General features: G+C 39.1%; 69 protein-coding genes, 2 pseudogenes and 1 riboswitch. Of the genes and pseudogenes, 35 read left to right on the top strand and 36 right to left on the bottom strand.

From position 1 onward, the window contains the following. Positions 1–191: 191 nt before the first annotated feature. Together mobB and mobA are read right to left on the bottom strand one after the other, a co-directional pair. A complete protein-coding gene (mobB, locus tag AC00Y6_RS12440; protein WP_474490933.1) occupies positions 192–1451 on the bottom strand; it encodes a conjugal transfer protein MobB in 1260 nt (419 codons plus the stop codon). A gap of 4 nt (positions 1452–1455) precedes the next feature. After that, on the bottom strand, positions 1456–1890 hold the full coding sequence (gene mobA / locus AC00Y6_RS12435) for a conjugal transfer protein MobA (RefSeq protein ID WP_474490932.1): 435 nt from the start codon (positions 1888–1890) through the stop codon (positions 1456–1458). Positions 1891–2430: 540 nt separating this feature from the next. On the opposite strand from mobA, the gene AC00Y6_RS12430 reads away from it, so the two are divergent. From AC00Y6_RS12430 to AC00Y6_RS12415, 4 genes are all read left to right on the top strand, one after another. Next, positions 2431–2931: a DUF3408 domain-containing protein gene (locus tag AC00Y6_RS12430; protein ID WP_474490931.1), complete on the top strand. Its 501-nt coding sequence runs from the start codon at positions 2431–2433 to the stop codon at positions 2929–2931. 508 nt (positions 2932–3439) lie between these two features. Further along, entirely contained in the window at positions 3440–3805 is a 366-nt protein-coding gene (locus AC00Y6_RS12425; protein ID WP_474490930.1) for a hypothetical protein, read from the top strand. A gap of 100 nt (positions 3806–3905) precedes the next feature. Then, positions 3906–4202 carry a helix-turn-helix domain-containing protein gene (locus AC00Y6_RS12420; protein WP_031504736.1) on the top strand — a complete coding sequence of 99 codons (297 nt, stop codon included), beginning with the start codon at positions 3906–3908 and terminating at the stop codon, positions 4200–4202. Beyond that, complete coding sequence (locus AC00Y6_RS12415) at positions 4199–4480, top strand: helix-turn-helix domain-containing protein (protein ID WP_379953353.1); 282 nt, start codon at positions 4199–4201, stop codon at positions 4478–4480. The genes AC00Y6_RS12420 and AC00Y6_RS12415 overlap by 4 nt, the downstream gene beginning before the upstream one ends. A 136-nt stretch (positions 4481–4616) precedes the next feature. Here the strand turns inward: AC00Y6_RS12415 and AC00Y6_RS12410 are convergent, their stop codons facing one another. Continuing rightward, positions 4617–4769, bottom strand: coding sequence for a hypothetical protein (locus AC00Y6_RS12410; RefSeq protein ID WP_474490929.1), 153 nt, complete (start codon positions 4767–4769; stop codon positions 4617–4619). Between AC00Y6_RS12410 and AC00Y6_RS12405 the strand changes: the two genes are divergently transcribed. Further along, entirely contained in the window at positions 4698–5054 is a 357-nt protein-coding gene (locus AC00Y6_RS12405; protein ID WP_474490938.1) for a hypothetical protein, read from the top strand. The two genes, AC00Y6_RS12410 and AC00Y6_RS12405, sit on opposite strands and share 72 nt — an antisense overlap. A gap of 26 nt (positions 5055–5080) precedes the next feature. Here the strand turns inward: AC00Y6_RS12405 and AC00Y6_RS12400 are convergent, their stop codons facing one another. Then, positions 5081–5995, bottom strand: coding sequence for a glutaminase (locus tag AC00Y6_RS12400; protein ID WP_065722182.1), 915 nt, complete (start codon positions 5993–5995; stop codon positions 5081–5083). Positions 5996–6241: 246 nt separating this feature from the next. Then, a complete protein-coding gene (locus AC00Y6_RS12395; RefSeq protein WP_474490928.1) occupies positions 6242–6373 on the bottom strand; it encodes a hypothetical protein in 132 nt (43 codons plus the stop codon). Between AC00Y6_RS12395 and AC00Y6_RS12390 the strand changes: the two are divergent. After that, positions 6323–6460 (top strand): annotated as a pseudogene (locus tag AC00Y6_RS12390) (tyrosine-type recombinase/integrase); the annotation flags it as partial. The gene AC00Y6_RS12395 and the pseudogene AC00Y6_RS12390 sit on opposite strands and share 51 nt — an antisense overlap. Before the next feature lie 57 nt (positions 6461–6517). Here AC00Y6_RS12390 and AC00Y6_RS12385 read toward each other — a convergent pair. Further along, complete coding sequence (locus AC00Y6_RS12385) at positions 6518–6748, bottom strand: hypothetical protein (RefSeq protein ID WP_474490939.1); 231 nt, start codon at positions 6746–6748, stop codon at positions 6518–6520. Here AC00Y6_RS12385 and AC00Y6_RS12380 point away from each other — a divergent pair. Together AC00Y6_RS12380 and AC00Y6_RS12375 are read left to right on the top strand one after the other, a co-directional pair. Next, positions 6641–7225, top strand: coding sequence for a tyrosine-type recombinase/integrase (locus AC00Y6_RS12380; RefSeq protein ID WP_474490937.1), 585 nt, complete (start codon positions 6641–6643; stop codon positions 7223–7225). The genes AC00Y6_RS12385 and AC00Y6_RS12380 overlap by 108 nt on opposite strands. Then, positions 7209–8315: pseudogene (locus tag AC00Y6_RS12375) on the top strand (IS91 family transposase). The gene AC00Y6_RS12380 and the pseudogene AC00Y6_RS12375 overlap by 17 nt, the downstream one beginning before the upstream one ends. Before the next feature lie 217 nt (positions 8316–8532). Here the strand turns inward: AC00Y6_RS12375 and AC00Y6_RS12370 are convergent. The 3 genes from AC00Y6_RS12370 to AC00Y6_RS12360 all read right to left on the bottom strand — a co-directional run bounded on the left by AC00Y6_RS12370 (position 8533) and on the right by AC00Y6_RS12360 (position 11883). Then, complete coding sequence (locus AC00Y6_RS12370) at positions 8533–9321, bottom strand: LEM-3-like GIY-YIG domain-containing protein (RefSeq protein ID WP_474490927.1); 789 nt, start codon at positions 9319–9321, stop codon at positions 8533–8535. An 81-nt stretch (positions 9322–9402) separates the two neighbouring features. After that, positions 9403–10653 carry a site-specific integrase gene (locus AC00Y6_RS12365; RefSeq protein WP_474490926.1) on the bottom strand — a complete coding sequence of 417 codons (1251 nt, stop codon included), beginning with the start codon at positions 10651–10653 and terminating at the stop codon, positions 9403–9405. 279 nt (positions 10654–10932) lie between these two features. Then, on the bottom strand, positions 10933–11883 hold the full coding sequence (locus AC00Y6_RS12360; protein ID WP_474490925.1) for an isopenicillin N synthase family dioxygenase: 951 nt from the start codon (positions 11881–11883) through the stop codon (positions 10933–10935). Positions 11884–12143: 260 nt separating this feature from the next. Here AC00Y6_RS12360 and AC00Y6_RS12355 point away from each other — a divergent pair, with 260 nt between their 5' ends. Further along, positions 12144–12800, top strand: coding sequence for an alpha/beta hydrolase (locus tag AC00Y6_RS12355; protein ID WP_474490924.1), 657 nt, complete (start codon positions 12144–12146; stop codon positions 12798–12800). A 53-nt stretch (positions 12801–12853) separates the two neighbouring features. On the opposite strand, the gene AC00Y6_RS12350 is transcribed toward AC00Y6_RS12355, so the two are convergent. After that, the gene (locus tag AC00Y6_RS12350) at positions 12854–14149 is read right to left on the bottom strand and encodes an aminopeptidase P family protein (RefSeq protein WP_474490923.1); all 1296 of its coding nucleotides are present in this window, start codon (positions 14147–14149) and stop codon (positions 12854–12856) included. A 486-nt stretch (positions 14150–14635) separates the two neighbouring features. Between AC00Y6_RS12350 and rbfA the strand changes: the two genes are divergently transcribed. From rbfA to AC00Y6_RS12335, 3 genes are all read left to right on the top strand, one after another. Continuing rightward, the gene (gene rbfA / locus AC00Y6_RS12345) at positions 14636–14998 is read left to right on the top strand and encodes a 30S ribosome-binding factor RbfA (RefSeq protein WP_474490922.1); all 363 of its coding nucleotides are present in this window, start codon (positions 14636–14638) and stop codon (positions 14996–14998) included. Positions 14999–15009: 11 nt separating this feature from the next. Further along, positions 15010–16215 carry an ABC transporter permease gene (locus tag AC00Y6_RS12340; RefSeq protein ID WP_474490921.1) on the top strand — a complete coding sequence of 402 codons (1206 nt, stop codon included), beginning with the start codon at positions 15010–15012 and terminating at the stop codon, positions 16213–16215. A 110-nt stretch (positions 16216–16325) separates the two neighbouring features. After that, positions 16326–17468, top strand: coding sequence for an endonuclease (locus tag AC00Y6_RS12335; RefSeq protein ID WP_474490920.1), 1143 nt, complete (start codon positions 16326–16328; stop codon positions 17466–17468). A gap of 239 nt (positions 17469–17707) precedes the next feature. Here the strand turns inward: AC00Y6_RS12335 and AC00Y6_RS12330 are convergent, their stop codons facing one another. Continuing rightward, positions 17708–18040, bottom strand: a complete 333-nt coding sequence (locus tag AC00Y6_RS12330; protein WP_474490919.1) for an RNA recognition motif domain-containing protein — start codon at positions 18038–18040, stop codon at positions 17708–17710. Positions 18041–18336: 296 nt separating this feature from the next. On the opposite strand from AC00Y6_RS12330, the gene AC00Y6_RS12325 reads away from it, so the two are divergent. Together AC00Y6_RS12325 and AC00Y6_RS12320 are read left to right on the top strand one after the other, a co-directional pair. After that, the gene (locus AC00Y6_RS12325; RefSeq protein ID WP_474490918.1) at positions 18337–18897 is read left to right on the top strand and encodes a helix-turn-helix domain-containing protein; all 561 of its coding nucleotides are present in this window, start codon (positions 18337–18339) and stop codon (positions 18895–18897) included. A 96-nt stretch (positions 18898–18993) separates the two neighbouring features. Continuing rightward, positions 18994–21627, top strand: coding sequence for a copper-transporting P-type ATPase (locus tag AC00Y6_RS12320; RefSeq protein WP_474490917.1), 2634 nt, complete (start codon positions 18994–18996; stop codon positions 21625–21627). Positions 21628–21629: 2 nt separating this feature from the next. On the opposite strand, the gene AC00Y6_RS12315 is transcribed toward AC00Y6_RS12320, so the two are convergent. Beyond that, the gene (locus tag AC00Y6_RS12315; protein ID WP_474490916.1) at positions 21630–23201 is read right to left on the bottom strand and encodes a beta-N-acetylhexosaminidase; all 1572 of its coding nucleotides are present in this window, start codon (positions 23199–23201) and stop codon (positions 21630–21632) included. A 195-nt stretch (positions 23202–23396) separates the two neighbouring features. After that, entirely contained in the window at positions 23397–26195 is a 2799-nt protein-coding gene (locus AC00Y6_RS12310; protein WP_474490915.1) for a TonB-dependent receptor plug domain-containing protein, read from the bottom strand. 98 nt (positions 26196–26293) lie between these two features. Continuing rightward, a riboswitch (SAM riboswitch) is annotated at positions 26294–26395 on the bottom strand. 161 nt (positions 26396–26556) lie between these two features. Here AC00Y6_RS12310 and AC00Y6_RS12305 point away from each other — a divergent pair. The 4 genes from AC00Y6_RS12305 to AC00Y6_RS12290 all read left to right on the top strand — a co-directional run bounded on the left by AC00Y6_RS12305 (position 26557) and on the right by AC00Y6_RS12290 (position 30560). Next, a complete protein-coding gene (locus AC00Y6_RS12305) occupies positions 26557–27279 on the top strand; it encodes a DUF72 domain-containing protein (RefSeq protein ID WP_474490914.1) in 723 nt (240 codons plus the stop codon). Positions 27280–27386: 107 nt separating this feature from the next. Further along, positions 27387–28079: an SIR2 family NAD-dependent protein deacylase gene (locus AC00Y6_RS12300; protein WP_474490913.1), complete on the top strand. Its 693-nt coding sequence runs from the start codon at positions 27387–27389 to the stop codon at positions 28077–28079. A gap of 91 nt (positions 28080–28170) precedes the next feature. Beyond that, on the top strand, positions 28171–29682 hold the full coding sequence (locus tag AC00Y6_RS12295; protein WP_474490912.1) for a nitrilase-related carbon-nitrogen hydrolase: 1512 nt from the start codon (positions 28171–28173) through the stop codon (positions 29680–29682). Between the two features lie 86 nt (positions 29683–29768). Beyond that, positions 29769–30560, top strand: a complete 792-nt coding sequence (locus AC00Y6_RS12290) for a DUF4197 domain-containing protein (RefSeq protein ID WP_474490911.1) — start codon at positions 29769–29771, stop codon at positions 30558–30560. 73 nt (positions 30561–30633) lie between these two features. On the opposite strand, the gene AC00Y6_RS12285 is transcribed toward AC00Y6_RS12290, so the two are convergent. The 10 genes from AC00Y6_RS12285 to AC00Y6_RS12240 form a co-directional block, all read right to left on the bottom strand. Further along, positions 30634–30978, bottom strand: coding sequence for a phage holin family protein (locus AC00Y6_RS12285; protein WP_474490910.1), 345 nt, complete (start codon positions 30976–30978; stop codon positions 30634–30636). Between the two features lie 45 nt (positions 30979–31023). After that, the gene (locus AC00Y6_RS12280) at positions 31024–31647 is read right to left on the bottom strand and encodes a peptide deformylase (protein WP_474490909.1); all 624 of its coding nucleotides are present in this window, start codon (positions 31645–31647) and stop codon (positions 31024–31026) included. A gap of 161 nt (positions 31648–31808) precedes the next feature. Further along, positions 31809–34907, bottom strand: coding sequence for an efflux RND transporter permease subunit (locus AC00Y6_RS12275; protein ID WP_474490908.1), 3099 nt, complete (start codon positions 34905–34907; stop codon positions 31809–31811). Positions 34908–35159: 252 nt separating this feature from the next. After that, positions 35160–36248, bottom strand: coding sequence for an efflux RND transporter periplasmic adaptor subunit (locus AC00Y6_RS12270; RefSeq protein WP_474490907.1), 1089 nt, complete (start codon positions 36246–36248; stop codon positions 35160–35162). Between the two features lie 39 nt (positions 36249–36287). Beyond that, positions 36288–37535 (bottom strand): TolC family protein, encoded by a 1248-nt coding sequence (locus tag AC00Y6_RS12265; protein ID WP_474490906.1) that lies wholly within the window; start codon positions 37533–37535, stop codon positions 36288–36290. 188 nt (positions 37536–37723) lie between these two features. Continuing rightward, the gene (locus AC00Y6_RS12260) at positions 37724–39088 is read right to left on the bottom strand and encodes an ATP-binding protein (protein ID WP_474490905.1); all 1365 of its coding nucleotides are present in this window, start codon (positions 39086–39088) and stop codon (positions 37724–37726) included. Between the two features lie 38 nt (positions 39089–39126). Next, complete coding sequence (locus AC00Y6_RS12255) at positions 39127–39804, bottom strand: response regulator transcription factor (RefSeq protein WP_474490904.1); 678 nt, start codon at positions 39802–39804, stop codon at positions 39127–39129. A gap of 391 nt (positions 39805–40195) precedes the next feature. After that, entirely contained in the window at positions 40196–40720 is a 525-nt protein-coding gene (locus tag AC00Y6_RS12250) for a hypothetical protein (RefSeq protein WP_474490903.1), read from the bottom strand. A gap of 75 nt (positions 40721–40795) precedes the next feature. Beyond that, positions 40796–41353 carry a SanA/YdcF family protein gene (locus AC00Y6_RS12245; protein ID WP_474490936.1) on the bottom strand — a complete coding sequence of 186 codons (558 nt, stop codon included), beginning with the start codon at positions 41351–41353 and terminating at the stop codon, positions 40796–40798. A gap of 68 nt (positions 41354–41421) precedes the next feature. Next, the gene (locus tag AC00Y6_RS12240) at positions 41422–42549 is read right to left on the bottom strand and encodes a 2Fe-2S iron-sulfur cluster-binding protein (protein WP_474490902.1); all 1128 of its coding nucleotides are present in this window, start codon (positions 42547–42549) and stop codon (positions 41422–41424) included. 82 nt (positions 42550–42631) lie between these two features. Between AC00Y6_RS12240 and AC00Y6_RS12235 the strand changes: the two genes are divergently transcribed. The 10 genes from AC00Y6_RS12235 (at position 42632) to AC00Y6_RS12190 (ending at position 52646) form a co-directional block, all read left to right on the top strand. Then, positions 42632–43267 carry a TlpA family protein disulfide reductase gene (locus AC00Y6_RS12235; protein ID WP_474490901.1) on the top strand — a complete coding sequence of 212 codons (636 nt, stop codon included), beginning with the start codon at positions 42632–42634 and terminating at the stop codon, positions 43265–43267. Positions 43268–43280: 13 nt separating this feature from the next. After that, positions 43281–44249 carry a FecCD family ABC transporter permease gene (locus AC00Y6_RS12230; protein ID WP_474490900.1) on the top strand — a complete coding sequence of 323 codons (969 nt, stop codon included), beginning with the start codon at positions 43281–43283 and terminating at the stop codon, positions 44247–44249. Positions 44250–44355: 106 nt separating this feature from the next. Further along, complete coding sequence (locus AC00Y6_RS12225; RefSeq protein ID WP_474490899.1) at positions 44356–45285, top strand: ABC transporter ATP-binding protein; 930 nt, start codon at positions 44356–44358, stop codon at positions 45283–45285. 159 nt (positions 45286–45444) lie between these two features. Next, positions 45445–45897 carry a MarR family winged helix-turn-helix transcriptional regulator gene (locus AC00Y6_RS12220; protein WP_474490898.1) on the top strand — a complete coding sequence of 151 codons (453 nt, stop codon included), beginning with the start codon at positions 45445–45447 and terminating at the stop codon, positions 45895–45897. Between the two features lie 37 nt (positions 45898–45934). Next, positions 45935–48307 carry a 3-hydroxyacyl-CoA dehydrogenase/enoyl-CoA hydratase family protein gene (locus AC00Y6_RS12215; RefSeq protein ID WP_474490897.1) on the top strand — a complete coding sequence of 791 codons (2373 nt, stop codon included), beginning with the start codon at positions 45935–45937 and terminating at the stop codon, positions 48305–48307. Positions 48308–48335: 28 nt separating this feature from the next. Then, positions 48336–48698 carry a four helix bundle protein gene (locus AC00Y6_RS12210; RefSeq protein ID WP_474490896.1) on the top strand — a complete coding sequence of 121 codons (363 nt, stop codon included), beginning with the start codon at positions 48336–48338 and terminating at the stop codon, positions 48696–48698. Positions 48699–48758: 60 nt separating this feature from the next. After that, complete coding sequence (locus AC00Y6_RS12205) at positions 48759–49934, top strand: acetyl-CoA C-acyltransferase (RefSeq protein ID WP_474490895.1); 1176 nt, start codon at positions 48759–48761, stop codon at positions 49932–49934. A 115-nt stretch (positions 49935–50049) separates the two neighbouring features. Next, complete coding sequence (locus AC00Y6_RS12200) at positions 50050–51837, top strand: acyl-CoA dehydrogenase family protein (RefSeq protein ID WP_474490894.1); 1788 nt, start codon at positions 50050–50052, stop codon at positions 51835–51837. Between the two features lie 71 nt (positions 51838–51908). After that, positions 51909–52247, top strand: a complete 339-nt coding sequence (locus tag AC00Y6_RS12195) for a HopJ type III effector protein (protein WP_474490893.1) — start codon at positions 51909–51911, stop codon at positions 52245–52247. 234 nt (positions 52248–52481) lie between these two features. Next, positions 52482–52646: a phosphatidate cytidylyltransferase gene (locus AC00Y6_RS12190; RefSeq protein WP_474490892.1), complete on the top strand. Its 165-nt coding sequence runs from the start codon at positions 52482–52484 to the stop codon at positions 52644–52646. 71 nt (positions 52647–52717) lie between these two features. Here the strand turns inward: AC00Y6_RS12190 and alaS are convergent, their stop codons facing one another. The 5 genes from alaS to gyrA form a co-directional block, all read right to left on the bottom strand. Further along, positions 52718–55321 (bottom strand): alanine--tRNA ligase, encoded by a 2604-nt coding sequence (gene alaS, locus AC00Y6_RS12185; protein WP_474490891.1) that lies wholly within the window; start codon positions 55319–55321, stop codon positions 52718–52720. 177 nt (positions 55322–55498) lie between these two features. Further along, on the bottom strand, positions 55499–56176 hold the full coding sequence (locus AC00Y6_RS12180; protein WP_474490935.1) for a TIGR02117 family protein: 678 nt from the start codon (positions 56174–56176) through the stop codon (positions 55499–55501). A gap of 232 nt (positions 56177–56408) precedes the next feature. Beyond that, positions 56409–57332, bottom strand: a complete 924-nt coding sequence (queG, locus tag AC00Y6_RS12175; RefSeq protein ID WP_474490890.1) for a tRNA epoxyqueuosine(34) reductase QueG — start codon at positions 57330–57332, stop codon at positions 56409–56411. A gap of 53 nt (positions 57333–57385) precedes the next feature. Next, on the bottom strand, positions 57386–58762 hold the full coding sequence (locus AC00Y6_RS12170; RefSeq protein ID WP_474490889.1) for a tetratricopeptide repeat protein: 1377 nt from the start codon (positions 58760–58762) through the stop codon (positions 57386–57388). Between the two features lie 25 nt (positions 58763–58787). Continuing rightward, positions 58788–61412 carry a DNA gyrase subunit A gene (gene gyrA / locus AC00Y6_RS12165; RefSeq protein WP_474490888.1) on the bottom strand — a complete coding sequence of 875 codons (2625 nt, stop codon included), beginning with the start codon at positions 61410–61412 and terminating at the stop codon, positions 58788–58790. Positions 61413–61550: 138 nt separating this feature from the next. Here gyrA and AC00Y6_RS12160 point away from each other — a divergent pair, with 138 nt between their 5' ends. From AC00Y6_RS12160 to AC00Y6_RS12150, 3 genes are all read left to right on the top strand, one after another. Beyond that, positions 61551–61865, top strand: a complete 315-nt coding sequence (locus AC00Y6_RS12160) for a DUF4286 family protein (protein WP_474490887.1) — start codon at positions 61551–61553, stop codon at positions 61863–61865. 53 nt (positions 61866–61918) lie between these two features. Further along, a complete protein-coding gene (locus tag AC00Y6_RS12155; RefSeq protein ID WP_474490886.1) occupies positions 61919–63547 on the top strand; it encodes an ABC1 kinase family protein in 1629 nt (542 codons plus the stop codon). A 155-nt stretch (positions 63548–63702) separates the two neighbouring features. After that, positions 63703–65925 carry a polyribonucleotide nucleotidyltransferase gene (locus tag AC00Y6_RS12150; RefSeq protein WP_474490885.1) on the top strand — a complete coding sequence of 741 codons (2223 nt, stop codon included), beginning with the start codon at positions 63703–63705 and terminating at the stop codon, positions 65923–65925. Positions 65926–66001: 76 nt separating this feature from the next. Here the strand turns inward: AC00Y6_RS12150 and AC00Y6_RS12145 are convergent, their stop codons facing one another. The 4 genes from AC00Y6_RS12145 to lpdA form a co-directional block, all read right to left on the bottom strand. After that, on the bottom strand, positions 66002–66592 hold the full coding sequence (locus AC00Y6_RS12145) for a porin family protein (RefSeq protein WP_474490884.1): 591 nt from the start codon (positions 66590–66592) through the stop codon (positions 66002–66004). A 93-nt stretch (positions 66593–66685) separates the two neighbouring features. Further along, positions 66686–67327 carry a porin family protein gene (locus AC00Y6_RS12140; RefSeq protein ID WP_474490883.1) on the bottom strand — a complete coding sequence of 214 codons (642 nt, stop codon included), beginning with the start codon at positions 67325–67327 and terminating at the stop codon, positions 66686–66688. A 164-nt stretch (positions 67328–67491) separates the two neighbouring features. Further along, complete coding sequence (gene aroB / locus AC00Y6_RS12135; protein WP_474490882.1) at positions 67492–68538, bottom strand: 3-dehydroquinate synthase; 1047 nt, start codon at positions 68536–68538, stop codon at positions 67492–67494. A 114-nt stretch (positions 68539–68652) separates the two neighbouring features. Then, positions 68653–70056, bottom strand: a complete 1404-nt coding sequence (gene lpdA / locus AC00Y6_RS12130; protein WP_474490934.1) for a dihydrolipoyl dehydrogenase — start codon at positions 70054–70056, stop codon at positions 68653–68655. Positions 70057–70182: 126 nt separating this feature from the next. On the opposite strand from lpdA, the gene AC00Y6_RS12125 reads away from it, so the two are divergent. Then, positions 70183–70836, top strand: a complete 654-nt coding sequence (locus AC00Y6_RS12125) for a YggS family pyridoxal phosphate-dependent enzyme (RefSeq protein ID WP_474490881.1) — start codon at positions 70183–70185, stop codon at positions 70834–70836. Positions 70837–70894: 58 nt separating this feature from the next. Here AC00Y6_RS12125 and typA read toward each other — a convergent pair whose 3' ends face one another. The 4 genes from typA to tilS all read right to left on the bottom strand — a co-directional run bounded on the left by typA (position 70895) and on the right by tilS (position 79764). Next, a complete protein-coding gene (typA, locus tag AC00Y6_RS12120; RefSeq protein WP_474490880.1) occupies positions 70895–72703 on the bottom strand; it encodes a translational GTPase TypA in 1809 nt (602 codons plus the stop codon). A gap of 230 nt (positions 72704–72933) precedes the next feature. Beyond that, a complete protein-coding gene (gene ccsB, locus AC00Y6_RS12115; protein WP_474490879.1) occupies positions 72934–76167 on the bottom strand; it encodes a c-type cytochrome biogenesis protein CcsB in 3234 nt (1077 codons plus the stop codon). Between the two features lie 231 nt (positions 76168–76398). Continuing rightward, entirely contained in the window at positions 76399–78459 is a 2061-nt protein-coding gene (locus AC00Y6_RS12110) for a protein-disulfide reductase DsbD family protein (protein ID WP_474490878.1), read from the bottom strand. 9 nt (positions 78460–78468) lie between these two features. Next, positions 78469–79764 carry a tRNA lysidine(34) synthetase TilS gene (tilS, locus tag AC00Y6_RS12105; RefSeq protein WP_474490877.1) on the bottom strand — a complete coding sequence of 432 codons (1296 nt, stop codon included), beginning with the start codon at positions 79762–79764 and terminating at the stop codon, positions 78469–78471. Positions 79765–79892: 128 nt separating this feature from the next. Here tilS and AC00Y6_RS12100 point away from each other — a divergent pair, with 128 nt between their 5' ends. From AC00Y6_RS12100 to AC00Y6_RS12090, 3 genes are all read left to right on the top strand, one after another. Beyond that, on the top strand, positions 79893–80729 hold the full coding sequence (locus tag AC00Y6_RS12100; protein ID WP_474490876.1) for an OmpA/MotB family protein: 837 nt from the start codon (positions 79893–79895) through the stop codon (positions 80727–80729). A 241-nt stretch (positions 80730–80970) separates the two neighbouring features. Next, positions 80971–81618 carry an O-methyltransferase gene (locus AC00Y6_RS12095; RefSeq protein ID WP_474490875.1) on the top strand — a complete coding sequence of 216 codons (648 nt, stop codon included), beginning with the start codon at positions 80971–80973 and terminating at the stop codon, positions 81616–81618. A gap of 34 nt (positions 81619–81652) precedes the next feature. Continuing rightward, on the top strand, positions 81653–82369 hold the full coding sequence (locus AC00Y6_RS12090; RefSeq protein ID WP_474490874.1) for a C40 family peptidase: 717 nt from the start codon (positions 81653–81655) through the stop codon (positions 82367–82369). The last annotated feature ends 76 nt before the right edge of the window (positions 82370–82445 follow it).

Here is an 82445-nt window from a genome sequence, read left to right as displayed (position 1 = left end):
ATATACGAAATTTTCGTATTATGAGTAACCTTTTTTATAATGCACTACGGGTTATCCTTAAGAAGCTACTAAAATAGTAAACTTTTAGATTCTAAACATTATGCTTGCTATAAAAATGATGGATATTTAAATTGGTAAACATACTTTAGATTTTTTTTTTAAAATTTCTTTATTGACAATGATGTCGTCTGTTATAACTTTCTGCCTTTCTTTTTCTTCATCCGTTTGGCAAACTGTCCTTCCTCGTAGTCCTCACCCTGTGCTTGGGGCAACAGGCTAAACAATCCCAAATCGGAGCTGTGCAAATGTTCATGCGAGATAAACTCGAACAGGTCTTTTGTTGGTTGGTGGTCTAATGTGTCCGTATTGGAAACAGGGCTTTCCTGTACTTTCAGTTCGGGTTTATTTCCGTTGTTCCACCAATTGTTAAACATATTTGCCGACAGGCTTCTATCTAATTGTGAACCGTTCCAAATGCTTCGGCTTTCGTGGTCGATAAACGTGATACCGTAAATCCGTCCGCTTTCGTTTCTGCGGACAACCGTATTGATACCCTGCTCAATAAGTTGCTTTTTAAAATCTGTTTCATTGCTTGTGGTATGTATGGCAAGCTCCACCGTATTTTTCAGAACAGACCTTACTGGATTAGTTTTCATTTTCTCTTTTGACTGTTCAAAATGTTTTTGAAGCTGTGCAACACCTGCATCTTTTCCGAAAAGTGATGCTTTAAAAGGATTACTTATCTTGTTCCCATTTTCATCCAATGCGACATAAACCAATCCATTTACAGGTTGACCATTACGCTCGCCCTTAACTTCTTCCGCTGTGATGTTGAAAAGTGATAGCAAAGCATTGTAACTCCCCATAGTAGAAAAACTATAATACTTTGGCAGATGCCGTACCATCGAAGCAATCTGACTTTTGATGTCACCATTTTTATGATTTACAGGTTTGAAAACTTTATTGGCTTGTTTTTGCTCTTGTTCAGTTGCCTTTTGCATATTATATTTCTGTTCTAAATCCCGACAAATAGCCATTGAGCGTGGATGGTCGTAATCATCGGGGATTTTCTTTCCGTCAATGCCTACGCAGGTCGAAACAATGTGTATATGCGTTCGGTCAATGTCTGTATGTTTGAAAACTATATAAGGTTGATTGCCATAGCCCATACGTTCCATATATTCCTTTGCCATTTCCGCAAATTGCTCATCACTGACTTTATCCGACGGATCTGGGTTCAGCGATATATGCCGTACTGTCTTTTCCGTTTTGATGTTTGCCGAAAGATACGGCTCGAAGCATTTATTAAAATACGCTACGGAATACCTGCCGTCCACCGTATCAGGTATCTTGTTGAGCAATAAAACCGCTCCATTTTCCTTGTCAACTTTCTGTTGATTGTACAGAATCGCTCCGTACATATTGCTTCCTTTTCCAATTTTTGCAATCATAACTTTACTCTTTTTTCAAATACTTCTCTTCAAATTCCTGTGTCAAACGGATGACTTCTTTTGTGACTTGTACCAATTCAATTGTTTCTTTTTCCAATTTAAACAGGTATGTTCCTGCTTTTTTCTCCGAAAAATTGCGGTACAATATCTTCACAATCTGATTGTAATTCGTTCCTATTACTCTGAATTGGCTAAAAAATCTTGTCAACTTTTCATGATATTCTATTGCATCCATATCAATTTTAACGGTCTTAACCGTCTTCTGAAAGATACAGGCTGTGATAAAATGAGCAATTGCTTTCATTTCTGACTGGTCAAAAAGGGCAAGAAATTTAGCATTATCTTCTGCATTCAGGTTGATGGAGTACCGATGTACCGCAGGATCAATCTTTGGTTTTCTTCCTGTTTTTCTAATCTGTTTTCTGTTTTTCTCTTCCATAATAATCCATTTTTATTTTTTTATAAACGTGCGACTTCGGAGCCGTTTCCAGCCCCCTGCAAGGGCAAGTGCTTTTGAGGTGCCGAAATTCATTTCGAGGACCTCAAGAGATAACTTGCTCTGAACAGGAGTTCAGAAAATCCGTTTTGCAAACGGATTGGAGTTAGCAGGAAAAACCTCATCGTTTCCGATTACAAATTTCGACAAGACTATCTGAATAACATTCACTTACAATTACGCCAAATAAAGCCAATGGACGCCAAATAGTGCCACCTCTATACGCATTGGGACTGCTTTTATTTCCTTTGTAACTGGTTAGTTGGCTGATTGGTTATGTGCTTAATCAAGTAACTAAACAGCATAAATCCTGACAGCTAATCTGCGTGATTGAATGCAGACTAATTACAAATTTTTGAGTTAATGAACTAGTTGATTAAGGGTATATAGGTGCATAGCAACTTACATACGTGCTATGATATTTATGACTGATTGTTCAGCTAGCGAAACAGCTAATTTGATATAATATTAAAAACGATAGATATGATAAATGAAGAAACCAAAAATCAGCAACCCAAAAAAAAGGATTTCTCTATAGAAAATTTCCTAACTAATGAAAAGAAACAACCCTTGACGGAACAACAGGCAGTAACACATCGGGAAGATTTTGCCAAACCCGAAGTAGACGAGGAAGCACTGATGAACATAATTCCAGGGGAAGAACCCGTGCAAATAGCAACAGAAATGGGACAAACCAAACCGTCAGCGAACACCACGAAAAAAAGTACCTCAAAGCCAAAGAAGATGACGCAAGAGGATTACTGCGGGCAGTTCTTTAAAATCTCCAACAGGATTGCAAGCAAAGGAAAATCAGTGTATGTAATGCAGGAACACCACGAAACATTTAACAGGCTTACAAATATTATGGGCATCGACAAACTGACGATTTATGCGTATCTGGACAACATTATCGAATACCACTTTCAGGAGTTCGGGGAATTGATTAGGGAAATCTATAACGAGAAACACAAACCGTTGTTTTGATAACTATACGTGGTGGGTGGTACGTTTCTACCTCTTAAAATTATTTTCCAAAAGAAAAAAACAGAAAAAAAAGAAAGCCATTTTAACAAGGGGGACAGGCGGAAAAACCAAAAGGAAACGGAATAAGTCCCGAAGGGTGGCAGGGCACACAACAAACTCGGCGAAGCCACCATATTTGCCCTGCCATTATGCCGTAGTCTTTTGGTTGGGTGGTGCGGTGGCTGTCCGCCTTATCTTTGCTCCCTTTTTTATTCTTTTTTTAATCAATTCCAATCAAAGAAAGGGTATAAAAAACACGTAAGGGCTAAGGATAGGATGTTTTTTGTATGCTTTCCTTTATCCTTACAAAACTCTTTAAATGTGTGAGGGCTTTGCGAGGAAAATTTAAAGTGTTTTGAGGATTACTTTCTATTCATATTGTGCCAACATAAGCCAAATACTGCCACATAATGCCAAATGAAAACAATACATTCCCTTGTGTTCTATATTGGGTGCAAATTTTGAACCTATGGCACAAAAAGTAATACCTGACAAAGAGCAGAGAGAGAAAGAACATAGTCCTTTGATACAGGTTGATAAGCAGAGCGACCCGATTTCCAATTTCATCGCTAATTTAAAACGTCAGTTCAGGGAAGCAAAAGGCTTAATAGATTGGAACAGGCTATTCGGGGGAAAACGTACTGAACAACAAAAACAGACTTCCGAACCTGAAAGCATAATAGGTGCGACAAAAACGCTTATCCGTTCGGACTTCAAAAATGAAGAAAAAAATCAGGCTATACAGACCTATAAAAAGCCTGCTTTAAAAATGGACAATACAATCATAACGCAACAGTCTCGTCCTAAAAGTAAGAAACCAAAGTTAGGATTATAGCCTAGTATTTGGCAACTGTACGCCAAATACCGCCATCGGATGCAACATTAAAATGACCTATGTGAATAGCTTTTATTTTAGAGGTTTAAATGATGCAGATATGGAAATAACAGTTTTAGACATTCAGATTTTGAAAGCATTGCATAGGGAAGTTAAGGAAGTTTCCAATTTGATAGCGGAAATGACTACACCCTACAAAGCACTGCAACAGGCAACTAAATGGCTCGACCAACAGGAAGCCTGCCAATTGCTCAACATCAGCAAAAGAACGTTGCAGACGTATAGAGCAAAAGGCATTCTTGGAGCAACGCAAATCAATCGGAAAACGTATTTCAGATTATCCGAAGTGGAGTTACTTATGCAGGGAGAGCGACCATTAAAAAAGCAAAAGAAATGAAACAGATTGGAAATTCAAACGAAGATATGCTTGCCCTGCTCGAAGCTGTGGTAGGTATCAAAAATGAACTGCTGTATATCAGGGAATATTTTCATCCACTCTTAAAAGGGGAAATCTACCTGTCAGGCGAACAGATTTGCGAAATGCTACACATCAGCAAACGAACATTACAACAGTACAGGGATGACAAACTGATACCTTTTATCAAGCTCGAACGGAAAATCCTTTTCCGTGAAAGCGACATTATCAAGGTGTTGGAAGATAACTATCAGCGTTAACCGGTTAAATACCGTCATTTGCATACTCCTTGTTGAACTAAACCTCCGGTAGCTTTTCCCTTCGCTGTTTTATTAATTTTGGTAAAACAAACAATAAAATCTTTAAAATGGCTACAAAAAAAAATCTCCGGAGGAGTTAAGGGTAAACAAAATTCTGAACCGCGCCTCGAGCGAAGTTAGTGGTTTTGCTGAACTGCTGCAACGCTTCGAAAGGAATATTTCGATCCTGGGCAGGAGCCCCAGAACCTTTGATAATTATTCCCGTCATGTGGCGGCCCTGGCGCTTCACTTTGGAACTATGCCCACCGAACTGGATCCTGAACAGGTCAAAGATTATCTTTTTGAACTGCAGCGGCGGAGCAGAACCCCTTCGCAATCGTATTTTAAGCATACTGTATACGGTCTTCGGTTCCTGCTGAAAACTGTGGAGCTTCCGTTCAACGGGCTTTCATTTCTTGTCCTGCGGACAAAACGAAAGCTTAGTTATTGTGTACAGTTTTCATGTGTTATTATTTATTTTTATGGGTCACATGGAATACGCCAGATTGGTTATAATATCATCTTCGGTTGGTGATTTGTTCCAATCATGGCTATTTCATCTCAAAATATCGATAACTGAGATTTTGTTGTAAACTCTTCAAGAAATTTCATCCCTTTATATGAATTTCCTTTTTCATTCAATTTCGGACTCCAAACTGCAATCGCATAATGATTTGGATGGATTGCAACAATCCCTCCTCCAACACCACTCTTTCCAGGAAGTCCAACTTTAAAGGCAAATTCTCCAGATTCGTCATATAAGCCACAAGTTTGCATTAGTGCATTTATTCTTTTGCATTGGCTTTTGGTAAGTATCGAATTGTTAGCAAATATGTTACAGCCATTGTTTGCTAAAAACAAAAATAATTCTGAAAGCTCTTTGCAATTCATTTCAAGAGAGCAAAGATCAAAATAGAAGTCAAGAACATCTGAGGGTTCATTTTCAATATTTCCAAAGGATTTAATGAAATTACATAATGCCACATTTCGAAATCCTACGCTTTTTTCTGAAGCAGCTATTTTGCGTGAATAGTTTAATTCTGAATTATTGGAAATGCTTCTAATAAAAGATAAAAATTCTTCTTTTGGGTTTTTCAGATTGCTAAGTAGAATATCTGAAATAACAATTGCTCCAGCATTTATAAAGGGATTTCGAGGTATGCCTTTATCTGCTTCAAGTTGAACTAGAGAATTAAATGCTGTTCCTGAAGGTTCTACTCCAAGTCTTGTCCAAATTTTCTCGCCAAGAATACTATATGCTAAGCTTAGTGAAAGTACTTTTGCAATACTCTGAATCGAAAATTTTTCGTTAAAATTGCCAATACCAAAATTAGTGTGGTCAATTGTTGATATAAATACTCCAAAACTTTCCGAATCAACGTTAACCAACTCAGGAATATAAGATGCCAATCGTCCTTTGTCATCTGTATTTTTAACCTCTTCATAGGTTGCCCTAACTATTTCTTCTAAATTCACCTCTTTTTTAATTTAATTGTACACAACGGTTACGTATTGGCGATGGTGCGGCTAAAAATGCAAACTTTTTCTATTATAAATTAATCTTCGGCAAATCTGAAATCTTCAAACTTGCTTTCCCTCCGCACTATTGCCAATACGATGTTGAACTAAACCTCCGGTAGCTTTTCCCTTCGCTGTTTTATTAACTTTGGTAAAACAACAAAAAATCTTTAAAATGGCTACAAAAAAAAATCTCCGGAGGAGTTAAGGGTAAACAAAATTCTGAACCGCGCCTCGAGCGAAGTTAGTGGTTTTGCTGAACTGCTGCAACGCTTCGAAAGGAATATTTCGATCCTGGGCAGGAGCCCCAGAACGTTCGATAATTATTCCCGGCATGTGGCAGCCCTGGCGCTGCATTTTAAAACCCTGCCTACCGAGTTGGATCCCGAACAGGTCAAAGATTATCTTTTTGAACTGCAGCAACGCTCGAAAACTCCTTCCCAAACTTACTTTAAACACACCGTTTATGGACTTCGCTTTTTATTGAAAACTGAAGGCCTGCCTTATAGTTTTCTGCATCTTCCCGCCATTCCAAAAGTAAACAAACTGCCTGTGATCCTGAGCCGGGAAGAGATCTGGCGTATGCTTCAATCCGCCGAACTCCTGAAACATAAACTGCTTATCGGTCTGATCTACGGCTGTGGACTGCGGTGTATGGAAGTCAGGAATATCGAACTTCAGCACCTGGATTTTGACCGCAAGATGCTGCATATCGTGCAGGGAAAAGGGGGTAAGGACCGGTATGTTCCTTTGTCGGAACATTTAATCCGGGGACTGAAAACCTTCATCAGTATTGAGAATCCGGAGCGGTATTTATTTAACGGCAATCAAAACAGAAATATCGAAGAGATTGATGCTTCGACTCCACTCAGAACAGGGGCTTCACCATCTGCCAGCAAAGATTTTGATTCACGCTACAGCCAGCGCGGTGTGCAGTGGGTAATTAAAACCATCTCCAAAAAAGCCGGCATCACCAAAGACGTTCACACCCACACGTTGCGGCATTCTTATGCCACACACCTTTTGGAAGACGGCGTTCCGATCATCATGGTACAGAAACTTCTGGGTCATGAGCGTATTGAAAGTACAATGGAATATCTTCATGTGTGCCAGCTCTCGGACCAAAAACCGCACAGTCCTTTGGATACCGTATTTACTTTATGCAGCAGGAATGCAGGCCCGAAGTAAAGGTGCGGATGTAGCAGAAGTTCTTCGCAAAATCAATTTATCATCCCAAAACTTCAGCGTTCATCAGGAAAAGACATTGCGGGCATTGTCCAACTGCCGGACTTCTGCCTTGGGTGGTCATATTGATGCGTGAGACGGTTGCGGAAATCTTTCCATCAGCTATAACTCCTGCCGTAACCGGCATTGCCCGCAGTGCCAGGGACACAAAAAGGAAGAGTGGATCCAAAAGCGCGAACAAGACTTGCTTCCCTGTACCTATTATCATGTGGTTTTTACCCTGCCGGAGGAATTGAACGCTCTGGCCCTCGCTCTGCCAAAACTCATTTACAAAACCTTGTTTGAGGCCGCCTGGGCCACTTTAAACCAATTCGGAAACACCGAGGGTTTGCAGTTGGGAATGATTGCCATACTTCATACGTGGGGACAAAATCTGAGCCTGCATCCGCATCTGCACTGCATTGTTCCGGGCGGGGGCATCAACCGGCAAGGAAAATGGAGAAAGAAATTAAGGACCAACAAATATCTCTTTGCGGTAAAAGCGATGAGCAAAGTGTTCCGTGCGAAGTTTGTGGCTTCCTTAAGAGCCTGTGGAATTACTGACCGTGATTTAATGGACAAACTGTTCTCCAAAAACTGGGTCGTTTATGCGAAAAGACCTTTTGGTGGGCCTAAACAGGTGATCGAGTATTTGGGGAGATACACTCACAAAGTCGCCATCAGCAATCACCGCATAAAAGAAGTGACGGATCAGCAGGTCCGTTTTGGCTACAAAGATTACCGCAAAGGCGGCGAAAAAAAGGAAATGACTCTTGCAAACACGGAGTTTGTCCGGAGATTTTCGATGCATATTTTACCGAAAAGATTTGTAAGGATGCGGCATTACGGCATCCTGAGCAGCAGCTGGAAGCGTGGGAAACTGCAGGCACTGCAATCCGATTTGAAAATCAGAGTTACTGCAGCAAAACCGAAAACTTTGCTCCGGAAATGTCGAAGTTGCAAGGAAGGAAACTTAGTCACTATAGCTGTTTTCGGGCAGCGCGGTCCGCCGCCGGAATTTCTTTTCGTTATCCAACCATTGTCTGCAAAATAACCTTTGCGGGTAAGGGAATTTATATGCTGCAGCGAAGAAAAACCTGCAGAAAACCACTCATAAAGGCTACCAAATGCCACAAAAAAAAGCAGTCATTCCAAAAAACTGCTTTGTTACCCTAAATCCTAAAATCGAAAACTCCATAGACGGCCAAAAAAGCTCCCGGAGCTTCCGTTCAACGGGCTTTCATATCGTGTCCTGCGGACAAGACGAAAGCTTAGTTATTGGTGGCGGGTATTTTTTCAAAATAACGAATTGGATTTGCCATCCCTCTAATTTTTGGAATTTCTTTATTCATATATATATCAAGAATTTCTTTTGAAGTAACTTCTGAACCTTCAAAGCCCCATCTTTTTACACCTCTATTTTCAATATCTTGAACCCATTTTTCAGGTTTAAATACCGCTCTTATTACGCCTTTATATTCTGCCAAAACAAAATCTGAATTTTCTGCTCTGTTTCTGTCTAATACCCACCAACCTCTGGTTGCTTCATAAATGTTTGGTCTGTCATAAATAGGATTCTCACTTTTCTTTTTGTGTCTATTATCGTATGTTTTGTTTATATTGATTACTAAAACGTTATGTTTAATATCTTCTTTTTTTAACACTTCACAATTGTAAAGTATTTCACACTCACTCACCGTTTTAATTCCTTGATTAAATGAATAATGTCCTGCAACAATATTTGAAATTTTCGCAACCTCCGCAAAATCCTTAAAAGTTAAAAAATCAATTAAAACAGATTCAACTATTAGTGCTTCATTTTCTTCTATGCCGTGCCGAACTATAAAGTGTTTTACTTTTAGATTTTCTAATTTTATCGCTCTTATAATCTCTAATTTTTCAGTCCCGATTGGGTTAAATATTGCTTCATTAATATGAAAAAATACACGATTACCATAGCCTTTTCCAACATAGAATATTTTATTATCTCTGGGGTCTATTAGAATATAGACATAATATTTTAATTCTTCTTGTGTCTTTTGTGAAAATTGTTCAATCATAACTTGTTGTTCTATTGACTGTAAAAATACAAAAAGCCAACGCAAAACAGCATTGGCTTTCTTTAATCGTATTATTAGTTTTCAAAGTTGAGCAATAAAGGTGCTCTCCATACTCTTAAATTTATGCGATACCTTTTGCATATCCTTTCCGACTTTCTCGTTGAGAATTTTTGCATAAATCTGAGTAGTGGCAATGTTTTTATGCCCTAACATTTTGCTCAAACTTTCTAATGGAACACCCTCGCTTAAAAATAGCGTAGCAAAGGTATGACGCGCCAAATGAAAGGTTACCTTCTTTTCTACAAGGCAGTCAATCAGTTGAGATATTCTCTTTAAGCTGTCATTACAAATCGTATTTGATGGTGTAGGAAATACCTTTCCGTCCTTTGACAATCCTGCATATTTTTCAATAATCATTTTTGGAATATCTAAGAGCATCACGTTTGATGATGTAGCCGTTTTCTTTCTGCGTACAATAATCCACTGGTTGCCGTCAAAGAAATCTTGAAGATTGCTGTTTTTAAGCCCTTTCATATCTGAATAGGAAAGACCTGTAAAGCAACTGAAAACAAACAAGTCTTTAACCAATTCGTCTTTCTTTTTCTCGCAGTTGAACGTTACGAGCTGTTCCAATTCATTGCGCAATAGATAACCGCGGTCTTTATCCTTTTTGGTATTCTTGTATTCGCTGAATGGATTAAAAGCAAGATGCTTTCTGCTCATTGCCAATCGGCAAAGCGTAGTAAATCCAATCATATACAGCCAAATGGTGTTGTGTGTTAAACTTTGGTCGTCACGCAGGTAGTAATCAAAGTCCTGCACAAAATCAGGTGTAAGGTCGTTAAAGGACACATCGGAATAGCCGTATTTTGTAAGGGCAAAATTTCGAAGATGTTTCAAAAGTATTTTGTATTTACTGCGTGTGCCATTTACCCGAAGTCCACTATTAACCTTTTTCTCGTAGTCGGATAGGAACTGTTCATAGAATTTGAAAAAGGTCAGTTCTCCGCTTTCCATCCCAAGAACGGCATTTTTAAGTTTAGCACTGTTTACAGCCCCCTCATTCTTCAGAATTTTGGAATAGCATTCCTCAATACCCGAACGAATTTTGTCAAGTTTCCTGTTTGTGTCTTGTGCTTCTCGGCTTTTACCTAAAACCCTGCCGTACTTCAAATCCCAATTTGTTGCGGAAATATCCAGCTTTGTACTGAATGCAGACTGTTTGCCGTTTACGGTAATCCTGCACATAACCGTAACTTTTCCGTTTTTCTTTGGGGCGTTCTTTTTAAGGTAGAACAATACCTTAAATGTTGATTTTTTTGTCGTTTCCATACTCACAATTCTTAATGATAAAATTAAACCTATGTGAGCTACGGAACAATATGAAAAACTGTGCAGAAAGCTGAAATACAGTATTTTAAAACGATTGTTTCTAATATTTAAAAGTAACGTTTTAGTAACCTTACTTTTGCCAAACCTCGCTTTTTACTGCTTTTTACCTCATTACCAAAAAATCATAAAACGGCTGTAAAGTCTTTATTTACAACCGTTTTGCCTGTTATTAATCTTTGATGTATTTTTACTGAAACTTTATTTTAAATATAATCTCGATTAGATTTTGATTAAGCCTAATTCAATCAGCCTTTCCCGCAAAAATTCGCCAGCCGTGGCATCGGGATATAATTTGGGGTTATTCTCATCTACACAATTATCAAGCGCAGCAAGTGACATGCCGCTCACCGGATGCATAAAAAATGGAATAGAATATCTCGAAGTTCCCCATAATTCTCTTGGCGGGTTTACCACTCTGTGAATCGTAGATTTCAATTTATTGTTCGTATGTCTTGATAACATATCCCCAACATTTATCATCAATTCATCCGGTTCTGCAATGGCATCGATCCAGTCGCCATTATGATTTTGGACCTGAAGCCCTTTCCCATGAGAACCCATCAAAAGAGTAATCAAATTAATGTCGCCATGCGCCGCCGCTCTCACCGCATCATCCGGTTCTTCGGTAATTGGCGGGTAATGGATTGGCCTAAGGATAGAATTGCCTTCCGCGATTTTATCATCAAAATAAAATTCGTCAAGTCCCAGATATAAAGCCAAAGCTCTCAAAACATATTTTCCCGTTTTTTCCAGCATCTGAAAGGTCTCCTTCCCTACTTCATTAAACTTCGGAAGTTCTTCCACAATCACATTGTCTGGATATTCATTTTTATATTTTGAATCCTCGGAAACATACTGTCCGAAATGCCAAAACTCTTTCAAATCTCCTTTTTTAAATCCTTTTGCGGTTTCTTTTCCAAAACCTACATAACCTCTTTGTCCTCCAATTCCGGGAATCTCATACTTTTGTTTAGTTTCCACAGGAAGATCAAAAAAGTTTTTGACTTCACCATACAATTCACTCACAAGCTTATCGTCTAGGAAATGACCTTTTAAGGCAACAAAACCAATTTCTTCGTAAGCTTTTCCGATTTCATTTACAAATTTCTGTTTGCGTTCCGGGTTGTCCGAAAGGAAATCACGCAGGTCTACACTAGGTATTTTATCCATTTTAGAAATTTTTGTGCTGCGAAAATACGTAATTTTCCAGCTATCCGCACTTATGCATAAAAAACTAAATGATTGTTCGCTTTTAGGCATAAGGCTTTTTAAACGCAAAGTCCGCAAAGGTTTTTGTTTTTCTGTGTGCTTTTAGGCTCGCAAAGGCGTTTTACTTAGCAAAGGAAAACAAATATAATTTCAAATGTTATGAATTGCGGATAATCAAAAAACTATTCAGGATTCTGAACTCTGTTATTTATATTTGCAATATGGATTTACAATACCTCGTAAGAGAACCTCAGAATATCACACCGGAAACACCCATTCTTTTTATGCTGCACGGCTATGGCAGTAATGAAGAAGACCTTTTCAACTTTGTTCCAACATTGCCGGAAGACTGGCTGGTTGTAAGTTTCCGTGCACCCAAAACCTGCAATTATGGCGGCTATGCCTGGTTTGATATTGATTTTAATAATCCTAGTGATTTTGTTGACGAGGCCGAAGCCAACGAGGCAGTAAAAACAGTGATGGAAAATATCATGGCCGTCAGCAACCGGTATGGATTGACGGATAACCCAACGCATCTTGTCGGTTTTAGTCAGGGAGGCATGATTGCCTACGCTTTGGCACTGCAATATCCCGAATTATTCTCAAAGGTTGCGATTCTAAGCTCTTATCCGGAAGAGAAAATGCTAAAAAACATCGTAAAGGATAAAAAGAAACTGGAACATTTGAGATTTTTTATTTCCCACGGGACAGATGATGCCGTGGTTCCTATAGATTGGGGCAGAAAGGCGGCTGAACTTCTTTATGATTTAAGTGCCTATTTCTCTTTTCGGGAATATATGAACGGACATGGTGTCAACCAAAAAAATTATATGGACCTGATGGAATTTTTATCCCCTAACCCCAAAGGGGAATCATAATCTTATTTCCTAAAATAAAAAAATCCCTCCTTTGGAGGGACTTAGGGAGGATTTTAATTCATCAAATCCTCAATTTCTTCTGCTGTAATAGGGATGTTACCCATTAGATTAAATGGTTTCCCTGATTTTTGGATTACATAATCATCTTCAATCCTTACACCAAAACCTTCTTCCGGAATATAGAAACCTGGCTCATCTGTAAAGACCATATTTTCTACAAAATCATCAGTCAGGATTCCGTAATCGTGCGTATCCAAACCCATGTGGTGGGAGGTGCCATGCATCATATACTTTTTATAAGCCGGCCATTTTGGATCTTGATTCTGCACATCGGCTTTGTCAATCAATCCTAACTGCAAGAGTTCTGCAGTGTAAACATCGCCCATGTCTTTGTGGAATTGATACCAGTTGTTACCAGCAATCAGACGGTCTTCAGCTTCTTTTTTGCATCGTAAAACAGAATCATAAACTTCTTTTTGTCTGGCAGTATATTTACCACTCACAGGAATTGTTCTTGTCAAATCACTAGAATAATTCGCATACTCTGCACCAACATCCAAAAGAATCAAATCACCATCTTTACACTGCTGATTGTTCGCAATATAATGCAGTACATTGGCATTTTTTCCGCTGGCAATAATCGGTGTGTAGGCAAAGCCTTTGCTTCTGTTCATCAGAAATTCGTGGATGAGTTCTGCTTCTATCTCATATTCCCAAACATTAGGTTTTACAAATTTGAGCAGGCGTCTGATGCCTTTCTCCGTGATGTTACAGGCATTTTGGATCAGTGCCAGTTCTTCCGGTTCTTTGATGCTTCTCAACCGCTGAAGAATTGGGTTGCTTCTTTTATAAGTATGCATCGGAAAATCGGACTGGATTTTTTTGATAAAACGATCCTCGCGGGTTTGCGTTTCGACCGAGTTCCTGTAATGCTCATTTTTGTTGAGATAGACATTTTCTGCCTCATACATCAGGGCATTGAAAACTTTGTCAAAGTCGCTTAACCAATAAACCGTTTTGATACCGGATACTTCATAAGCTTGATCTTTGGACAACTTTTCCCCTTCCCAAACGGCAATGTGATCGTTGGTTTCCCTCAGGAACAATATTTCCCTGTTTTCCTCCAGATAAGCATCCGGGAAAATCACGAGAATACTTTCTTCCTGATCTACTCCACTCAAATAAAAAATGTCGCGGTGCTGCTGAAATGGGATTGTAGAGTCTGCACTGATGGGATAGATATCGTTTGAATTGAAAACCGCTAAGGATTTTGGTAATAATTGCTCTGCCAGTTTCTTTCTGTTTTTCACAAAAAGCGAATTGGGAATTTGCTCGTATTTTGTTGTCATTACAAATTTGATTTTAAATTTGATCTCCTATAAAAGTTAATCAATTAATGTGACCCAAATTTACGAAAGATATTAGTTTTAATAATATCGTTTTCCTATAAAAATTAGAAATACAATTAACAGGTCGCTCCTTTGGAGCTCTAATTATGGAAACACCTATTTCTATTAACAGTTTGCTCCAATGGAGCTTTGTATTAATCCCATTGGGATTTACTGTTAATAGAAAAAAATCAGCCAGTGAAAGCAAAGCTCCAGAGGAGCGAACTGTCTGTTTATCCTATTAATATCGTGTTTTTCGATTTGTTTTTTTATCGGACAACAATGTTTTAACAACTTTTTAGGACTTTAAAATATTCTTAAAATGTAAATTGGTTAATGAAAAGTTCTTCTTCGTTAATCAAAATTTTCAAATTAGGAGAAACTCCTTATCCTATAATATAACTGCCGCTAGAAAATCAAAACAAAAACACTAAATTTGCAAAACTTATGGAAAGCAACAGACAAAGAAAAGTAGCACAGATTATACAGGAAGATATGGCGGAGATCTTCCGCAAACAGGCATCAGAAAGCCAACAAAACAGTTTTTTGGTTTCGGTTTCGGATGTTAAGGTGACGCCTGATTTGGGTATTGCCAAAATTTACCTTAGTATTTTCCCTGCCGAGCTGCGAAAACCTATTATGAAGGAAATCAACGAAAATTCTTCTTTTTACCGCAATTACCTTGGGCAGAAAATGTCTAAACAGGTGCGCATTATTCCGCAATTGGTTTTCTATATCGATACAAGCCTGGATGATGTAGAGCGCATAGAACGCGAGCTGAAAGGCGAAGGCGACAACCCAATCCTGTAATTCATCAGCTTTTGAAAAATGCTTTTTACATAGCATCCCGTTACCTGATTGCCAAAAAAGGCAGTACAGCCGTCACTTTTATCACGTGGCTGGCGGCTTTTGCCATGGTAGCTGCTGTGGCTGCGATGTTTATCATTATTTCGGTTTTCTCCGGACTGGAGGAGATGAATAAAGAAATGATTGCCAACCTGCATGCAGATCTTACCATCCGCAGCAAATCCGGCAAAGTGCTTACTGATATCAAGAAGATTGATGAAAGCCTTAAAAGCAATCCGGACATCCTCCATTTTTCGAAACTGATTGAAGAAAAAGTTTATCTTGGTTACAAAGACAATGGCGAGATTGCCTATCTGCGCGCCGTGGATTCTGCCTACACCAGCGTGAATCCAATTAACGAAAATATCTTCTACGGCAAATACCCCGATTTTAAATACAGCAATGAGGTAATTATGGAAAATGGCCTAGACAACAGGCTGGCACTTCCCGTAAACTCCAGTCAGGATTTTGCAACCATCTTAATGCCTAAGCCAGGGAAAGGTATTATCCAGCAAGAAAATGATATCTTCAACAAAAAAAATATTTACGTAAGTGGAATTTTCCCGGGTAACGAGCAACTGGACAATTATATCATCGCACCTTTGGAGCTGGCTCAGGAACTTTTAGGCTTACCCAAATCAGCCTGTTATGAGATTGTTATAAAATTAAAAAATCAGGCAAAAGCAGATGTTGTAAAAGCAAATCTCTACAAAAGTATAGGCACCAATATTACCATCAATACCAAGTCCGAAGAAAATGCGGCTTTCTGGAAAATGATCAATACAGAAAAGCTGATGATTTACCTGATTTTTGGATTGGTAATTTTCATCACCACTTTTAATTTAGCTGGTGCCATTACCATTTTGCAATTGGATAAAAAAGATCAGGCCAAATCTCTTATTGCACTAGGATTCAACCTCAAAAATCTGCGACTCATCTATTTTTTCACCGGCGTTTTGATTGTCTTATTAGGGATTTTGTGCGGATTAATTATTGGGTCTGCCGTATGTTTTTTCCAAATCCGCACAGGTATTTTCAAAGCCAGTGAAAGTTTGCCTTTCCCCGTGAGGATAGAATGGCTCAACTATTTTATAGTTTCGGCTATCGCCCTGTTTTTTGGGTTGACAATCGCATGGTTTTTCTCTAAAATTAACAAAAAGTACCTGACAGAGAATAACTAAACCGCCATTCAACATTTTTTACTTTACATCTTAAATTTTCCTTAAAAAAGGTCACTTATAATGTTATATTTCAATTAAGTAGTAATTTTGTGTATTAATTTCTTTTAGCAATGAAAACCAAAATTATCTTATTGTTTGTGGCGGTTGCAAATATTGTAAGCGCACAAATCCCAAATGGTTACTACGATGGCACCTCTAATTTAACTGGATACAGCCTCAAATCTAAGTTATCTCAAATCATCACCAATGGTCATTCTGATCAAGGTTATGGGCAAGGAACAGGCGGCTTATGGTTGGCTTATAAATCCACCGATATTGATAACTATTATGAAAAAGACGGAACAATTATCGACATGTATTCCGAAAATCCTGCAGCCAATACGCCTGGTATAAGTAATGATGCATATGAATATAAATGGGGACAAGCATCAGTTGGTGGTAACCAGTGTGGCAGTACCAACCAAAACAATGAGGGGTTTTGCTATAACAGAGAACATTCTTTACCTAAAGTCTACTTTGGAGGAATTGATGCTGTACCAATGTCACATGATGTGCATTTTGTAATCCCAACCGATTACTACGTCAACAAAAGCCGGGAAAATATGCTTTATGGTGAAGTTTCTTCAGCTACCATGTTATTTAAAAATGGAACCAAAATTGGTCCCAGTAAAGTCCCGGGCTACAGTGGAACTGTTTTTGAACCAATTAATGAGTTTAAAGGTGATTTCGCCAGGATGACACTTTATTTCATTACGAGATATGAGTCTCAGTTACCTTCCTTTTCAACAATTACGGCAGGAACTTATAATCCGTTTAATGGTACAACAGGACAAGGCCTACAAACATGGTATCTAAACATCCTATTGAAATGGAGCGAGCAAGATCCGGTCTCTCAGAAAGAAATTGACCGAAACAAGGCGGCTTACAAATTCCAAGGGAACAGAAACCCATATATAGATCATCCTGAATGGGTGCAGGCTGTGTTTGGAAAATCACCTTTGGCTGTAGATGATGCTTCGTTCTCCAAAAACTTAACTATTTCACCTAATCCGGTGAAGGGTAATGTAATTACCGTAAGTGGGGAGAATCTTAAAAAATTCAACAAGGCTATGATCTATAACCTGTCAGGGCAAAATGTACAAACCGTTGAAAACCCATTCCAAAACGGTAATACCATTGTGATCAAAAACCTGCCCAAAGGCGTATATATTTTGAAAACCGGTGATTTGAATACCAAATTTATTGTAGAATAAAACTCATCAAAATATTTGAAATATTAGAGCAGTACAGGATTTTGTGCTGCTTTTTTATTTCTTAAATGTTTTTCATTAAAATAAATTTTGAATTTATAAAATCTCATGTATAGAATTTAAAAACCCTTAAAACAAACCAACTAAATTTTTTAGAAAAAAGAAACAGTATAAATACGAATATTTATACTGTTTCTTTTAATTTAATTGTGTCTCAATTTTTTGATCAACACATATTAGGATTACCAACGGCTACCACCACCACGGTTTCCGCCTCTGTCTCCACCACCGTAACCACCGCCACGGTTGTTGTCAAAAGACCTTCTTGGTTTTTCTTCTCTTGGTCTTGCTTCTGTTACGTTAAGAATTTTACCGTTAAATTCTTTTTGGTTTAGGGCGTCAACAGCTTGTTTTCCTTCTTCGTCACCCATTTCTACGAAACCAAATCCTTTTGATCTCCCAGAATCTCTGTCTGTAATAATTTTTGCAGAAGAAACTTCTCCAAATTCTTCGAATAATTCTTGCAACTGATAATCTTTAGTTGCGTAGTTGATGTTTGAAACAAAAATGTTCATTTTAAAAAAATTAAGTTATAAAAATGTTGTTTTAAAATTATAGATTAGGAAAAACAACAAAAAGAAAGAACAAATCATTGATTTCAAATATAATTTGTCGCAAGGTACGATTATTTTTGAATAATAAAATTTATTTATCATCAAATGTACAGAAACTTGAAATTCTATTTTCAAACTGTTTATCAATAAAGTTTATTATATTAGAGTTTCTTCATTATCAGAACATTAAAAAAATTCGATTCTTATAACGTTTGATAACACTAGACGGTTACAATTCAATTCATTAAATTCGTATTATGAAGATCTTTATCAAAAATATGGTTTGTAATCGTTGTATTTCTGCCGTAGAATCCATATTCAGTAATTTGGGCATCAGGTTCAGTACCGTTTCTTTGGGTGAAGTTGATATAACGAATCGGTTATCTGAAACTGAACTCCGGTCACTCGATTATAAGTTAAAGCAAGTCGGCTTCGAACTACTGAAAGATTCTGCCGAAAAACAAATCGAAAAAATAAAATCTTTAATTATCATAAAAATGTCTGATGAGGATCTGCCCGAAGATTTCATTCTCTCAGATTTCCTTAGTACAGAACTTCATAAAGATTACAGCACTATATCCAAGCTCTTTTCTCAAAAAGAAAACATTACATTAGAACAGTATTTTATCCTGCAAAAAATTGAAAAAGTCAAAGAACTGTTGCTTTACAGAGAATTTAATCTCACCGAGATTTCACAAAAACTGGGTTACAAAAGTGTCCAGCATCTATCCTCCCAGTTTAAAAAAATCACAGGCTTCTCTCCTACACTTTTCCTAAACACAAAGGAGAAAAAAAGAATTGCCTTGGATGAGATTTAATCCCAGTTTCAATAAAAATTATTATATAACAATTTCCCATTTATTTATAACGGATTGGCATCTATTTTTCAGAAATTTGTGATATAAATTCAAAAAATGGAAAACCATAATCTTCATAACCACGAGCCACTTCACCCAAATCAAAGGATTTCACCAAGTTCCGTCTATTATTGCCCAATGGAATGCGAAGGCGATAAGTTATATTTCAAGCCCGGCAGATGCCCTGTCTGCAATATGTTTCTGGTACCGATAGAAGAACGGGAAGACCATAAAAATAAACCACAAACCTATTCTAAAACCAATCTCCCAACCAATTTCAAAGATAATATCGGCAAATATTACTGCCCCATGTTCTGCGAAGGCGACAAAGTTTACAATGAAAAAGGCGACTGTCCGGTTTGCCACATGCACCTGGAGGAGATAACTCAGGACTTGGTTGATAATACAGGTCATAGCAGTATGCATCATCATGCAGAGCATAAACCAGAGAGCATCAATCAGGCAAAAAATGCCGGTAAATATTATTGCCCCATGTTTTGCGAAGGGGACAAAGTGTATGAGTCCAACGTTGGTTGCCCGGTTTGCGGAATGGACCTGGTAAAGATCCCTGAAAAAAAATCCGTACAATACACCTGCCCAATGCATCCGCAAATCATCAGGGACGAGCCTGGCAGCTGCCCGATCTGCGGAATGGACCTTGTGCCGATCCCTTCCAAAAATAACGACCATGATGATGACACCTACAAACTCCTGAGAAAAAAATTCTGGATAGCTTTGGGGTTTTCGGTACCGGTTTTTATCCTCTCAATGGGTGGGATGCTAATTAATTGGCCATTTTCGCATCAGGTTCAGGGGATTTTGGAATTGATACTCAGTATTCCGGTCATTTTTTATGCAGGCTGGTTTCTGATAAAACGCGGTTGGGTAAGTTTCAAAACCTGGAACCTCAATATGTTTTCGCTGATTGGATTGGGCGTAGCTGCGGCATTTATCTTCAGTCTTGTGGCTTTATTTTTTCCGGATATTTTACCGCACGAGTTGGCGCACGGCGACAATGCACCACTCTATTTTGAGTCGGTTTGCGTCATTCTCACGTTGGTGATTATGGGGCAAATGATGGAAGCCCGCGCACATATGAAAACCGGAAAAGCCATAGAAGCATTAATGAACCTCTCACCGGATACCGCTAATCTAATCATCGGCGGCAACGAGAAAAAAGTGGCTTTATCCGAAGTTAAAATCAATGATGTATTGCGCGTAAAACCGGGAGAAAAAATTCCTGTAGACGGCAAAATCACCGACGGCAATTCCAATGTGGACGAATCTATGATTACCGGAGAACCCATCCCTGTAGAGAAGAAATCGGGCGATAAAGTGACATCAGGAACCATCAATGGCAACGGCACGTTCCTGATGACTACAGAAAAAGTAGGCGATAAAACCCTGCTTTCCCAGATTATCAAAATGGTGAACGAAGCCAGCCGAAGCAAAGCCCCAATCCAAAAACTGGCAGATAAAATCTCAAAAATATTTGTCCCAACGGTGATTGGGATTTCCATTTTAACCTTTGTTTTATGGAACATATTCGGAGGCGAGAATAATTTGATTTATGCCTTCGTAAATGCCGTTGCGGTACTGATTGTCGCCTGTCCCTGTGCCTTGGGATTGGCCACGCCAATGAGCCTGATGGTAGGGATCGGAAAAGGTGCTCAAAACGGAATCCTGATTAAAAATGCCGAATCACTGGAAGAGATGCACAAAACCAACGTCCTGATTACAGACAAAACTGGGACACTTACAGAAGGTAAACCAAGCCTGGATAAAATCGAATCCTTTGGCGAAGCCAATGAAAATGATATCCTAAAACTGGCCGCGGCACTGAATCAAAATTCGGATCATCCACTATCCAATGCGGTTTTGGAAACTTTCAGAAAACAAAAGGATAACAAATTTGAAAATGTTACAAACTTTGAAAATATATCCGGAAAAGGCGTGAAAGGCGTTATTAATAATGAAGAAATCCTTCTTGGGAACGAGGCCTTATTAAAACATTTCAACATTACTATTCCAGGAACATTACAGCAACAGGTAATCGAGAGTCAGGATGAGGCCAAAACCATTTCTTACCTTGCAAAAGGCAGTAAAATATTGGGTTTTCTAAGCTTTTCTGACAAGATAAAACCGACATCAAAACAGGCAGTTGAGTACTTGCATTCTCAAAACATCCAGGTTATTATGATGACAGGTGACAACGAGCATACGGCAAAAGCAGTAGCCGATGCGCTAGGAATAAAGGATTACAAAGCCAATTGCCTACCGGAAGATAAGATGAACGAAATCAAGAAACTCCAAAGCGAAGGAAAAATTGTGGCGATGACGGGCGATGGCATCAATGATGCACCGGCTTTGGCGCAATCCAACATTGGGATTGCGATGGGGACCGGAAGCGATGCAGCCATAGAAAGTGCCGAAATCACCTTGCTGAAAGGCGATATCCTGGGCGTGGCAAAAGCCAAAATCCTGAGTGAAAAGCTGCTTAGAAACATCAAAGAAAACCTGTTTTTTGCCTTTATCTATAACGTTTTGGGCATTCCCTTGGCGGCAGGCCTACTCTACCCTTTCTTTGGGATTTTGCTAAGCCCGATGATTGCGGCAGCGGCTATGAGTTTTAGTTCGGTGTCTGTCATTCTTAACTCTTTGAGATTGAGTAAAGTTAATCTAGAAATCTGATTTTATTCTTTAAGAATCACTTTGCTGTAATTGATTTTCATCTTGTCCAACATTGGAAACTGCGAGATTACTCTTTCCCGGAAACTATGATAATTTCCCGGATCCGAAGTTCCCCAGGCAACTTCGGAAAGCGCCATCATCCTTGGGAAAATCATATATTCTACCTGGGCAAAATTCGGGATATATTCGGTCCAGAGATTGGCTTGCGTTCCCAAAATAAATTTGGATTCTTCTGCCGATAGTTCTTTCGGAATTGGGTTGTAAGAGTAGACTTTTTCCAAGGATGTAAAAGAATTGGGAAACGCCAACGGTTCAGTGTTTTCATCGCCTTGATAATGGTCAAAATAGCAAAATTCGCTGGGTGTCATTACAGCAAAGTGTTTTGTTTTTGCCGCCACAATGCCGCCTTGCGTTCCGCGCCAACTCATAACCAGGGCATTGGGTGCCAAGCCACCTTCCAGGATCTCGTCCCAGCCGATGATTTTTCTTCCTTTGGAATTCAGATATTTTTCGATCCTTTGGATAAAATAACCCTGCAACCCGTGTTCATCTTTCAGGTCGTATTTTTTGATTAAATCCTGACAAAACTGGCTTTCTTTCCAACGCGTTTTCGGGCACTCATCCCCACCGATATGAATTATTTTCGATGGAAAAAGCTGCATTACTTCATCCAAAACATTTTCCAAGAATGAAAAAGTTTCTTCTTTTGGGCAAAATACATCATCAAAAACGCCCCATTTTGTAGCCGTTTCAAAAGGTCCTTCGGTACAGGCCAATTCGGGATAAGCCGCCAATGCCGCCAACGCATGACCCGGCATTTCAATTTCGGGAATGATATTGATGTGCCGCTTTTCTGCGTAAGCCACCACTTCTTTAATTTGTTCCTGCGTGTAGAATCCGCCGTAAGGCGTTCCATCGAACTCATTGTTGGCGTACGCACCCTTCATTGTCTCTTTTCGTTTGGATCCGATTTCCGTCAGATTTGGATATTTTTTGATTTCGATTCGCCAGCCTTGATCGTCAGTTAGATGCCAATGAAATGTGTTGAACTTATAAAGGGCGAGATAATCAATGTATTTCTTGACTTCATCAACAGAGAAAAAATGACGGCAAACGTCCAAGTGCATTCCACGCCACTTGAATTTAGGGAAATCGGAAATTTCAACATTTGGGATTTTTCCTTTTTTGGAAGTTTGTATAAGTTGAAGCAACGTTTGAACACCGTAAAAAAGTCCGGTTGTATCATTGCCTATAACGGCAATCATATCTTTTGTAACTCTAATTTCATAGCCGTTGTGCGGCGTTTTATCTTTACTAATATTAAGAAAAATGACCTTACCTTGTTTATTTCTTTTATTTTTTGATAAATCCAAATTCTGACTTTCTTTTAATGATTTCAAAAAAAACTGATATTCAAACGAATCTTCATGACCTTTTACAACCGTTTTGTTATCCAAAACAAATACTCCGTCATTAATTTTTACACTTTGGGGATAAGGTATAAGATTAAGTGGATTTTGCGAAAGCAGCAAGTTTGATATTAACAGCATGAAAACAAATGAAATGCGTACCATTTTCAAATAATTTATTGATGAACGAATATAATTCATTTTAAAATCTCTTTGAGATTTCCAGATAGATATTTTTCAAACATCGAAAACAGTAAACCATTTCTACAATAATCCCACGATGTTTAGAAACAAAAAACAGCATCGTGAATAATCACGATGCTGCTTTCAAAACAAAATAAAAAACCTAAAAAAATTTCTTTAGAAAGAGACGGTCAGCTTACTAAATACATATCTCCCGTTTTGCCCAAACTGAGCGGTTGATCGCGAGTAAATAAACTGGTCGTTATTGGTAGAAGCCGTCAAGTTTTTGGTTGGATAAATATCAAACAGGTTATTGGCTCCTATCGTCAAGTTAAAGTTTTTATTGATATCATAACCAATAGACAAATCTGTAACAATCTTATCGGAGATTAATTGATGTTCGTTGGGTGAAATAATGCCGTCAAAATTGGCATCTACAATATCTGCACCCCAAACTTTGCCATAATAGGTATTTCTCAAGTAAAAATTGAAACGGTTCCAGCTTAGGTTGTTGGAAAGACTCGCTTTAACTTTTGGAACGGAGTCTTCAAGGTAAATTCTTGATTTCTCAGAAAAATAAGTATTCTCATATCCCAGGTTCTGCAACACAGGCGATACGTGAACGTCACCCACTTTTTGCGTTTTGTTGAGGTTAATTGCAAAATCATTATTCAGTTTGATAGCTCCGGTTTTGTAACTATGGCTGATAACCACATCCAATCCTTTGGTCTCTGTATCGATAGAATTGGCAAAGAACTGAGCCGCATTGACGCCCACCGCATCAAAACGCTTCTGGATATCTGCCAAAGAAGGATTGGCAGTAACCTGGGCATTGGTAGGTCTATTGAACTGGTCTGTCAAAACAATCCGGTCATCAATCCTTATGAAATAAGCATCAGCCGTAATATTAAGGTTAAGTGACGGAATCTTGTATGTAAAACCAGTGCTAAAGGATTTAGATGTTTCCTGTTTTAGTTTTGGGATACCGAATGCCGTTGCAAAATCAGAATCATTACTAAAAGTTCCTACTTCTTTCAGGACACCATCTGTAAACAATGTGGAAGTTGTATTATAGTAGATTTGGTGAATCGAAGGCGCCCTGAAGCCCGTAGAACCCGCAAAACGGAAGTTAAAATTATCTGCAAGTTTTATTCTTGATGCCAGTTTGTAGTTAAATGTAGATCCAAAATCGGAGTAATCTTCATAACGGATCGCAGCATCCACCAATAGCCAGTTGGTAAAATTAAATTCTACATCGGCATATGCAGCATAAGCATTCCTATTTTTATTGGTTTTATTAGCCTCGCGGAAACCTGCAAAAACCTGAGATCCACCAGCCAGCGCATTTCCAAAGAAATCGGTTGGCTTTAGCGAAGCCGGCGTAGATGGTGTCTGCACATTACCATTGATGTCATAAGCCGTGTAAGATGCTTGTTCACCAGGATTGATACGGAAATTCTCGTGTCTCTGCTCACCACCAAATGCGACATTGATGCCCTGCAAAACATCAAATGACTTGCTAAAGTCCAGATTGACGGTATTTTGCAAGAACTGCAATCCACCTGCTTTGAAAGAGCTTGGTGAAGCAAAACGCAAACTGGTGTTGCCTGTATTTTCTATGGTATAATCAAAACTGTTTTGCCCAAATGTGTTGCTTAGATCCACATTCCAGCCGTCCCATTTACCTTTAACACCTGCAGATAAAGAAATATCCTGAATCAATGTATGGATCTGAGGCAGGTAACCGTCTAGGTACAATCCTGTGAAGGTCCTTGCCTGGTTTGGTCTTCTGTAGAAGCCTCCAGAAGAGCCATTTCTGTTAGAATAACCACCGAATGTATAAACCTTCCAATCATCGTTCAAAGGCACTTCTATATTGGCAAACAACTGATGGTTATTCAGTTTAGACTGCCCCACCTGCATGTTAAAATCTTTTCTTGTTAGCCCTCTGTATGCCAACTCTTGGTTGGTAACATCTGCATTCAAGATGCCTTGCAAAGCGGTAATCGTAGAAGCAGACTGTATACCCGATTGCAAACCTGGGCTAAAATAATTGACACCCTGTGCGTACTGGTGGATCAGGTTAACAAAATTCTGTTCACCTGGCGTCCCCTTAAGATTACCAATATTACTGAAATAAGATGAAAGATTTACACCATTTTCGGCTGCTCTTTTTTCGATTGCATTATACGCATTGTAAAGGGTATTACTTTCCGTTCCTGCTCTTCTTGTAGGATCCCTGAACTGAGAAGACCAGGTAATGTTATAGAATCCGCCCCGCTTTCCAATCTTGTTCCCATAATTAAGGTCTACCTGAAACTGCTGCCCATCATAATTCCCTGAATGGTCATTAGCAGCCGGCGTAAGGTAACCACCATAGTTAAACTGCCCTGTCAGTTTGCCTGTATCCCTTTTCAGTTGGAGGTTCATCACACCTGCGATGGCATCAGAACCATATTGTGCAGACGCACCATCACGCAAAACCTCAATTCTGCTGAGTGCAAATGCCGGGATGGCATTCAGGTCTGTACCTACAGTTCCACGTCCTGGTGCACCATTCACATTTACAAGTGCTGAGTTATGCCTTCTTTTACCATTGATCAAAACCAAAGTCTGATCCGGCCCCAAACCTCTTAACTGTGCCGGGTCGCTATGGTCAGAGCCATCGGCATTGGTTTGTATGGTAGATGTAAAAGACGGCGCAATGGTATTCAATATTTGGTTGATATTGGTTTGCGGCAAAGACTGCTGAATATCTTTCAGGTTAAAAACATCCACAGGAACCGGGCTGTCTGCCTTGGATCGGCCACCACTTCTGGATCCTACCAGCACCACTTCGTCTATCTGCTTGTCTGTTACGGTGTCTTTTACCGGTTTTGTTTCCTGTGCCTGTACCAAAGAGATTCCCGAAAAAAAGACAACAGCTGCTGACAACACCAATCCTTTTTTGGAGTTAGTAATAATTTTCTTTTCCATATATTCTAAATTTTACATTTTATAAATAAAAAAACTTCTTCCAGACAAGTCCGAAAGAAGTTTTACAGAGGATATGTTTAAATACCTGTAACATCTTCAACTTATCTATCCTTTTTTCAAAGGCTGAATGTAACACCTTACCATTGGGCAGGTTGTTAAGACTTCACAGGGTCAGTTCCCTCGGTCTTTCTTAATAAGTATGACAGCAATTCTTAATCACACTGCAAAATAATTTCAAAAAATTGACTTAGCCAAATTTATTTCCTACTATTTTGGTATGATAAATATCATTTTAAATCTAAGAGCATATTAACATATTGATTATGTTCACATTGGCACAGAAATTATTTTAGTAAAAATTATGAAAAAAATGCATATTGGCTGTTCCGGATTTTATAATACCGACTGGAAAGGCACTCTTTACACGGCGACTTCTCAGAACAAAGATTTCCTGAAATTATATTCCCAGGTCTTTAACACCGTTGAAATTAACAGTACATTTTACCGGAAACCTACTGTCAAAACATTACAAAAATGGAATGATGAAACACCAGAAGGTTTTCGTTTTTTTATCAAAATTCCCAAAAGCATCTCTCATTTTGGATATGCTGAGGTCAAGAAAACAGAATTGAAATCTTTTTGTGATTATATCCGTCAGCACATCCAGGATAAACTGGCGGGTTTCCTCATCCAGTTTCCCACGTCTTTTCAATGTACGGCTGACCACATTAGCTGGTTAACCGAAACATTATCAGATAGTGCGCCTATCGTTGTAGAATTACGGCATTTGTCCTGGTGGAACGATGATGTTTTTACTTTATTCAGGAAAAAGCAATGGATTTTTTGTGGTGTCAGTTTTCCCGGCAAGATTCCGGAAGATGTTATTATTACCAATCCTGATTTAGGTTACTACCGTCTCCACGGCAAGCCGACACTTTATAAATCAGCTTATCCCGACAACTTTTTGAAAGAACTGGCTGACAAAATCAAAGCCTCCGGACAGGAATTTTATATCTATTTTAACAACACATGGGGAACAGCCGCTGTAGAAAATGCTTTATATATCAAAAAATTATTGGATTGATTAAATGTCAGTTTTAATGAATACTTAACCTGTCATCAATAATTTAGAGAAAAACATTAAGTCGTAAGCTAAATTTAAATCTTTATTTTTAACAAAATATTCAGGTTATGAAGAAAAAACTGGTTGTACTAAGCGGTGCGGGCATCTCTGCCGAGAGCGGTATCAGCACGTTTCGGGATTCCAACGGGTTGTGGGAAAACCACCGCATAGAAGATGTGGCCTCACCCGAAGGTTTTGCCCGAAATCCTCAGTTGGTATTGGATTTTTATAATCTGCGGAGAAAACAACTGAAAGACGTTTTTCCCAATGAAGCCCATAAAATTTTAGCGGAACTAGAGAAGGATTACGATGTCTGCATCATTACCCAAAATGTGGATGACCTGCATGAGCGGGCAGGTTCTACCCAGATTATCCATCTGCACGGCGAGCTAAAAAAAGCAAGACCTGTAGATAATGAAAAAGATATTATCAATTGGGAAAACGACATCATGATGGGCGACCTGCACACCAGCGGTTCTCAGCTGAGGCCTCACATTGTGTGGTTTGGCGAGATGGTTCCCGAGATGGATCGTGCTATAGAAGTGGCGTCTGAGGCTGACATTTTCCTTGTCATTGGCACTTCTATGCAGGTTTACCCTGCTGCTTCTGTGGTGCGTTATGTGCCGCAGCATTGTAAGGTTTACATCGTTGATCCTCAGCTTGAAAATCCCAATGCTTATACCAATAATCAAAACTATTATAAAATGACGGCTACCGAGGGTATGAAACTGCTGAGGCAAGAACTTCTTAATAAAAAATAGAGCTAGAGGCTATGAGTACTGCTGCTGGCAGTTTTAGTTTTCCTAATTTTGTAGTTTCAAACATTACAAACCATTCAAAAAAATACAAATAATGCAGATAGAAATCAGGAAACTCAGCATTGATGATTATGAGGAACTCTCCGAAGCTATGCAAAAAGCTTATCCCGACATTGATGACAACACCTGGAGCAAAAGAAATATCCAAAAACTGACCTCCATTTTTGCAGATGGGCAGATCTGCATCCTTGTGGATGGAAAACTGGCTGCCGCCGCGCTTTCCATCATTGTTCAGTACGAATTATTCAGTGATCAGCATACCTATGCAGAGATTACGGGTAACGAAACCTTTAACACCCACAGCAATAACGGAAATGTCCTGTACGGGATCGAAGTGTTTGTAGATCCAGAATTTCGTTCCCTGAGACTGGGCAGGCGCCTGTATGATGCGCGGAAAGAGCTGTGTGAAATCCTGAATCTTAAATCAATTATCATTGGCGGCAGGATCCCGAATTACCACCTTCACAGCAAAGAATTGACACCAAGGGAATATATAAACAAAGTAAGGAACAAGGAAATCTATGACCCGGTTCTCAGCTTCCAGCTCAGCAACAACTTTTCGCCAGTCAAGATCCTAAAAGGTTATTTAAAAGGTGATACCGAATCTGAGGAATATGCTGTACTACTACAGTGGAACAACATCTACTATACCGCCAAGAAAAACACCATGCAGGATAGCGTAATCCGCCTGGGATTGGTACAATGGCAGATGCGCCCACTGAAAGATCTAGAGGATTTTTACAAGCAAGTAGAGTTTTTTGTGGATGCCGTGGCAGGTTATGAATCAGACTTTTGCTTATTCCCAGAGTTATTCAACACACCTCTTTTGGCCCCATTCAATCACCTGAACGAGCGTGAATCTATGGAAAAACTGTCCGAAATGACAGCTGAAATCAAGGAAAAAATTTCAGGATTTGCCGTGAGTTACAACGTTAACATCATATCCGGCAGTATGCCAATCCTAGAAGATGGTAATCTCTACAATGTGAGCTACCTGATGCACAGGGATGGTAAAATAGATGAGTTCCGTAAAATACACATTACCCCGAACGAAAGAAGGTATTATGGTATGGTAGGCGGTGATGAGATCAAAGTCTTTGATACGGATTGCGGAAAAGTGGGCATCATTATCTGCTATGACGTAGAATTCCCGGAACTGCCAAGGCTATTGGCAGACCAAGGCATGAAAATCCTCTTTGTTCCTTATCTTACAGATACCCAGAATGCCTATACCCGAGTGAGACATTGCGCCGCTGCCCGTGCAATAGAAAACGAATGCTATGTGGCTATCGCTGGATGTGTAGGAAACCTGCCGGGTGTTAATAATATGGACATCCAGTTTGGGCAAGCCACAGTATTCACGCCATCGGATTTTGCATTTCCTTCCAATGCCATCAAGGGTGAGGCAACACCTAATACCGAGATGACTCTGATAGTAGATGTTGACCTGAACCTACTGAAAGAGCTCCACTACAATGGTGCCGTAAGAACACTTACAGACCGAAGGCAGGATCTCTACGATGTTTATGTAAGAAATCAAAATTAGAAGAAGATTTAATAAGATGAGGATTGATACAGTTTTGTTTTAACCTGAAACTGGTTTCCTAATCTAATCCTCACTACAAATTAATAATGAAAAAGAATTATATCATTGCTTTGGGACTGTTGATGTCGGTCTCTGCCAATGCACAATTGCTAGATATGTTTAAAACGGCTGTGAAAAACCAGACCGGCGTAGACCTTTCGGCAGTTGATCAAAAAAGCAACCCTAAAAGCAATACCACCGCGCCGAAAGCGACTGCCAATCTTAACAGCCTGACGAATACTCAAATCTCATCCGGGCTGAAAGAAGCCCTGACGCTCGGTGTTACAGAAGGAGTGAAAAAGTTGGGCGTAACCGATGGATTCTACAGAAACGATCTGGTAAAAATCCTGATGCCGGAAAAACTAAGAACAATAGATGCGACCCTGCGAAGTGTTGGTCTCGGAAGTCTGGCAGACGAAGGCGTAAAACTCCTTAATAGAGCAGCAGAAGATGCTGTAACGCAGGCTGCGCCTATCTTTGCTAATGCCATTACCTCCATGACTATTACCGATGCCAAGAATATTCTTCTAGGAAATGATAATGCTGCCACCAGCTACCTGCAGACTAAGACGCAAAGGCAGTTATTCACAGCTTTTCAGCCCAAAGTACAGGCTTCATTGGGAAAAGTGGGTGTTGACACTGTCTGGAAAAATATCATTTCTAAATACAATACCTTTACAGGGCAGTCCGTAACCACAGACCTTAACGAATATGTGACCACAGAAACCATCAACGGTGTTTTTAAAATGGTAGCGGAAAAGGAAAGCGGAATTAGGAATAATGCTGCATTCCGTACCACTAGCCTACTGGATAAAGTATTTGGTGCAGTGAAAAAATAGTATTCAAAAGCTATAAAAAAAGAGAGCTTCCAGTGTAGGAAGCTCTTTTTTTTGTGATTACTCTCAAATTATTTTAGTCATTACTCTCAAAAAATGTGGAGAACAATGATGTTACCAATGATAATAGTATACTGAACAATAACGCCCACCAGAAACCATCAACATACATGCTATCCATAAAATAGTCAGTGAGAAGAATCATTAATGCATTGATAACAAATGAAAAAAGCCCCAAAGTTATAATGGTGATAGGCAAAGACAGTATCGAAAGTATAGGCCTCACAAATACGTTGAGAATACCCAATAAGATAGCAAAAATAATGGTAGAACCGAAAGAATCAAAGTGAACACCTGTAAGGATTTTGCTTAGCAAAAAAGCTGAAATGGCTGTGATCAGCAAACGGATAATAAAGTTCATAGTTTAATGTTTTAAAATTATCATCGGATGATTCAAAAATCAGACCTAATTTTTTATCTGCTGATAAACTTTAACCTCCCGGTAGTGATAGTCCTTTTCATTCTGCAATTTATCAGAAATCAAAATACCGGAAAGGTGGTCTATCTCATGTTGCATAATAACTGCGGTGAAGCCTTCTACCATCTCGTCATGCATCTTGTTGTCCAGATCAAAATAAGTTAGGCGAATGCTGTAACTCCTGTAAAACTGATCCCTAAAATTATCAATAGACAAGTCCCCTTCTGGCCCTTTATTAAGGAGTTGTGAGCGCCAGATAATTACAGGATTGATAAAATATTCTACAGGAAAATCGGTTTTATCGAAGCGTTGTACCAATACGACTCTACGGTTGATACCCACCTGAGGTGCCGCAATCCCAACGCCGCCATCGGTAGCTGCCAAAGCCAGGCGCATCCGCTGGATGAGGACGGGCAGCATTTTACTCTTTGGGGAAATCGCAGTAGACTGGTTAAGAAGAACCAGATGCTGTTGCTGGTTATCTGTTTGATAGATGGGAAGAGCCGTCTTGGTATCGCCGGATAGTATGAGTTGTTTCTCTTCATTGGTCAGCTTCTGAGAAAAGCCGGATACGGAAGCTATTAGTAATAATAAAAAAGTAAAATTGCGCATGGTGATTATTTTTGATTTCAAAGATAAAGAATTGTTTTACTCTGGTTTGATTAAAATATCAAGACTTAAAAAGTTCCTCCACAAAAAGCAGAGGAACAAGAAAATAAATGAGAGAAAAATAACAACTATAACTCAGATTATTTAAAAAAAATGATTGTAAACTAGTCAATAGCTTCTTTTTTGCTGCGGTTGAAAATCCAGTAGATGACAGGGAAGATAAGCAGTGTTAATACGGTAGCCGTTAACAATCCACCGATGATGACAATAGCCAATGGTTTTTGAGATTCGGAGCCGATACCTGTAGACAGCGCTGCCGGCATCAGACCAATAGATGCCATCATAGCCGTCATCACCACAGGTCTTGTCCTTACTTTAACGGCCTCTCTAATGGCGGCCTCTAGGTTAAGTCCATTTTTGACATTCTGATGAAATTCTGATATCAAAATCACCCCGTTCTGTATACAAATCCCGATCAAAGCAATCATCCCGACACCAGCTGAGATCCCAAAGTTCATGTGCGTAAGATGCAACGCGATAATGGCACCTATAAGCGCAAATGGAACATTGGCAAGAACCAACAATGAATCTTTCATATTCCCAAAAAGAATGAATAATAGGAAGAAAATCCCCAGGATGCTGATTGGTACGACTTGCGCCAAACGTTTTGTAGCGCGCTGTTGGTTTTCAAACTGACCGGTCCACCCTATGGAATAGCCATCCGGCAACTTAATCTTTGCGACTTTTTTTTGGGCATCTGCAATAGTACTTCCCAAATCCCTGTCCCTGATTGAAAACTTAACACCTATATACCGCTTGATATCATCCCTGTAAATAAACGCGGCTCCATTTTCTTTTTCTATGCTGCTGATTTCTTTCAGTGGGATTTTCGAACCTTCCTGAGTAGGCACCATCAGAGAGGCAATATCCTCCTCGCTTTTTCGGTAATCCTCTGCGTAGCGTAATCTGATAGGGAATTTTCGTTCCCCATCAAACATTTCAGAAGCTGTTTTTCCACCAAAAGCCATTTCCAGTACCGCCTGCGCATCAGATGGCAAAACACCGTATGCCGCCATCTTGTCGCGATCCAACACAACGCTAACTTCTGGCTGACCAATATTTTTTATAATACCGGGATCTTTAACGCCCTGTACATCTTTAATGGATGTCATAACTTCCTCTGCAAGCCTATCCAGCGTGTGAAGATCGTTCCCGTATATTTTGATACCGTTTTCTGCTTTGAAACCTGCTACTGCCTCGGCAACATTGTCCGAGATCGGTTGGGAATAATTGAAGGTGATACCCTGATAGTTTTTAAGTTTTTTATCAATCTCCTCTATCAACTCGTCATAGGTAATTTTCCTTTTCCATTCTTCTCTTGGCTGAAGGCTTACGGCAAATTGAACAAATCCAAAACCATTAGGATCTGTACCATCATTACTCCGTCCTGTTTGCGCAAGTACACCAGTTACTTCGGGGAAGCTCATAATATCTTTTTTAAGAACATCAGCGGTTTTCAATGATTCTTTTAGTGAATAACTCATAGGCATCTCGGCGGTAATCCAAAGGGAACCTTCATTCAACTGTGGGAGAAACTCGGTTCCCAGGAACTTGGCAGAAAACAGTGTGATGGCAAGAACCGCGGTGGAAATAAGCAAACTAAGCTTCTTATGATGGAAGGTTATATTAAACCCTTTCATAACAATCTTGTCCCAGAAATTAACAAAAGGATTATTTTTTTCTCTCACATTTTTGCTCAGCAAAAGGTGCGACATTACCGGTACCAGCGTCAGAGTAAAGATGAGCGCGCCTAACAGTGCGAACCCCAAAGTGAAAGCTAACGGTGAGAACATTTTACCTTCTACTTTCTGAAACGAGAAAATAGGAAGTAATGATGTAATGATAATCAGTTTTGAAAAGAATATAGCCTTACCCAATCCTGTACCGGTCTGTTTTATCCACCCACCTTTTGCCATTTTGTTAAACCGCTCCATACCATATTTGTGCGCCTTATGATCCAGCATTACAAAGAGTCCTTCTACCATTACGACGGCACCATCTATGATAATCCCAAAATCCACAGCACCCAGAGAAAGCAAATTAGCACTCATCCCAGCCATCCTGAGGCAGAAAAATGCAAACAGCAACGAGAGTGGTATAATGATGGAAACAATAAGCGTTGTACGCCAATCTGCCATAAAAATAAGAACAATAACGGTTACCAGAACAATACCTTCCAATAGGTTGTGCATCACTGTTCTTGTCGTAAAATCCATAAGGTCTTGACGGTCATAGAAGGTTTTCATCTTGACATCTTTAGGCAGGATTTTATTATTGAGGTCATCAATTTTTGCTTTTACAGCTTTCAGAACGTCTTGGGCATTTTCGCCTTTTCTCATAACAACGATGCCTTCAACAGTATCACGGTCGTTATTAAGCGACGCCTGCCCTACTCTTGGCAACGATCCCTCGTGTACATCGGCGACATATTTTACCAAGATAGGATTGCCACTGTCGTTATGCACCGTAATATTCTCTATATCCTGAATTGATTTGACGAGGCCAATCCCTCTCACCACGTAAGCCTGGCCGCTTTTTTCGATAACATCACCGCCGACATTCAGGTTGCTGTTGGTCACGGCCTCCAGCACTTCGGATGGTGTCAGGTTATACTTGTCTAATTTTCTTGGATCGATGCTTAGTTCGAAAACTTTGTCTTGCCCGCCAAAAACATTGATATCTGCCACGCCCGGAACACTACGCAAAGCCCTGTCTACCACCCAGGTTTGCAAGGTCAGCAATTCTCTAGAGTCGCGGTCTTTACTCTCTAGCGTATAGCGGAAGATCTCCCCTGTAGGCCCATAAGGCGGCTGTACCTCGGGATCTATATCCTGCGGAAGGCTAACGGTACGTAGCTGGTTGTTGACCATATTGCGGGCAAAAGTATCATCTACTCCATCCTCAAATAAGATCTTAACAATGGAAAGCCCAAACATGGTGGTACTTCGTACGCTTGTTTTTTTCTGAACTGGACTCATTGCCAGCTCTATAGGCGTGGTGACAAACCGTTCTACTTCCTCGGCGCTACGCCCATTCCATTGCGTGATGATAACGATCTGTGTATTGGTAACATCGGGGAAGGCCTCAATAGGCATATTTTTGAAACTGATAAAGCCCGAGACGGCCAGTATGGCAACCCAAATAAAGGTGAAGACTTTATTCCGGAGAGAGAATGCAATAATACTTTTGATAAATTTATTCATAATCTTTATGTTGTGATGAAATAACCTGCCCGCGCAGATTGTCTAGTGACGGTGTTTGATTAGCATTGCCCTTGCGTGAGGGCGAAGCACAATGTCGGAGCTCTTTTTGTTTTTTTAACCGAACATATGATGCCCTGTACCGTATAGAAAACAAAAAAGCGACTGTGCGGAGACCGACCCGCTTGTTTTTGCGGCCAAGCCCATTCCTTTGTACCACAGTAGACTGCAAAAACAAAGGGACACGCCCAAAAATTAATTATTAAGCGATCTGTAAATTAATAATTGGTTATTGGTAACAATGCGGTCGCCCTCTGCAACGCCTTCGGAGACATAGGTGGTTTCAGAATTCTGACGGAGAATCTTGACTTCTTTGATCTTGATATCGGTTTGTGATTTGTAAACTACAACAAAATAGCGGTTATCATCAAAGATGACGGCTTTGGACGGTACTGCCAATGCCATTTGGTTTTCTGACTTAGAGACCTTGATGGTCGCCTTACTGTCCGGGATCAGCAAACCCTGCGAATTGTCCAGTACCACGCGGGCCTGCATGGCATTGGTATCGGGATCTATAATCTTGAAAATCTTATCCACTGTGCCGTAGAAGACTTTATCCGGATAGGATAAGGTGGCGACGCGCGCCTTCATCCCGAGGCTGATCTTATCGATATCAGCTTCGTTAACGTTCATAATGGCCCAGACATTTTTGGTATTGGCCACGTCAAAAATATTCTCACTGCGGTCACTCCTCAGTTCCATATCCTTGTTGATGTCTTTTTGTACAATGTAGCCGTTAATTGGTGAAATAACACTGTAAATATTACCTTTTTTGACATTGTAAACCGTGCTCACATCACTGGCGCGGCGCAGGGCATCTTTGGCCCTTTTGACCTGACTCTCTGCCTCTAGAACGTCCTTTTCGGTATTCAATTTGCCGGTGTACATTTCCTTAGCTACGCGGAGATTGTTCTCGGCCACTACCAAATCTGTCTTGGAATCGCTGACGTCTTTCTGTACCTCAGCGAGCTCGGTACTACGGATGGTAGCCAGCACCTGACCGCGGTGTACATAATCACCCAGCTCTACATTCACGCTAAGGACATTGCCGCCCACTAAAGGATAAATGTCGATGTACTGATTTTTATCGGCTGAGATTTTACCGAAAAAGCTGTACTCGTCATCGATGTATTTTTTCTGCACTTCTGCAAAAGTAGTGGTCTTAAGCATGGTATTGCTGAGCTCAAAACCTTTTTCCACCACAGGGATATTATTCTCCTGCTTGCTGCAGGCAGCCAACACCAATAGAAGAGCAGCAGGAACTAGAATATTTTTAGATTTCATTTCTTTTTTGATATTAATTAAATCATACAATAAATGGGACTAATAGAAGATCTTGGTCTGCACCAGCTGGTTAAGTTGTTCTGCGGCAATCATGATTTGTTTCTTCATCTCGTAGATTTGCAGGACTGTTTGTCTGTAACTCTCCATAAAATCTGTAAACTCTATCAGGCTGACATTTCCTTTTCTAAAGTTGGTCAGGATACCATTATACACAGTTTGCAGGTTGTCCAGATCTATTGGTTTGAGTTCAAAGTACTGGTCGTAATGGTTTTTCCAAGTTTGGTAAGCCGCATCTACCTGAGTCTGAAGGTTAAGTTTCTGATACTCGCTGTTTTTCTGATTCTGTTGGACCGCGTATTTGGCTTTTTCCACGTTTCCCTTGTTGGATTTCCAAAGTGGTATCGGGATGCCTACCTTTAGGTTGATCTCGTTACGGAAAGTCCCAGAACCCTGGTCATACTCGGCACCGACATTCAGATCCGGTACATTAAGCGATTTTTGCCATTGTGCAAAGAGCTGGCTGTTGTCTATAAGTTTTAGGTTATAAAGATAGTCGGCATTGTTTTGTAAAGCTTTTTCTTTAAGAATCGCCACATCACCAAAAGGCTGGGAAACAAGCATCTCATTCTCTACCAGCTTTTCCAAAGCAGGTTGTATATGGTCTGCAAGACCTGTAAGAACCTTTAAAGTCTGCTGGAGAGCCAGAATGTTATTATTAATCTCAATCCTGTCGTTATTAAGCTGTATCACAATGCTTTGCAGGCGTACATAATCTTTAAGAGAGATATTCCCTTTATCTGTCTGCACCTTGTAAGCTGCCAGCAATTCATTCATGTACTTGAGCTGCCCATCTATACTGGTTTTCTTTTTCTGCTCGTATATCAGGTTGTAAAAAGCGCTGCGTAACTGTGCATGCAGATCGACCAACAATTGATTAAACTGGAGCTGTGCCAGTTCTTTGCTGGATTTTGCAAACTGTATTTCGTTTTTCTTTTTACCACCCATGTAGATCAATTGGGAAACCTCTACCCCTTTTGACTTACCGGCATCAAAAGCTTTATTCTGCTCGGGATTATAAGCGTTGATATAACCGCTTACCTGAGGAAGATCCCAGATCTTTGCCTGAATGATATCGGCTTCTGCCATGCTGATATTGTACTGTGCGGCGAGAACCTGAAGGTTATTTTGCCGGAAAGCCTGCTCGTAGTCCTGTAATGATTGTGGATCTTGCCCGGAAAGAAAAGTGAATGCCGAGAAGGATAACACCAGCGTTGTAATTTTAAGCATATTTACTCGTTTTGGGTTTCTGCAAATATGATATCTTAAGATTAAAACGACCTTAAATACACCTTAAAAAAAACTTAATTGTGGTTTTAGAACCTCATAAAAATCCGATGAACACACAATCTGTGGAGAACTTCAGTATAAGAATCGAGTTCATAAAATGAGAAAAACAGAATTGTGGTACATCGGTTTTATTTGTTAAAAACAACCGTAAAAAGATTTTCTTCCTCGGATGGCTCTGTATAGATAATATCGGCACCGTGGTATTCTAAAATACGTTTAACGATACGCAAACCAAGTCCGGAACCTGATTTGTTAAGAGAGTTGCTACCGCGCATGAAGGCATCAAAAAGACGTTCCCTTTCCTCTATAGGAATAGTTCTCCCTTTTGACAATACTTTTACCTCAATGTGTTGGTATGTTTCTAAAATGACAATATCTGCCTCTTGATTATCAGAGTACAAAGCTGCATTTTTAAACAAATTAGCAAACGTGATTTGTAAAAGGGATTTAACACCACTTACCGTAAGGTCTGCATCTTCTATACTGTTGCTGTCAATCTGGAAATCAATTTTAAATTCTGGGAAATTGCGGTGTACGACTTCAAAAGCATCAAAGACAACTTCATCAATCCTAACTTCTTCGTACACTGTAGAAATGCTCTGTTTATCAAATTTGGACAACAGCAGCAAGGATTGGGTAAGATCCGATAGTTGATAAACATCCTGTAGCATCTTTTCCAGCGTGGAGCGCGTTTTGAGAGAATGAGTTTCTAAACGGATCAGGTTCTCCAGTTGGAAGGCCATCCTGGTAAGAGGGGTTCGCATCTCGTGCGCCGCACTGGAGTTAAAATCCTTCTGAGACTGGAAGACATCATTCAGGCGGCTTGTCATCAGGTTGAATGAGTTGGCTAATACACCAATCTCATCATGGGAATTGGGCACTTCTACAGGAGTCGTCAGTTCGTGAACCGTGATGTTGGACATCTCAGATTTAAGCAGTTCTAGAGGTTCGAGAAATTTCGAAACCAAGTAATAACTGAAGAACCAAATCAAGAGAATGCTGACGATATAACAAAAGATAAGAATATACTCTAAGAAAGCCAGTTTTGACTGACCTGTAACATCTTTGGCACTGGTAAGGATATAATAGTTATGTCCTTTTATATTGCGCAGTGCAGCGTATATCTCGGGGACAGAGTTCTCCATATACACTGTCTTCTCGGTATCCAGACGGTGAAGCAGGTTCTCGTCCCAACTTATTTTTTTATCCTTTAGTGTACTGTGGATGAGCTTCTTATCAGCGTTGAAAATCATAATATTTTCATTAAGCAGCACATTATCTGAGTTCTCATCGAAGAACAAAGGTGCTTCTTTTTCGAAATTATCCGACTTGGCAATGAAGTTAACGGTAAATACAAGACGCTTCTGGAAACGTTCTCTAAACTCGTCTCTACGAAAATCACTAAAAGAGAAGTAAATCACCACCATCATCATCCCAAATATCAGGGAAAAGGCAATACTTAAACTGAAGGCGATTTTACGTTTGAGAGACATGACGAACAATTAATAATGAGTGATAAGAAATCTTTTAATTAAAGTGGACTTAGATAGTAACCGAAGCCGGGGCGTGTATGTATCAATTTGGTTTTGAAATTTTTATCAATTTTTTTTCTTAAGAAATTAATGTAAACTTCTATGGCATTATTGGTGGACTGAAACTGATTTTTCCATACCTCGTCCGAGATATATTGCTTGGATAGCGTACGGCCATTGGCGCGTGCCAACAGCTCCAGCAGCTGAAACTCTTTCACAGTAAGGGTAATCTCCTCGCCACCGCGGTAAACCTTGCTGTCTCCTGGATAAATAATAAGATCATCTATAGTAATTTTTTCCTTTTCCTCAGATTTAGGCATTATACGGCGGAGTTGTGAGTTGATACGCAAAAGAAGCTCTTCCAACAAGAAGGGTTTTACCAAATAATCATCAGCAGCACGTAGGAAAGCTTCTTTCTTTTCCTCTATACCATCGTAGGCAGAGATGATGATAATAGGTGTGTCACCATTAGTCTCCCTAATTTTTTTGCAAACGTCAAGTCCGTTGATCTTGGGCACATTGATATCTAGAAGGAAGATGTCATAGGACTTATCTTGGAATAAAGCCATAAACTTCTCGCCATCGTCAGCAATGTCGGTTTTAATGGATTTGGATTCCAGAAACAGTGCAATTTCGGATGATAATACAGGGTCATCTTCTAAAAGTAAAGTCTGCATAGGTTAAATTTTTACAAATATGGGAAAAAGTTAATTGTGGTGGGTTGTCATATCAAAATGTTTTGATTTTAAAAGTTGGTTCATCATCTTGTTTCATCAAAAGAATCAATATAAAGGAGCTCTATTTGTCTCCGTAGATTCTACCTTAATTATTGAACTAATATAACTATAGTATATTTCCCGATATAAACATTTACATAAAAAAACTCACAAAATAATGTGAGTTTCATAATATCTATTTCAAACTTATTTATAAATCAATTGTAGGATCAAATAGCTGTTCAATACATTCTTATACTTGAACTACAGAACCAGAGAAATCGCATACATACAGCACATAAAATCTATATCCCTCTGTTATTAAAACTCAAATAAATCTATCTTAATATTATTATCTTCTCAAACTTTCATTGCTGTTAGTTCGCGTTTCTTGAGGTTGTTGCGGAGAAGGCTGAGGCTGAGGTTGTGCTTGAGGTTGTGTTCTTACTGGAGCCTGAATTTCCCTTACGGGTTGAGAATTCCTCATACTGTTTTGGTCGCCACGATTTGGTTGCGATCTATAGTTATTGTTTTGAGGTGTTCTGTAATTTTGCTGATCCCCATAATTTTGATTTCTATTGCTATTTCTTTTGGGAGAAATTATTACATTGCCACGCATTGCATTTCTTGAATTATAAGTAGATCCATTCCTGTAATAGCGTCCGTTATTATCCAAATAAACGACATCTGGAGCATAATAGAACCCATCAGGTGACTGAAAATAACCAGCCCTGTAACCATCAGAAAAGCCCTGATAATATTGGTTATTATTTCTGTACCCGCTATTTCCGCCGTACCTATAGTTTTCTGGTGTTGCAAGGCATGACATCAAGCTTATTGATACCAGCCCCAATATTATTTTTATTGAATTTTTCATCTTTTTGAAATTTGTTATTTATATAACAAAGAATTTGCCATTGCCTCCAGATGATCATGATATATAAAAAAGTTGCTACTCTTCTGGCGAAATTCCCAAAACATAATAAAACACCGCCAAAACCCTAGCAAAAAATTCGCGGATGTGGTTGCGGTAAAAGCTTTCATTTTTGCTCACATCCTGCGCATCGTACCCTAAGGCATTCATCCCATTATTCCTTGCAAAAAAAAGTGCTCGAAGATTGTGAAAACCCTGCGAAACGATGATGACATTCTTCTCTTTAAAGACATTTTTGCACCTCAGGATACTCTTATGGGTATTGAAGCCTTTTGGATCTTGAACAATAATATTCTCGGGAACACCTTCGTTATAAACAAGGAATTTTTTCATAGCAGCAGGCTCGTCATAATTATCACTTTTCTCACCACTAACGATAATTTTTTTGATTTTTCCGTGGTGGTAAAGTGTTCCTACCGCATCCATACGGGCTGTAAAGTAAGGATTTGCAACACCGGATCGCATTTTGGGCGATGTCCCTAAAACCAGCGCGCAATCTCTGGGAGGTACTTTGCTGATCCTTGTATAGGTCCTACCGCTTGTCAAGGCTACAACCCAAAAATTAGCCAATACCATCAGCAAGACAGCCAGTTCCGCCAGGCGGAAAGCTACTCTCAAAATGTTGGTAAAAGCCTTTATCATAATTAATATAAATCAAAATCTAAAGATACATCTTTACTCATTGCAATAGAAACACATGGCAATATTTTTCCCTGTTGTTTTTCCTTTTCTGTGAGATACTCATCTTCGGTCATATCCACTTCGCCACTTTTCAGATAGCAGAGGCAGCTTCCACAAATACCGGATTTGCAGGAATAAGGCAACTTGTAACCCAAATCCAACAATTGCTGTAGAAGTTTGCGCTCGTTATTTTTAAGGATAATGTCGTCTTTCACAACATGGTTGAACTTAATTTTAACATTCACGTTTTCAATCAGGGGAAATTCTTTTTCGGTGGGATAAATATCCTCATTGAAAGATTCAAACAATTCAAAATGAATGTTTTTTTTAGGAATCCCGTGGTTAAAACAGGCATTGGCAACCGATTTTATCATCGCTCCGGATCCACAAATCAATACCTTATCGGTACTGTCCCAAATGGTAGATTCTTCATCATCCTCATCCAGATGTAGTAATTGATTGATGATAAGTGAAATTTTCTTTTCATCCAATCGTCCCTGAAAAAGCCTGTCTTTCACCTTTTCCTTAGAAAAGAAATAGAATACCTCTAATCTTCCGGGATTATTGTTTTGCAAATCTTCTAATTCATCACGAAAAACAATATCCTCATAACTTTTGTTACCATAAAAAAGGTAAACCCTCGTCAGTTTCTCGACATGCAAGATATCCTTGATATGGCTAATAATAGGCGTTATACCAATCCCTGACGCAAAAGCTAGAATCGTTCTCTTTTCATTAGGCTTTGGCTGGAGATAAAACCTACCAGAGGGTGCACTTACTGAGACTTCATCTCCAATTTTAAAATGACTAAACAAATAGTTGGCAGAACTTTGTTGGCTGTTAACCTTTATTGCCAGTTGCAGCTTACTCTCATAAGGTGCCGAAGTAAAAGAATAATCGTTCTGGATTTCTTCTTCATTCACATTGTATTTTAACGTAACATACTGCCCTGCCCGGTAAATAAAGTTTGATTTTAAATCCTTAGGAATATCTAGTTCCAAAGCAAAAACGTTTTTGGTCAGTTGCCGTTTTTTAGCTATTTTTAGCCTGTAAAACTGAGGTTGACTGGCGATTGTTAATTGATTTTCCATTGTCAGGAATCAAAATTAATGAAAAATTGACGAAACTCAGGTCACGTCAACAAAAGCATCAAAATAATTGCAAAAAAATAAGATGAAAAAGATACTTTTCTATTCTATAGTAGTTTTCAGCCTGGCAGCTTGTAAAAAAAATGACGAGAAAGTCGCAGAAGCGGCTTCTAAAGAAGATTCTATAACGGCTAAACCAAAAAAATCTGTTGCTGAAGTGGCTGAACTTCGTGAGTTATCTCCGCAAGGCCTATCAAAAGATTTGAAAAACATTAATTCCGATACGCTTTATGTCACCAATTTTTTTGCCACCTGGTGTGGCCCATGCATGCAGGAGATCCCGCATTTTCGAAAAAAGATGGAAGAATTACAAAATCAGCCTGTCAAATTCACTTTTGTAAGCTTGGACAACAAAACCGATTGGGCGACCGATGTCAGTGATTTTGCTGATGAATATAATATCAGAAAACATGTCGTGCTTTTGGATGGAACACTTTTACGGACTGATTTTTTTAAAAATAATTTCAAATCTTGGGGTGGCGAATCTATTCCTTTTACTTTGATGCAAAAAGGAGACAAAACAGATGAAACAATCGGCTCTATGACGGAAGAAATCCTGAATCAGAAAATTAATCAGATGCTGGCTCACAATACTACTTCCAAAAGTAATGACAATAAGGAAAAGGTTGGAATTTCGGGTCCAAAAAAATCTTTAAAATAATCTACTTGTTACAATGAGACGCTTTCCTGCTCTAATCATTTTAATCATTGCTATGGGCATTTTAGCGTTTTTTATCAATCTTAATATTGGTTTTGCAAAACTGAATTTTTCGGATTTTTTCAGTTCAGATTCTGCAAATTTCCAGATTGCAGGATTCCGTATTAACCGCGCTTTGGCAATGCTTCTGGCAGGCATTGCCATCCCAACAAGTGGTTTTCTGTTGCAGGAATATTTCAAAAATCCGTTGGCTGGCCCAGATGTTTTGGGCATTACCTCGGTTTCAAGTTTGTTTGTCGCATCTTATATCTTTTTTTCGCAAGATATCACTATTCCAGATTTTTTACAGAACAGTTTTATCAGCCTGTCATCCATTATAGGGAGTATTGTTCTGATGATGGTTTTGCTCTTATTTTCTAACCGATTTCGGGATAAAAGTTTTATAATTATTTTCGGATTTCTGATTTCTGCTTTGGCCGGCGCTGTGGTGTCATTCCTACAGTTTTATGTGGAAAGTCAAAGTCTCAAAAATTATATGCTTTGGACTTTTGGTGCGAATAATCAAACCACTTTAGTTCAAATTGCAATTCTTACGGTTTTAATTATCATTGGATTAATTTTCACATTCAGATCCATAAAACCATTGATAGGGAATTCGCTTGGCGCAGCTTACGCACAGAGTTTCGGCATCAGCCAATCCAGATTAAAAATTAGTATTATTGTGGCTTCTTCTCTACTTTCGGCTTCGGTTACGGCATTTCTGGGGCCAATTTTATTTATTGGCGTAGTAGTGCCACATTTTTGCCGAATGATTTGGAATCCCGCCCAACTTTGGCATCAATGGATCCTGAATATGATTTTAGGAATATTAATCATGCAGGTTTTTTCGATCATTTCGGAACTAAGTCAGTTTCCTATTAATATTATCACTACATTTTTCGGAATCCCTGTGATATTGGTAATGCTCATGAAGAAAAAAGTTTAACAAATGCTTAAAATATAAAACTGGTCATTCTGAAAGAGATCTAAGCAAATGGTTTTAGGAAGTCAATCTCAACAAGTCAATTTTTTATAGAAAGACAATTCATAAAATGAGTTTTTTAGAAATAAATAATACAGCAATCGGCTACGCCAACCCATTGGTTTCGGAGATTAATTCGTCTTTGGGTTTGGGCGAAGTTTGTCTGCTAATGGGAAATAACGGAATCGGAAAAACCACTTTAATCAAATCTATTCTTGGGCAAAATAAGCTTTTAAATGGCGAAATTTTCATTAATGGAATATCAATTCAGAAGCTGGATTCAAACGAAATAGCTTCGCAGATTGCTATTGTTTTTTCAAAAGCTGAAATCCCTGATAATTACACGGTTACAGATTTGATTTCCTTAGGAAAATATATCCATTATCCTTATTATTTTAAATTGAATGAAACTGATAAACAAGAAATTACCGAGATTATCAATAAACTCAACTTATCAGAATATCAGAATAAAAAGCTAACCGAGTTATCCGACGGAAACCTTCAAAAATCTTTTATAGGAAGGGCATTGGCACAAAATTCACCTTTTATTATTCTGGACGAACCCACCACGCATCTGGACGAAGAAAACAAGTTGATGATCCTTTCGCTTCTCAGAAATCTGGCAAAATCCGAGAATAAACTGATACTTTTCTCCTCACACGATTGGCGTTTGGCAAAAGAATTTGCGGATAAAATCTGGTGGATCAAAGATCGAAAACTTATCAGTGGAACAACAGAAGAAGTGATTCTTAATCATCAGGAATTAATCAAGCCCAAAATCCTCAACTTCAATCAAAGTTTCCGCGCGCCCGAAATTAATGCACCAAAACTGGAAAAAGAAATGATGTTTTCTTATCTGCAAAAAAACTTTTCCGAAGATCTGCAAAAATTTAAATTAACGTTTAAAAATGATTTTTGGGAACTGAATTCGGATGATTCACATGACAATTGTCATACTTTGGCAGAAGTTAAACAGTCTTTGGAAAAGCGCATCAAATGAGGTGTTTTATCTTAAATAACAGTTTTATTTAATTATTATATTAAGATTTGCATAATATTTAAATAACTACAAATCAATAACTTAACTATACTTTATTAAAAATACTATGCATGCATAGTATTTTTTTTATATTTGTAAAAGGCACTTCAAGATATGATTATGGAAAAGAAAAATTCTGAAAAAGTTGAAACAGTAGATCTCATGCTCAAGTCGGCATGGCTGGCAGTCTCGAAAATGTATTCGGATCAGGCTTCCTTATATAACTCTACTGCTGTACAAGCACTTACATTACTTAAAATCGATCCCAAGGAAGGGACGCGAAGTACAAATCTTGGCCCAAAAATGGCGATTGAACCCACTTCGCTTACTAGGATTATCAAGCTGCTTGAGGATAACGGTTATATCTATAAAGAAAAAACAACGACAGACAAGCGCGAAGTCATTATCAAACTGACCGATAAAGGCATCAATTCCAGGAATTTATCTAAAGAAGTCGTTCTTAATTTCAACAAAAAAGTGTTGGAAAACATTGCGCCGGAAAAATTTGCAGTTTTCAAGGAAGTGATGACGGACATCCTCAAGATTGCAAACGACCTTAATAAAAGGAAATAAGCCAAATTTTAATATAACAAATAAAAAATCTTAATCAATGAACAGAAAAATAAAACACGTTACGGTTCTCGGATCGGGTGTTATGGGTTCCGGAATTGCTTGCCATCTGGCGGGTAACGGCATTCAGGTTTTGATGTTGGATATGCCTCCGAAAGATTCGGAAAATACAGACAAAAAAACAAGAAACAGCGTGGCGCAAGGCCATCTTAACAACGCTCTGAAAAGCAATCCTTCGCCAATCTATGACAAGGCTTTTGCTTCCAGAATTACCGTTGGAAACTTCGAGGATGATCTTGAGAAAATCAAAAATTCGGATTGGGTGATTGAAGTGATTGTCGAGAGGTTGGACATCAAACAATCGATGTTCGAAAAAGTGGACAAACTACGTAAGCCGGGAACTTTAATTACTTCCAACACATCGGGCATCCCGATTCATCTAATGTCAGAAGGAAGGTCAGAAGATTTTCAGAAACATTTCTGCGGAACACACTTTTTCAATCCACCAAGATATTTGAAGTTATTCGAGGTCATTCCAGGTCCAAAAACAGACCAATCTGTGATTGATTTCTTTATGTCTTACGGCGAAAAATTCCTGGGGAAAACCACGGTTCTTTGTAAAGACACGCCAGGTTTTATCGGGAACAGAATTGGGGTTTATTCGATGGCGAAGATTATGGAGTTGACGGAAGAAATTGGCTTAACGATTGAAGAAGCTGATTCTTTGACCGGAGATCTGCTGAACCGTCCAAAAACCGGAACTTTCAAATTGGGAGATTTGGTTGGATTAGATACAGCTTTCAATGTAACCAAAGGACTTCAGGCCAATCTTAAAGACGATGAAATGGTTCAGTCGCTTAAAGATTCCAAAACTTTGAATTTCCTGATTGAAAATAAATTCCTTGGCGATAAATCCAAAAAAGGTTTTTATTACAAAGAAAAAGATGCCGGCGGAAATATAAACCGTTTCGTTCTTAATTATGAAACATTGGGTTACGAGCCGACAAAACAACCAAAACTTTCAATCGTTAGCACAGCCAAAGAGGCAGGAAGTTTGAAAAACCGTTTACCGATTTTGTTGAAAGACCAATCCAAAGCCGGAGAATTGATCAGAAAACATTTCGCTTCATTGTTTGCTTACGTTTCTCAACGCGTTCCGGAAATCACGGATGTATTCTACTCTATCGATGATGCGATGAAAACCGGTTATGCCTGGAAATACGGACCATTTGAAAACTGGGATTTTGTAGGTGTTCAGAAAGGAATTGACCTTATTGAAAGCGAAGGTTACAAAGTGGCAGATTGGGTAAAAGAAATGCTGGCTGCCGGAAACGAATCGTTCTACAGGCTAGAAAATGGTAAGCAATTGTTCTACAATCAGAATACGAAAACTTACGAACCAATTCCGGGTCAGGATGCTTTCATCATTCTTAATAATATCAGAAAAGAAAAAACGGTTTGGTCTAATTCCGAATCTGCATTGATTGACCTTGGCGACGGCATTTTGAACTTTGAATTCCGTTCAAAAATGAATTCACTTGGTGGTGGCGTTTTGGAAGGTCTTAATAAATCCATTGATATTGCCGAGAAAGATTACAGAGGTTTGGTTATTGGTAACCAGGCTGACAATTTCTCAGTCGGTGCCAATCTCGCAATGGTAATGATGATGGCTGTTGAACAGGATTGGTATGAACTGAATATGGCCATCGCGATGTTCCAGCAGACTTCTATGAAGTTGAGATATTCAGCGATTCCGGTAATCGCTGCACCGTTCGGGATGACGCTTGGTGGTGGTTGCGAATTCTCTATGCACGCAGACAAAATTGTTGCTGCAGCAGAAACTTACATCGGTTTGGTAGAAGTGGGTGTTGGTTTAATCCCTGGTGGTGGGGGAACTAAGGAATTTGCGTTGAGAGCCCTCAAAGGTGCACTTCCTGATGATGTTAAAACCAATCATTTGCGAAATTACTTTATGAATATCGCTACAGCAAAAGTGGCAACTTCGGCTTGGGAAGCTAAGCAAATGGGAATTTTGACAGATAAAGATATAATCGTCGTCAACAAAGACAGACAGATTGCCGAAGCAAAACGTCAGGCTATTGTTTTGGATGAATTAGGATATACACCACCAGTTCCTGAGAAAGTTAAAGTTCTTGGAAACGAAGCCATGGGAATGTTCTACGTTGGCACAGACCAAATGGTTGCAGGTGGTTACGCCTCGGAACACGACAGAAAAATAGCTAATAAAATCGGTTATGTAATGACCGGCGGTAATCTTTCTGAACAGACCGAGGTTTCTGAACAATACTTATTGGATCTTGAAAGAGAAGCATTCCTTTCACTTTGCGGCGAAAGAAAAACGCTTGAGAGAATCGGTGGAATGTTAAAAACAGGGAAACCAGTAAGAAATTAGAATTGAGAAATTAGATATTAGAAGTTAGATGAAAGCGCACAGATTACAAGATTTGCAGATTTGGAAACGGTCGATGGATTTGGTTAAAGAAATTTACATCATTACCCAAAATTTACCAATTGAAGAAAAATTTGGATTGATAAGTCAGATTCGAAGATGTGCAGTTTCAATTCCTTCTAATATTGCCGAGGGTGCAGGAAGAAATAATGTTAAAGAATTTATTCAATTTTTAGGAATAGCTTCTGGTTCTGCTTATGAACTTGAAACCCAATTAATCCTTTTGTTTGAATTAAATTTTAAACAAGAAATCGAAATTACACCTTTAACAAATGAACTTGCTGAAATTCAGAAAATGATTTATTCATTTAAAACTAAATTAAATAATGGTTAGACTTTATTTGAAATTCTCAAATCTAATTTCTAACATCTAAACTCTAACATCTTCAAATAAATGGAAGCATATATAGTAACAGGATACAGAACAGCAGTTGGTAAAGCGCCAAAAGGCTCTTTGCGTTTCACCCGTCCCGATGATATGGCGGCAACTGTGATAGAACGTCTGATGAAAGATGTTCCAAACCTAGACCCAGCTCGCATCGATGACCTGATTGTTGGTTGTGCAATGCCGGAAGCAGAACAAGGACTTAACGTCGCCAGACTCATTTCATTAATGGGATTGGATACAGACAAAGTTCCGGGTGTAACAGTCAACAGATATTGCGCTTCAGGCTCAGAATCGATTGCTATTGCGGCAGCGAAAATCAAAGCCGGAATGGCAGAATGTATCATCGCCGGAGGTGCAGAAAGTATGTCTTATATCCCAATGGGCGGCTACAAACCAATCCCAGACACGGATTTGGCCAAGAAAAACCCAGATTATTATTGGGGAATGGGATTAACGGCAGAAGCAGTTGCTAACGAATTCAAAGTAAGCCGTGAGGAACAAGACCAGTTTGCATACAACTCCCACCAGAAAGCAATGAATGCTATCAAAGAAGGAAAATTTGAGAGTCAGATTGTCCCAATTGATGTGAAATATAATTTCCTGGACGAAAAGGAAAAAATCCAGACCAAAGAATATGCATTTAAGCAAGACGAAGGACCAAGAGCAGACACCTCCGTAGAAGCTTTGGCAAAACTACGTCCTGTTTTTGCAGCGAATGGTTCTGTAACAGCAGGTAATTCTTCACAAACTTCTGATGGTGCCGCTTTCACAATGGTAATGTCAGAAAGAATGGTTAAAGAATTAAACTTAACGCCAGTAGCGAGACTTCTCTCCTATTCTACGGTTGGAGTTCCACCAAGAATTATGGGAATTGGGCCAATGTATGCTATCCCAAAAGCTTTGGAGCAGGCAGGCCTTAAACAATCAGACATCGATTTGTTCGAACTGAATGAAGCGTTTGCTTCTCAATCCGTAGCCATTTTAAGGGAATTGAAAATTAATCCAGACATCGTCAACGTAAACGGCGGTGCCATCGCATTGGGACACCCACTTGGCTGCACAGGAACTAAATTAACAGTTCAGCTTCTTGACGAAATGAAACGCAGACAAAACAAATATGGCGTTGTGACAATGTGTGTAGGAACTGGTCAAGGCGCAGCGAGCGTGTTTGAGTTGTTGTAATTTGTACAATGTATGATGTACAAAGTATTAAGTATAAAATAATTAGAATTTAAAATAATCAAATTGAAGTCTTTGTACTTGTACAATGTACTTTATATAAAAATAAAAAATTATTATGTCAACAGAAACCAAAACAATAGACGGCGGAGAGTTCCTTGTGAAGGAAGTTCTTTCGCAGGACATTTTCAGTATCGAAGAATTGTCCGAAGAACAAAAAATGCTTCGTGATTCTGCAAAAGAGTTTGTAGATAAAGAAGTGGTACCTAATAAGCCAAGATTTGAGGCTAAAGATTATGCTTTAACAGAAGAGTTAATGCGCAAAATAGGGGAAATGGGATTTTTGGGAATTGCCGTTCCAGAAACTTATGGCGGATTGGGAATGGGCTTTGTCACCACAATGTTGGCTTGCGATTACATTTCTGGAGCAACAGGTTCATTAGCAACAGCTTATGGTGCACATACAGGAATTGGAACTTTACCTATTCTACTTTATGGAAGCGAATATTTGAAAAACAAATACCTTCCGGATTTGGCGGCAGGAACTAAATTCGGTGCATATTGCTTGACAGAGCCGGATGCAGGTTCTGACGCCAACAGTGGAAAAACCAAGGCGAGATTGTCCGATGACGGTAAACATTATATCATCAATGGACAAAAAATGTGGATTTCCAATGCAGGTTTTGCGGATACATTCACATTGTTTGCAAAAATTGATGATGACAAAAACATCACAGGTTTTGTTATCAACCGTTCAGAATTAGAAAATCCGGAGAGTTTAACTTTCGGCGAAGAGGAACATAAATTGGGAATCCGCGCGTCTTCTACAAGACAGGTTTTCTTCAATGATATGAAAATCCCGGTGGAGAACCTTTTGGGCGAAAGAAATAATGGTTTTAAAATCGCGCTAAATGCACTTAATGTTGGCCGTATCAAACTTTCTGCAGCTTGCCTTGATGCACACAGGAGGATCTTGGATCACGCCATCCAATACTCAACTGAAAGAAAACAGTTCAAAGTTTCCATCAACACTTTCGGCGCTATCCGTAAGAAACTGGCCGAAATGGCAACATTAACTTATGTCTGCGAATCGGGTGCTTACAGAGCGGCGAAAAATGTCGAAGACAAGATTGAAGAACTAGTAGCTGCTGGAGAAAATCATCAAGCTGCGGAACTGAAAGGTGTAGAAGAATTTGCGGTAGAATGTTCTATCCTCAAAACTTTTGCTTCTGATTCTGCACAACACGTGGCTGATGAAGGTATCCAAATCTATGGTGGAATGGGCTTTTCCGAAGAGACACCGATGGAATCTGCCTGGAGGGATTCCCGAATTGGAAGAATTTACGAAGGAACCAACGAAATTAACAGACTACTTTCTGTAGGAATGTTGATTAAGCGTGCGATGCAAGGCAAAATTGACCTTCTCACGCCTGCAAAAAATGTAGGTAAAGAGTTGATGAGCATTCCGTCTTTTGATATTCCTGATTATTCAGAATATATGTCTGAAGAAAAAGAAGTCATCAAAAACCTGAAAAAAGTATTCCTAATGGTTTCCGGATCTGCGCTTCAAAAATATATGATGGAGATTGAAAAGCAGCAGCATTTACTGCTTAACGCTTCCGAAATCCTTAACCAAATCTATATGGCAGAATCAGCGATCCTGAGAGCTGAGAAACATTTCTCAACAGATTCTGTACAGGCTGCAATGGCAAGACTAAACCTTTACAAAGCGGTTGACATTATCTCTGTAAATGCCAAAGAAGGTATTGTTGCCTTCTCCGAAGGTGATGAGCAAAGAATGATGCTGGCAGGTTTGAGACGTTTCACAAAGTATGTGAACACCCCAAATCCAATTGCATTAACAGAGCAAATTGCCGCTCATTATATTGAGAAAGGTTCTTATTAATAAACACCGAAACGCTATAAAAATCCCGCAAAATGAGGGATTTTTGTTTTATTTTTACCTAAAAAATTTTAATGGACAATTTTTTGAAAAAACTAAATCAGGAAGCAGAATCCATCACTTTTCAGGAGACTATAGATTATATTGAGAATTATTTCCAATTTACGCCAACAGCCTTCATCAATGGTGATTTGAGAAACGAGGCCAATCAAAATAATGGTTCTTGTAAAATCTTTGCGTTTGCAAAACGTGAAGGTCTTTCCCAAGAAAAAACCTTACATCTTTTCGGGGATTTTTACAGAAACGATGTCCTAAAAAACCCGGACGGTAATGATCATCAAAACATCAGAAATTTTATCAAATACGGTTGGGACAGACTGACTTTTGAAAATGATCCGCTTACCCAAAAATAAATGAATGGCGTACTTCTTGTAACTCATTCTTTTAAATATAAAAAATTATGAGAACAAGACTTTTAAGAATAGCATTAACTTGGGCAGCTCCCTTTGTGATTGGATATATCGTTAAAAAATTTGAGGAAAGATCCAACAAAAATAAAGTGAAAACATTACCCAAGAATTAAACTCATTTTTAGATAAAAGCTGATTTGGCTCAGGATTTGAACTTCCAAGACAAATCAATAAATTATGAAACGTTATCTTAATATTTTACCATTATTCCTAATCTTAGGATTATTAACAAGCTGCGAGGCGGTAGAAACAATTTTTAAAGCCGGAATGTGGTGGGGAATCATCCTCGTTGTTGGCGTCGTTGGGCTTGTGATATGGTTATTAACCCGGGGTAAAAACTAAATGAAGTAGTTTAATTAAAAGAAAAATGGTCGGAAAATTTCCGACCATTTTTTATTTGACTTTTTGTAGGATTAGATTTCAAGAGCTTTCTGGTAAGCTTTTTCTATACCATCAATATTTTTTCCTCCAGCCGTCGCAAAACCGGGATTTCCGCCGCCTCCGCCTTGGATTTCTTTAGCCAATTCTTTAACAATATTGCCTGCATGGTAACTATTTTCCAAGTCTGCACTTACTCCTACCGTAATCATTGGTTTTTGATTGGCATCAGAGATGATAATGATAACAGAGTTCGGGGTTTCTTTTTTCAGTTGGAAAACAATATCCTTAACCGATCCTGCATCCAGCGATGTTTTTTTCACCAATAGCTTTTTACCATTGCTTTCTACAAAATCATTTTTCCAGTTTTGTATTTCTGCTTTGGCTTTATCTTTTTTAAAGGCTTCGGCTTCGGATTTCAATGTGGCATTTTCTTCCAGCAACTTTTCTACCGCTTTGGTTATATCTTTTGACTTTAGAAGTTGTGATAATTCCGAAATCTGATCTTCGATATGTTTAAAATATTCATTGGATTTATCACCCGAGATGGCTTCTATCCTTCTGATTCCTGCTGCTGTAGAACTCTCGGATACTAATTTAAAATGTCCAATTTCGCTCGTAGATTTCACATGTGTCCCACCACAAAGCTCCTTAGAACTTCCGAACTGGATCATCCGGACATGATCGCCGTATTTTTCACCAAAAAGTGCCATTGCGCCTTTGTCCAAAGCTTCCTGAATCGGTATGCTTCTGAACTCCTGCAAAGCTATATTTTCTTTAATTTTATCATTGACTTTCTGCTCTACCAAAGCCAATTCCTCTTCATTCATCTTACTGAAATGAGAAAAATCAAACCTCAGATAATCCGGGCCAACGTAAGATCCTTTTTGCTCCACATGCGTACCCAAAACTTCGCGCAAAGCCTCATGAAGCAAATGCGTCACGGAGTGGTTGGCTTGGGAATTTTTCCTGTCAGAAACATTTACTTTCGCATAAAACACAGCGTTTGCATCTTTTGGAAGATGGTTAATCAAAGAAATGATGAGTCCATTTTCTTTTTTGGTATCCAAAACTTCCAGGCTTTCTACGGCATTCTCTAGGAGACCTTTGTCACCTACCTGTCCGCCACCTTCGGGATAGAAAGGTGTATTATCCAGAACAATCTGATAAAATTCGCCGTCTTTGTTTTCTATTTTCCTATATCGCGTGATATAAGCTTCGGTTTCTAACTGATCGTACCCGACAAACTTTTCCGGTTTTTCTTCCAAAATAACCCAATCGTAAACCTTGGCTGCAGAATCCTTTTTGGAGCGTTGCTTTTGCTTCTGCATTTCCGCTTCAAAACCAGCTTCGTCTATGGTTAACCCTTTTTCCTCGGCAATAATCCTTGTTAAATCATCCGGGAAGCCGTATGTATCATACAATTCAAAGACTTCTTCACTTGGCAAAACAGTCAGTTGATCAGAAATTGTCTGCTGAATCAGCTTTTCTACACGGATAAGTCCGTGCTCTATAGTTTTGAGGAATGAAGTTTCCTCTTCTTTAATCACTTCGGTAATCAGTTTTTCCTGCTTAACCAATTCGGGGAAAAATTGTCCCATTTGATTTTTCAGAACTGATACCAACTCAAAAAGAAAAGGCTCTTTTCTGTCAAGAAATCGGTAAGCGTAAGAGATTGCTCTTCTCAGGATTCGTCTGATGACATAGCCTGCACCGCTATTGGCAGGAAGCTGCCCGTCTGCAATGGCAAAAGAAACGGCGCGGATATGATCTACCACCACGCGGATGGCAATATCTTTTTCGTTTGTTAAAATTCCGGTATATTTTTTCCCGGAAAGTGCTTCTACTTTTGAAATTAACGGAGTGAAAACATCCGTATCATAATTGGATTCTTTGTGCTGAAGCGCCATGCAAAGACGCTCAAATCCCATCCCGGTATCAATATGTTTTGCAGGAAGGTTTTCCAACGATCCGTCTGCTTTCCTGTTAAACTGCATGAAAACGAGGTTCCAGATCTCTACAACCTGAGGATGATCGTTATTAACGAGTTCTAATCCTGAAACTTTGGCTTTTTCTTCTTCTGACCTCAGGTCGACATGGATCTCCGAACATGGCCCGCAAGGACCACTTGCACCCATTTCCCAGAAGTTATCCTTTTTATTTCCGTTGATAATCCTGCTTTCATCTATATGTTGTTTCCAAAAATCGAATGCCTCCTGATCGCGATCCAAGTTTTCTTTAGAATCTCCTTCAAAAACAGTAACATAAAGGTTTTCTTTTGGGATTTTGTAAATTTCTGTCAATAATTCCCAAGCCCAGCCAATGGCTTCTTTTTTAAAATAATCACCAAAACTCCAATTTCCCAGCATCTCAAACATGGTGTGGTGGTAGGTATCACGGCCTACATCATCCAGATCATTATGCTTACCGGAAACCCTTAGGCATTTTTGAGTATCAGCAATCCTTGTCGATTTTGGCTCTTTGTAACCTAAGAAATAATCTTTGAACTGCGTCATCCCAGAATTTGAAAACATGAGCGTAGGATCATCTTTGAGAACAATGGGCGCAGAAGGCACAATCAGGTGTCCTTTACTTTGGAAAAAATCTAAAAATTGCTGTCTTATCTCTTGTGAAGTCATATTGTTTGGCTTTTGGCTAATAGCAATTCGCTCTTAGCTTTTTGGTTGGCAAATTTAGTGAAATTCTGTGATTTATCGACTGTTTTTGTTACTGCAAAAATTTAAAAGAAGTTGGCATGACAACTGAAATAATGATGATTAAATTTCGGAGAAGATCATAAATATTTCAACAAAAAATTATTTATAATGTCCAAAGATTCCAAAATCTGAAGCTGTCCATAACGCAGCCTTCTGTCCGGCGACTTTGAGTCCGTCATTTGCCCAAGTATTGCAGGTGTAGGTAAAGTTGTATCTGCCTTTGGCATCATAGAATGCATCATCGGCTCCGTAAACCGCATTGGTCGGAATCAGAATATAATGACCGGCAGCATCTTTATCAAAACGATTATCTATAAATGTAATCAAATCCTCGTATTGCTTAACGCTAAGCATCATTTTTTTACAGTCATTACCTGGTTTCATTTGCTTATAAAAAGTGCAGTGCATCGCAGAATCGCTGAGCCAAAACGCGGCTTTGAATGCCGTTGAAAACTTGAGTTCTGCCCAGGTTGGCGTATCCAGGTAAAAACCTTTATCCCCCCAGCCAAACGCCACATATTTGAAATCTGTCTGTTTACCTTTGGTATTGTTAAAAGGCAATTTTTGGCTCCAATCTATTTGCGCAGTTTTGATGGGCACAACTAGATCTGTATGTACGCCGTTGGTAAGAATATATAGCTCCACCACTTTGGTATCCGTCGTTTTCTTTTCTTTAACAGGAATTAGCGGTAATAATAATGCCAAAATAATGTATAAAAAAACGACTCCAAGCAGGAAGCCGATCAGTAATAACAGTCGTATTAATAATTTCCTTATCATGTTTTTTTTCGAAAGGTTGAGAATTATAAAGATAATAAAAATCCCGATTGGTTTTTTAAATATTAATTTTATTTAATTTTCTTGCATTTATAGTAAATTTTCATCAAATTTAGTATCAAAATAAAACAAAATATGCCAAAGAAAAGACAATCTAACAAAAGACAGAAACTAAGAGTGAAAGTTGCACCAAAGCGAGTTCAAAAAAGGAAATAACCTTTATTCGATTTAATTATTCCGATAAAAAATCAAGGTTTCTCTTGAGCCCGGAAAACTTCGTGCGCTTGACCGCTGATTTTTTGAATACGGAAGAAAAAATCTCCTGCGTAATCTCTTTCCAATCTTGTTTTGAAAAATCATTAATGGCTGGTTTTGGATTGAATTTTTCTTCCAATGTGGGTGCAGAAAAACGGTTCCAAGGGCAAACATCCTGACAGATATCACAGCCAAACATCCAGTCTTCCATCTTATCCTTGAAAAAATCCGGGATCTGATCTTTCAGCTCTATCGTTGCGTAGGAAATACAGCGGCTGCCATCAATAATCTTATCAGAAATAATCGCCTGCGTAGGGCACGCATCTATGCATCTTGTGCAACTGCCACAATAATCGGCAACCGGTGAATCCTCTGTAAGTTCCAAATCACATATAATCTCGGCCAGAAAGTAGAAAGAACCACGTTTTTTGGTGATCAAATTTGAATTTTTGCCAACCCAGCCAATCCCCGATTTTTTAGCCCAAGCTTTCTCCAAAACCGGTGCCGAATCTACAAATACCCGAAATCCAAATTCCCCAATTTCTTCCTGGAGTTCTGCCACAAGATCTCTCAATTTTTCTTTAATCACTTCATGATAATCCTCGCCATAAGCATATTTGGCAATTTTAAAATTATCCACATTTTGTGATTCTTCGGGGAAATAATTATAACTGAGGGAAATAACAGACTTAGAGCCTTCTACAAGCAAACGGGGATCCAGCCGCTTGTCAAAATGATTTTCCATATAATTCATCTTTCCATGGAAGTCATTCTTCAGCCATTCTTCAAGGCGCGGTGCTTCTTCTTCTAAAAAACCAGCTTTGGAAATACCACAAGACTGAAACCCAAATGCTAACGCTTTGGATTTGATCAGTTGGCTGTATTTTTCCGGGAGATTCATTACAGCTGCAAAAATAACAAATAAAAAAGACTGTCTTTCGACAGTCTTCTATATTATTTGAGTGCGGCTTCCTTAGCCTTAAACTCGTTGTACTTTGCAGTATTCTGCGTTGTCATATACATTCCTTTGAGAAGTGAGACAACTTCTTTATTGTTAGGCTCGTTAGCATAAAGTTTCTCTGCATAAGGAAGTGCTTTTTGGAATCTTGCACGTCTCTGATCCAACACCTTATTAGCAGCATCTATTTTTCCTGCTTTTTTCAACTCCTTATATTCGTTAATAGTTGCATCATCCTCACCTATTATTGTAAATATCAAGTTATTAAGGGCATTTGGAAATTTGGGATCCATATCAACCAGCTTCTTGTAAGTAGCTTCTGCCTCCGCCTGCTTCGCAGGATCTTTACTCTGAATTACCCCAAGATTATACAAACTTTCTTTATCGTTTGGATTAGCCGCTATTTTTGCATTCAGGGTTTTTACAAACTCTTCGGTTTTACCAGATTTATAATAAGCATTCCCTTGTACTTGCGATAATGATTGATTTTTTGGAAATTTTTTAAGACCTTCATTGGCAATATTAGCCGCTTCATCATACTTTTGTTGTTCAAAAAGTAGAGACGCTAACAATTCATAAAGTTCCTCTTGCTTGTTAGGTGTTTTCTCCGTTTTGAAATCGGTATAACCAGCATTTGCTTTTTTGTAAAGGTCAAAAGCCGCTTTATCCAAATTCTCTACATTACCTGTTTTGGTATTTTTTGCAGAATAAACAGTTTCTTCTCCTGTATAGTTGGATTTGATCAAAGAATCCAGTATCTCAACAGCTTTGGCCTTGTTATTTGCAGATTGTGCATAAGCAGCCCCGGCGTAATAAAGATAAGTTTTATTGTCTTGTCCAGCAGCTTTTAACAGATAATAAGTTTCCGTAAATTTTGCGCCAGCAACATCAAAATTCTTGGCATTATACTCTTTGGTAGCTTCTGCATTGGCAGCTTGTAAAAGGGTATTTACACTAGCCCTTACTTTCTCTTCCAAAGCTGGTTTGTACTTTTCTTCTTTTAAAGAAAGGCCACTCCCGAACTGATCTGCAGCGCTTTTCCCAACAAAGTAAACTTTATTTTTCTGCGCATCTTTTCCTGTGTAAATTGTTTCGGTATTCAGCGTATTGATTTTAGCAAGATACTCCGCTCCTTCGGTATTTTTACCAGCTTTTAGAAGCGCAAGTCCTTTTGCATAATAATATTGCTCCAGCACAGCAGGCTCCAGCAAATAAGTTTTATCTCCAAAAATAGCTTCTGCTTTGGAAATCTCGGAACTTGCAGTACTTGCATCCCCGGAATCTATGGCTTTTACAGCATTGGCAATTTCTTTTTTCTGCGCCCAAACAAGGCTTACAGAAAGAAGCGCCAGGCTTAACACTAATTTTTTCATTTATAATACTTTTAAATTTTGTTAATTATTCTTGATCCTCAACTTCATTATTTTCAGCAGCTTCTTCGTCCTCAATTTTCTTCAACTCCTCCTTATCACCAATGTTGATTTGATTATCGCCGGTTTGTGGCTGAGCTGCAAATTCAGGATTATTGCTGTCTGCCTCCGCACCTTCTTCGGTTTCATCTTCTTCCACATCCTTGTCCATTTCCACTTTGGCAATCGCTGCAATCTCATCTTTGGTTTTCAGGTTAATAACCTTTACACCCTGTGTATTTCTACCCATTACGCGCATCTCGTTCATATTCATTCGGATGGCAACACCGGACTTGTTGATAATCATTAATCCGTCTTCATCAGTTACACTTTGTATCGCAATCAGATGACCTGTTTTTTCTGTAATATTAAGTGTGATAACACCTTTACCTCCTCGATTGGTTACCCTGTAATCCTCCACTGCCGTTCTTTTACCGTAACCCCGTTCTGATACTACCAAAACAGTATCATTCTCTAAATCATTTACAACAATCATTCCGATTACTTCATCATTATCCTCCAGAGAGATACCTCTTACACCAATCGAACTTCTACCGACAGCCCTGGCTTTCTCTTCAGGGAAACGGATACATTTACCATTTTTGGTGGCAATCATAATCTCAGAATTACCGTCTGTTAACCTTGCACCAAGCAGGGCATCATTATCACGGATTTCGATGGCGTTTACACCATTGGTTCTTGGTCTTGAGTAAGCTTCCAGCGATGTTTTCTTGATGGTTCCGTTTTTGGTAATCATCACCACATTCATCTGTTGGATATACTCCTGGTTTTTAAGGTCTTTGGTTCGTATGTAAGCCTTTATTTTATCATCTGGCTCGATATTAATCAGATTCTGAACCGCTCTACCTTTTGCTGTTTTAGACCCTTCCGGAACTTCGAAAACACGCAGCCAGAAACATTTCCCTTTTTCGGTGAAGAACAACAGGTACTCGTGGTTGGTAGCGGTTACGATGTATTCCAAGAAATCCTCGTCCCTTGTGGTCGCCGCTCTGTTGCCAACACCACCTCTGGACTGGACTTTATATTCGGAAAGTAAAGTTCTCTTGATGTATCCTGCGTGCGAAATTGTCAACACGACTTTTTCATCCGGGATAATATCTTCGATGGACATTTCTCCACCGGAATAATCAATTTCGGAACGTCTTTCGTCACCGTATTTTTCTTTGATTTCAATCAACTCATCCTTGATAATCTGATAGCGTCTTGGCTCGTTGGATAGGATATCTTCCAAATCTTTGATCAACGCCATGATTTCTTCATACTCGGCACGGATTTTATCCAGCTCCATACCTGTAAGACGCGCCAAACGAAGATCCAGAATAGCCTGCGCCTGAATCTCGGACAATTCAAACTCTTCTATCAATCCTTCTTTTGCAGCCTGAGGCGTTGCACTGTGACGGATAATGGCAATGGCCCTGTCAAGGGAATCCTGAGTACCGATAACCTTCATAAAACCTTCGAGAATGTGTGCTCTCTCTTTGGCTTTTTTCAGCTCGTATTGGGTTCTTCTTACAATTACCTCGTGGCGGTGATCTACGAAGTGAAGAATGAGTTGCTTAAGATTTAACTGCTCCGGCTTGCCTTTTACCAGCGCAATATTGTTTACAGAAAACGATGTCTGTAATGATGTATATTTATATAACAAGTTAAGGACAACATTCGGGATTGCATCGTTTTTCAATTCATAAACAATCCTCAAACCGCGTCTGTCGGACTCGTCTCGGATCTCATAGATCCCTGGGATTTTGTCATCTTTTACAAGCTCTGCCGTTCTGGAGATCATCTCGGCCTTGTTTACCTGATAAGGTATTTCGGTCACGATGATAGCATTACGGTTATGGACTTCTTCAAAATTAACTTTTGCTCTTAAAACAATACGGCCTCTCCCTGTGTGGAAGGCATCCCGTACGCCATCATAACCATAAATAATTCCGCCGGTAGGGAAATCCGGGGCAATGATGTGTTTCATAAGATCATCAATCGTGATCTCTTTATCATCTATATAAGCACAGATAGCATCAATACTTTCCGAAAGGTTGTGTGGTGCCATGTTGGTCGCCATACCTACGGCAATACCGGAAGTACCGTTTACCAAAAGGTTAGGAATCTTGGTTGGCAATACCGTTGGCTCCTGCAAAGAGTCATCAAAGTTGTTTTGGAAATCTACGGTTTCTTTGTCCAGATCAGCAAGGATTTCATCAGAAATTTTCTTTAGCCTGGCTTCGGTGTAACGCATTGCTGCAGGTGGGTCACCATCCATAGATCCAAAGTTACCCTGCCCGTCTACCTGCTCATAGCGCAAACTCCAAGGCTGCGCCATCCTTACCATGGCATCGTAAACCGAGCTGTCACCATGCGGGTGATATTTACCCAAAACATCCCCAACAATCCTCGCAGATTTCAGGTACTTTCTGTTAGAAAACACGTTAAGACCATACATACCGTAAAGAACACGCCTGTGAACAGGTTTTAGCCCGTCTCGGACATCCGGCAAAGCCCTTGATACAATCACCGACATCGAATAATCGATGTATGAGGTTTTCATCTCGTCAACAATATTGATCGGTATTAACCTTTCTCCTTCCTTATGCATAAATATTTTAATTTATTATCAATCAAAAACTTATAACCGCTTTTGACATTTTGAATTTTTCTAATTTTTATAACGGGCTAATTTACAAAAAAAATACGATTTTTGCAGTCTCAATTTATTAACATTAATCACAAAAAAATGAGCATCTTAAGCATCACCTTCCATACCACAGAAAACCAATTGGAGGCATGGAACCTCTATCTGGAAAATGAACTCCACACGATGGTGGAAAACCTGATGGATGTTGACCAGTACATCTTATCCGAAGTGGATTCTGACATGCTGAATGAAGGCAAAAATACCAACCTGCTGCTCATTTTCGCTAATGACAACCTGCGCCGTGAGTTTATGGAAAGCGAAATGCTGAATATCGAAGAAAGAATTGCCCAGAAATTTGGCCCCGAAGTCATGATTTTCCCTACCTTCCTCAACCCAAAGAAACAACGCCTGTAATTGATTGGGAACGGTTTTTGAAGCATGGATAGCCGTTATTCACCTCAGAAACAATGTTCGACAAACAACAGCGAAAAATAAAACGGTCTGCAAAATTGGTTGCAGTTCTCAGCAAATATGGTTTTCAGGATTTATTTTCAAGAATTAATTCGGGGAAAACAAATCCTGAAACGGCTGAAAATTTAACCGGCAACAGCGAAATGTATAGGCGTATCCGTCTCGCACTTGAAGAGTTGGGTCCCACTTTTGTAAAACTGGGACAAAGTTTCAGCAACCGCGAAGATCTGGTTCCGGCAGAGCTTATTGCAGAATTGCAAAAATTACAAGACAAAGTAGAAACAGTCCCGATGGATATCCGGTCTGTTTTGCAGGATGAATTAGATATTAATCCTTCAGATTTTTTCCAAAACATCGATGAAAACCCGATTGCAACAGCCTCAATCGCCCAGGTTTACACTGCTACTCTTCTGGATGGCAAAAAGGTCATACTAAAAATCAAAAAACCGGGTGTTTCAGCCGTGATAGAAGATGACCTGCTCCTCGTCAAAGATTTGGTAAGGCTAATTAACAGCTACTCTGATTTTGGTGCAAAACTGAATCTTGACCAAGCTGTTTCCACATTTGAAAAATCACTTCTCGAAGAGCTTTCGTTGGTGAATGAAAAAAATAATATCAACCAGTTTGCTATTAATTTTAAGCATAACCGGGACACCATCGTCCCAAAAGTTTATGACCAGTTTTCCAACAATAATGTTCTCTGCATGGCTTTTATTGACGGGATAAAAATTACTGATATTGATCGGTTAAAAGAAAACGGACTGGATCCCGTTAAGATATCGGAAAAAGGTTTGCGACTTTTTGCTTCGCAGATTTTGGACTATGGCTTTTTCCATGCAGATCCGCATGCGGGAAACATCTTGGTGACTTATGAGGGAAAAATTGCATTTATAGATTTTGGCGCGGTAGGAAAAATCCAACCCAATGACAAAGACATTCTGGAAAACATGATTGTGGCATTTGTTGCCAAAAATCCTCAAAAAATCATCCGTTATCTCAAAAGAATGGCCGTAAGCTATGACATCCCAGATGATAAAAAATTTGAAAACGATGTGGCCGAAGTATTGGAATTTGTCCATAATACATCACTAAAAAATATAGATCCGCAGCAAATCATTAATAAAATGAAAGATGTTTTGAGCAACAATCATCTTTTTATGCCGGGCTATTTCTATCTTCTTTTTAAAGGTATTGGCTTGATCGAAGGTGTCGGCAGGACCATTAACCCCGATCTAGATATTGTAAAAACCCTGGCTCCATATACCCGGAAAATCATTACGAAAAGGTTTGCACCACAAAGCTTGTTAAAAAACAGCCTGAGCAAAGTACTGGATTTTACCGATAATGTGGAAGACATCCCAAAAGAACTACGCTCTTTGCTGGAGAAACTGGACAGCAACAAGTTTACCGTAACCAGCGAGATACGGGACATCGATAAAACCAACCAAATCCTAAAGTCCAGTCTTACCAATCTGATTATTTCCATCATCATTGCTGCCAACATTATCGCTCTCGCTATTCTTTTATCAATGGGAAATCACCATTTTTCAGCAGGCAGCATCATCTTGGAAATTTCGATCTTATTTTTAGCAATTATCCTTATTTTCCGATTGATTAAAAAATGACATTCGGTAAAAGTTCCCTATAATTTATAATATTGACATTCAAATGGCTGCCATATTATCTGTGATCCAAATAAAAACAGTAAATTTGCAGCTGAATTTTTAGACGAAATATCATTAACTAAAGCACTCAATACGGAGTGCATCGCAAACAATTTATGAGTACACCTCAAGCAATTACAGAAAAGATTACTCTTGCAGACGGCAGAGAAATCACACTAGAAACAGGAAAATTAGCAAAACAGGCTGATGGATCTGTTGTTGTAAAACTAGGCGGCACAATGCTCCTGGCAACCGTTGTAGCCAACAAAGAAGCCAACCCTGGCGTTGACTTTTTACCATTAACCGTAGATTACAGAGAAAAATTCTACGCAGGTGGTAAAATCCCGGGCAATTTCTTCCGTAGAGAAGCCCGTCCATCTGATCAGGAAATCCTGACGATGCGTTTGGTAGACCGCGTTCTAAGACCATTATTCCCGGAAGATTTCCATGCAGAAGTGCAGGTGATGATTTCCCTGATCTCTTATGACGGTCAAACTATCCCTGATGACCTTGCAGGTTTGGCGGCTTCGGCAGCAATTGCCGTGACCGACATCCCGTTTGGTGGACCAATGTCAGAAGTTCGTGTAGTGAGATTTGATGGCAAACTGGCTATCAACCCAACTTATGAATCTTTAAAAGACTCTGAACTAGACATCATGGTTGGAGCAACCAAAGATTCTATCGTAATGGTAGAAGGCGAGATGAAAGAAATCTCTGAGCAGGAAATGTTGGAAGCTATCCAATTTGCCCATGCCGAGATCAAAAAACAAATCGAAGCTCAGGAAAGACTGGCAGAGAAAGTTGGTAAAGCTTTCCCTAAAAGAGAATATTCCCACGAAACCCACGACGAAGATATCCGCGAAAAAGTTTGGAAAGAAACTTACGATAAAGTGTATGAAGTAGCCAGAACACCTTCCGGAAAAGAAGAGAGAGGCGAAAAATTCAAAGCTGTTTTGGCAGAATTTTTAGCTCAGTATGTAGACAATGCAGAAGAGCTGGAAAGAGTAACGCCATTTGCCAAAGTATATTACCATGATGTGGAAAAAGAGGCGATGCGCCAGATGATTTTGGAAGACAACATCCGTCTTGACGGCCGTGACCCAAAAACCATCCGCCCTATCTGGTCCGAGGTTGATTATTTGCCAGGCGCACACGGTTCTGCCATCTTCACCAGAGGGGAAACACAATCACTTACTGCGGTAACTTTGGGGTCTGTAAAAGATGCCAACATGGTAGACAGCGTGATTACCCAGCATGATGAAAAATTCTTCCTACATTATAATTTCCCTCCATTCTCAACCGGTGAAGCAAGACCTCTAAGAGGAACTTCCAGAAGAGAAGTTGGACACGGAAACTTGGCTCAAAGAGCGTTGCAGGCTGTAATTCCTGAAGAAAATCCTTACACCATTCGTATCGTTTCCGACATTTTGGAATCTAACGGTTCTTCTTCTATGGCTACTGTTTGTGCCGGGACTTTGGCATTGATGGATGCCGGTGTTCAAATCACAAAACCGGTTTCCGGGATTGCGATGGGATTGATTACTGATACCAAATCAGGCAAATTCACTGTACTTTCTGACATCTTAGGTGATGAAGATCACTTAGGAGATATGGACTTCAAAGTAACCGGAACTGCAGATGGTATCACAGCTTGCCAAATGGACATCAAAATCCAAGGTCTTTCTATGGATATTATGGAGAAAGCGCTTTTACAGGCTAAAGAAGGTAGATTGCATATCCTTAATAAAATCACCGAAACTATTGCTGCGCCAAGAACGGATGTAAAACCTCACGCACCGAAAATGGTAGTAATGGAAATCCCGAAAGATTTCATTGGTGCGGTAATCGGGCCTGGCGGAAAAATTATTCAGCAAATGCAGAAAGATACGGATACCGTTATCGCGATTGAAGAAATTGGCGAAATCGGACGTATCGAGATTGCAGGTACAGACCGAGAGAAAATCAATGCGGCTGTGGCGAAAATCAATGAAATCACTTTTGTTCCGGTTGTAGGTGAGGTCTACAAAGGTAAAGTGGTTAAAGTAATGGATTTTGGAGCTTTCGTAGCGATTGCAAAAGGTACTGAAGGTTTACTTCATATCTCTGAAATCGAGTGGGCTAGACTTGACAAAGTTCCTTACAAAGAAGGTGACGAAGTTGAGGTGAAATTTATGGGATATGATGACCGTAAAAAAATGAAACTTTCCAGAAAAGTTTTGTTGCCAAGACCACCAAGACCTGAGAAAAAAGAAGGTGAGCAAAGAGGTCCAAGACCAGAAGGTAATGACAAGCCAAAAGCTGAAAAGCCAGCTGAGGAAAACCCTTCTAACGAAGCTTAATCCTTTATATATTAAAACAAATGTCCCGATAATTGATTTTACCGGGACATTTTATTTTTTGAGAGAAGTAAGTTTTCTAGAATCCGTACTGTAATCCAATTTGCAGGCCGCTGTTGCGGAGTTGCTTATCGCTATTGTTCCAGCTGGTTGAACCCGATTTTTTAATATCTGTAAACCCAACCAAATAACGGGCTCCAATTGCCATATTGTTAAAACGGAAACCTAATCCTATACCCGCATTAAGGTCAAACTGATTATAAGCCTCTTTGTCCTTTTCTATGATTGTTTTATTGTTGCTTTCATATTTGTTCTTGTTGCCCACCAGGAAACCAAACTGCGGCCCAGCTTCAAAATACAGTTTCGGAATTGGCTCAAACTGAAACATTATAGGCATCGCGATATAATTTAGATTTAGCGTATGGGATGTGTTGCCATTCTCATACTTAACACCCATATTATTATAAATAAGTTCCGGCTGTATGCTGAAAACACTGTTTACTGGCGCATGCATGTAAACACCTGCATAGTACCCTAATTTGGAATTAGAATCCGACCAGCTTGTCTCCTGACTTACGGTAGAAATGTTCAATCCTCCTTTTACACCAAAAGCCTGCGAATAAGACATCGTAGCAATAACCAGCCCTACCAATCCTAGAAATTTCTTCATATATATTATTTTATGTAATGACAAAAATAGTAAAATATAAAAACAAAAAAGACCGAAATAATCGGTCTTTCAATTAATTATTTACTAATTAAATTATTTTCTGAATTTGAATGTTAATCCAACTTGGAAAACATTGTTTCTTACATTGTCATTACTTCCTGTATTGTTTTTGTAAATATCAGTCAAACCAGCCGTATATCTTGCATTAATACCAAGTTGAGGCGTAAAGTTGTAACCTAATCCTAAACCTAAACCAAAGTCAAATGTGTTAAAATTGTCTTTGTTCAAAGAGTAAGATTGCGCATCCTGAGTTGATCCATTTTTAGTATTTTTATATTTGTCTTTGGCGTCAACCAAGAAACTAAATTGAGGACCTGCTTCAATATAAAAATTCGGTGCTGCATAAAACTGCGCCATTACAGGTACTGCAATGTAATCAAGATGTCTTGCATACTCTGCAGAATAAGAATTGTTTCCTACACTGGTTTTGGTCAATGTTACTTTTGATCCAAGATTGTTATACAAAACCTCTGGCTGAATGCTGAACTGTTCTGATATCGGCGCGTTTAAGAAAACACCTCCATTAAATCCAATTTTCGATGATTGATCATCCAATCCTCCATCTTTTGAAAGAGATGAAACATTCATACCCCCTTTTATACCAAATGTTGGACTAGTTTGTGCCAATGCAAAAGACCCCGCTACTAAACCTAATCCTAAAAATAACTTTTTCATAATTTCAAGTTTTAATTTTAAATTTTTGTTTTACGGAGTGGGTAATTCCAAATTCTTTGCCAAAACGTACCAAACTGATATTTATTAGTTCTCCGACACTACAATAATTAAAATAAAACGCTCAATTACAATATATTACTATTACAATTTATATACAATAAAAACTAGGCATTATCAAGTTCTTTGTAAAAATTTAAAGCCATTATAATATGGTCAACGCTCACTTTTTGATCATAAAGGCAAGAACCAATTCCATTGATGAGAGAAAAATTGATGTTTCCGTCTATATTCTTTTTATCATTAAACATCAAATCCATGATTTGACTATTTTTATATTTTGAGATATCTATGTGTGGAAAAAACCTTCTGATTTTACTGATGACGGAAGACGACGTTTCCAAACCTATCAATCCTGTTAGCAAAGACAAATGTGTCTCGCAAATCATCCCCAATGCAACGGCTTCCCCATGCGGGATAAGTCGCTCATTTTTTAAGCAAAGGCTTTCTATGGCATGGCCTATCGTATGACCAAAGTTGAGTATTTTCCTGACATTCTCTTCTTTAAAATCTCTTGTTACAACATCTTCCTTAATCTCCATGCTTCTTTTGATAAACGGCGCAACCGCTTCAGGCGTAATTTTTTCAAGAGAACTGAGATCTTTCCAATGTGCTGCATCGGCAATTAAACCATGTTTCAGCATCTCCGCAAAACCACTCCGCAACTCTACAAAATCGAGGGTTTTGAGAAAGGGTGGATAAAATAAAATAGCCTCTGGGGAAGCAAATGTTCCAATAATATTTTTAAGATAAATATGATCTATGCCCGTTTTACCGCCAATAGACGCATCACACATGGCAAGAAGCGTTGTTGGCAGATTGATAAACCGGACACCACGCTTGTAGGTAGATGCTACAAAGCCGCCAAGGTCTGTCACCACACCACCGCCGAGATTAATGACCAGAGCTTTCCTGTCGGCTTCCATTTCGGTTAAAATTTCCCAAAGTTGGGTGGCGGTATTTATATTTTTATTCTCCTCGCCTGCTTCAATTTCCACAATTTCAAAAGCCGCGTCTGTAACCATGTTGGGCAACAGTGTGGGCAAGCAGTGGTTGTGCGTATTCTCATCTACTAGAATAAATATTTTACTGGGACCCAACAAATCAATAAACTCATTGAGGCTTGTAAAATCTTGATCTAACTCCTTTATCATATTTAATATTTTAACAAAAATAGAAACAAATTGGTAATAATCCTCCGTTCAAAACAAAAAACCCTTTCCATGAAACAAATACGGAAAGGGTTCATTTATTTTGAATCTAAAAATTTACATATGGATGGCACGTTTTCCGGTAGCGTCCAATGCTGCTTCTTTTACAGCCTCGGCATAAGTTGGGTGTGCATGGGACATCCTTGCAATATCTTCTGCACTGGCACGGAACTCCATTGCTGTAACCCCTTCTGCAACCAAATCTGCAGCCCTTGCCCCAATCATATGGAAACCAAGAACTTCGTCTGTTTTTGCATCTGCCAGGATTTTCACAAAACCATCGGTATCACCACTGGCACGGCTTCTGCCCAAAGCCCTCATTGGGAAATTCCCGACTTTGTAATCTGCACCTTCCGCTTTCAGTTGCTCTTCGGTTTTGCCTACACCTGCTACTTCCGGCCAAGTATAAACTACACCAGGAATCAGGTTATAATTGATATGAGGTTTTTGACCTGCTAATGTTTCAGCTACAAAAACACCTTCTTCCTCTGCTTTGTGTGCCAACATCGCACCTTTTACCACATCACCAATCGCATAGATATTAGACACATTGGTTTGCAGGTGATCGTTGGTTTTGATTCTGCCTCTCTCGTCCAGCTCTACACCAGCTTTTTCCAAACCAAGCCCGTCTGTATAAGGCCTTCTGCCAACTGAAACCAAAACATAATCGCCTTCATAGGAAACCTCTTCCCCTTTTTTGTTTTTTGCACTTACTTTTACAGTATCACCATTTCTTTCCACAGCAGAAACAGCGGTAGAAAGTTCAAATTTCATCCCTTGTTTTTTAAGAACTTTTTGTAATTCTTTTGATAAAGAACCATCCATTCCCGGGATAATTTTGTCCATAAACTCAACCACAGTTACCTGAGAACCTAGTCTCAAATAAACAGAACCTAACTCTAAACCAATCACACCACCGCCAATCACGATAAGGTGTTTAGGAATCTCTTTCAGGTTAAGCGCTTCTGTAGAAGTAATCACGCGCTCTTTGTCCAATGGGATAAATGGCAGGCTTGATGGCTTAGAACCTGTAGCAATAATGGTATATTTTGAATCAATTGTTTCTGATGAACCGTCATTTTTGCTGACTTTGATCTGTGTTGCAGATTCAAAACTTCCGACGCCTTCAAAAACGGTGATTTTATTTTTGTCCATCAAAAAGTTGATCCCTTTTGTAGTTTGCTCTACAACGCCGTTTTTGCGTTCGATCATTTTGGCAAGGTCTACCTGTGGTTCATTAATGATAATTCCGAAGTCTGCAAAATCATGTTTTGCTTTTTCAAAATGTTCAGAACTGTCCAGTAAAGCTTTGGATGGGATACAACCTACGTTAAGGCAAGTACCGCCCAAAGTAGAATATTTCTCGATAATTGCTGTTTTGAAACCCAATTGGGCAGCTCTGATGGCTGCTACATATCCGCCGGGACCAGAACCGATAACGGTTACATCAAACTGACTCATATATTTGTGATTATTATTAGTAATAAATTTCATCAAATTTACGGATTTTAGACGAATTGATAAACTGATTTTTCCTGACATAATTAATGCCTATTTTTGCACCATATTTTTATAAATTTCATTAAAATGTCACTCGAACAAAATTATCAGAATATCATTTCACAACTTCCCACACATGTCAAACTGGTAGCGGTTTCCAAAAATCATCCTTCGGAGAAAATAAAAGAAGTCTATGATTTGGGACAAAAAGTTTTTGGTGAGAACAAAGTTCAGGAATTGCTGGAAAAGCAACCCGTCCTTCCCAACGATATCGAATGGCATTTGATTGGCCACCTGCAAACCAACAAAGTGAAATATGTTGCCGGGTTTGTAGCGATGATAGAAAGCGTGGACAGCGAAAAGCTCCTGAAAGAAATTGATAAAGAAGCTGCAAAAAATAATCGAAAAATCAATGTATTACTTCAGGTGAAAATCGCTAAAGAAGACACAAAATTTGGATTGACAACAGAAGAAGCCAGAGGTATTTTCAATCAATATCTTAATGGAAATTTCCCTAATACCGAAATCAAAGGACTCATGGGAATGGCAAGTTTTACAGATAACGAAACACAAATCCGTGAAGAATTTTCGGTTCTAAAAAATCTTTTTGACGAACTATCCCAGCTTAAACCTTTGGAAACTCTGTCTATGGGAATGAGCGGCGATTTCCCGATTGCCATTGAATCCGGATCTAATTCTGTAAGGGTTGGTTCAGCGATTTTTGGAGAACGTGTTTATTAGAAAACAAAGATTAAAAAAACAAAAAAGGCTGTCTCAGTTAAGAAACAGCCTTTTTTAATTATCCTTTTGCAGATCGCTCTACACGTTTTCTTTCTTCTTCGGAAAGAATTTTCTTTCTCATACGGATGAAGTTTGGTGTCACTTCTATCGCTTCATCAGCCTGGATATATTCCATACATTCTTCTAGTGAGAACAAGATTTTTGGCGCAACGCCCGTATCTTTATCCTTACCTGCTGCACGCATATTGTTCAGCTGCTTAGCTTCTACAATATTAACAACAAGGTCACCTGGTTTATTTTGTTCCCCAACAATCATCCCGGTGTAGATTTCCTCACCCGGATCCACAAAAAACTTGCCTCTGTCTTGTAGTTTGTTGATGGAGTATTCTGTTGCAGGACCTGTTCCTTTGCTTACCAAAACACCATTATTTCTACCAGGAATCGCACCTTTGAAAGGCTTATACTCTGTAAAACGGTGTGCCATAATCGCTTCACCGGCAGTGGCAGTCAGCATCTGTGAACGCAAGCCGATCAAACCTCTGGAAGGAATCTCAAACTCCAAGTGCTGCATTTCGCCTTTGGTCTCCATGATATGAAGGTCACCTTTTCTCTGAGTTGCCAAATCGATCACCCTAGAAGCAAACTCTTCAGGAACGTCTACAACCAAAGATTCGTAAGGTTCTAATTTCTCACCACTTTCATCTTCTTTCAAAATAACCTGTGGCTGACCAATAGTCATCTCATAACCTTCCCTTCTCATCGTTTCAATCAAAACCGACAAGTGAAGAATACCTCTACCAAAAACAAGGAACGTATTGGCATCATCAGTCTGCTGAACCCTTAATGCCAAGTTTTTCTCTAATTCTTTGGTCAATCTGTCTTTCAGGTGGTTGGATGTAACATATTTACCGTCTTTTCCAAAGAAAGGCGAATTGTTGATAGAGAACGTCATGTTAAGCGTAGGCTCATCAATAGCCGTTCTTGGCAATGGCTCTGGATTCTCAAGATCTACAAAAGAATCACCAATCTGGAAAGCATCAAAACCTACTACAGCACAGATATCTCCGGCTTTCACTTCGGTTACTTTTTTCTTACCAAGACCTTCGAAAACATAAAGTTCTTTAACTTTTCCTTTTACAATTTTGCCATCAGCCTGCGCCAATCCAATCCATTGAGATTCTTTGATTTCGCCTCTTGTTACTTTACCAATGGCAATTCTTCCTAAGAAAGAAGAAAAGTCTAGAGAGGTAATTTGCATTTGCAGGTTACCTTCCGTAATTTTTGGTTCAGGAACATATTTCAAAATCCCGTCTAATAATGGGAAAATATCTTCTGTCTGTTCCAATGATGTATTGAACCAGCCTTGTTTAGATGATCCGTAGAACGTTGGGAAATCCAACTGCTCTTCGGTAGCATCCAAGTTGAAGAACAAATCAAAAACCTGATCGTGAACTTCGTCCGGACGGCAGTTTGGTTTATCCACTTTGTTGATAACAACCAATGGTCTAAGGCCCAATTCCAAAGCTTTTTGAAGTACAAACCTGGTTTGTGGCATTGGCCCTTCGAAGGCATCCACCAAAAGGATAACACCGTCAGCCATTTTAAGAACCCTTTCTACTTCTCCACCAAAATCGGCGTGACCAGGTGTATCAATCACGTTGATTTTAACATCTTTGTAATTGACGGAGATATTTTTTGAAAGAATGGTAATCCCTCTTTCTCTCTCCAGATCGTTGTTATCCATAATCAACTCACCACTCTCCTGATTCTCTCTGAAGATGTGTGTTGCGTGAATAATCTTATCAACCAAGGTAGTTTTACCGTGGTCAACGTGTGCGATAATCGCTATATTTCTAATGTTTTGCATATCCGTTTTTTACGCGTGCAAATGTAATGAAATTTTATGGTAAGTTAAAGTATGTGTTGACGATTTTTAAAAATAAGCCCTAATTATTAATATATGCTTAATTATTTATTAGCCATCCAAATCTGGATTGATAATTAACGCAGGAACAATTCCATACCAAAATCAATAAAAGAAAAAATCAGCCTTATGAAAGACTGATTTTGATATTTGATATAAGGTATTGATTAGAACTAAGGCTCTACTTGTGTCCTTTTTTCGTTTTTACCGTTTAGTTTTTTGTATTTGACATAAGCTATAGCTGACAACAGCACCATGTAACCTAAACCAACGTAAACCCAAAGTGGCACCGGTATTGGATCGCCTTTGGCATAAGAATGCAGACCTGTCAGGTAATAATTAACGCCAAAATAAGTCATCACCATAGAACAGAAGGCAAACATTGTCACCACATGGAAAGTATAACGGCCTCTAAGCCCAGGGACCAAACGCATGTGTATAACAAACGCATAAATCATAATCGAAATAAAAGCCCAAGTTTCTTTCGGGTCCCAGCTCCAGTAACGTCCCCAAGATTCATTAGCCCAAATTCCGCCTAAAAAGTTACCTACCGTCAATGCCAGAAGTCCGATATTGAGAGACATTTCACTCACCACAGCCAGTTCTTTCAATGTAGTGTCATTATGTCTTTTGAATGCATCTTTACTGGCAATGATGTAGAAAACCAAAGAGATCATGGCAATCAGCATCGATAAGGAGAAAAATCCATAACTTGATACAATAATGGCCACGTGAACAACCAGCCAATAAGATTTGAGAACGGGAACCAAAGGCGTAATCTGAGGATCGAGCCCTACAGCGCCATGGGCAAATCCCATCATAATAACTGCTACCATAAATCCTGCAGCAGGAATCAGCGTATTGGAGTTTCGGTACAATACCAACCCTGCTGTAATACCAATCCAGGAAATGAACATAATGGCTTCATAACCATTACTCCACGGTGCATGACCGGAAATATACCATCTGGCAATCAATCCAAGGAAATGGATAAAATAGCCAACTGCTCCAATATAGATAAGCGCCTTAACAATATTGTGAAGGATTTTACTTGGTTTAAATAATTCCAAAAAGCCTAAAACGAGAAGCAAACCGCCAACGATAGTATAGAAAATCAATAATTTGAAATTGACATCCAACTCGTTCATCAGCACTTCCAGTTTAACTTTGGATTCAGACGGGATGACATTTTTGCCCCACTTGTGCTGGTACGCCTCTACTTTTGCCAATTCCGCATCGGCTTTTGCCCAGCTACCGCCTTGTGTTGCCAACAAAACGCTTGACAAATATGGGCCTAAAACCGCCTGCGCATTAGCATCCGGTTCAAAATTAGGTGTCATAACCGAATTCCATGTGTGATTGGAATCATTTTTCACAGGAACAGTTCGGAAATATTGGTAAGACATAATACCATTCAGCACCTGGACTTTATCGTTGATCGCAATAACGGCATCGTCATACCTTGTTCTCTCAGAAGCCTTTTTCCTGAATGCATCATTGTAATCATCTTCCAAAACAAAACGCAGGTTTCCGTTTTTATCCGCAGGGAATAATTTGATCAAACTGGTGAAACCATCCTCTGTTGCTTTGGTTTTAGCTTCTAGATCTTTTCCTACTTTCCCCTTGGTTTCTATCTTGATAATGTTGACTTGCGCCCAAAACATAGGGTCTATGGTTGCCGCCAAAAACCATTGGTTGGCATCCAAATCCTGAAAATGATCGCGGCTGGTAAGCTTATGCAAAATATCTATCGCCTGAGTATTAACGGGAACAATCCGCCCTTCGTAATTCTGAACCAGAAGGTAGCCAAATTTGTCCGCATGTTCTTTGCTGATCTCGATATTCTTAACCATGGCATCTGCATCCAAAACCATCGGGTTTTTACCCGTAGCTGCAGGTTTTGCTTCTGCATGGGCATGACCGTCATGGCTGCCATCTGTACCGTGCATATCAATTTTCTGAGCATTGAATCCAAAACTCAAGAACATCAAAAGTATTGCTGCTGCCTTTTTCTTGCTCACCTGCTTCAGCATTCTGTTAAGATCCCAAAAACGAGAACCTTTCCAAAACATCGTCACAAACATCCCAATAAATAAGAAGGCATAACCAATATAACTGATCAGCGTTCCCCAGAAATCATGGTTTACAGAAAGCACAGTCCCTTTCCTATCTGGGTCAAAACTGGCCTGGAAGAAACGGTAACCTTTATAATTAAGGACATGGTTCATATAAATTTTATAAGGTGTTTCCTTGCCTTCGTCAACAATTTTAACATGGGACTCGTAGGCAGATGGAGAGGAACTTCCTGGGTAAGTTTCCATCACAAATTTATCCAGCTTCAGCGCAAATGGCTGTGTGAAATAGATTTTTGGACCAAATCCCAACATAACATCCAAGCCGTCCAGATGAATTTGTTTATAGTTATTAGGATTGCCTTTCTCCACAATCAGGTCAACAATTTGTTTTGTTTTTGGGCCGGACACTTCTACTTTCATCAAATCCGGGACATCTTTATCTTTTTGCTTATCCCCTTCATACGCCACAAGTTTCCCTTTCTTGGTTCCTTCTGGCACCACAAGTTTCAGCTGATCTATGGTGTAAAGGCTTCGTAATGCCAGTGGCTGAAATTCGTCTTTTTTGGTTGTGCCAGTGGCCTTTGTGGCCATCGTCATATAATTGGCATCGCTTGGCGTTTTGATCAACAGTTCACCATTCACTTTTCTAAACTCAACAGCACCAGCAATGGATGTCCTGTTATAAGACACCAACGTCCCATTAACATCCTGAACATCGCCCTCGCCCAGGTAAATATTCTGTCTTCCACCCATATCGCTGGTAGAAACGATGTGCAGGTATTCTTTCCCTGCAGGATTGGCCTGTAAGCTGTCTTTTTTTCTCTGAATATAATCAAGTGTCTTAACAACGATTTTTTCTTTCCCCAGAAAATCATAAGTGGCCTGAAAGTTATGATGCAGAGGAGACATAAGATAAGGGATGTCCTGATAATTTTGTTGTTCCCCTTTTTCCTCAATTTTGATTTTGAAGAAATGTTTATCGGTCACAATTTCGTTGGAAGTCTCGCCTTCGCGGATGTGCATTGTGCCTTCAAAACTGATGTACCTTGTGATGGCACCACCAATAAAAATCAGGATAAACGCAAGGTGGAAAACCAAAACCGGCCATTTTTCTTTTCTCCATAAACGGTAACGCCCAATATTCCCTACAAAGTTGAGAATCAGCAAAAACATAATCGCCTCAAACCATTTGGCTTCATAGATTAATGCCTTGGCAGTAGGCGTGCCATAATCGTTTTCAACAAAGGTGGCAACGGCCATAGAAATTGCAAAAGCCAGCAGGAGGACGGCCATCGTGCGTGTGGAAATAAGAATATCCTGAATCTTTTTCATATAAAGATATCTATTGTTTTGATTTTCAAAATACTGCCGTTAACTATATCAAGCTTAGTAAATTAACGCAGACAATAACGGAATATTCTGAAATTTAATGAAATGCAAAAATAAGGATGAAATTTTGATTGGGCTAATTAAAACAGCGATTTATGATTTTATTCAGATTATGAACCAACCAAAAATCGCTGTAATAATAAAATTCAAAAAACTAAGAGCGTGTGCAGCCCGTTAATTTTTGGATTTAAAATAGTCTATTCCGCATTTTAAGAATTTTTTGAAATCTTCTTTTGGCATGTAACCGGAAACCGGCGTATTAATCACCTTTTGATCCGGTGTTACCAAAACATAATGCGGCTGTGAATTGTTATTGAAATTAACCTGTTGGAAAAGGCTCCATTTATCACCAATCGTTTTGATTTTTTTCATCTGCCCTTCTCCCATATCAATCTTGATTTGTTCATTTTCCGGCAGTTCTTCTTTATCATCTACATAAACCGAAGCAAGGATTACATCATTCTGGATCAATGGCAAAACATCATCCTGACTCCAGACAAACTCCTCCATTTTTCTGCAGTTTTCGCAACCGTAACCAGTAAAGTCAATCAAAACCGGTTTGTTTTCTTTCTTCGCAACTTCTATCGCTTCAAAATAATTATGATAAGGTTTTAGCCCAAGGATCCCGTCTTCCTCTTTGTGCAAATAGCTCACATTAAGCGGAGGCAAAATCCCGCTCAGCATCTGTAATTTCGGTTTCTCTGAAGGGATTAACCCCTGAACCAAGTAACCAATAAATACAATCCCGAACACGCCCAGAATCCTTCTGGTTAAAGATATTTTTGGTTTTTTATCATCATGCGGAAATCTGATTTTCCCGAAGAAATACAGCACCAAACCAATTGTGATGATGATCCAAATAACAATAAACAATTCCCTTTTCAGTAAAAATGTTTTGGAAACCAAATCTGCTTTTGACAAGAACTTAAGTGCCAATGCCAGCTCTATAAACCCGAGAACTACTTTCACCGTGTTCATCCAGCCACCTGATTTTGGTAAACTTTGCAAAGCTTGCGGAAACAATGCCAACAGGCCAAAAACCAATGCCCACGCAATCCCAAACCCTGCTAATGCAAATGTTAATAAGGTAGGAACATTGGTAGCGCCTGCTACAACGCCTCCCAGCAAACTTCCCAAGATTGGCCCTGTACAGGAGAAGGAAACAATAACTAAAGTTAGAGCCATAAAAAAGATCCCGATCATACCACCAGCCTCTTCTGCTTTGGAAGATTTGTTGGCAATCCAGCTTGGCAAAACAATATCGTAATATCCAAAAAAGCTCAGCGCAAAGAATAAAAATATGATGAAGAAAAACAGGTTGAGCCAAATATTAGTAGAGATCTGGTTAAAAATATTACCCGAAATCCCATCAATAATATGAAAAGGAATGCTTAACAAGACAAATATCAGAAGGATGAAAAACCCATACAGGAAAGCATCGCGTTTCCCCTTTGCCTTATTTTTGCTGCCTTTTGTGAAAAAAGAAACCGTGAGCGGAATCATTGGGAAAACACAAGGCGTCAACAAAGCGATTAATCCACCAAGGAATCCAAGCCCAAGCACCAGCCAATTGTCATCGTTAGGTTTTTCCTGAACAGTGCCACAGTTGGTCAACGGATTTTTGAAATCTAAAGAATTAATTTTTAAACCGTCCTGCTTTTGCTGACTCACCGGAGAAACTACCGCTACACTGGCATTATTTTCCGGCACAGCCACAGAAGATGTATCCGTCTTTGCAACATTCGCCTCATCTTTTGTTTCCACAGGCGTGGATCCTGCGATTTGTTTTTCGAATTCTAAAGTATTAGGTGCTAGGCAAACGCGATCGTTACAGGTCTGGTACATAATCTCTGCCGTAACGGTGACTGGTTTTGACGGATCTTTAGGTTTAAACTTCTGTTTGAAAACCACTTTATTAGAATAGTAAACGATCTGTGCACCAAAAGCCTCAGAAAACTCGTCGTGCTTTTTGCCAATTTCCTGAACTTTCCCTAATAACTTAATACCCTGTTTGGAGGTTACTTTAAACTCTGTAGGAATCCCTGAATCTGGTGGAAGATCCTGAGAATAAATATGCCAGCCAGCATCGATGGTTCCGGTAAGAATGGCCTCGTATTCCTCTTTCCCTACAGGATTAACATCAAATTTGAACTTAACCGGATTTTTTATCTGCGCATTGAAAAGGGTTATGATAAATAAGAATAGTGTTGAAAACACCAGTTTAAAATCTTTCATTTTTTAATTTTAAATTTTTACCTGCAAAAAATCAGAATTACCCGAACTGAATCTCCCATCCTGTCGCAATGGCAACACACCAAAAACATTCTCTGCAGCATCGCAGAGAAGCCAAATTTTTTGCTTGGCTAAAATAGACAATTTTTCATCTTTAAAAAATTTGGAAATCTTTTTTTTGCCAATCATCCCAATAGGAAAAAACAAATCGCCTTCCTTTTTTTTCCTCAATTTTAGTGGAAATTGGACTTTGTCAGCATCAATTTTCCACGTACAATTCCCAAACTCCTGAATTTCTTTCCGAATATTCTCCGGAATTACAATTTCATTTTCTAAAACCTCTAGAATAATTGAATCTGCCGATTCCCCACTTCCAACTTCCAATTTTTTACTAAAAATCAATTCATTCCGATTGATGATTAAATGAAATTCGGAATTAAAGAAAGAGCTACCGGTTTGAGCAGTTAAAACTTTTTGCATTTCGTGTTCATCTGTAAACCCCAATCTTTTCAAGATCTCGTAGCGGATCAATTGCGGTTCTTTCGCCAACTTCTCTTTATCAATAATGATTTTATTATCTGATGAATCAATCTCCAACCCCTTCAGTTTTTCATCTACTATTTGTTTAATAAAATCTTTGGTTTCATTAATATAACGGATGCTTTTTGAGAAATTATCTAGAAAACTACGGTTCAGTTTTTCCAGTTCAGGGACTACATGATGCCTTATTTTGTTCCTCAAATAATCAGTTTTCTGATTGGATTGATCTTCACGAAATTCAATCCTGTTTTCTCTAGCAAACTCATAAATTTGATCCTTAGAAAAATCCAAAAGAGGACGAATCACATTGTTTTCATTCCTAGGAATACCTGCCAAACCTCGTATACCAGATGCTTTGGAAAGATTAATAACAAAAGTTTCCAACTGATCATTAAGATGGTGCGCCGTCACAAGGTAATCCAGATTCTCTTGCTTCTGAATCTCTCGAAAAAAATCATACCTTAATTTCCTCGCCCAGTTCTGAATCGAGTTTCCCGGCTGCTGGTCCTTTTCCGATACACTATAAAGATGGAAAGGAATATCGTGTTTTTCGCAAAAGTCCGACACAACTTTTTGATCCAGATTAGAAGCCTCTCCCCGAAGATGGTAATTGACGTGAGCCATTTGAAAATCAAGACCCGATTGTCTAAAAAGATCAGCCAAAACCATAGAATCTACACCACCACTTACAGCCAAAAGGTATGTTTTTTGCTGCGAATTGGACACCAGTTGTGAAAGATTGTTTTGAAAAGAAATAAGATTTAACACAATTTTATAACGGCCGTTTAGGTTATAACAACAAATGTAAGCTTATTAATTCTTATTTTTGAAACCATCTAAGCAATCTTAGCGGATCGATAATTTAATCCAGAAATAAAACAAATAAATATTGAATTATGAAGTTATTTAAAATCCTGACCATCTCTGCTTTGGGTCTTTCGTTGGCATCCTGTGTCAGCAAAAAACAGTACGATGCACTTAATCTCAATTACAAACAATGCGTGACCGATGCAGGTGAAAGGCAACGCCAAATACAGGATCTTAACAGTCAAAACTCCGCATTGAAAGGGCAAAACGATTTACTAGTTGGGCAAAACAATGCTTTAAAATCAAGTTTAGACGCGTGTCTTAGCAATTCGGGAAAATCATCTACCAATATTGATAAATTAGTGGGAGAAATCAACGCTTCTAACAAATATATCAAGCAACTGATTTCCAGCAATTCTAAAAATGACAGCCTTAATCTCGCATTATCCAATAAACTTAAACGCTCTTTGGACAACATTGCAGATCAAGATGTAGATGTTAAAGTATTGAAAGGTGTTGTAATGATCTCTCTTTCAGACAAAATGCTTTATCAGGTTGGTAAATTTGATGTATTGCCTGCGGCTCAGGAAGTGCTGGGAAAAGTAGCTAAAGTAATTAACGACTACGATACATACAGTGTTCTAATAGAAGGTAATACAGATAATACACCACTTGCAAGTGCCAATGTTCCTAGAGACAATTGGGATCTTTCTGCATTGCGTGCTACTGCAGTTGCCAAAATCCTTCAAACACAGTTTGGCGTTAATCCTAACAGAATTACGGCTGGTGGTAGATCCGAGTACAATCCGAAAACAACAAATGCTTCTGTTTCCGGCAGGTCAGAAAACCGTAGAACAGAGATCATCATTATGCCAAAACTAGATGAGTTCATGAAACTGATGGACATCGCTCCGGTTAAAAAATAAATTGATTTACTTGACAGTTGTCGGCTGATAGTTGTCAGAAATTACAAAACCTTGTCAGAGATGGCGAGGTTTTTTTTATTTTTGGGCAGCTTTTCCGTCTTCCACTCCCGCTTTTTATTCGTCGTTCCTCCGCATAAAAGAGCTCCGTTCAAGCCGGGCTGCAGTTACAACAACCAAACAAAATTTGTTACCAGAAACAAATAGATTAACTTTGAAGCCTTAACCAAACGCTGATTTACCAATGAGTTATTTTGAAGAATTAGATAAAGAAATGGATCGTTATCTGGAAGACAATGCTTCCGAAGAACCTGCTATTCTAAAAAAGCTTAGAAAAGAAACGTATCAGAAAACCACTCAGCCACACATGATTTCGGGCTACCTGCAAGGGCGTTTGTTGAGCATTCTGTCACATCTTATTCAGCCAAAAAATGTGTTGGAAATTGGTACTTTTACAGGTTATGCCGCGCTAAGCATCGCAGAAGGTTTGCCAAAAGACGGTAAAATATATACCATTGATAAAAACGAAGAACTGGCCTATATCCCCAAAAAATATTTTACCGAAAGCGATTATAAGGATCAAATAGAATTCATCATTGGTGATGCCAAAGAGGAAATAAAAAAACTGGACAAAGTCTGGGATCTGATTTTTATTGATGCAGATAAAGAAAGCTATACCGAATACCTGAAATTGATTAAACCCCGATTGCGCTCCGGCAGCATTATCCTGATAGATAATGTGCTATGGTATGGTAAAGTTCTTGAAAATAATCCAAAAGATAAACAGACAGAACAGATAAAACTGGTGAACAAAATTGTAACCGAAGATCCCGATTATGAAAATCTAATCTTACCTTTGCGGGACGGATTGCACCTGATAAGAAAGAAATAATCCGTATTTTTAAAGACATTAATTGATTTGAGAAATGACTAAAGGAATTTGCAATGTTTCCATCGCGCCGCTAAGAGCAGACAGCTCGGACAAAAGCGAAATCGTGTCCCAACTGCTTTATGGCGAATCTGCAGACATCGTAGAAGTCAAAGATAACTGGACCAAGATCATTACGCACTATGATCATTACGAAGCGTGGATGGATACCAAGCAAATCTCACCTGTTTCTGAAGATTACTTAGCATCAAGAAAAATCAATTTGGTTAAAGAGGCTTTTCAGTCCGCTATGTTAGAAGATGGCAGAACCCTGCTTTCCATCGGTTCAGAAGTCATTTTTGATACCACTTCTCCAAACCGTGGTGCCAATCTCAGTGAAAGTATTGTGAACTGTGCCAAAGAATTCTTGAATGTCCCATATCTCTGGGGTGGCAAAAGTTTTTTTGGAATCGACTGCAGCGGTTTTACACAAATTGTTTACAAAATTCATGGTATTAAAATCCCTAGGGATACTTACCAGCAGGCCGAATTGGGAGAAGCTCTCACTTTCATAGAAGAATCAAAACCTGGCGATCTGGCTTTTTTTGAAAATCAAGAAGGGCGGATCATCCATGTTGGGATTATCCTGGCAGATCAGAAAATCATCCATGCCCACGGCAAAGTGAGGATTGACAGCTTGGACACCAGCGGCATCTTCAACAAAGACCAAAACAAACATACACACCGGCTGAGATTTATCCGGTCCTATTTCTAAAAAATAAAAGCTCCCAAATCGGTAGTCATGGTCGGAAGAAAATTCCGACCATTTTTTATGTTTTAAAGACTTTAGC

The organism is Epilithonimonas sp., assembly GCF_056329745.1.
This window is presented reverse-complemented; position numbering and strand designations above follow the sequence as displayed.

Coding starts and splice junctions, on each gene's coding strand:
- AC00Y6_RS12090 (WP_474490874.1), top strand. CDS start 81,653: ATGACTAAAGGAATTTGCAATGTTTCCATCGCGCCGCTAAGAGCAGAC.
- AC00Y6_RS12230 (WP_474490900.1), top strand. CDS start 43,281: ATGAGACGCTTTCCTGCTCTAATCATTTTAATCATTGCTATGGGCATT.
- AC00Y6_RS12205 (WP_474490895.1), top strand. CDS start 48,759: ATGGAAGCATATATAGTAACAGGATACAGAACAGCAGTTGGTAAAGCG.
- AC00Y6_RS12315 (WP_474490916.1), bottom strand. CDS start 23,201: ATGGTACGCATTTCATTTGTTTTCATGCTGTTAATATCAAACTTGCTG.
- AC00Y6_RS12160 (WP_474490887.1), top strand. CDS start 61,551: ATGAGCATCTTAAGCATCACCTTCCATACCACAGAAAACCAATTGGAG.
- AC00Y6_RS12210 (WP_474490896.1), top strand. CDS start 48,336: ATGAAAGCGCACAGATTACAAGATTTGCAGATTTGGAAACGGTCGATG.
- AC00Y6_RS12250 (WP_474490903.1), bottom strand. CDS start 40,720: ATGAAAAATTCAATAAAAATAATATTGGGGCTGGTATCAATAAGCTTG.
- mobA (WP_474490932.1), bottom strand. CDS start 1,890: ATGGAAGAGAAAAACAGAAAACAGATTAGAAAAACAGGAAGAAAACCA.
- AC00Y6_RS12260 (WP_474490905.1), bottom strand. CDS start 39,088: ATGTCTCTCAAACGTAAAATCGCCTTCAGTTTAAGTATTGCCTTTTCC.
- AC00Y6_RS12335 (WP_474490920.1), top strand. CDS start 16,326: ATGAAAACCAAAATTATCTTATTGTTTGTGGCGGTTGCAAATATTGTA.
- AC00Y6_RS12370 (WP_474490927.1), bottom strand. CDS start 9,321: ATGATTGAACAATTTTCACAAAAGACACAAGAAGAATTAAAATATTAT.
- AC00Y6_RS12255 (WP_474490904.1), bottom strand. CDS start 39,804: ATGCAGACTTTACTTTTAGAAGATGACCCTGTATTATCATCCGAAATT.
- AC00Y6_RS12265 (WP_474490906.1), bottom strand. CDS start 37,535: ATGCTTAAAATTACAACGCTGGTGTTATCCTTCTCGGCATTCACTTTT.
- gyrA (WP_474490888.1), bottom strand. CDS start 61,412: ATGCATAAGGAAGGAGAAAGGTTAATACCGATCAATATTGTTGACGAG.
- AC00Y6_RS12300 (WP_474490913.1), top strand. CDS start 27,387: ATGAAGAAAAAACTGGTTGTACTAAGCGGTGCGGGCATCTCTGCCGAG.
- AC00Y6_RS12150 (WP_474490885.1), top strand. CDS start 63,703: ATGAGTACACCTCAAGCAATTACAGAAAAGATTACTCTTGCAGACGGC.
- rbfA (WP_474490922.1), top strand. CDS start 14,636: ATGGAAAGCAACAGACAAAGAAAAGTAGCACAGATTATACAGGAAGAT.
- AC00Y6_RS12295 (WP_474490912.1), top strand. CDS start 28,171: ATGCAGATAGAAATCAGGAAACTCAGCATTGATGATTATGAGGAACTC.
- aroB (WP_474490882.1), bottom strand. CDS start 68,538: ATGATAAAGGAGTTAGATCAAGATTTTACAAGCCTCAATGAGTTTATT.
- mobB (WP_474490933.1), bottom strand. CDS start 1,451: ATGATTGCAAAAATTGGAAAAGGAAGCAATATGTACGGAGCGATTCTG.
- AC00Y6_RS12305 (WP_474490914.1), top strand. CDS start 26,557: ATGAAAAAAATGCATATTGGCTGTTCCGGATTTTATAATACCGACTGG.
- AC00Y6_RS12140 (WP_474490883.1), bottom strand. CDS start 67,327: ATGAAAAAGTTATTTTTAGGATTAGGTTTAGTAGCGGGGTCTTTTGCA.
- AC00Y6_RS12420 (WP_031504736.1), top strand. CDS start 3,906: ATGGAAATAACAGTTTTAGACATTCAGATTTTGAAAGCATTGCATAGG.
- AC00Y6_RS12215 (WP_474490897.1), top strand. CDS start 45,935: ATGAACAGAAAAATAAAACACGTTACGGTTCTCGGATCGGGTGTTATG.
- AC00Y6_RS12270 (WP_474490907.1), bottom strand. CDS start 36,248: ATGAAATCTAAAAATATTCTAGTTCCTGCTGCTCTTCTATTGGTGTTG.
- AC00Y6_RS12365 (WP_474490926.1), bottom strand. CDS start 10,653: ATGGAAACGACAAAAAAATCAACATTTAAGGTATTGTTCTACCTTAAA.
- AC00Y6_RS12190 (WP_474490892.1), top strand. CDS start 52,482: ATGAAACGTTATCTTAATATTTTACCATTATTCCTAATCTTAGGATTA.
- AC00Y6_RS12245 (WP_474490936.1), bottom strand. CDS start 41,353: ATGGTATTGGCTAATTTTTGGGTTGTAGCCTTGACAAGCGGTAGGACC.
- AC00Y6_RS12325 (WP_474490918.1), top strand. CDS start 18,337: ATGAAGATCTTTATCAAAAATATGGTTTGTAATCGTTGTATTTCTGCC.
- ccsB (WP_474490879.1), bottom strand. CDS start 76,167: ATGAAAAAGATTCAGGATATTCTTATTTCCACACGCACGATGGCCGTC.
- AC00Y6_RS12385 (WP_474490939.1), bottom strand. CDS start 6,748: ATGCAGCATCTTGCGGTCAAAATCCAGGTGCTGAAGTTCGATATTCCT.
- AC00Y6_RS12220 (WP_474490898.1), top strand. CDS start 45,445: ATGGAAAAGAAAAATTCTGAAAAAGTTGAAACAGTAGATCTCATGCTC.
- AC00Y6_RS12240 (WP_474490902.1), bottom strand. CDS start 42,549: ATGGAAAATCAATTAACAATCGCCAGTCAACCTCAGTTTTACAGGCTA.
- AC00Y6_RS12095 (WP_474490875.1), top strand. CDS start 80,971: ATGAGTTATTTTGAAGAATTAGATAAAGAAATGGATCGTTATCTGGAA.
- AC00Y6_RS12110 (WP_474490878.1), bottom strand. CDS start 78,459: ATGAAAGATTTTAAACTGGTGTTTTCAACACTATTCTTATTTATCATA.
- AC00Y6_RS12430 (WP_474490931.1), top strand. CDS start 2,431: ATGATAAATGAAGAAACCAAAAATCAGCAACCCAAAAAAAAGGATTTC.
- AC00Y6_RS12310 (WP_474490915.1), bottom strand. CDS start 26,195: ATGGAAAAGAAAATTATTACTAACTCCAAAAAAGGATTGGTGTTGTCA.
- AC00Y6_RS12395 (WP_474490928.1), bottom strand. CDS start 6,373: ATGCCGGGAATAATTATCGAACGTTCTGGGGCTCCTGCCCAGGATCGA.
- queG (WP_474490890.1), bottom strand. CDS start 57,332: ATGAATCTCCCGGAAAAATACAGCCAACTGATCAAATCCAAAGCGTTA.
- alaS (WP_474490891.1), bottom strand. CDS start 55,321: ATGACTTCACAAGAGATAAGACAGCAATTTTTAGATTTTTTCCAAAGT.
- typA (WP_474490880.1), bottom strand. CDS start 72,703: ATGCAAAACATTAGAAATATAGCGATTATCGCACACGTTGACCACGGT.
- AC00Y6_RS12100 (WP_474490876.1), top strand. CDS start 79,893: ATGAAGTTATTTAAAATCCTGACCATCTCTGCTTTGGGTCTTTCGTTG.
- AC00Y6_RS12195 (WP_474490893.1), top strand. CDS start 51,909: ATGGACAATTTTTTGAAAAAACTAAATCAGGAAGCAGAATCCATCACT.
- AC00Y6_RS12155 (WP_474490886.1), top strand. CDS start 61,919: ATGTTCGACAAACAACAGCGAAAAATAAAACGGTCTGCAAAATTGGTT.
- AC00Y6_RS12425 (WP_474490930.1), top strand. CDS start 3,440: ATGGCACAAAAAGTAATACCTGACAAAGAGCAGAGAGAGAAAGAACAT.
- AC00Y6_RS12275 (WP_474490908.1), bottom strand. CDS start 34,907: ATGAATAAATTTATCAAAAGTATTATTGCATTCTCTCTCCGGAATAAA.
- AC00Y6_RS12350 (WP_474490923.1), bottom strand. CDS start 14,149: ATGACAACAAAATACGAGCAAATTCCCAATTCGCTTTTTGTGAAAAAC.
- lpdA (WP_474490934.1), bottom strand. CDS start 70,056: ATGAGTCAGTTTGATGTAACCGTTATCGGTTCTGGTCCCGGCGGATAT.
- AC00Y6_RS12360 (WP_474490925.1), bottom strand. CDS start 11,883: ATGGATAAAATACCTAGTGTAGACCTGCGTGATTTCCTTTCGGACAAC.
- AC00Y6_RS12290 (WP_474490911.1), top strand. CDS start 29,769: ATGAAAAAGAATTATATCATTGCTTTGGGACTGTTGATGTCGGTCTCT.
- AC00Y6_RS12145 (WP_474490884.1), bottom strand. CDS start 66,592: ATGAAGAAATTTCTAGGATTGGTAGGGCTGGTTATTGCTACGATGTCT.
- AC00Y6_RS12330 (WP_474490919.1), bottom strand. CDS start 18,040: ATGAACATTTTTGTTTCAAACATCAACTACGCAACTAAAGATTATCAG.
- AC00Y6_RS12280 (WP_474490909.1), bottom strand. CDS start 31,647: ATGCGCAATTTTACTTTTTTATTATTACTAATAGCTTCCGTATCCGGC.
- AC00Y6_RS12320 (WP_474490917.1), top strand. CDS start 18,994: ATGGAAAACCATAATCTTCATAACCACGAGCCACTTCACCCAAATCAA.
- AC00Y6_RS12415 (WP_379953353.1), top strand. CDS start 4,199: ATGAAACAGATTGGAAATTCAAACGAAGATATGCTTGCCCTGCTCGAA.
- AC00Y6_RS12355 (WP_474490924.1), top strand. CDS start 12,144: ATGGATTTACAATACCTCGTAAGAGAACCTCAGAATATCACACCGGAA.
- AC00Y6_RS12235 (WP_474490901.1), top strand. CDS start 42,632: ATGAAAAAGATACTTTTCTATTCTATAGTAGTTTTCAGCCTGGCAGCT.
- AC00Y6_RS12125 (WP_474490881.1), top strand. CDS start 70,183: ATGTCACTCGAACAAAATTATCAGAATATCATTTCACAACTTCCCACA.
- AC00Y6_RS12225 (WP_474490899.1), top strand. CDS start 44,356: ATGAGTTTTTTAGAAATAAATAATACAGCAATCGGCTACGCCAACCCA.
- AC00Y6_RS12170 (WP_474490889.1), bottom strand. CDS start 58,762: ATGAAAAAATTAGTGTTAAGCCTGGCGCTTCTTTCTGTAAGCCTTGTT.
- AC00Y6_RS12285 (WP_474490910.1), bottom strand. CDS start 30,978: ATGAACTTTATTATCCGTTTGCTGATCACAGCCATTTCAGCTTTTTTG.
- AC00Y6_RS12200 (WP_474490894.1), top strand. CDS start 50,050: ATGTCAACAGAAACCAAAACAATAGACGGCGGAGAGTTCCTTGTGAAG.